Below are 115,343 nucleotides of genomic sequence, written 5' to 3'. Positions count from 1 at the left end.
TACCCGGATGAGATCGCGGCCGCGCGCGAAGCCTCGATCATCGCAGGTATTCGCATGCTCGACTGCGGACAATCCTTTAATTTTGAGGGAACTAAGATCATCGGGGCGACCTTGTGGACTGACTACCGGATAACGGGTCACCTGGCCATGGCGCGTTCTATTGCTGGAGATCGCCAGGCCGGGATGCGAGATCACAGGCTGATCCAGACAAGGGATGCCCGCGGGGTCCCGGCGCCGTTCCGGCCGGCCGCGGCTGAGGAGCTCCACCGGCAGCACCGCGCAAGGGTCGAGCGCGCCCTGGCCGAGCCATGGGACGGGACCCGGGTCGTCGTCTCGCATCACGCGCCTCACGCTAGGTCGCTCCTCCATGGCGAGGTCAGGGAGATGATCGATGCGGCGTATGGCTCAGATCTGAGCTCGATCCTGGAAAGGCCGCACGCGCCGGATCTCTGGGTCCACGGGCATATCCACGCCTCGCGCGACTACCAGATCGGCCGGACGCGGGTCATCGCGAACCCCCGCGGGCACGACACGTCGCACCGCAAGCGCGACGGAACGTGGGTCTCCGAGCTGGAGAACCCATCCTTCGATCCAGCTCTCATCCTGGAGATCTGAAGATGCGCCATCTCATCCTTGCGGCCGCCCTCCTCGCCGGGGCGGCCGTCCCCGTCGAGGCCGCCTTCACGACCAAGCTCTCCGACAACCAAGGCCGGACGGCGAGCCTGCGGTGGGAGCCCGGGCCAGGGGGCGTGCGGTGGAGCCTGGCGTGCCTTGACGGGAGTGACCCGCGGCGGCCGGTCGAGCTCTTCACGTACCGGGGCGTCGCGCCGGTCGAGGACGGCTTCGTCGAGGGGCGGTTCGCGGATCCGGCGCTGCCCGGCAGGTTCGTCCTCGCGACGAGGGGCCTCTCGCCCTACTTCCAGATCTGGCTTGAGGGCTGCCCGGCGAACGGCCGGGCCGTCCTGATCCGCCGGGTGCCCTAGGCGGCCGGGGGCTCCTGCTGCGCGAGGACCCACTCGATCCGGGCGACCTGGCGCTGCGCCGCGAGCTCGGCCTGCCCCCTTGAGCCGTACATCGCCTGCCCCCAGGGTGGCGATCGCCTCGGCTCCGGAGGATGGCAGCTTGGGACCCTCGTTGTAATTGCTCATGAATTACGCCTGATGCAACCGAACACGGCTTCGGTATCGTTTCGATGCAGGGCGGGCCCGGCGTTGATCCGGCCCCGCGGGGGAGGCTCAGATCCCGTCGAGCCAGGGCTCGCTGTCATCCCCGGCCCCGGCACGGCCCTGGGCGGCGGCTCACACGATGAAGCCCGGCGGAGGGCCTTGAGCCCGAGGGGCGTCATAAGAGCCTGATGGCGCCGCTGGATCGAGCCGTCCGAGCGCGGGATGGGGCCACGGGGTCCCGGCCTGGATGGGCATCACGAACCCCGGGAAATCATCCGGGCCAAGAAGGACTTCGCGCAGACCGCCAGCTCATCGGGCCGGTGGCGCCGGTGGCCGTCGCCGAGGCGGCCAGCGAGCGTGCCAACGGCGTCGTGCGTCAGACTGTGATGTCGATCCCGGGCCGCATCTTCCGCGGAATGGCGGGCTTCTCCGACTACAAGGTCCGCCGGTAGTACGAGCCGGCGACCCGCACCTGCAGGGCTGCCCTGGGGGAGGCGCAGAAGGCCGAGGCCAAGTTCATCCGCGATGCATCATAGGGACGTCTTTGACGACAACGACCTCGACGTCCTGAAGGACCTCACCGCGCCCGGCATCGAGGTCCTGTTCGACGGGATAAAGCGGGCGACGCAGGCGCTCGTCCCGAACGAGCCGGCGCCGATCGCCGACTGGATCGAGGGCAACCTAGTCAACCCGAACGGGCCCTGGCCGCGACCGGTCGAGCTCGACGTCGTCCAGCGCGCCGTCGCCTCCGCCTTCCAGGGGGAAGGGGCTTGGCGCATCAACTGGCTCAAGCCGCCCCACGCCGGGTCGAGCACGCTGCTCGCCCTCATCCACATCTACTTCGGCGCGCACGAGGGCCACGACACCATCTTCTACGAGCGGTCGGACGGCGACGCCCAGAAGTAGCACGATGACCGCCTCTACCCGATCCTGACGTCCTCGACCGCCCTCGTCGGAGTCTTGCTGTGGATCAACACCCAATCGTTACCCCAGGCTGGATCAGGGGCAAGCCCTTGAAGCTAAATTGGAAATACTAATTCAAGTGGGGTCCCGATCGGCGCCGATCGCGACACCACTTGGAGCCAGTTATTTAATGCACCATCAATGTTTTGGGTAAAAATCATTGTAGGGGTTCGCTTCGTGCTGATACACAAACAAGCGATTCATGCTGCAAAAATTAACTACCGAAACAATTTACGTCAAAATATAGCTAATTGTGTTACGCAATATCCGGAATTACATCACATGATTGCTTGAAGTTGTACGATTTTAGCGGTGCTTCAATGACCGTAACATGGTTGGATTGGTTCGCATGGACACGATGCGAACTGCAACGTAAAATTTACCGGACTGCTAATTTGCGGCTCCCCAACGATCTGAAGACACCGGAGGGTGCCATGCGCGTCCTCACATCCCGATGCGCTATGAAGGCAGTAGAAGCACAGCGCACCGGCGAAATTTTACCTGAAGTGGAACGCTTCCTCTCGGTGCTGTGCTCTTATTTTGTAGTTGATAACAGCGATACAAATGCAATATCAACTCGTAATTTGAGATTGGAACGTCATTTAGTACCGCATCTAGTGAAATTGGCGCTAGAAGAACCCGAGATCGCTGAATGGTTAGAGCTTTGTCGCGAATTTCCAATTCTATATATCGATTTTCCGATGAATTCCTGGATGATTTCACAATCTGTGCAGGTGGGAGCGATATTCGTAGATAACGGGGTTGCTGAAATGCACGATCTCGCGGTTGGATTTGGCGATCTACGTCATCCCACCATCTCGGTTGTGCTGGCACCAAAGGACACGAGGTGCAAGCGCCGCCTCGTTTGGGAAATGGGAACGGAGAATGTTCACGATGAGTTGTTGGGCGGCGCTTTAGATGATCTTGCCGGTCAAATACCATCAACTCGAGATTTGATCGCGGCAAGCGGCTTGGCATTGTCTGATTTTTGCCGCTTGATGGAGAAAATGGTCGGAGCAGTACTTTTCCAAGAAAATTCACTTCAGGCAGCAGCAGCACCAGCAATGTGGGCCAACCAACTGCCGTCTGATCGTGTACGGCGTGCCGCGTGCTTACGAGAGGGCGCCAATCGCAATAATAGTGATGAGGTTCGCTCTCTGTTTAGGATCGTAAGAATTGGCCTTGTGCCAGATACCGCACGGAGAGGCCTCCCGAAGGCCGCGACTATTTCTCAGCATAGTCCGCTGCTCTGCCCGGTTTGGGTGCGTGGACATTGGCGCAATCAACGACATGGGTCAGGCCTATCCGAGACTCGCCGAATTTGGATCGATCCTCATCATAAAGGCCCAAGAGACGGACTCGCGAGGCAGCTAATGAACCTGATTGAGTCTTGATTTCAAAGTGTATCGCCAAGACGAGATCTGCGCGCGACGGCGTTGTGCTGGCAACCTCGACGCGCTCGGGCTGGCTTAGCGCAATTGCAGCCACGCTGCAGCCGCTGACGGAGCTTCTACGCCGGGAAGTGATCGGCGGCTGCGACGTCCTGCACGGCGATGACACGTCGATCCTAGTGCTGGCCCTGGCACGGGCAAGGCGAGCACCGGACAGCTGTGGACCTATGTGCGAAACGAACGCCCCCACGACGGCGTTCGTCCGCCAGCAGCTATGTTCTTTGCCTCGCCCGACCGTCGGGGCGAGCGCCCGCTCGCCCACCTAGCGGCCTTCTGCGGCGTGTTGGTGGCCGACGGCTATGCCGGCTTCAACGGGCTGTACGAGGCTACCCGTGCCGGCGGCGCCCTGACCGAGGCGAGATGCTGGGCGCATGTGCGCCGCAAGATCATCGACGTGCACGCCGCGACGGGCTCGGTCCTCGCAGTGGAGGCGCTGGAGCGGATCGGGGCGCTCTCCGGGGTCTAGTGCGACATGCACGGCAAGCCGCCCGATGCGCGCACTCGCGAGCGACAAACCCGCTCGAAGCCGCTGGCCGAGGCGCTGAAGGCGTTTGCCGAGACGAGCCTGGCCCAGGTCCCGAGCCAGTCCGACCTGGCCAAGGCGTTGCGCTACATGCTGGCGCGCTGGCCGGCGCTCATGCGCGCCTTCGATGACGGGCGTCTCGCCCTCGACAACAACGCGGCCGAGCGGGCGCTGCACTGCGCTGCGTGGCGGTCGGGCGCAAGAACTACCTGTTCGCGGGATCCGAGCCGGGCACCGAGAACCTGCTGCGCTCGACCCCGCGGCTGGACCCGTTCGCTCTCGACCTGTTCAACCCGGTGTACGGCCAGCCCAAGCCGCCCTTCACGCGCCGCTACAGCGCCAGCGAGAACGTCGGCAATACCGCCGTCTACGCGCAGGACCAGATCGCCCTGAGCCCGGAGTGGAAGCTCCTGCTCGGCAACCGCACCGACTTCTACAACCAGACCTTCCGCGACAAGGTCGGCGGGGAACGCACAGAGCAGGACCGCACCGGCTTCTCGCCGCGCGCCGGGTTCGTCAACCAGCCACTCTCCTTCCTCTCGCTCTACGGCAACGTGGCTGCCTCCTTCCGTCCGAACACCGGCTTCGACAGCGCGACGAGGCCCTTCGCCCCGGAGACGGGCTTCGGCTACGAAGTCGGAGCCAAGCTCGACCTCTTCACGGGCTTGAGCGTGACGGCCGCGGCCTTCCACATCGAGAAGGAGAACGTCCTCACCACCGATCCCGAGGATTTCTTCTTCCAGATCGCGGCCGGTGCCGTTCGCAGCCAGGGCTTCGATCTGAGCTTCGTCGGGCAGGTGACGCCCGAGTTCCGAGTGATCGGCGGCTACGCTTTCATCGACGCGGCGGTGACGCGCGACGAGGTCCTGCGGGTCGGCTCGCCACTCCTCAACATCCCGCGCCACTCGGGCAGCCTGCTCGGCGTGTATGAGGTCCAGGGCGGCGACTGGAAGGGCTTCGGGATCGGTGGCGGCGTCCGGGCCGTGGGCTCGCGCCTCGGCGACAGCGGCAACGAGCGGTTCCGGCTGCCGGGCTACGTGCTTGCCGACGCCCTCGTCTACTACCGGTACGAGAACCTGCGCTTTGGGCTGAACGTCGACAATATCTTCGACGCAACCTACTACGAGCGCTCCTACAACTCGTTCTGGGTCGGCGTCGGCGAGCCTCGGCGCGTGACCGTCAGCATGACGGCCCGCTTCTGATGGGCGTGCATCGAGTGACGCTTCCAGCGTCGACAGGTGCACCGCTCACGTCTGAACGCATCGGCTCCGTCGATGCGCTCCGCGGGCTGGTGATGGTGCTGATGCTCCTCGATCACCTGCGCGAGACGTGGTTCCTGCACGTGCCCGTCGCTGATCCGATTGACGCCAGGACTGCCCTGCCAGCCCTGTATCTGGCCCGCCTCGCGGTCAGCCTGTGCGCGCCCGTCTTCGTCGCGCTGACGGGCGTGGCCGCATTCCTCTTCAGCACCCGGCACACGCGGGCGGCGACACGCGCCTATCTGGTGAAGCGCGGTCTCGTGCTGATGGCCCTGGAAATCCTCTACCTCTCCGAACTGTACTGGGGCGTGGCCAGTCCGACCCTCTGGCTTCAGGTGATCTGGTGCATCGGCGTGTGCATGATCGTCCTCGCGACGCTGATCGGCCTGCCGCGCTCGGCCCTCCTCGCGATCGGGCTCCTGATCGCCTACGGTCACAACCTTCTCGACCCGATCCAACTCCAGCCCGATCAGCCCTTGTTCCCCGTCTGGGCCATGCTGCACCACCGCGACACAATCGCGCTGCCGTTCGGACTGGTCGCGAAGACGACCTATCCGGTGCTTGCATGGATCGGCGTCATCGCGCTCGGCTACGCGATCGGCCCGTGGTTCCTGCCCGGGGTCGAGGTCCGCACGCGCGAGCGGCGTCTTGTGGGGCTCGGCTGCATGATGCTGATCGCCTTCGGGTTGCTGCGCCTCGCGAACAGCTACGGCGAGAAGCCCTGGTTCGTTGTCGACGGCAGCGCCCTGCGGACGGCGATGAGCTTCTTCGCGCTGACGAAGTACCCGCCCTCGCTGCTGTTCCTGTTGCTGACGCTTGGGATCGGTGCGCTGCTCCTCGTCGCCCTGGAGCGGGCGCGCGCTGCTCCAGCCGTCACGGCGTTGGCGGTGTTCGGCGGTGCCCCGATGTTCTTCTACCTGCTCAACCTGACGGTGCTGCGGGCGCTGTATCACGCCGCCCACGCGATTTGGGGCTCGACGCAGAGCTTGCTATCCGGTGTAGCGAACTACGCCTGGGTGTTATTGTGGTATGTTGGGCTGATCGTGCCCCTCTACCTGCCGACAGCGTGGTTCTCGTGCTTCAAGGCGTCACGGCGCGAAATCGCTTGGCTGAAGTACCTCTAGGGCCGAACCCAGCAGCTTGACCGTGCGAAGGGTGACCTCCGATCCCATCCAGACCACGGTGGTAGCGTCTCGGATGTCCGCTTGGATCAGAAAGTGATCCCTTACTACCGGACACAAAGATCTTATTCCGCCAGCCGTGTGCCGGCCGTCTTGGTGCTTGGCCCGACGCCTTGAGGGACCGGCACTGATGCGCCCGCGTAGTTGCTGTTGATGTAGAGCGTGGCCTTGTCCGTGACCTGTAACTTCTTGGCGATGACCACCGTCCACGGCGATTGATCGGATACCTTGTTGCCGTTGCCGCCAATCAAAAGTGTTGCGTTCGGAAGATAAACCGTACCGTACATTTTACGGATGTTCTTCGCGGTGAGTTCAATCGTTCCTGAAAAGCTACGATCGGTCATCAATGCAAATCCGGCAAAAATCCCTCCCTTGCGCCCTTCCAGAGACAGACCGGCATTGCCGTTGAGATTGATCGACGCGAAATCTTTTAGAAACACCACAGCATCGGTTCCGACGATCTGTGCGTTGCCGCTCATCGTCAACGATCCGCCCGTAAAGTAATGCTCCCCGGCCGACAGCGTAATGGTTTCATTGCCGGACAACTCGATGTCGCCACAGTGAAGCCCTGGGTTCAGATAGGTTGTGCTGGTGATACTCGTCGTATCGCACCCGGTCGGGAACGCGATGTTCAACGCGGCAAAAGGGTCCGGCATGACGCGTGTGCCGGTGAGGGGGTTGGGACTGATCGCGCCGAACGCACCGCCTGCGGCACGCGCATCACCCGCAGTCACCAATGCGCCCCCCGTTGCAGCGAGGTCGCTGTTGCTCTGCACGAGGCATCCGGCCGCGTTCAAGGCTCCGCTGCTATCGAGACCGACAACCGTGCCGCCGCTGCTCTGGATGCCTAGCACGCATAAGGGACCGCTGGCGTAGCGGATGGCTTTGGCCGTGACGTGCAGGTTCCAGCCGCCGGGGGGAAGGAGGCTGCGGAAGAACGACGGACGATTTGCGCCTTGACTGACCGTCATCGCAGAAGCTTTGAGATCCAACACTGCGGACGAGGTGACAGCCCAGCGCAAGCGCATGGGGTCGGCCAAGTTGTCTGCAAACACTCTGGTCCGCTCGGTGGTAGCGGTAGAGAGATCAACGCCCAACTCGGCCGCGCCTTTCAGGGCGGCTGTGTCCACGATGGTTTGTAGCTTTGTACGAGTGAAGAAGACCTCGGCCACCTCCACGGCTCCAAGTGTGGCCATTGCAAGGACCGGCAGCGCCGTAGCGAGGATGATGATGACCGCGCCGCTCTGGTCTCGCTGAAATGCCCGCGCCCGGGCAAGCGCACACGTTCCCGCGGCCACGTTCAATTTCGTTAACACTTGTTTACGCCAGCTCGCACCGGACAAGATATCGTCCGCCGTATGATACTCTCTCCAACTAGGGGTAGCGCAACGTAAGTAAAAATATCATAAATTATGCGCTGAACGCTCATAATCAATTTCAGCCTTAAGTTGCAACTTCATTGCAGGAAAGTGCCGTAGGTAATTATTACTTCTTCATAAATATCTAACTATTTTTGGCTTGCGACCTCCGCGGTCCACAATGCGGATGTGCGTTTCGCAGTGAGAAAACGAGCGTTTTCCACCACCATCTGCGTTTCGCGCGGTCAAGTCGAAAGAGTTTTGACCATAATGTGGATTGTGTGAGCGGATCTGTCGGGCGCTGGCCCGTCGCCAGCGCCCCGGCACGAAGGCCGCAGGACTCCTGCCTCCGATCTCGTTGACTCGACTCAGGACCCTGAAATACCAATGGCTCGACGGTTCCCTTCGGGGATCAAAAGGGAACGCGGTGAGGTGCTGCAAGCACCGAGACCGTGGCTGCCCCCGCAACTGTAAGCGGTGAGCCTTCCGCCACCATGTCACTGGGCAGCCTCGCTCGGGAAGACGGTGAGAGGGCAGCGACCCGCGAGCCAGGAGACCTGCCGTCAGTCGTGGTCACGCGCGAAGCGCGTCGGGCGGGGTGTCCTGGCGGGTGTCGGCACGGGTCTTCGGGATCCGGGCGGCCTTGTTCGCGGTGACGTGCCACTGCCGTTACCCAGGTCTCGACCGTGTCCCCTTCCCGCCTGTCGCTCGCTTCAACGTTCTTCACCTGCGTCGCCACTTTCGTGGCTCCTCCTGCCGACGCCCAGGAGGCTGCGGGCGAGATCCGCCTCGACGAGATCGAGGTCGCGGCCCCTACGCCCGTGCCGTCCGGCGCCGCGTCCGCCAGCGCCGGCTATGTCGGCGGTGTCACGGGCATCGGTGGCGCCCTCATGACCGTCAATTCCGCCAGCGCCGGGATCATCTCGGGCGCGCAGCTCAACAGCCGCCCGGTCACCCGCCCGGGCGAAGTGCTGGAGGAGGTGCCGGGCCTGATCGTCACCCAGCATTCCGGCGAGGGCAAAGCCAACCAGTTCTTCCTCCGCGGCTTCAACCTCGACCACGGCACCGACATCGCCATCCACGTCGACGGCATGCCGGTTAACATGCGCACGCACGCCCACGGCCAGGGCTACGCCGACCTCAACTTCCTCATTCCGGAACTCGTTGGGGCGGTCGAGTTCCACAAGGGCCCGTACTTCGTCCGCGACGGCGACTTTGCCTCGGCAGGGTCGGTGCGGATCGACTACCTCGACAAGCTCGACCGCAACATCGCGCTGACCACGCTGGGCAGCTTCGGCTTCAAGCGCGGGCTCTCCGCCGCCTCCGTGCCGCTCGGTACGGGCAACCTCCTGGTGGCGGGCGAGGCGCAGACCTATGACGGGCCGTGGGTCGTGCCCGATGCCCTGCGCAAGCTCAACGGCGTCGCCCGCTACAGCCAGGGCACCGCGACCGACGGGTTCGCAGTCACCGGCATGGCCTACTGGTCTAAGTGGAACGCCACAAACCAGATCCCCGAGCGGGCGGTGGCGGAGGGCATCATCGGCCGCTACGGCACGCTGGATCCCACCGACGGCGGCGATACCGGGCGCTTCTCGCTCTCCGGGCGCTGGAGCCAGTCGGGCGCGGGCGGCATCACCCGGGCCTCGGCCTACGTGATCCGCTACCAGATGAACCTCTGGAACAACTTCACCTACTTCCTCAACGACCCCGTCAACGGTGACCAGTTCCGCCAGCGTGATGCCCGGGTGCTCGGCGGCGGTGAGATCTCCAGGGTCTTCCAAGGCGACCTGTTCGGGTTGCCGATGGAGAACGAGATCGGCGTCCAGACCCGCACCGACGACATCCGGGTCGGCCTGTTCAACACCACCGCCCGGCAGTACCGCTCGACGGTGCTCGACGACCGAGTGCTGGAAGCGAGCGCCGCCTTCTACTACGAGAACCGGGTGCGCTGGACCGACTGGTTGCGCACCAGCGTCGGCTTCCGGGCCGACGGGTACTACGCCGATGTCCGCTCCGACACCGCGGCAAATTCGGGCCGGGCTCGCGACGGCATCGTCAACCCGAAGCTCGGGGTGGTGTTCGGGCCGTGGGCGGATACGGAGATTTACCTGAACTACGGCGGTGGTTTCCACTCGAACGACGCCCGCGGCGTCACCGCGACGGTCGATCCGGCAAGCCCGCTGTTCAACATCAGCCGCTCGCCCTTCCTGGTCCCCTCGACCGGCTACGAGGTTGGGATCCGCAACCGCTCCATCGCCGGACTGGAGACGAGCCTCGCCCTGTTCCGGCTCGATTTCGCATCCGAGAACCTTTTCCAGGGCGACACCGGCACCACCGAGCCGAGCCGGCCGACCCGCCGTTTCGGCATCGAGTGGAGCAACCACTACGCGCTCACCCCTTGGCTGCGGTTGGAGGGCGACCTGACGATCACCAACGCGCGCTTCTCCGACCGCGACCCCGTCGGCCAGCGCGTGCCGGAGGCACCGACCACCATCGCCTCGGCGGGCGTCACCTTCGGCAAGGGCCAGGGTTGGTTCGGTAGCTTGCGCTTCCGGTACTTCGGTCCCCGGCCCCTGATCGAGGACAACTCGGTGCGCTCGAAGCCGACCGCCCTGCTCAACGGCCGGATCGGCTACGCCTTCGACAACGGCGTGAGCCTCGCCCTCGATGTGCTCAACCTGACGAACGCCCGGGCCGACCAGATCACCTACTACTACGAGTCCCGTCTGCCCGGAGAAGCGGCCGCCGTTGCCGACCGACACTTCCACCCGGTCGAGCCGACCGCCGTACGCCTGACCCTGGCGGGGCGGTTCTGACGGGCATTCCTGGCTGAGACGAGCCCTACCATCTGGAGCGGACCCTTGCTGCCCAACCCCTTCGACGATCAGCCTGCCCGTCTCAGGGTCAAGGTCGGGCTCGTCTACGCCGTCCTGATCGCCGCCAACATCGCGGCCTGGGCAGCGGCCTTCGCGACCTTCGCTCATCAGCCCGTCCTGCTCTCGACCGCTTTCCTCGCCTACAGCTTCGGACTGCGCCACGCCTTCGACGCAGACCACATCGCGGCCATCGACAACGTGGTGCGCAAGCTCATGCAGGAGGGTCGGAAGCCCCACTCGGTCGGCTTCTTCTTCTCTCTCGGCCACTCCACCATCGTCATCCTGGCCTCGGGCCTGATCGCCGTGACGGCCGCGGCGATGAAGGACAGCTTCGACCAGTTCCACGACCTCGGCGGCGTGATCGGTACCGCGGTCTCGGCGACGTTCCTGCTCGTCGTCGGCATCGCCAACCTGTTCATCCTGCGAGGCGTCTGGGCTGCGTTCTCCCGGGTGCGGCGAGGCGGCAAGATCGTAGACGAAGACCTGAACACCCTCCTGTCCGGACGGGGGCTGCTGGCGCGCCTGTTCCGCCGGGTCTTCGGGGTGGTCTCGCGCTCATGGCACATGTACCCGATCGGCTTCCTCTTCGGGTTGGGCTTCGACACCGCGACCGAGGTCGCCCTGCTCGGGATCTCGGCGACGCAGGCCACGCAGGGCCTGTCGTTCTGGGCGATCCTGATCTTCCCGGCGCTGTTCACCGCGGGCATGACGCTCCTGGACACGACCGACAGCGTGCTGATGACCGGCGCCTACGGTTGGGCGCTGGCGAACCCGGTTCGCAAGCTCTGGTACAACCTGACTATCACGGCGGCCTCCGCGACGGTCGCGCTGTTCATCGGCGGCCTGGAGGCCCTCGGCCTGATCGGCGACAAGCTCGGGCTCACAGGCGGACTGTGGCAAGCGGTGAGCACGCTCAACGACAATTTGGGCGAGGCCGGCTTCGCCGTCGTCGGCATCTTCGTCGTGGCGTGGATCGCCTCGGTCATCATCTACCGCGCCAAGGGGTACGACCGGCTCGAACCCGCTCGGTGAGGGCGCTGTTGCGAGACGGCGCCCCTCTCGACTGTCGGGCCACGCTCTCCGCGTGGAACAGCCGTGTACTGGCCTCGCGAATATTTCGAAGCGTTGCAGCGAAGCGATTGACCGTGCGTCTCCGCGTCGCTTAGCTGGCCGTGACGGCGCCCCTTGGGGATCAAAAGGGAACGCGGTGAGGGTGATGAACCCGATGCCGTGGCTGCCCCCGCAACTGTAAGCGGCGAGCCTTCCGCCACCATGTCACTGGGCAGCCTCGCCCGGGAAGACGGTGAGAGGGCAGCGACCCGCGAGCCAGGAGACCTGCCGTCAGTCGTGGTCACACGCGAAACGCGCTGGGCGGGGTGTCCTGGCGGGTGTCGAAGGTCCGCCAATCCTGCGTGGAGGCGGTGACCCGAGGCCTCGTTCGCGGTGACGTGCCACTGCCGTTGCCCGAGGCTTATCTCCCGTGCCCCATTCCCTTCACCGCGCTCGCCTGAGCGCGCTGGCGCTCTCCTGCGCCGGTCAGGCACTGCTTGCGGCGCCAGCAGCACACGCCCAGCAGGTCGCCGCCCCATTTGCGGACGCGTCACGAGGCGGGGAGGCTGTCATCCCGCTCGCCGAGATCTCGGTGTCGGCCACCGGCGTGCCCACGCCGGTCACACAGACCGGGTCGAGCGTCACCGTACTCACCTCCGACCTGCTTCAGGCCCAGTAGGTTCGCACCGCGCCAGACGCTCTCCGGCAAGTGGCGGGCCTCAACGTCGTCCAGACCGGCGGCGCAGGCGGCCAAACCTCGGTGTTCATCCGCGGTACCAACTCCAACCACGTCAAGGTCCTGATCGACGGCATCGACGTCAACGACCCCTCAACGCCAAACCGCTCCTTCGATTTCAGCCAGCTTCAGACCGAGGATCTCTCCCGACTGCAGGTGCGGCGCGGCCTCCAGAGGGGCCTCTACGGGGCCGACGCCATCGGCGGCGTCATCTCGCTCGTGACAAAGCGCGGCGAGGGCCCAGCCCGGGCAACTGCCTTCGTCGAGGGCGGCTCCTACGGCACCGGTAACCAGGGCGGCCGCATCTCCGGCTCCGAGGGCATCTTCGATTATTCGTTCTCCGTGCAGCACCTGCGCCAAGCCGCGCTGCCGGTGACACCGTTCGAGCTCCTGCCGGTCGGCGTGCCGCTGCGCACCGCCTTCAGACATCAAGACGGTTTCGACCAAGCTCGGCGCGCAGCTCACCGATACCTTTCGCCTGAACTACGTGCTGCGCTTCTCCGACAGCGCCTATCTCGACCAAGCCGATGGCGGCTTTCCCTACCGGCTGACGCCCTACCGCAACCTCAACGACCAGCAGCAGTTGCTGATACGCGGTGAGGCCGAGTGGACGCCGCTGCCGGGTTTCCACAACGTGTTCGGGGCCAATTACGCGAAGTTTGACCGCCTGTTCGCCGGACCGCTCGACCCGCTCGCGCCACCGACGCCCTCGCCAGCCGGCCCGGCGATCGAGGCGAACTCGCTCGCATACATTGCGTCGCCGCCGATCATCGGAGTGTTAATCGCTTGATCGCGCATCTGACGCAGGATCAGACCGCCCTCGGTGTAGACGCCGCCGAAGTAGACTACGTCGGCGCCGAGGCTCTTGATCTTCGAGGCGAGCGCCGAATAGTCCTTCTCGCCGACGTTGATGCCCTCGAACGCGACCTCGCGCAGGCCGCCCTTATTGATCGCCTTCTTCACCTCATCGGCAAGGCCCCGCCCGTACGGCGTCTTATCGTGGACGATGAAGACCTTCTTGCCAGTGAAGTTCTTCACGAGGTAGTTGCCCGCGACCGTGCCCTGTTGGTCGTCGCGCCGTCAGATGCGGAACGTGTTCCAGAGACCGCGGTCCGTGAACTCGGGGTTGGTCGAGGCCGGCGTGACCTGGAGCGCGACTGACTCGGCGTAGACTTCAGAGGCTGGGATTGAGGCGCCTGAGTTCTGGTGGCCGATCACGAACTTGATGCGGTCGGTCATCAAGCGGTTGGCAACGGAGACAGCCTGCTTCGGATCACCCGCGTCGTCCTCGAACTGCACGGCGATCTTCTCGCCGAGGATGCCGCCCGCCGCGTTGAGGTCATCTACAGCTTGTTGCACACCATTGCGGTTCTGAACGCCGACGGCGGCGCTACCGCCGGTGAGCGGCCCTGCCCAGCCGAGCTTGAACTCGGCGTGCGCCGGCTGCGCCAACGCCGCCACGGCGACCGCCGCGAAGATCCATGACCTCATCATTCGCCCTCTCCCTCTTCAAACGGCGTTAGGCCAGCGGCAGCCGGTGGCGCACGATGGTGACGTGGAAGTCCGCCCCGTAAGGCAGCGCGGCATCGTTGAAGTCGTAAGTCGGGTTAGCCCCTCTGGCCGAGGCCGTGATCGGCCAACCTCATCCGGCTCTCGGGCGTCCTGCACACCACGCCGTCGATGCCGGGCGTTTCACGGCCCGCGTTCTGCTGGGTCACCCGGCGGACCGCGAGCCGTTTTGCGGATGTGGAGCGAACCAGGAGCTTCTGCAGGTTCTTGACCTGCCGAGCCTTCCCGGCTGCCGCGGCACGGAAGATGCGGCCCTGCAATCGCTTCACGGCGTCCTCCGTCGCGGCCCAATCGATCTCGGGCCAAGTCGTCTGTCCGCGTTCACCGGTCAGTTCGGCTGTAACCGTCCAACGTCCCCGGAAAGTCCAAGCGATCCAAAGCGTCTCGACCGTTGAGACCCTGGCGGAAGTCAGCACCCTTGCGGGTCGGGTATCTCCTCGTCGCCGAGGCCCTGTCCGCCCCATAACAGGGCAGTCGGGTGGGCAGGTGCGCATCTACTCCGAAGTCAGACGAGGCACGATGGTGTGCATCTACATGCCCCGGCATCTCGGCGAGGATGTCGACGATCAGGAGATGGTGCCTCCCCTTCCAGAATGCCCCGAGGGCGGCCAGACCGTTCTCATCGTCGATGACGAGCCTAGGTCCGCATGCTGGTGTCGGAGGTCCTGAGCGAGCTTGGCTATCATGCGCTCGAGGACCAGGACGATCCCTCGGCCCTCAAGCTTGTTCAGTCGAAAGTCCGCATCGACCTGCTGGTCACTGGTGTCGGCCTGCCGGGCGGGATGGACATGCGGCAGATCGCTGACGCCGCCCGTGAGCTGCGAGCCGGCATGAAGGTGCTGTTCATTATCCGGTACGCCGAGAACGCCGCCATCAACCGCGGCCATCTCGACCCCGGCATGGCCGTGATGACCAAGCCGTTCGCCGTCGCTGCGCTCGCCAACCGGATCAAGGAGCTGATCTCGGAGTAAGTCTCAACGGAGATGAGCTGAGCGTCAAAAGCCCGCTGACGTTTAGCGGGCTGTCTCAACCGCTTTCAGGCAGCTTTCGTCCGCTTGCCTGCCCCAATTTTCCCCGGCACTGGCGCACTGTCAGTCTCAGCGTCGGAGGCGTCGGAGGGTTCCGGCTTGCGACCTAGACCGTTCTGCCTGGCGAGAGCCGAGCGCGTTTCGGAGTAGCTCACAGAAACCATGGGATAGTCGTGCGGTAGGCCGTAGCGTTCGCGGTACGATTGGGGATTGAGACCATGCCCGGCAATATGGCGCTTGAGCGTCTTGTAGATCTTGCCATCGATAAAGCTCGTTAGCCCGTCACGCGTGATCGATTTTCTGATCTGGGCAGGTGTGGCCTTGTCAGGACCCTGCTCCGGCTTCGCTTCAGGCAGGCCGATATTGCCGAGGGCGGCATGCACGGACTCGATCAGGGCCGTCAGATTGCCGGAGTGAACGTGATTGTTCGCCACGTAGGCCGAAACAATAGCGACTGTGCGATCGATCTGCCGCGTGCCTGACAGGGCGTTCTGACCGGTCATGGATACTCCCTAGAAAAATTAGCTATCAGTCACGGTTTCGTGATGGCTGACGGCGGCCGCTTTGGCAATTGGGAGACGTAAATTCTCCGACCCCGATTGTGGCGCGGAGAGCCGTCGAAATCACCGCGGCTTCCCGTCGCGTTATGAAAGTCGAGAGAAACATATAACGGGCCTGGATCTCCTGGAGGACGGTAATGATGCAATGATTTTGACAATGTCGAGCGATGGTTCAGGATTGGCAGTCGCTCTGTATTGATATAATAATTTTTGTTTACCCTCCAAGATTGTCGTGACTGCAATCTAATCGTCTTCAGTGGAACGGCTTCAGCCGGTTGGGCCCGATGTAATAATCAAGCTAGATGTTCCGACGTTCGCACCCTCATTTGCGAGAGCCGGCTTTCGCCGGCAGTCCACTCCTGGCTATCTTCCGAATCAGATTGGAATTGTTAAAAATTACAGCGAAGTGGGCATAGTTGTTCGACCAAGTATCCTGTGCTAAAGGGCGCGCATGGCCCGCCGCGTAACCTATGACATCCTCGATGCTCCGGACGGACGTTTCACCGTCATCGCGACAATCGAGCCGGACAAGAGATTTTTTCGAACCGAACTCGCGACTCATGCAGAGGCCCAGGAATGGGTCGAAGGCTTGCGCGACATCATGGCGTCCCTGGGCGCGCCCGTGAGCCTTGCCTTGCCTGAGCAGCCTGGTCCGCTCCCGGTGAGCGCGATCCTCTCCTACCTGCGTAAAACAGAGTCGGAGACGGACCCGTAGACCCCCGGAAAGCAATCGTGCGTCAGGCCTGCCACAGCCGGGCCCCCGGGCATGACAATCGTCACGAAATTGTCTGCGCACGGCCGGCATCCCGAGGCAAAGAAGATCACGAAAACGACCTTGCACCAGTCACAAGGAAGGCTTGAAATCCAGCCCGTCTGTTCCAGCCATCGCGGGCGCAGTGGTAGGCTTCGCCGTCGGCGACGACATCTCCAATAGAGGTGCTGCCGCGATCTGAGGCCTCCACTCTTAAGCGGGGGTTGTTCTCCCAACCGCCTTCGTCCCCGTCATTTGTCAGCGGGAATGCCTTGCCCAGCGCATCGGGCAGGGAAAGATCGTCTCGAAGGATGCGACCTTGACCATACGGTCGACCGGCATGGCCTGGCCGCGCGTGGTCACTGTGTAGTCTGAACTGATCTTCTGAAATATCTAGACAGATTTCATATCCGTATTCTTCACATTCTTAAATAAATAGAGACATCAAATTCGTTACCCACAGATCGATGCAGCGCCGCTGCGGCCTGTATAAGTTTCTTCGACATGATTTTGCGTTCCTGCAACTGGTGGCGTAATTACCCATGGGGTATTTTTCGACACGCGGGTTCGTCTGCTCCTCCTATCTGGGCTGGCGGTGGGGGTGATCAGGCAGTGATGGTGGCGAGGAGGGTAGCGAAGGGCGTCGCCTTGGTCCTGAGGGCGGCGGTGGCGACGACGGTGCGCACGTCCGCCTCGCCCCTTGTCGCCCACATCGCACGGTAGCCGTTCGTCACCTTGCGCTGGATCACCGCCGGCCGCAGGTCGCGCTCGCAGGCGTTGTTGGTCACGTCCACCTGCCCTGGGAAGGCTACGAAGGTCAGGAGCTGGTCGCGTGCCCGGCGCATCCGGGCTTGGAGCGCCTGTGCCAGATCGCACGTCGCGGGGGCCTTCAGGATAGCGTCGAGATCCTGCTCCAGTTCGCGCCGCTTGCGCGCCAGGGTCGAGGCGGCCAACTCGGTCAGCCCCCGGGCGAGCCCGAAGGCCTCGTCGAGCCACCACTGGAGCTGCATGGCAATCAGATCGTCGCCGGCTTCCACCGCGTAAGCCACGTCGCGAGCGAGATGCGCCAGGCAGGTCTGCTGGCGTTCGCAATGACCCTGCTGAGCCGAGTAGCGGTCGGAGATCCAAACCGCCGGCCTATGTCGGAACGCGGTTTGGCTGATTCGTTATCGGGATGAGCCGCAGCGATCTGGAGCGCCTGAGCAGGGAGGAGCTGATCGAGCTGGTGCTGAAGCTGCACCGGCCGGAGAAGACGTCGCGCACCTCGTCCAAGCCGCCGGCGAGCGACCGCAAGGAGCGGCGCGAGAAGGCCCGGCCGGGCGGGGCCAAGCCCGGGCATGAGGGCCACAAGCGGGCGCTGACCACCGATCCGGATCAGGTCATGGAGCATCGGCCGGCCTCATGTTCGGCCTGCGGCGCGCCACTGCCCACCGATCTGCCGGCCGAGGTGATCAGCGTGCACGAGCGGATCGACCTGCCGCTCGTTCGCCCTCTGGTCGAGCAGCACCGGCGTCTGTGCGTGACCTGCCCGGCCTGCCGGACCCGGGTCGCCGCCCCACGACCGACGGGAGCCGACGCGACGCCGTTCGGGCCGCGGCTGCACGCGGTGACGACCTACCTGAAGACGTTCCAGGCGCTGTCCTACGAGCGGCTGCAGGCCGCGCTGTCGGACCTGTTCGGGCTGAGGCTGAGCCAGGGCGGGCTGATGAACGTGCTGCGACGCGCTCAGCACTGTTTTGCCGAGGGCCGGGATGCGGCGCTGGCGCGTCTGCGGCAGGCCCCTGTTGGGGCCTCGGACGAGACCGGGGTGCGCACCGAGGGCGCCAACAGCTTTCACTAGGTGTTCCGCTGCGAGGACGCAGTGGTGCATCATGCCGCCTCGAGCCGGTCTGCTGCTGTCGTCGGCGAGGTGATGGCCGGGCATAGGGGCGACCCCTCGCGACCGAGCCCCGCCGTGCCGACACCCCCCCTCGGTAATTACCTGGTGGCGGCCTGCCAGATCCAGGCGCAGCTTCTGACGCCATGACGCCCAAGAAATCAGTCGGAGCGGCATCGGGATTTTCCTGCTTCAAGGCCCGGTAGATGAAGGTCGTGGACCTGAAGCAGTTCAGAATACCAGGCTCGATCTGCGCGAAGGCGGCACGGGCCAAGGTTGTGCTGCGCAGGCCTTCAGCTACCAGCTGTTCCCGCCGTTGATGCATTGACGGAGCGCACGTCATGGCGCCATCTTTCGTCAACGACGAGGAAACCAATGCCAGGTATGGCACGCGCTATCCGACACCCGAGATCTACTGCGTGCCGGGCGTTTACCGCAGTCGCCTGGCCGAACTCAACAAGTTCTATCTGGAAATCAAATGCACCTGTAAGAACAGGTACAATGTGCCGATCAGCGCCCTGGTCCGCAACGATGGCGGGGCGACGCGCACGCTGCACGATCTCCCGATACGCCTGCAATGCGGGCGGTGCGCGACGCCGCCCTCCTCCGTGCCGCTCAACGAGTGCGCGATCTAACACTTCGCTTGCGGCCCGATCTGTGGCTGGTCCGTCCAAGTCTAGGGCCTGTCGTCACTTGATCCAGAGGAGCGTAGCGGCGAGGCAGAGGACGCCCATGAAGCTGACGGCAGTCTTCTCGTAGCGTGTGGCAACGGCCCGCCATTCCTTGAGGCGCGCCCACAGTCGCTCGACGATGTTGCGATTGGTGTAGATCCAGTCAGGACAGGCGAGCGGGGCCTCGTTGCTCTTGGTCGGGATCGCGGGCCGGGCCCCGGCGGTCCAGATCGCCTCGCGAAAGCCGTGGCTGGAGAAGCCACGGTCGGCCACCACCCACTTCGGCACCCCGGGCAGTTGATCGAGCAGCGGAAGGGCGTGGGGCAGTTCATGCGCCTGACCGGGCGCGAGGCGGAAACCGACGGGGCGGCCCCGTCCATCGGCGATCACGCAGGCCTTGGTGCCATAGCCGCCACGCGAGCGGCCAAGAGCTTCACGATGGTCTCGCTCGGCTCCAGATCCCCCCTTTTGGCCGCGCCCGCCGCCTTCTGGTGGGCTCGAATGTTCGTGCCGTCGAGAAACACCATGCCCAGCGCGACGCCGCGGCTCTGCACGAGGTCGAGCAGCCGCTCCCAGACGCCGGCGCGCGCCCAGCGGATGAAGATCTGGGCGGCCTGCCACCAGGGACCCAACTCGGCTGGAATGGCCCTCCAAGAGGCGCCGTTGTGATGCCGCCAGAGGATGGCTGAGATCGTGCGGCGCAGCTCTTGGGGCGGCGTCTTGCCTTTGGGCCGGCAGGCTTCCACCAGCGGTTCCAGTTCGGCCCACTGAGCGTCCGTCAGCATCGTGTCTCCTCGCTCAAAGCGGGGAAACGCTCATCCTCGCAGAGAGTTCAAGCGACAACAGGCCCTAGCCCATCTTACCTGCAGAGAGCGCAACCGGAGCCGCCCAGCCACTTAAGGTGTGACTGACTGTCCATCCGGACGATGCGCTGAACCGCACCGCTATGCCTCAGGGTGGGCGAGGCAAGGCGACCTGCAGAGGTCAAGATGCGCGTGGGGACATCCGGAACCTGGACATGTCGGACGACTGCACGCGAGGCGCCAATATGATCCTGGCGCGGTTCGGCGCGGTGCACGCCGGCGCCGGCATGTTGGTTGGGGCGCTTCTGGGGTGATGGTTCGGCAGCAGCCTGACATCGTTTCTGGCGTCGCGGGGTCTAGCGCAGTCATCTCAGGCAGGACGGCCGGCTGCCGCAGTCGCGCAGCGCAATGTCGACATGCAGGATTCTCTGCTGCGCATCTATTATAGAGAGGAAAATAACGATCCTGTGCGAGCCCACGACGAATTGTTTCCGAAAGCGATTTGGTCTGCGGCGAAAATAACGGGAAACCGGGCTCTTTATGCCAAGCCCGTCGGTACCATAACCACTTCTATTATGGACGGATCCTGCGTTGTCGTCATCGATGGGGCGATACCGAACGGCAGCTTCCCACGCGGTATGAAAGTCATCTATCGGACCGCAAGCGGTTGGGACCACGGTTACATGAAAGTCGAGGGCTTCGCCGATGTCCCCCTCAGCGCTGATTGTCAGGCCCGGGTTTACGAAGCCGAGAAGCGATGAGACAGGTGGACCGGCATGGCTAGTGATGCGGCGTAGGGTCTGCGGATCCTGATTGAGGCCGAGGCGCGCGGCCCCTGCCTGGCCGGCTACGAGGGCGGGGAAGGGGAAACGCTGACAGCATTGCGCCTGAAAAAAACCGTCAGCGCCCCGCCAAGATGTTGGACTCGGTCAGCCTGGGGGTGAGCTACCATTGTTTTCTTTTTTATTCGCGCCAGTCTATTCGTGCTCGATGCTGCGATTAATCGGGTTGTCTTCCTTTCGCAAACATGCAGCAACACGCGCATGAATTCGGCGGAGTTTTGTCTTATGTTATCGTCGATCCGCTCGGGCGTCGGCAAACGGGCGGCCTATGACCTTTATCGATTTCCGTCCTATCGTCGTCGACACGGGCACTTCGGACCGTGAGGGCTGCCTTGCCCTCGTGAACGGCCAGCTGGTGGCCGTCCTGACGCGCCTCGATCCGGGAATCCATTCGGAGCCGGGCCATGCCGGCCAGTGGCACGTTGAAGTGGCCTTTCCCAGTCATGTGAAGCCGCCCAGGGATACGCTGTTCGCCGACCTCGACCAGTGCCGAACCTGGCTGGCGGCGCGCTACGGCTAAAGAGCCTCTGGATGTCTGAGCCGGTCCTGGCATGATCCTGTCCAGTCGGGGCAGGATCCGGCCATAGCGGAAGACGGCAGGGGCATTGCTCACCTGGCCCTGGCGAAGTTCGGGGCAGCTTGCGCCGGCGCCGGCTTCTGCCTCGGGGCCGTTCTTGTCTTATACATGATGTGGGAGCCCAGGCCTATGCGGTCCAGGTTCGCCTTCAGCACGCCGTACACCGGCAAGATTTTGCAAAGCGCGGCGGCCGATTTCTTGAAATACAGCCCGGCCTATCAGGCCGGCTTCATCAAAGGGATGGTCAGCACACTAGAAACCTGCGGCCATCTTGAAGCCGATTGCCTAGTTCATTACTTCAACGGCCACGACCAGCATGGCAGGCAGGATTATCTGGTAAGCCTCGAACTGAACGCGCCGAACTACATGGAAACGCATAAGGCGCCGGTCTATCTCATCAGCGGCGCCCATAATTACTGCGTCTATCCCGGCAATGCAGAGGACATGCAAGCGGCCTCGACGGGTTGCTAAACGGCTTCTGACGTGGTCGGCGCCTAACATGGGTCATTGCCAGAGGAGCGGTGCCGGATATCCCGTACGGGTGGCCGGACCGAGGAAGCCGACAGGCTTGGGTCGATCCGCGCAAGCCGCTGCTTCAACCGCGAAAACCCGGCAGCGGACCACAGCAAGGCCGAAGCCGCCGCCATGGAGGGCGGGGTCCTCTCGCTCATTTAAGTGGGTGGCACCCCTTCACGCGCTTCGAGACGGGCGAGGTGCTCCAGATGCCGGCGCTGAATGTCCTCGAACAGGATCAGCAGCGCCTCCGCCTCGTCGGCCGGCAGACCGCGCCGTCGCAGGCGCACGATCAGGGCGAGCTGCCTGGCGAGGCACCGGGCGCCGATCGCGACATGCTGCCTGACCATTTCGAGTTCAATCGAATTTTCGCGCATACATGGATCACAGCAGGCTGTCCGGGCTCGGGGCGTGTGCCGTCCACCGGATCGAGGCATTGAGGGGCCTAACCCTGGTCCGCCATGGCGGCCATATCTATCCACATCGCGCCCAGAGCGTGGCCGTCCGGGTCGGTGAGGTCGCGGGTGTACATGAAACCGTGATCTGCCATCGGGTTGATGTCGACCGTGCCGCCATGGGCCGTGGCCGCGTCGCACAGGGCGTCGACTGCCTCGCGGCTGTCGCAGGACAGGGACAGCATGACCTCGCTCGATGTCACCGGCGGGATGGGACGACATGTGAAGCTGCGCCATTTCTCGTGGGTAAGCAGCATGAAGCTGATCGTGTCGCTCCACACCAGGCAGGCGGCGATATCGTCGGCGAACCGGGTATTGTTCTCGAAGCCTATAGCTTCGTAGAAGGCGATCGATGCCTTTAGATCCGTCACCGGCAGGCTGATGAATATCGATCTGTTCATGTTTGCTCTGTCCTGTCGGCTCTTCAGATTTCGGAAATATCTCAAGTAAGAACGGTTCGCAGGGTCTGTCTAGGGACCAATCTCTTAAAGCGAGGTGAAATCCTTGTGCCTCAAATATCCTACCGGGTGAATGACGGCGCCAGCTGGCAGTGGGGCGGCAATGAGCCCCTGCACTACCAGATGCCGTAAGGGACCAGTGTTGTCGAATCCCTGGCGTATGATTTGTCATGCGCTGCGGAGGCGATGCCATCATGGTGGATGCCGCCGGCCTGGAAGTCAGGCATGGCAGAGCAGTCGAACGACATCCCCTCATGGACCGGAATTGCAGACCGGCATACAAACCAGGGCGGGGCCGAACAGACGCGTCCACAGAGCCAGAGAATATCGTGCGCTAACTATTCTCCGCAGATTAGGTTGACCGCTAGCTTTAACATTGAATTAATAACTCAGTTGGCAGCCGCATGGCTCATACGCACTCTATAACTTTGATATTCCAACGAATGAGCCGAGGTGGATTCAGATAATAAGGCATGATTTAACTTGTAGTTGTTTACGTTATATTCGGAGCTGGCGGCTATGCTGCCAATCTAGATCCGGCGCCTGTCCGGACGCCCGCGGGCCCGCAGTGTACGCGCCCAACATAAAGGCATACGCCATGCTCTTCGGCCGTTCTCCGTTGGCCAGGCTCGACGTCCTCTACCGATCCCACGCTGTGGTCGAGTATAGTCCTGATGGGACGATCCTGAGCGCCAATCGAAACTTCCTCGACTCACTCAGCTACACGCTTACTCAAGTCAAAGGTCGCAAGCACGCCATGCTCGTTGAGCCCGGCGAAGCGAGCGGTCCGGCCTATGACGCCTTCTGGCAGGCGCTGAGACAGGGTCGCTGTCAGCAAGGCGAGTTCAAGCGAGTTGCAAGGGACGGCCGCGAGGTCTGGCTGCAGGCCACCTACGCACCCCTTCTCGACCGTCGTGGACGTCCGGTCCGCGTGATCGCGTGCGCCGCCGACATCACCGCCCGAAAGCTCAGGAGCATTGCCAGCGAGGCCAAGGTTGCGGCGATCCTGCGCTCCCAGGCTATGATCGAGTTCACGATCGACGGCACGATCGTCGAGGCCAACGAAAACTTCCTCGCCGCCGTGGGCTACGGCATCGATGACATCCGTGGTCAGCATCACCGCATCTTCGTTGAGCGGGCCGAACAAGCCGACCCCGCTTATCAGGAGTTCTGGGCTGCGCTCGCCCGGGGCGAATACAGGAGCGGCGAGTACAAGCGTCTTGGCAAAGACGGCCGCGAAATCTGGCTGGAGGCCACCTACAATCCCGTGTTTGACTCCCATGGCAGACCGGCTGGAGTCATGAAATTCGCCATGGACGTCACCGCCTCGAAGCGCTTGACTCTCGATCTTACAGGCCAGATTACCGCGATCGACAGGAGCCAGGGCGTCATCCAGTTCGCGCCCGACGGCACCATTCTTGAAGCCAACGAGAATTTTCTCGCGGCCGTAGGCTACCGTGCGCACGAGATCAAAGGCCGGCATCACCGGATCTTCGTGGAACCTGACCACGCCTCGTCGGCCGAGTACCTCCAGTTCTGGGAACAGCTGCGGGCCGGGCAATACCGCACCGCCATCTTCAAGCGCCTGGGCAAAGGCGGGCGCGAAATCTGGCTGCAGGCTACCTACAACCCGGTGCTTGGCGCTGACGGACGGCCGGCGAAGGTGGTGAAGCACTGCACCGATATCACGGCCGGTGTGACGGCGCGGTTGCTTGCGGCCACGGCTTCGAGCCGGGTCGCGCAGGGCGTGCAGGCTTCGGCGGCAGCGGCGGAGGAGCTGAGCGCATCGGCAGCCGAGATCGCGCAGTCCGCCGCTCGCTCGCGTGCGCTGATAGACGAGGTCAATGGTCAGGCCAAAGCTGGCGGCCGCTCGACGGGCGATCTTGAACAGGCGGCATCCTCGATGGGGGGGATCGTTCAGATGATCCAGGGCGTGGGCGAGCAGATCAATCTGCTGGCCTTGAACGCAACGATCGAGGCGGCCCGGGCGGGCGCGGCAGGGCGAGGCTTTTCGGTCGTGGCGGGCGAAGTGAAAAACCTGGCCGGGCAGGTGACGCAGGCGACCAACCGGATCGTTCAGGACATCGAGGCAATGCAGGCGGTGGCGGGCATCGTGGCGACGAGCTTGCGGAGCATCGAACGGTCGGTCGCCGAAGCGCAAAGCATGGTGAACGGCATCGCGTCCGCGGCAGAGGAGCAGAGCGCCGTCACTCAGGAGATCTCGTCGGCCATGCAGTGTGCGTCCCGGGGTCTGACTGAAGTCAATCAGAGCCTCGTTTCCCTATCGATGTGAGAGGGCCCGTCACGGAGAGAAGAACAGTCCCTCCGAATGCAAACGAGCACCAGAGCGTCGCCGGGCTATCGGCCGGCTGCGCTCTACTCGGCAGACACCTCCCGGAGCCCGTAGTCTCCGCCCATACGGGTGACGATCTCTGACGCGAGAGAAAGCAAGCGGGGCTGGCGCCTCATCCTGTCGATGAATGGACAGCTGTCGCCCGCGGGCGCCGGTGTTCCCGGCCTCTAGGAAAAACTACAGGCCGGGTGATCCCTCCTCCTGGGCTTCAGGCCATGACAGTCTTCCCCTGCCCACTGCCGCTGAGGACGGCAGATTTTGTGAGACAAAACTTTTAGAAACAGAAGAAAGAAAGATGATCGTACACCATTAGACTAAATCAATTTCGTTGAACAAACTGGTTTTGTGGGAGGGGAACCCGCGGAGGACGGTGGTAGACACCGGTATCAACGAGCGGGTGGCGCCGACCAAGACGCACGTACTTCTAAATCCGGTGACAGTCGGCGCGCATTTCAGAAAGAAGCATCACGTGATCGCGGGCGCAGGCGGTTGCGGGCGCTGAACGCACTGGCGCAGGCCAGGAAGCTGCCGAAGAACCGTGTCAACGCCGATTGAAGTCTGACCCACCTTTGGGTTCTCCCGCGTTTGTGGTGCAGCCGGATGGCGAGTCACGGAGCCGCACGGATCGTGAACATCAGGACCGGCCTGCACATCTGATCTGGTGCCCAAACGCCTGCTGCCCCTCATCCCCGCCGGTCTCGTCGTCGATCAGGTCGACCTCGAGCCTGACCAGATCATCATCAGTACCCATCCCCGCGCCACGACCGCTGGCTGCCCGGGGTGTGGGGAGTTCTCGGCTCAGTCTCACTCACGCTACACCCGCACCCTGGCCGACCTTCCATGGCAGGGTCGGCGCGTCGTCATCGCGGTCCAGACGCGGCGATGGCGTTGCCCGCAGCCACATTGCCCTCGCCGTGTCTTCGCCGAGCGCCTTGCCGGCGTTGCCCAGGCTGGCGCACGCCGCACTCACCGCCTCGGCGACCTCCAGCACCACCTCGGTCTCGTACTCGGTGGTGAAGCCGGCGCACGCCTAGCGGGGCGCCTCGGCCTGCCGGTCAGCCCCGACACGCTGCTGCGCCTCGTGCGAGATCGCGCACCCACGCAAGCAGAGCGCGCACCGCGGGTGCTCGGCATCGATGACTGGGCCTGGCGGCGCGGTCAGCGCTACGGCACGATCCTGTGCGATCTGGAACGAGGCCAGGTCATCGATCTGCTGCCCGACCGGGAGGCCGCCACCGTAGCAGACTGGCTGCAACGGCATCCCGGCGTCGAGGTCGTGGCTCGCGACCGCGCCGGTGCCTATGCCGATGGCGTGCGTCGCGGCGCCCCCGGGGCGGTCCAGGTCGCGGACCGATGGCATCTGCTCTGCAACGGCTCGTGTCAGCGGGCGTTGAATACTCCCTGATTGTGGGCATCGAAAATTCCCTGGTCGGTGCCCTGGCCCGTAGGGTCGCGACGCCCCGCGCCCTCTCGGGCTTTTCCATCCTCAGCCACCATGCCTGCCGATACCGATCGGCTGGGAGCGACGAGGATGGTTCTGCTGGGAGAACTCGTCATGATCTTGGACCTGCACCGACAGGGCCTGTCCGTCTCCGCCATCGCCCGCCGGACCGGCCGCGATCCGAAGACGATCCGCAAGTACATCGAGCGCGGCCTCGAGCCGCCGGCCTACGGCCCGCGTCAGCCCGGCCGCCCGAGCAAGCTCGCGCCCTATCTCGATTATCTGCGCGAGCGGATCACCGCCTTCCCCGACCTGAGTGCCGTGCGCCTGACCCGCGAGTTGCGCGAGCGCGGCTACACCGGTGCCTACACCGCGGTGAAGCGGTTCGCCGCCGCGATCCGGCCGCCCGAGGCCAAGCCCTACGAGGTCCGCTTCGAGACCCCGGCCGGCCAGCAGGCGCAGGTCGACTTCGCCCGCTTCCTCGTCACCTTCACGGATGCGCCGGACACGACCTGCATCGTCTGGCTGTTCTCGCTGGTGCTCGGCCATTCCCGGCACATCGAGGCGCGCTTCGTCCTGCATCAGGACCTGCAAACGCTGCTGCGCTGTCACATGCAGGCCTTCACCGCGATCGGCGGCGTGCCGATCGAGATCCTCTACGATCGCATGAAGACGGCGGTCACCGGCGAGGATGCGGACGGCCACATCGTCTACAACCGATCCCTGCTGGCACTCGCCCAGCACTACGGATTCCTGCCGCGCGCCTGCCGCCCGTACCGGGCCAAGACCAAGGGGAAGGTCGAGCGACCGTTCTCCTACATCCGCCAGGACTTCTTCCTCGCACGTTCCTTCCGCGACCTCGACGACCTCAACCGCCAGCTTCGGAGCTGGCTCGATACCGTCGCCAACGTCCGCTTGCACGGCACCACGCAGCGGATCGTCTCGGAAGCCTTCGCCGCCGAGCGGCCCGAGTTGCAGCCCTTGCCGGCTCTGCCCTTCGACGCTCTGCTCACGCTGGAGCGGCGCGTCAGCCACGATGGCCTCGTCTCGATCGGTGGCAACTATTACAGCGTACCGGATCGGACCCGGCGCGTCGTCGAGGTGCATCAGTTGCCCGACACGATCCGCATCCTCGATGGTGGCCGGCTCGTCGCGAGCCATCCGATCCTGGAGGGACGACGGCAGTACCGCATCGACCCCGACCATCGGCAAGGCACGGCCGCTCGGGCCATGCGCCACGGCCATCCCGACAGTCTGCCGATCGGCCGCCATGGCGATCACGTCGCCCGGCGCTCGCTGGCTGTCTACCAGGCAGTCGGCGAACGGCTCGCCGGCGGGATCGGAGGCCAGCGATGAGCCGCACCGCATCCTGTGCCATCACGACCCTCGACAGCATCAAGCGCAGCTTGGTCGGCCTGCGCATGCCGCGCGCCCTGGAGGTGCTCGACGCGACGGTCCGGCGCATCGAGCAGGGCGAGATCGACGGCTTGGCCGCCCTCGACGTGATCCTGACCGAGGAACTGACGCTGCGCGAGAACCGCCGCGTGAAGACCGCCCTGCTGGTCGCGCGCCTGACCACGATCAAGACGCTGTCCGGGTTCGACTTTGCCTTCCAGCCCTCGCTCGACCGCGAGCGCGTCCTGGCGCTGGCGGAACTGACCTTCATCGACCGGGCCGAGGTCGTCCATCTGCTCGGACCACCCGGCACCGGCAAGAGCCATCTGGCGATCGCGCTCGCCGTCGAGGCGGTCAAGGCCGGGCGCAGCGTCGTGTTCTCGACGCTGGCCGACCTCGTGACCTCGCTGGCCAAGGCCGAGCGCGACGGCTCCCTGCGCGAGCGCATCCGCTATCTCTGCCGGGCCTCGCTGCTGGTCGTGGACGAGATCGGCTACCTCCCCGTCGTCCCCGGTGGCGGCAACCTGTTCTTCCAACTCGTCAACGCGCGCTACGAGCGCGGGGCGATGATCCTGACTTCGAACCGCGGCTTCGCCGAGTGGGGCGAGGTGTTCGGTGATCCGGTCGTGGCGACAGCCCTGCTCGACCGACTCCTCCACCATGCCGTGGTGATCCAGATCGAGGGGGCGAGCTACCGCCTGCGCCAGCACGCCGACCTCGTCCCCGAGCACGTCCGCTCCAAGGCCCTGATCGTTCCGCCGCCCGCACCCAGGCGTCGCGGTCGTCCACCCGGAAAGGCTGCCTCCGATCACACGGCCGGCTGATCACCGATCCGCACCGAACCCGCCGGCCAGGGAATTTTGAAAGCCCACAATTGCGGAGACTTCGGTGCCCGTTGACAGCTCGCAAGCGCTGGTGCAGGTGCTCGATCGGCACCGCGGCGAGTTCTCCCGTGTCGCGCGAACCATCGTGAGCCAAGCCGCAGCGGAAGCGCCGCCGGTCGAACCCCGTCCGGCGACCAAGGCGCAGCAGCGACAGCAGCAGGGTCAGGCGGACCGGGAGGCCCGCTTCCAGCATGTTGCAGCCCTGGCTCGGGACGGCCAGGGCATCCGCGCCATCGTGCGCGAGACCGGGCTGTCGCGGAACACGGTGCGGCACTGGCTGCGGGCCGGCACGGCGCCGACGTGGTGCAAGGTCGAACGGGCGCGGATCACCGATCCCTTCGTGCCCTACCTCGTGCGGCGGCTCGACGAAGGCGAGCGCAACGCGACGCGGCTGTGGCGCGAGTTGCAGGCCTCGGGCTTCCGGGGTGGCGTGATGAGCGTCCGGCTCTGCGTTGCTGCTCTCAGGGGCGGCCCGCCGCGGATGCGACCTGCCCCCGGTCCAGTCTGGCGGCGCCCGTCGCCGCGGCGGACGGCGCGGCTTCTCCTGACCGGCGGCGAGCGTGGCGAGAGGGATGGGCGCTTCCTCGATGCCCTGGTGGCCGCTGTCCCCGAGATCGAGCGTGCGATCGCGGAGGTAAAGGCCTTCACGGTGATCGTGCGGGAGCAGGATCAGGCGGCGTTTGGGGCGTGGCTGGATCGCTGTCGCGATGGCCCGCTGAGCGGCCTGGCGGAGGGGTTGAGGCGGGATCGGGCCGCCGTGGAAGCCGCGCTCACGCTGCCCTGGAGCACGAGCCCGGTGGAGGGGCAGATCAACCGCGTGAAGACGCTGAAGCGGACGATGTATGGCCGTGCCAAGCTCGACCTGCTGCGCGCCCGCGTGCTGGCGGCGTGACCGCTACGCCTGCACCAAAAATGCGGGAGAGCCAGTTTCACACCGGCGGCTACAACCGGGCCGTGCCCTTGGTCGTGGCACCGGATGCCGATCACACCAAACTCTCCTTGGTCGAGAATTTGGTGCGGGTGGCGATGCATCCTGCCGACCAATTCGAAGCGTGGAAGGCTCTGGCCGATCACGGGCATGAGACGGACGGGATCGGCCAGGGGACAACAGTGCGGCTCTGGCTACCGCAGTCGGAGCGACGGCCTGATGCTCTCCTGAGCAAAATCGGAGAGGAGACAAGCCTGGACCAAGTCGGCCATTCGACGGGCTACCTGATGAACCTGCTGGTTGATGACGACGCATTGGTGCGGAGCGGCACTGCCGAGATGCTGGAGGAGCTCGGCCATACAGTAGTCGAGGCGGAGGCGGGCTTCGAAGCTTTGGAGCAGCTTCGGGCGCGTGAAGGCAGGGTCGACCTCTTGATTACCGACCACGCCGTGCCAGCCACGACCCCTACCGACCGGCTATGGCTGATGCTGGTCGACAGGGATGATTTGGAATAACCTTAGGCTGACTTCCGAGGCCGGCCCAAACCACTGTTCTTGGCGATCTCGGAGCGCTGGGGGCGTAGGGGCCGCGAGCATCCGATAGTCGTGTGGCAGACTCCACTTGCGGCGGTACTCCTCTGGGGTGAGCCCGCGGATTGGGAGGTGGCGCTTGAGCGACTTATACTGCTTCCCATCCTCCAAGCTGATCAGGTAGTCCGGGGTTACCGTCTTCCTGATCGGCACGGGTGGCGTCAGGTACTCCGGTTGCTCGACAACCGCCTGCCCGAGGTTCGTCAGCGAGGTGTGGACCGACGCGATTAGGTTCGGCAGCTCCGCCACCGGAATGGAGTTCTTGGACACGTAGACCGACACGATATCGGCGGCGAGTTCAACGAGAGAGGCCAAGGAGCTTTGTTCTTGTTGTGACCTGGAAAGCATTCCCACTCCACGACTCAGTTCATAACCGAGTTGTGGCAATCTATCGAGTATTCCGCAGATACGCACAACCCTGAAAGGCAGCGCGCCTACCTGATCAAGGGAGCGACGACATCTTCGAGGGCAAAATAGATGCCGACCATGGCCACCATGAAACCTCCCGCAACCAGGAGCACGCCCGAGAGTGACAGCGTGCGTCGGGCACGCTGTCGTCGCCACGGGTTCGCCGGATCCACGTCACTCGGCCGCGTTAGCTTCAGCCTTCTTCGGCCGGCCGCGACGTGCAGGCTTAGCATCTAACGGAGCGGTAACGATGGGATCGGGTGTGGTCCGCTTCTCAGCCGCCTTTTTGGCCGCAGCCCGATCACGGCGGAGTTGGCCGAGGCCGAGGCTTTTGGCGAGTTCGGAGCGCTGGGCGGCGTAGTTGGCTGCCACCATCGGGTAATCGCGCGGCAGACCGTATTTCTGGCGGTACTCGTCGGGGGTCAAGCCGTTCGAGGTCAGGTGCCGCTTGAGCGACTTGTACGACTTGCCATCGATGAAGCTGGTGATGGCATCCGGGGTGACGGACTTGCGGACCTGAGCCGATGTGACCTTGTGATCCTCGGCGGGTGTGGCGGCAGGCTGGCCAAGGCCGCTCAGCGAGGCATGCACCGAAGCGATTAGGTTCGGGAGCTCGGCGATTGGAACATTATTCCTGCTCACGTATGCCGATACGATATCGGCCACGAGATCGATGAACTCAGGCTCTTGGGCTTGGGTCTCGTCCGACACGTCAGTTCTTCCTGATACGAGGATCCATTCAGATCCGAACACGTAAAGCTCTACGAAGGTTCACGCGCGTCAAGCAAGTGCCTGTCGGTAGCCAATCCCCAGCCATCAACGGAACAAGCTGGCTCATCAGCAATCTGGCGCACGCAGTCACCATCTTGCAGAACCCATTTTTGGGCTCAGCGCTCCCATGATTTCAGATCCACTGAGGGCGAGCAGCTTACAAGATCCCCCAAGCGCGGAAGCGTTCTCGACCGGCGAGTTCGCGCAGGCCGAGCTCGGCCACGAGGGTCTGGGAGGCGCGCGGGGTGACACACCCAGCTCCTCCGCGATGATGGTGGCCGAGACCAGGGGCCGGGCGAGCACGATCTCGATGAGGCGGGGCAGGCTGGAACTCCCCCTTTTCCCCGCACTTTGAGCAGCAGCCTCTCGCGCGCGAGCATCCCTGCACCGGGTAGGTGGCGACCGTGTTCTCGGACGCAGCAGCCTCTCTCGCGCGAGCATCCCTCGGTCGTGATCCCTCATGCCCTGCTCGGCACCCAGGGCGACGGCACCGAGGACCTCTAGCCAGCGGGTCAGCGGATCGCGCACGAGCCAGCGGTCGCCGGGCACGCGGCGCAGGCTGCTGGCGAGGGCGGGCAGGTGGTATTGGGCCTTGTCACGGGCGCGCAGGAGTTCGGCGGCGAGCAGCGGCCCGAGCCATGCGCGGTGCTGGAGCGGCTCGAGGGCGGTCCAAGCATCGACCGCGATGGTGGCGTCGAGGACCGGCGGCAGGATGCGGGTGTCGGTGACAGTTTGGCGCCAGGCGGCGAGGCGGTCGCTCTCGCCCCAGGCCGGATCGTAGACGAGCGAGGACTTCTCCCTCACCGACCCGGTGTCGGCGAGGATGCGGCTGAATCGGGCGATCAGGGCATCGATGTCGGCGAGCTCGGCGGAGAAGGCGTCGTCAACCTCCGGGAGATCCCCTTCCCCCCTCTGCGGTGTCGATGGATGGCACGGCGGGTGCTGAGGTCGCGTCCTAGCCCCCTGCCCCATCCGGATCATCGGACAGGGCGGCGAGGCGCGTAGGGCTTGTGGCCCAGCCCGGCTCGGCGGCGATGCGGCGGCGGCTACGCAGGATGGCGTGAGCGCGGGTGAGCTCTTGCGAGTGGGCGTGCCGGTCGCGGTCGGCGTCGTGAAGGACGAGATCCTCGAAGAGGATGAGGTCGCCTTGCAGGGCGAGGCTGGCGCAGGCGTCGGCGAAATCGGTGCGGGCGCACCAGCCGTTGCGAATGGGGCTGGTGGCAAGGTGTTGGTCGAGGCGGGCCAGCGCGTCTTCGGCGACGGCCAGCGGCAGGGCAACAGCGGCCCAAGGGAGCGGCTCAGGCAGGGGATAACGCCTTGCGCTTGTTGTACTGGTCCGTTGTCTCGGGAGCGACAAGACCTTTCGATTCGCGCACCGGTATCACCGCACGAACGACCATCTGACTATTGATAGCTCTCTCTTATCGATGGTGATGAACGCACGGACAGAAATCGGTTCCAATGCGGCTCAGACCCTCTCAGTGCCCGCGTCGTCTGCCATGCCCGACCCACCCCCGCCCTCCTCCCGGATCCGACCCTCGCCCGCGAGCGCGACTTGGATGCGCTGGCAGGCCTCCTGCCGTTCGACGCCCGCGAGCGGCTGGCCGTCCTCCTCACCGACGAGGACGCCGCTACCCTCAAGCACCTCGCCCGCTCCGGCATGCCAACCCGCAGATGCTGGCCGGCCGGACCAACCGGCATCCCGGAAGCCCGCCCAGGCCAGGGAGCGCGTCGTAGTCCGCCAGTGCTCCATCCGCGGGTTCAATGACGAGGCGTGCGTGACGGATGGCGGTGCCCGGCTACGACCGCGCCATAGGGAAGGGCGGCCCGGGACGGGGCCTCAGAGGGCGGGGTATCCGGTTTGGGGCCGGACGACCGGCTCGTGTCAAGCCCACTCCTAGCGGCGGAGCCCGAGCAGCCCGCTCGTCAGGATCATGGCCGCTAGGACCAGGGGCGCGAGGATCTTAGTGCGGGTGTCGATAGATGTCCTCCTCACGCTCAGCTGGGTGGCCAGCCCTGCCGCGCATGAAAACCTTTGTGCCTGACGTTATCTACCTTAAATTGTATGTGTTGCTTGAGGAGGCGAGTATGATCGAATTTTCGCGCACCCAACTTTTCAGCTTGATCTGGGTTGACCCAACTAGCTGGTTTTGTAATATTCTGTTTAGAGCATCTACCCAGATAAGGAGCAGTTCATGCGGCTAGGTAAGAGCGATCAAGCCATCTGAAAGGCGTGGAGCGCTCAGCGAGACACTGCGCCTTCACCAGTAATCGCGCGCGGATCGTTTCACGATTGATTTTAACTTCGGCTTTTTCACTGCTCTCCACCGCACTTCGGGCTACAAAAGCTACGCCGAAATCGGCTGATCCGGCATGATCGTGCAGACCTCAGCCAACATAGCCGATTGAAGCTATGCGTTACACCTCTAGATGCGGTTAGTCCGCTTGGTACGCCGCATTTCCCACCTGCAAATAGAGTCCTTCTTGTCTGGGTTGTCACCCCATGCTGCCCAACTCCACCTCGTCATCTTCGCCAACGACTGTTATAAACACCATCAATGGGCTGGAAGACTTAGCTGCTTCGACATTGAAGACAATTCGGACCCACGGTCTACCCGCAACCCCGCACATCTTCCAACGCCTCTTCCGGCACTTCAGCGCGCCGCAAGCCGATCTTCCGCTGAGCGAGCTGTTGGCTCTCCTAGCGGCACAAGACGCGACGGCCGCCGGTGCGCTTGCAGCCGATGCGGAGGTAGTACAGGAGGGAGCACTCGCCCTGCGGGACGAGGCCGGCCGGCTTGTCACAGCACTGGCCGGCACGGAGGCCGTCCTCGCGCGCTACGGAGCCGTACTCGACGGCTGTGCTAGCACGCTCGGCCCGAAGAACTCGGAGGGCTTACTGGTGCAATCTGTCGCCCTGTTGGCACAGGAGACTGCACGGATGAGCGCCCAGAACAATTTACTAGTGGGTGAGCTGCGCGCGTCGACTGCACGAGTGGGCCAGTTGCGGCAGAGCTTGGCAGTTGTCCGGCAAGAAGCGTCGGTGGATGGGCTGACTGGCATCGCCAACCGCCGAGCATTCGATGCACGGCTGCGACGCCAGTTGGGGCAGGCGAAGAGGAACGAGGCAGCACCGTTCTGCCTGGTTCTGCTGGATGTCGACCACTTCAAGCGCTTCAACGACACGCACGGACACCGCACGGGTGACCGCGTGCTGCGCCTAGTTGCACAGATGCTCACTGCAAACGTGAAGGGCAAAGACTTCGTAGCACGCTACGGAGGGGAGGAGTTTGCGATTCTGCTGGGAGACGTTGACGAAGAAACAGCGGCGGCGATCGCGCGCCAGATCTGCTCTCGCTTAGCTGCGAAGAAGATCGTGAAGCGTGAGACGGGGGAGGAGATTGGGGCGATCACCTTGTCGGCTGGGGTATCTCTGGTTCGATTAAACGATACGCAGGGTAGTTTGGTCGAGCGCGCAGATCAAGCCCTCTACGAAGCGAAGCACGAGGGCCGAAACCGAGTTTACGTGGCCCGCTACCATTCTGAATTATAGTTTTTTAATGTAAATCTGAGATCGACAAACATTTTATTCACTTGCTAATAAAAACCCGGCCTTAATGAAATGTCAGGAACTGCTTATATTGTATATTAAGCAAGAAATTGCATAATTTTTATTTTGATTAAGTCGATTTATACTTTTCGTGAATTATCCCTAGGCTTGTTTTTACACGCCATGTTTACTCAAATGCGCACGAGGACTGTAGAGGCTCCGGCGAAATTTGAAAGTCCGATATTGGGCGAGGAGCGTCTCTTCGGACGAGCCTGATCAGAGGTCCGCAACTGGCGCGAAGCCGTACAAGCGGTATGCGAATATCTGGATCACACGCGGACCTTCAAACCTCCGCCACCGAAGGGCATCGTAGGGTGGCTAGCAGCCATTGGCGCCATCGTGTACAGCGGCGGTTGAAATGACCTGCTTGCGCGGGAAATGCCTGTGCCGGTTACGTAATCCATGACTAAAGCTGGCCGCGAACTATCTCATCAATCGCCTACAGCTCCTCAGGCGAGAGTTGGCTCACTCGACGCGCTTCGAGGCTTGGCTCTATTCGGCGTGCTCGCCGTAAACTTAGAAACCGAATTCCGCGTCTCAATCTTTCAACAATTCGTATCCGGTCCACCAGAGCGGGCTGTCGACCGCTGGATTGACGCTATTTTGCTGACCTTCGTCGACATGAAAGCCTTCGCACTGTTCTCGCTGCTGTTCGGTATCGGCTTGGCGATCCAGTTCGAGCGCTTGGTGTCCACGCCACGAAGGGCGGCGCTCCTGGTGCGTCGCCTCCTCGTCCTCCTCGGCCTCGGGCTGATCCATCTCGTCCTGATCTGGAACGGTGACATCCTGACGGAGTACGCCGTCGCCGGCCTGATCGTGCTGCCGTTCCTGTTCGGGCGGGCTTGGCTGCCGGCCCTCGGATGCGCCCTGTTCCTGGGGCTCTACCTAGTCCAACCATTCCTGCCGCCGCTGGTTACGTTTCCAAGCCGGACTTGGCTGCTGCATTACGTAGCTGCCGCCGACCGGGTCTATTCCACCGGCGGCTTCCTGGAAATTCTGAGGTTTCGGGTCGAGGAAACCGCCGGGATCCTGCCCTTGCACGCCTTCGTTCTGCCCCGCACCCTGGGGCTGTTCCTGCTCGGAGTAGTCGCTTGGCGGAGCGGCCTTGTTCAGCGGGCCGGGAACCGTCAGCGTACGCTGGGATCAGCTGCCTTTCTCGCGACGGGCGCCGGGACAGCGCTGACGCTCGCCACGGCGACGCGGAACTACTCCGGTTGGCCCTCGCTCGGATGGGTACAGACCGTCGCCGCGCCGGTCGGCACAATCCTGCTCGCTCTAGGGCCTGTTGTCGCTTGAACTCTCTGCGAGGATGAGCGTTTCCCCGCTTTGAGCGAGGAGACACGATGCTGACGGACGCTCAGTGGGCCGAACTGGAACCGCTGGTGGAAGCCTGCCGGCCCAAAGGCAAGACGCCGCCCCAAGAGCTGCGCCGCACGATCTCAGCCATCCTCTGGCGGCATCACAACGGCGCCTCTTGGAGGGCCATTCCAGCCGAGTTGGGTCCCTGGTGGCAGGCCGCCCAGATCTTCATCCGCTGGGCGCGCGCCGGCGTCTGGGAGCGGCTGCTCGACCTCGTGCAGAGCCGCGGCGTCGCGCTGGGCATGGTGTTTCTCGACGGCACGAACATTCGAGCCCACCAGAAGGCGGCGGGCGCGGCCAAAAGGGGGGATCTGGAGCCGAGCGAGACCATCGTGAAGCTCTTGGCCGCTCGCGTGGCGGCTATGGCACCAAGGCCTGCGTGATCGCCGATGGACGGGGCCGCCCCGTCGGTTTCCGCCTCGCGCCCGGTCAGGCGCATGAACTGCCCCACGCCCTTCCGCTGCTCGATCAACTGCCCGGGGTGCCGAAGTGGGTGGTGGCCGACCGTGGCTTCTCCAGCCACGGCTTTCGCGAGGCGATCTGGACCGCCGGGGCCCGGCCCGCGATCCCGACCAAGAGCAACGAGGCCCCGCTCGCCTGTCCTGACTGGATCTACACCAATCGCAACATCGTCGAGCGACTGTGGGCGCGCCTCAAGGAATGGCGGGCCGTTGCCACACGCTACGAGAAGACTGCCGTCAGCTTCATGGGCGTCCTCTGCCTCGCCGCTACGCTCCTCTGGATCAAGTGACGACAGGCCCTAGGCTACGCCATCGCCGTTCTCGCGACTGGGAGCACCCTGTCAGGGCGACGCCGGCTCGCCTGGGCGGAGCCGGTCGGGCGCATGGCTTTCACCAACTATGTCGTGCAGTCGCTCGTGCTCGGCCTCATCTTCTACGGCTACGGGCTCGGGCTATTGGGCAAGCTTAGCCTTGCAGAAGGGTTTGGGCTCGTGCTGGCCGTCTATTTTACCCAGGTCTACGGGAGTCACCTGTGGTTACGTCGCTATCGGTTCGGTCCGCTTGAGTGGCTATGGCGAACGCTCATGTACGGCCAAGTACCATCCGGTTCACTTCGGTCACGGGATTGCGCCATTTCGAATGATTGTTGAGAGTGGATTGCAGACTATCAACCGTTAACCTCAGTTGAGCCTCTTGCTCCTCTGTGAATCTGGTCGAATAGCTCTCGCCAGTCCGCTGTTGCCCTACGCTTGGATAGCCGTCTAAGCGTTCATCAGAACGTCGAGGGTCGGACACGGCCCTTAATGATGGGAGAAACGCTATGACCCAAGGCATTGGAAGCGCGGGGACCGTGGACATCCGCGCGCTGATCGACGAGGGCCGCTTCTCGGGGCTACAGCGAATCACTTTCGCTCTATGTTTCGCCATCGTCTTGCTCGATGGTTTCGACACCGCCGCGATCGGCTACATCGCACCTTCGCTGATCACCGAGTGGGGGGGGGTGACCCGACCCGCGCTTGCACCGGTGCTCAGCGCCGCCCTGTTCGGCCTCGCCTTTGGTGCCCTGTCGGCAGGCCCGTTAGCCGACAGATTCGGGCGCAAGGCAGTGCTCGTCGCCTCGGTAGTCGAGCTTAGCCTCGCTTGCCTTGTTTCGGCGTTCACGGGCGACCTGACGCAACTCGTGATCCTGCGCTTCCTCACCGGGCTCGGCCTAGGCGCTGCAATGCCCAACGCCGTGACCCTGACCAGCGAGTACTGCCCCGCGTCCCGTCGCGCTTTCTTGACCAACATGATGTTCTCAGGGTTTCCCCTCGGGGCGGCGTTCGGCGGGTTCTTGGCTGCCTGGATGATCCCGCTGTTCGGCTGGCGCAGCGTGCTGGTGTTCGGCGGGGTCGTGCCCCTCGTACTTGCCTTGACGCTCGTAGTCGCCTTGCCGGAGTCACTGCGCTACCTCGTCGCGAAAGGTGCACCGGCTGAGCGCATTCGAAAGATCGTCCGGCACCTAGCGCCCGAGGCTGCGGGGGCTGCAGTCTTCACTCTTGGTGAGCCGCAGGCCGCGCCCGGCGCGGTTCAAGAGAAAAGCGGGCTGGCTTTGGTGCTGTCGCCAGCCTACCGGGTTGGGTCGGTGATGCTGTGGGTCACCTACTTCTGCGGCCTCGTGATCTTCTACGCGCTGATTAACTGGATGCCGATACTCTTCCGCGACGCAGGTGTGGACCCGCGCAACGCAGCGCTCGCTGCCGCCCTGTTCCCGCTAGGAGGCGTTGGTGCGATCGTGCTTGGCCTGCTGATGGACCGCTTCAATCCCAACGTCATGGTAGCGGCAGGCTTCCTTGCCACGGCAGCGGCTGTGGCCCTGATCGGGCAAGCCGGTGGGCATCTCGGGCTTCTGATGGTCACGGTGTTCGTAGCGGGCACGCTGATGAACACCGCGCAATCCTCACTGCCAGCCCTGGCAGCCGGGTTCTACCCAACACAGGGGCGCGCGACCGGCGTTTCCTGGATGCTTGGCCTTGGCCGGTTCGGCGGCATCGCCGGTTCCTTTATGGTAGCGCAACTCGCAGGCCTGAGTTTGCCGACGATCTTCTCCGTGGTGGCCATTCCGGCTCTGGTCGCAGCGGCGGCTCTGGTAGTGAAATTCGTTGCACACCCACATACCGCCCAGCCAGCCGTTACGTTGGAACCAGTCCATTAGGTCGATCCTGCTAGCATGGGGTCACTTACGATCTCACAGCATTTGTGATAGCGAACGGCCCTGCACTTCAGCAGGACCGTTCTCCTATGGTAATGTTACGTTAAGTTCTAGAGTTCTGAGATGCCCGTCTTCGCGGGTTATCTACGACGGGTCGAGGGCAGTGATTTAGCACCAACAAACCCCACATCGGTTCGTGGCGCGCAGCTAAACAGGCGGAATGCGACCATTTACACCTTGCAGATCTTTGAGCCTGCTAGCTAAGACATCTACATCTGTAAAAATAACTAGACATTTGCACGGTCAATTTATCACCAAATTAGGGCATATTAGCGACATACTGCGAGATGATCGGGTTTGTTGAACGCATTACGGTGAGATGACCGCGCAACGGACGCTACTGAGTCGGTATGGCCGGGTCGTCCAAGACATCGAGTATGGATGGCTCGCCACTGAGCATGGTCAGGCTTCCGTCATGCGTCGAACGGAGCCTCTCGACCCCCACCTCGTGCTTCACCAGCAGCTCGGTCACGATGGGGCCGTGAAGCCGCTGGGCTTCCGCGAGTCCCTCTCGGGATAGCGCGTAGAGAGCGTTCGTGCCGGTGTTCGGCAGCCCCTCTACCAAGCCGACCATACGCAGGTCGTCCATCGCCGCGTGCGAGAAGGACTTGCGGTATTCCTCCGCCGTGGACTGTGCCATGAGGTACGCCTCGCCTTCGTGGATATTGACCTTCCAGGGCATCAGGTAGAAGGCATCGGGGTAGATGCTGGCCCGGTCAACGACTGCCTTGAGGGCGTAGCTCACGTGCAATCCCTTCAGGATGCGAGCCGAAGTCGTTCGCCTGGTTGCCTCCTTCGATGCCTCCAAGCCAGCGGGCGCGGGGCCATGCTTCCAGGCTAGGGACGAATGACGAAAGCGACCTCCTGAACCGAGGCGCCGTCTCGCGGGTCATGGCAGTGCCACGTTGACAGGGTCCCAGAACGACCACTCGGATGACCCGCTGCGCCTTGCGGCGCCCGCCATATTTCGGGTCCGTGCCCGACGCGGGTACGTCCTCCGGCAGCAGGAACGTCGGGTATCTCCAAGAACTTGTGAAACCGCCGTCGCGTTGTCGCATTCCTTGGACCGACAGGAAGCAGGTCCCGGGCGCAGGTGTTCCTCGTGATCCGAAGCTTGGCAAGTTCCCCGAGTTGCCGTGTGTGGGAACGGACGGATGGGTCGACGTTCTGGTGACGATGCCGTCTGGGACGATGCATCGTAGAGTCGGCTTCGAGTCACATGCGGAAGCAAAGGCTGGCATCGACGAGTTAAGGGGGGTCGTGGCTGCCCTTTGGCCTCTCCCTGCATGTCGGGCAGACACCCTCGCCCGCGTCGCACAGCTCGACCAAGTAGGCGCGCACGTTCCCATTGGGTTGAACACGGACCCGGAGAGGTCCGCGCCCCTTCTCGTCTGACCGGGGGGCATGCGCCGATGCCGAAAACCCCAAACGCGCTAGCTTCGCCGCGAGACGAACGCACCACGTGGCCCACTCCGATGCCCGACGACCATCCCTTGCTGCGCAAGCTCGACGCGCTGTCACCATTATCCGATGAGGACCGACGCTTCCTGGCACAGGTCGTCGCCCACCCCATGGCGGTCCCGGCCCGAACGGACCTGATCCGTGAGGGCGACCGGCCGCATGGCGTCTTCGTCATTGTCGAAGGCATCGCCTGCCGATACAAGATCCTCCCCGACGGGGGCCGCCAGGTGCTCGCCTTCCTCGTTCCAGGCGACTTCAGCGACCTGGACGTCGACCTGCTCGAAGTGATGGACCATGCCGTCGGCACCCTCACGCCATGCCGCATGGTTCACGTCCCGGCCCGGACCGTACGCGACCTGCTCGACGCCCATCTTGGCATCGCCCGGGCCATGCGCCTCGCAGCCCTCGGCGAGGCGGCCACGTCGCGGCAGTGGCTCGTGAACCTCGGGCGCCGTTCCTGCGAGCAGCGCCTCGCGCACGTCCTTTGCGAGATGCTGGTACGGCTCCGGTCCGTAGGACTGGCATCGGAAACGGGGTACCACTTTCCCTTGACCCAGGTCGACCTCGCCGACGCGACCGGCATGACGCCCGTCCACGTGAACAGGTCGTTCAAAGCCTTGCGGGAACGCTCGCTTATCGAGGGCTGGGGCCGCAGCATCGTCATCCGGGACGTGGCGGCCCTGGAGGGGGTGGCGGCCTTCGACCGGGCCTACCTGCACCGGACCGGATCGACGGGGTCGTGCAGCCGCAGCGCCCCTGCCGGACTTCGAGCATGATGGCGAGCGGCATACGTCGACACCAGCGAGGAAACGCGCCCGCTCCCCGGCCTAAAGGCCAGGGTTTCCAAGTGAACCCGAAGAGCCCGCCGGTCGGCATGACGGCCGTCCGTCGTCACGCACCAGCACGTCGAGCCGGTACTTGTCGGTCCTGACTTGGTCATGGACGCGCAGGAACGCGGCCGTGTTGGCGATGAAGCGTGCCGCGGCCTCGTCGCCGGTCAACGGGTAGTGCGTCTCGCCCGTCCAGTGCACCAGTACGACGTCGCCGCCCGGCCGCAAGCAGCTCCGCACCCGCTCGGCCAGGCGCTGCACGTCCGGCTCGTCGAGGTAGTAGACGACCTCGGACAGCAGGATCAGGTCGAAGGTGCCTTCCGGCCACTGCCCGGGCACCTGGGCACGCTCAAAGCGGACGTGGGGCAGATCTTTGCACCGTTCCCGGGCCTGGATGAGCGCCAGTTCGGTCAGGTCGAGGCTGACGAGGGGGTCGCAGCGCCGGGCCAGCAACTCGGTCAACACCCCGATGGAGGAGCCGACCTCCAGGGCCGAAGCGTACCGGGCCCTCGACAGGGCATCGAGCGTGGCCCCGTATTTCACCCGCTCGTAGTCGCTCGTGGCAAAGCGCCAAGGGTCCGGGTCGCGGCCGTAGCGTTCGTCGAAGTAGCTCGGCGGGAGCGAGGTCTCGTATCGGCTCACCGCCCGTCCCCCGTCCACAACCCCCAGGCCTGCCCGCCCGCCTTCAGGATTTCCTCCGCCGCAGTGGTAAGCGCCCGGTCCGGCGCGGGCTGGCGCAGGTAGGTGGCGAGGTCGCGCGAGAGCCGCTCAAGCGGATGCTCGCGCAGGAAGCCCTGCAGGCCGACGGAACGCTGCGCGAGCCGCAGCACGTCCAGACCGGCCCGCTCGACGGCGAGCCGCGCAAGGTTGACGAAGGCGACGATGCGCTCGGGAGGGAGGGCGTCGTCGAAGACGGTTCGGGCCGCGCGCTCGACCCAGGACCGCGCGCCCTCCAGCGCGATGGCGCCCTCGCCGAGGCGGGCGAGCTGGTGCGGGTCGCCGCCGCGACCGGTTCCGGCAAGGTGGCTCCGCCAAGCGTCGAATACCGCCTCGATGCCCCCGAGCTGCACCGCCGCGAAGCGCCACGCCCCGCCCGAGAAGACCGGCTGGCGATGGTAGTCGTCCCACCCGCCCAGGATCTCGTCCCCGGTGACTGCGATGCCCTCGAAGTCGACGGTGCCAGTCGCGGACGCCCGCATGCCGTGGGCGCGCCAGCCGCCGAGGTCGGCGCGGCAGCCGGGCTCCAGCCGCACGACCAGCATCAGCGGCGACGAACCCGGCTCGCGCTTGACCGTGACGAGGGCGCGGGTGACGAAGCCTGCACCGGAGGCGAAGGTCTTCACGCCATGAAGGCGGCGGTCATCCCCCAGCTTAAGGCAATCGCCTGGCGGATCGGTGTTCCAGACGCCGAACAAGTGTCCGGCACGAGCCTCCGCGAACAGGCGCGCCCGCTGCGCGGGCGTGCCGTAGCGGGCAATGAGCTGCAAGGCGTTGACGTGGCCCTCGTAGATGCGCCCGAGCGCGAGGCTGCCGTAACCGACGAGGCGAAGGACCTCGGCGAGCTTCGTGGCGCCCGGCTCCTCGCCGAGCCCGGCGCCACCTTCGTCGAACGGTATCAGGGCGGTGAGCAAACCGAGGCGGGCGAGGTCGGCGACGTCCTCGGCCGGAAAGCCGTCGTCGCGGTCCTGTTCTCCCGCGCGAGCCGAGGCGGCGACGGCCACCTGTCGGGCGGCCGCAACGGCATCGTATGCCAGGTCGAGCGGGGTTCTCTGGTCCATGCACCTCCCTCCCGTCAGGCCGCCGCGGCGGCGATGTCCTCGACCGTGCGGCCGGTCACGACCGAGAGCGGTTTCTCTTCCAGGATGTCCGCCTCGCCAGTCCGACGCGCGGCGGCGTCATGGGACTTGATGAGCAGCCAGGAGACATGCCGCTCATGGGGCCGCGGTCTCATGCGCGTCAGGCGCCACCGGCCGGACAGCTTCTACCCGTGAAGGATAAAGGCGAGCGACCCCGACGCGAGCGCCGTGGCTGGGTCGCCGTCCGGCTCCCAGGTGCCCCGGTCCCACAGCAGCACGACGCCGGCACCGTAGCTGCCCGGCGCGATCACACCCTCGTAGTCGGCGTAGTCCAGGCCATGGTCCTCGACGGCAACCGCGAGACGACGCTCTCCCGCCACGAGGCTCGGGCCGCGCGTCACCGCCCAGCTCTTTAGGACGTCGCCGAGTTGCAGCCGGAAGTCGTAGTGCAGACGGCGCGCGGCATGCTTCTGCACGCGGTAGAGCAAGGCACCGCCCTCAGGCATCGCCGGTCGTCTCCAAGGACGTTCCATCCAGGCCTGCCGCCGCAGGTCTGCCTCCCGTGGCGCGGGTCCACTGGCCGAGGCGTCTTGCACCGCGCATCAGGAGGACGACCGCGTTCGCCAAGCGCGTATGCCCCGGAAGCTCACGTGGACGAAGCGGGTGATAGTCGAGCCAAGGGCTCGCTGCCTCGACGGCTGCAAGGATAGCTCCGTGGGTCTGCAGTCTGGCGATGGCCCTTGCATCGCCGACCCGGACACCGAGCCATGGTGCCCAGAGCCCGGTGCGGGCGAGCCGCCCGGATGTGTGGAGCCGCCGTAGCCGTCGGCGCCAGAAGAACCGGAACAAGGCCCGCGAGAGCGGCTCCAGGCGCAGGTCGCAGGGGCTCTCGGGCACCTCGCAGCGCAGCTTCATCGTGTCGGCGGCCCCGCCAGGCGCGCGCCCGTCGAGCCGCCCCGAGGTGATGACGACGATGTCCGGCTCGTGACGGACGAGGGCATCGCTCGTCAGGAGCGAGGAGACGAAGGCGCGGTCCTCGCCGACCGCCAGCGGCGGCATGCCACCGGCCTTCCGGTAGGCCGCGAGCCGCACCGCGAGTGTCGCGCCCGACGTCGTCCAGTGCCGCGGCCAGGGGTCGTGCGGGAGCGGGTCGATGAACGCCTCCAGCTCGACGAGCAGCGCCTCGTAGGCACCCTCCAGCCGTCCCCGGGCGTGCAGGGCCGCCGGCAGACGCGCCGCGTCATTCTCGTCGAGGGCGATTCGCCCCGCGACCGCATCCACTCCCCGAGCGATGGGGCCGATGTTGCCCGCCACCCAGTCCGGTGGCACCCGGCTGTCGGCGTCGGTGGTGAGGATCACGCCGTCTTCGGCACCCTCTTCCTCAAGCCAAGCGGCCGCCGCCTCCATCGCCTCGCGGCGGGCCCAACCCGCGTTGGCACCGGCGAACACGCGCTCGATCACCCGGACGACGAGGCGCCGTGGCCGCGGGAGGGCTGCGACCACGTGTGCGGTGCCGTCCGTGCAGTTGTTGAGGAACAGCACCACGCCGATTTCGCTTGCCCCGAGACTCTCCTGAACGTCGAGCGCACGCAGGCACTCCCCGATGCGTTCGGCCTCGTTCCGGACAGGGATGGCAACCACCGCCCGCAAGGGCTTGGACAGTGCCGCCTCACCGCCGAGGTCTGAAGAGGACGGGTCGATCTCGGACGGCACGGCAATCTCCGGTCGGTCGCATCGCAACCGTCGGCGACCAGAATTTCACATAGGGCAACGTCGCGCCCCGGCCGTGGGCTGCGACACTTCCTTCGCAAGCTGAGGTCGGAGAACGAGCACGATGCAGCCGGCCATGAGCCTCCTTGCCCTGAACTTCGCCCTCGCCGGTGCCCGCGAGGGCTTCGGTCCCTTCCTGGGCGTGTACCTGCAGCAGCGCGGCTTCGACCCGGCCGCGACGGGCTTCGCCATGGGTCTGGCCGGACTGGCTGGCCTCCTTGCCACGACACCGGTGGGGGCGCTGATCGACCGCACGGCGTACAAGCGCGCCGCGCTGGCCATGGCCGTCCTGGGCATCGCGGCGGGAGCAGTCGCCCTAGTCTCGACGGACAGCCTGTGGCTGATCGGCCTGTCGCAACTCGTCATCGGCGTCGCCGACACCAGCATCGCCCCGCTGGTCGCTGCCGTCACGCTCGGGATCGTCGGGCGGGAGGCCTACGGTGCTCAGGTGTCGCGCAACGAAGCGCTCAACCACGCCGGCAACGCCGCTAACGCCGCCTTGTCCGGCGTGCTCGGCTACGCGCTCGGGCTCGGCTACGTCTCGATCGCCATCGTGGTCATGGCGGTCGCCTCCTGCGGCGTCCTGCTCGGCATCGACAAGGGCAGCATCGACCATGGTACTGCCCGCGGCGGCGAGCAGGACGAGCGCTCGACCGCTAGCGTGCTGTTCGGGACCAAACCGCTCCTGGTCCTAGCCGGTACCGTGTTCGCCTACCAGACCGCGAACGGTGCCATGCTGCCGTTCCTGGCACAAGCGCGCACGGCCGGGGGCGCCGACCCGAGCCTGACAACCGGCGTCATGACTGTGGTCTCGCAGGCCACGATGGTCGGGGCTGCCCTGCTCGCCGCCCGTGTCGCCCGTGGCCGCGGGCACGCCGGCGTGCTCTCCATCGCGCTCGGACTGGTCGTGATCCGCGGCATCCTCGCGGCCTTCGCGACGTCGTGGTGGCTGGTCGTTCCAGTCCAGGTTCTCGAAGGCTTGGCGATGGGTATGGGCGGGGTTGCCATCCCGGCGCTCGTTGCCAAGATCATGGACGGCACCGGCCACGCCACCGCCGGGCTCTCAGGCGTCATGACCGCCTACGGCGCGGGCGCGACCGTAAGCCCTTTGCTGGCAGGCCTCGTTGCGCAGTATCTCGGCTTCGCGGCCTCGTTCGTCGCCCTGGCCGCAGTCGCCGCCGGCGGCCTCGTGGTGTGGATGTTCGGCCGTCGAGCTCTGGGCATGCACGGTTCGACAAGTCAGACTGACGGGGTGTCCGCCGAGCCGGCGTGACGGCCGGAGGCGGGCGGCATGGATGCGCGGACAGGAGCGCGGCAGTCTTGGACCGCCGTGCTGACGAGCTCCTTCCCCGCCTTCGTCCTGCTCCAGGGCGCGCTTTATGCCGCATACGGCACCGAGTCCCCCTTTCTCCCGAGCTTCCTCGGCGAGCGCGGCCTGAGCCCGAGCGAGATCGGCCTCGTGCTCGCGGCCGGTACGCTGATGCGCCTCGCGGCGGGACCGGTGGCCGGGCACCTCGCCGACCGACACGACGCGACCCGGGCCGTGCTCGGCGTCGCGGCCGCCGCGTCCGGGCTGATCGCCTTCGCCTACCTCGCCGGGTACGGCTTCTGGCCGCTCCTGGCCGTGAGCGTGCTGCACGCCGGCGCCATAGCGGCCCTGGCGCCGCTCGCCGACGCGCTCGCGCTCGCCGCCGCAAAGAGGGAGGGCACCTTCTCCTACGGCTGGGTCCGGGGCGCCGGCTCGACGGCCTTCGTGCTCGGGACGCTGGTCTCGGGGCTGCTCGTTGCTCATGCAGGCTTGGCGAGCATCATCGTGTCGAGCGGCCTCCTGTTCCTCGTCATGGCGGTGGCGACGGCGCGCGTCCCTCCTGCCCCGGCGCGGGAGGGACGGCCGAGCCTTGGCCTGGGCGGCATCCGTGAGATCCTATCTCTCGGGACGTTCCGGCGGATGGTCCTTGTCGCAGCCCTCGTCATCGGCAGCCACGCCCTGAACGACGGCTTCGCGGTGATCCGCTGGCGCGAGGCCGGCATTGGCCCGGGCGCGATCAGCCTGCTCTGGTCGGAGGCGGTCGCGTCGGAGGTGCTCGTCTTCGTCCTCGCCGGCCCCTGGCTGCTGACGCGCTTAGGGACGGCCAAGGCTGCGATGCTGGCGGCCGGTCTCGGCGTGGTGCGCTGGTCGGTCATGGCGACGACGGCCTCGGTGCCGGTGCTAGCCGCCATCCAGTTGTTGCATGGGCTGACCTTCGCGCTCCTGCACCTCGCCGCCATGCACCTCATCGTGAAGGTCGTGCCGGACCGTCTCTCGGCCACGGCGCAGACCTTGTACGGCACCCTCGGCCTCGGGGCGGCCTCCGCCATCCTGACCGCAGCGGGCGGCGTCCTGTACGGCGCGTTCGGCGCCGGTTCGTTCTGGGTCATGGCCGGACTGTGCATCGGGGCCCTGCCGCTTGCGGCCGGCCTGCGCCCGAACCAGCCATGAGCCCGAACGTGGGCGGCGCCCTGTCGATCCCAGCCCGCGCTCTATCTCCCGAAGCGCGCAACACCGCGTTGGGAGACGCCCGACATGTTCATGAAGCTCGACCGCCTGCAAGCGGAACTGCCGCAGCCGAAGAAGCCCGATTCCAACGCGGCCGCTGCCCTGCAGGAGCTGCTCGGCGGCAAGTACGGCGAGATGTCGACGCTCGGGAACTACATGTTCCAGAGCTTCAACTTCCGCAACAAGTCCAAGCTGCGTCCCTTCTACAGCCTGGTGTCGAGCATCTTCGCCGAGGAGCTCGGGCACGTGGAGTTGGTCTCGACCGGCATCGCGATGCTTAACAACGGCCCGGGCGACGACACGGAGGAGGTCGACGTCTCGAAGGCGCCTTTCCACGACATGCAGGACATTCGGTTGGCCGGCAGCTTCCTCAGCAACGGCGGCGGCGCGATGCCGATGAACTCGAACGCCGCGTCGTGGAACATGGATATGGTCACAACGACCGGGAACATCATCATCGACCTGCTGCACAACTTCCATCTCGAATGCGGTGCCCGCCTGCACAAGCTACGCGTTTATGAGACCCTGAAGGACCCGACAGGTCGCGAGGTCTGCGGCTACCTCTTGGTGCGCGGCTCGGTTCATGCCCACGCTTACGCGCTGGCGCTCAAGAAACTCACCGGCGTCGAGATCGAGAAGATGCTGCCAACTCCGAACATCGTGCTCGACCGCATCCCCGAATGCCAGAAGTACCTGCAGGAGGGCTCGCACCGCCGGCTCTACCGGTTCAGCCCCGACGACTACAAGGAAGCGGCCGGGGTCTGGTCGAACGACGAGGTGGCGCTGCCGGGCGATCCGCCGGGCAACCTGGAGGTCGTCGATGGCCTGCCCGAGGGCGGCAAGATCCCCGAGCTCGACGGCAATTACGGCGCCTTCGCGCCGAACTACGCGCCGGAGGAGATCTTCGAGATCGCGAGCAAGCTCTACAAGAAGAGCCGCTAAGCCGGCTGGAGGTCGGCATCGCCGAGGCCCCACGACATGCGTCCCGCCGCATCACCGCGGCGGGACGCGCTTCCGGGTTCTCCTTACGGATCTCCGGGCCCGTGCGTCATGGCGACCTCAGCCTGATTGGCCGCCGAGCACGAGCCGTAGGGAGCGGGCGAGCTCGTCACGGCGATAAGGTTTGGTGAGGACCGGAAGCTCTCCTTTGCCGATGACCTGTCCCTCGTCGAGGTTCGCCACGTAGCCCGAGGTGAGCAGGACCTTGATCCCGGGGCGGAGCCGCTGCGCCTCGACCGCGAGCTGCGACCCGTTCATGCCGCCGGGCATCACCACGTCCGAGAACAGGATGTCGATGCGCTCGACGCCCGTGAGGTGCTCCAGCGCCTCGGCGGCGTTGCGCGCGACGACGACCCGGTATCGCAGCTCCTCCAGGCTCTCCGTCGCCATGGCGAGCACCTGCTCGTCATCCTCTACGAGAAGCACCGTCTCACCCTCGCCGGCGCGGCGCAGGGGGATGGAAGCGGCCGGTCCCGTTCCGACCTCCTCGCCGGCCGGATCGCTCGAGCGCGGGAAGTACAGGCTCACCGTCGTGCCCCTGCCGAGCTCGGAATCGATGCGCGCGAAACCGCCGGCGCTGCGCGTGAACCCGTAGACTTGGCTCAACCCGAGCCCGGTGCCCTTGCCGACCTCCTTGGTGGTGAAGAAGGGCTCGAACACGCGCTGGAGCTTGTCGGGCGGGATGCCCGAACCGGTGTCGGTCACCGAGACGACCACGTACGGGCCGGGCGGCACTCCCCGGTCGGCGACGGCGCGGGTCCCCAGGTGCACGTTGCGGCTCGACACGGCGATGCGGGCGTGGCCCTCGCCGCCCTCCATCGCGTCGCGCGCGTTCACGACCAAGTTCAGCACCGCAGCCTCGAACTGTGCCGGGTCGATGCGGATCGGGTCGAGCGCCGGGTCCAGGTCGAAGGCGAGCTCGACGGCCGCGCCGGCCGCCCGCTCGGCCAGGGGCTTGAAGTCCAGGAGCAGCCGGTTCGGGTTGAGCGTCTGGGGCCGCAGCATCTGCCGCCGCGAGAAGGCGAGGAGCTGCTGCGTGAGCTGCTCGCCGCGTCGCGCCGCGCCCATCGCCGCCTCGGCCAGGCGCTTGACCCGGTCGACCTGCTCGGGCCGGCGCAGCATCATGTCGAGCCCGCCGACGATGACGGTCAGCAGGTTGTTGAAATCGTGGGCGACGCCCCCGGTCAACTGCCCGATGGCTTCCATCTTCTGGGCCTGGCGCAGCGCCTCCTCGGTCAGGCGCTGCTCGGTGCGGTCCATCAGGATGCCGGCGATGCGCGCGGGCGTGCCCGCGGCATCGTACTTGATCCGCCCTTGGAGGGAGATCCACCGCACCCGTCCGTCAGCCCGACGGATGCGGCATTCCAGGTCGAGCGCGCCGGTCTCCAAGGCCGTCGTGAATGCCTGCTCCGCGATGCCGCGGTCCTCCTCCACGACATGGTCGAGAAGCACTTGCCGGTTCCAGCTCGGTCCATCGCCCTCGTAGCCGAACACTGCGTCGTAGCGCGGCGAGCGACGCGAGGCGCCCGTTGCATAATCCAGGTCCCACGAGGCCATGCCGGCCGCGTCGAGGGCGAAAGCCAGCGTCTCGTGGGCGGCCTCCACTTCCTGGGTGCGCTCGGCGACGCGCCACTCAAGGTCCTCGTTCGCGAGCCGGAGTTGCTCCTGGGCCCGCTCGCGCTCCAGGAGGTGCTCGCGGGCTTGGTACTGGCGCCGACGCGCCCGCAGGGCTGAGGCCACGGCGCTGGCGAGCGTCTCGGCGTTCACCGGCCGCTCCAGCAGCACCACGTTGCCGAGCCGGGCCAGCAGGCGCGAAGCACGCTCCGACCGGCGCCCGACTTGGCGCGTCGCCAGCACGATAAACGGGAAGTCCGACCAGGGCGGCTGCCCGTCGAGCCAAGCGAACAAGCCTTCTGGCACGTCATTGCCGAGCGCCTCCTCGATGACCAGCGCCGCGCCGGCGCCGGCCGCGAGACCGTCCAGCAGCGCCGCCATGTCCGGGCACGCCTCGGCGTGGATACCGGAAGCCGAGAGCACCTGTCCCGTCACCGAGGCATCGCGTCCGCGCGGCGCCAGGATGAGGACGCGCCCCTCGCCCGCGCCCGGCACGCTCATGCCTCGCCGCCCGCGGGCGCGGGTCCCGACAGCATCGCCACCCTGCCCCGGTAGGCCGGCAACCCGGAGAGCACGCCCTCGAAGTCGTCGAGCGCCTCGCCGACCTGCAGCCCTCCCTCCGACAACCTCAGCTCCCTGATGGTACGCTCGTGCGCGTTGACGCGGCTCTTCACGACGGAGAGCGCCGTGCGGATCTCGCCCTTCGCCTCGAAGAACCTGAAGAGCAAGATGCTATCGCTAAGGTAACTCAGGTCGACGTCGCTTCGGACCTCGCCAACGAGGCCGTGCTGCCCGAGGACCAGGAGCGTGGTGACGCCCCACTGGTTGAGGTAGCTCAGCAACTCATGCATCTGCAGGATGAGGAACTCCTCGCCCGGCATCGCGTGCAGGTAGGCGTTCAGGCTGTCGATGACCGCGAAGGTGGAGCCTCGCTCCTCCACGGCCTTCCTCGCCATGCCCGCGAACTCGCCCGGCGAGACCTCGGCGGGGTCGATCTGCGTGATGGTCAGCCGCCCGGCCTCGACGTGAGGCCTCAGGTCCATGCCCAGGATGGCCGCCCGGGTCATCAATGTCGCGAGTCCCTCGTCGAACAGGTAGTAGGTCGCGGTCTCGCCGCGCTCCAGTGCCGCCACCATGCAGCGGATGGCCGTCGTGGTCTTGCCCACGCCGGAGGGCCCGAGCAGCAGCGTGTTGGTCCCGGGCACGAGCCCGCCCCCCAGCAGCAGGTCGAGCTCGGCCGATCCGGTGGACTTGCCCCGCGGGTCGAACTCCGCGTGGTGCTCGGCCGCGATGAGGCGCGGGAACACCCGGATGCCGCCGGTCTCCAAGGCGAAGTCGTGGTAGCCGCCGCGGAACTTGATGCCTCGCGCCTTGACGATGCGCAGGCGCCGACGCTCCGAACCGAACTCGCGCGGCGCCTGCTCCAGGGAGATCACGCCGTGCGCGATGCTGTGGAGCTGCACGTCGCCCGTCTCCGAGGTGCGGTCGTCCAGCATCAGCACCGTGCAGGAGCGCTTCGCGAAGAACCGCTTCAGGGTCAGGATCTGGCGCCGGTAGCGCAGCGGATTCTGGGCCAGCAGGCGCAGCTCGGAGAGGCTGTCGAACACGACGCGGTCGGGTTTCGTCCGGTCGACCAGCGCGATGACCTCCTTCACCGTCTCGCCGAGCTCAATCTCGGACGGATGCAGGATCGACTGCTCGCTGTCCGGGTCGAGGCCGTCCTCGTCGACGAGCTCGTGGACGTCGATGCCGTCGAGGGTCCAGCCATGTGTCGCCGCCGAGGCGCGGAGCTCCTCCGTGGTCTCGGACAGCGTGACGTAGAGGGTGCGCTCGCCCAGCGCCACGCCCTCGCGCAGGAATTGCAGCGCCAGCGTGGTCTTGCCGGTGCCGGGCGTGCCCTCCAGCAGGTAGAGCCGGCTCGGGGTCAGGCCGCCGCAGAGGACGTCGTCCAGGCCGGGCACCCCGGTCGAGATGCGGGGCTCCCTCTCGGGGAGCGTGCTGGGCGTCGCGTCGGTCATCGGCTCGATCGGTCTCCGCGGCGGGGCCGGCCCGCCAAGCCGGCACGGTAGCGGTCGGCCTAGCCCTTGTCAGCGTTCGCGGCGCCGCAGCAACGTGGGGATTCCCGGAGACGTAACGGGTCACGGGGGACACACTTTGTTACGGGTCGCCCGCGAAGTCGACCTCCCGTGCACCGGAACGGGGAAGCCCCAAGGCGTCGCCGGTCATCCCCGGATGGCGGGAAGAAGGGCGGCAAGCGCAAGTGGATGCCTGCGGTTCCGGGCGCTTCCGCCGCAGGATGCCCCAGGAACGGAGCAGACCGACCCACGTTGGCCGCCGAACCCGACCCTACCGAGGAGCCACGACGGCATGAGCGGCACTGACATCGGCACGATCTACGCGGGCGCTCTGCGCAACACCCGCGCCCTGGAGAGGCAGGGACTGGAGCAGATGGAGCGGCAGCTATCCGGCCTGGAACGCTACCCCGAATACGCCGCCGTCCTGCGCCGCCATGTCGAGGTCACCAAGGGGCAGATCGACCGGCTCGACAAGGCGCTCGAAGCCGTCGGCGAGAGCCCGTCGTCACTGAAGGAAACGGTGACCAGCGTGGCCGGCAGCATCGGCGCGGCGGTGCACGCCGTCGCGCAGGACGAAACCCTGAAGAACCTCTACGCGGGCTACGCCTACCAGTACGACCAGGTCGCCGCCTACCGCTCGCTCGCCGTCATCGCGGAGCGGGCCGGCCAATCCGACAAGGCCGTGGGCTTCCGCACCGCGGTCGAGGAGGAGACGAAGGGCGCCGAGGACATCGCGGCGCTGATCGAGCCGGTCACCAGGACCTACCTCGACCTGACGCTCAGCGGCTTGAAGGCCGATAGCTGAACGTTCAGCACCAGGGACTAATGCCCGGGGTGCATTCCGTTGACGGCATAACCGCACCTGCCTAACCTATCGCCCAGACCGCTGGTTATTGGGCGTGCGCAGAGCCAGCGCCGCCGGCCTTGGGCCGGTCCCTGCGGAAGCAGGGGTGGAGTGACACATCCACGAGTTTCGCCCCGAGACCGCCTTCGGGAGGTCGGATCGGCCCTGAAAGGGGCCGTTTTCCGTTTGCGACTTCGGTTCTCCCGAAGAGGCGAGGCCTATGCATCGCCAAGGGCGTCGGCCCTCGGGTCGCGTTCTTCCTGTGGATCCCGGTGTCGGTTGCACACCATTAAATCAGCCTAAACCGCCATGGCCCATGATCAGGATTCGAAGCTTCCCAGGGCCACCCATGCTTGCCGTCGTCGGTTGCCTCGTAGAGGCCCATGATTTTCGGTTCGTCGCACTCGCGGCCGCCATCTGCGCCCTGTCCGCCTTGACGACGGTCTGCCTCGTCAGCCACGCCCGCCGGGCGGAGGGCTGGGCGCAAGGCGGCTGGCTCGCCGTCGCGGCGACGGCCGGCGGCTCGGGCATCTGGGCGACCCACTTCATCGCCATGCTGGCCTTCGCCCCCGGCGTGCCGAGCGGCTACGACGTCGCGCTCACCGGCCTCTCGCTGGGCATTGCCATCCTCCTGGCCGGCTCCGGCCTGTCGCTCGCCGTCCTCGTCGGCGGTCGCGCGGCAGCATGGGCCGGAGGCGCGACACTCGGACTCGGAATCGCGGCGATGCACTACACGGGCATGGCCGCCTACTATGTCGCCGGCCACAAGGCGTGGGACCCGGCCATCGTCGGCGCCTCGCTCGCGCTCGGCGGCATCCTCGGCGGCGCGGCGCTGGCGGCCCAGCTCGGAGTCCGCGGCCTTGCCCGGCAGTCGCCGGCGGCCCTCCTGCTGCTGCTGGCCATCTGCAGCCACCACTTCACCGCCATGAGCGCCGTCACGGTCACGCCCGACCCGACGCTCGCCGTGTCGGCGTCCGCCGTCCCGAACGCGTGGCTCGCCGTGGCCGTGGCGCTCGCGAGCTTCGCCATCCTGCTGATCGCCGGCGCCGCGCTCGCCCTCGACGTGCGCGACCGCCGGCATTCGAAGCTGGAGGCGGAGCGCCTGCACAGCCTCGCCAACGCCGCCGTCGAAGGGCTCGTCGTCTGTACCGGCGACACGGTGGTGAGCGCCAACCGCAGCTTCGCCAAGCTCGTCGGCCTGCCGCAGGCGGCCCTCGCGGGGACGACCCTGTCGGCGTACCTGCCGGGCGACGCGGCCCGGCTCGCCGTGGCCGGCCAGCCCGAGCGCCCGGTCGAGGCCGAGATCCGGCAGGCCGACGGCACGCTCGTGCCGGTCGAGGTCATCATGCAGCCCGTCGAGCACGCCGGCCGGCCGCACTACGCGGTGGCCGTGCGCGACCTCCGCGCCCGGCGCCAGGCCGAGAGCCAGATCCAGTTCCTCGCCCACCACGACGCGCTCACGGGACTGGCCAACCGCGCCAGCTTCGGCAAGCGGCTCGACCAGGAGATGCGCGCCGCGGACGCCGGCGGCCGCAAGCTCGCCGTCCTCTGCCTCGACCTCGACCGCTTCAAGGAGGTCAATGACCTGTTCGGCCATGCGGCCGGCGACGCCATGCTGGAGAGCGTCGCCCGTATCGTCTCGGCCGTCCTCGATGACGCTCAGATGGTGGCCAGGCTCGGCGGCGACGAGTTCGCGGTGCTGATGCCCTGCGGCGGCCCCTCCGAGGCCGGGCGCCTCGCCGAGCGCATCCTGGAGGCGCTGCGCTCCGGCAGGCCGGATGCCGGCGGCCCGCAGATCGCGACCAGCATCGGCATCGCCCTCTACCCCGACGACGCGCAGGAGCGGGCCGCGCTCCTCAGCTACGCCGACACGGCCCTCTACCGCGCCAAGTCGGAGGGCCGCGGCACCTACCGCTTCTTCGAGGCGAGGATGGGCGTCGAGGTGCGCGAGCGCCGCTTCTTGGAGCACGACCTGCGCCACGCCGTGGCCCGCGGCGAGATGCACCTCGTCTACCAGCCCCAGACCGACGTGGGCTCGGGCGCCGTCATCGGCTTCGAGGCGTTGCTGCGCTGGAAGCACCCGGAGCGCGGCTTCGTCTCGCCGGCCGTGTTCATCCCCATCGCCGAGGAGAGCAACGCCATCCTGCAGATCGGCGAGTGGGTGCTGCGCGAGGCTTGCCGCGAGGCCGCGACCTGGCCACAGCCCCTGTCCATTGCCGTCAACGTCTCGGCGGTGCAGATCCACAGCCCCCACTTCGTCGGCCTCGTGCACGAGGTGCTGCTCAAGACCGGGCTGGCGGCGCACAGGCTTGAGGTCGAGGTCACCGAGACGGCGCTGATCAGCGACCCGAACCGGGCGCTGCTCACCCTGCGCCAGTTGAAGTCGCTGGGGCTGCGCATCGCCATGGACGACTTCGGCACGGGCTACTCATCGCTCTCGAACCTGCGCTCGTTCCCGTTCGACAAGATCAAGATCGACGGCTCGTTCGTGCGTTCGGTCGACAGCAACGAGCAGACCGCGGCCATCGTGCGCTCGGTGCTCGGCCTCGGGCGCGGCCTCGGGCTTCCCGTCCTGGCGGAAGGCGTCGAGACCGAGGCCGAGCTCGGCTTCCTCGCCGCCGAGCAGTGTCACGCCGCGCAGGGTTACCTGATGGGCCGCCCGTCGCCCATCGGGCAGTTCTCGCAGCACACGCATGGCACGGTTCCAGTCACCGACGAGGACCGGAAACGCGCCTGAGCACGTCGGAAAGGGGGCAAGCGTCAACCTCGCCCGCCTAAGGATGTCGGGTCGGATTGGATGGAGGCGGGCATGAGGGTGCGGACGGCACGAAACCCATCACCGGCCGTCCCGTCGCTCCGTGCCGCCGCTCTGACCTGCGCCCTGGTCGCCGGCTGTGGGCTCGTCCCGGCCGCCCTCGCGCTCGCGCCACGCCCCGGCGAGCCCGTCGCAGTCATCACCCTCTTCCCCGACGCCCCCGTCCCCAAGGCCGTCGCCGCCTCGGGCGCGCCCATCCTGTGGCTTTCCACCGGAGGGCACGTCGCGATGCTCGACGCCTCGGGGCGTGACGCCGCCGCCGACCTGCGCCGTGCCGGCGCCCTCCTCGTCCTCGCCGCCGGACCCCTAGGCGCCTGCCTTCCTGGCTACCGGCCCTCCCCGCCCCTCACCGGACCATCGCCGTGATGACCGACAGCAGCAGCCTCGACCGCCTCCGCCTCGCCTTCCTGCCGGTCATGACCGGCGCGCTCGGAGCCCTCGCGACCCTTGTCACGGCGCTCGCCTGGTGGCGGGACGTCATGCCGGTGCCTGTGACGGCGCTCGCGCTCCTCTTGCCGGGAGCGGCCCTCGTGGCTGCCCGGCGGCATCGGGCGGCAGCCATCACCCGCCATCTCTCGTCAGCCGCCCTGATGATGCTGGTCGGCCTGCTGGTGCTCGTCTCCTCCGGCACGCACCTGCAGATCGACGTCCACATGGTGTTCTTCGCCGCCCTCGCGGTCGCCGCCGGATGGTGCTGCTGGTCCTCGATCCTGGTGGCGGCCGGCGTCGTCGCCGTCCACCACCTCGCGCTCAACGTGCTCTACCCGGCCGCCGTGTTCCCCAACGGCGCCGAGTACCTGCGCGTCGTCCTTCACGCCTTGGTCCTCGTAACGGAAGCCGCCGCCCTGGTGCTGGCCGCCCGCCAACTCGCCAAGGCCCTCTCCTCGGCCGAGGAAGCGACCCGTCATGCCGCCGACAGCGTGCTGGCGCAGCGCCGTGCCGAGGCCGCCGCCGGCCAGGACCGCAACCTGGAGGTCCACCGCCAGCGGCGCCTCGGCGAGGTCGTCGCCGAGTTCCGCGACGCGCTGGTCGAGATCGAGCACAAGGTCGAACGCGAGACGAGCGGCATGCGCGAGACCGCGCTCTCCCTCAACGGGGTCGCCGAGCAGTCGAGCGTACAGGCTGCCAACGCGGAGACCACGGCGTCGGCAACCGCGCGGAACGTGCTCTCGGTGTCGGCGGGCGCCGAGGAGCTCAGCGCCTCCATCTCCGACATTGCCGGTCAGACCGAGCGGGCCCGCGAGTTCATCGCGCACATGACGGAGATCGCGCGGACCACGAACGAGGAAGTCGAGCAGCTCGCGGTCGTGGCCGACCGCATCGGCGCGGTCACGGGCCTGATCAAGTCGGTGGCCGACCAGACGAACCTCCTGGCGCTGAACGCCACCATCGAGGCGGCGCGGGCCGGTGCGGCCGGCAGGGGCTTCGCGGTCGTAGCCTCGGAGGTGAAGGCGCTGGCGGGCCAGACCATGAAGGCCGCTGACGAGATCGTGTCCCAGGTCGATGCCATCCAGGCCTCGACGCGCCGCACCGTCGGTTCCGTCCACGCGATGGCCTCGGCCACGCAGGAGGTGAACGCCCTGACGACGTCCATCGCCGCGTCGGTAGATCAGCAGCGGGCGGCGACCCAGGAGATCTCCCGCACGGTGGCACAGGTCGCCCAGGGCAGTTCCGAGGCGCACGCCGGCGCCGTCTCGGTCTCGCGGGCCACCCGGGAGACGCAGCGCCACGCCGACAGCGCCCTATCCGCGTCCGAGTCCCTCAAGGCGGTCGCCGCCGACCTCGCCTGCTCCGTGAGCCAATTCGTCCAGCGGGTCACGACCGACCTGGAGGAGCGCCGCGGCGCCGTGCGCATCGCCGTCGCCGAAGCGGGCTTCCTGCACTCGCGGGGCCGCCGCTACCCGGTGCGCCTCGTCGAGGTCTCGTCCCACGGTGCCCGCGTCACCGACGTGCCACCGCTCGCCTCAGGCGAGGCGGTCGAGTTCGAGACGGCGGACGGTGGGCGCATGCCGGCGGCAGTCGCCTGGTCCGAGGGTGGCGCGGCGGGTCTCGAAATTCAGTCCGGCCTGCGGCACCCGGCGTTGAATGGTAGGCTTGGCTTGGCAGCCTGAAGGAGGGCCCCTCCCCCGGCTAGCCTCGCCCGATCATGTCCTTGATGCGCGAGGCCAGCGCCTCCATGGCGAAGGGCTTGGTGAGGATCTCCATGCCGGGGTCGAGGTAGCCGTTCCCTACCGCCGCGTTCTCGGCGTAGCCGGTGATGAACAACACCTTGAGGCCCGGGCGGCTCACCCGGGCCGCGTCCGCGACCTGCCGCCCGTTCATGCCGCCGGGCAGGCCGACGTCCGTCACCAGGAGGTCGACGCGAGCGTCCGATTGCACCACCCTCAGTCCCGCGGGGCCGTCCGCAGCCTCGATGGCCGTGTAGCCCAAGTCCTCCAGCACCTCCGTCACCAGCATGCGCACCGAAGGCTCGTCGTCGACGACCAGCACCGTTTCGCCCCTCTCGGCACGAGGCGCCCCCGCGAGGTCCGGCATGTCCTCGGAGGCAAGGACGTCGCCGTGGTGGCGAGGCAGGTACAGGCAGACGGTCGTGCCCTGCCCGACCTCGGAGTAGATGCGGACCTGACCGCCGGACTGGCGCACGAAGCCGTAGATCATCGAAAGGCCGAGCCCGGTGCCCTGACCGATGGGCTTCGTCGTGAAGAACGGCTCGAACGCCTTGGCGGCGACATCCGGGGCCATGCCCGTGCCGGTGTCCGTGACGCAGAGGGACAGGTACTGCCCGGGCGGCATGTCGCGCTCGCGGGCGATGCGCTCGTCGAGCCAGCGGTTGGCGGTCTCGACCGTGATGCGGCCCCCGTCCGGCATGGCGTCGCGTGCGTTGATGCAGAGGTTGAGCAGCGCGTTCTCAAGCTGGCCCGGGTCCACCAGCGCCGGCCATAGGCCCGCGGAGCCCACCACCTCGATGTGGACGGACGGACCCACCGTGCGGCGGACCAACTCCTCCATTCCGTGGATCAGGGCGTTCACGTCCGTCGGTCTCGGGTCGAGCGTCTGGCGCCGCGAGAACGCGAGCAGCCGATGGGTCAATGCCGCGGCACGCTTGGCCGCCCCTTGCGCCGCCGCCATGTAACGGTCGAGGTCCGACAGCCTGCCTTGGCTCATCCGGGTCTGCATCAGCTCCAGGCTGCCGGAGATGCCGGTGAGCAGATTGTTGAAATCATGGGCGAGGCCGCCGGTGAGCTGGCCTACCGCCTCCATCTTCTGCGATTGCCGCAAAGCCTCCTCGGTCTCGGCCAGGGCGTGCGCCGCCTCCTTCTCGGCCGTGACGTCCCGACCGACCGCGTGGATGAGGTCCTCGGCCGGAACCGCCGTCCACGAGAGCCACCGATAGCTGCCGTCCTTGTGCCGGTAACGGTTCACGAAGCGCAGGGTGGTCAGGCCTTCCGAAAGCTTGCCGACCTCGGCAAGCGTCGCCGGCACGTCGTCCGGGTGGACGAGGTCCATGAAAGCACCGCCGACGAGGTCGCGCTCGCCCCAGCCGAGCAGCGTCGTCCAAGCCGGGTTCACCGCCTCGATGGTGGCGTCGTAGCGGGCGACCAGCATGATGTCTGTCGACAGCCGCCACATGCGGTCGCGGTCGGCGGTCCGCTCCGTCACCAGCGCTTCGAGTTCCTCGCGCGAGCGCGTGAGCACCTCGCGCGCCTCGACAATGTCCTGGATGTCGGTGCAGGTGCCGAACCAGCGGGTGACCCGCCCGGACGCGTCGCGCATCGGCAACGCACGTCCGAGCGTCCAGCGGTACTGGCCGGTGTGATGCCGCAGCCGGTACTCGATCCGGTAGGGTTCGCCCGACGCGAGGGACTCGCCCCAGACCGTCCAGGTCCGCTCCCTGTCGTCGGGGTGAACGATGTCCTCCCACTCCTCGCCGTCGGTCGAGCCAGGCGGCACGCCGGTGAAGTCGTACCAGCGTTGATTGTAGTAGTCGTGGTAGCCGTCCGCCCGGGTCGACCAGACCATCTGATCGATGGAGTTGGCGATGGTTTGGAAGCGCGCCTCCGCCTCGCGCAACGCGTCCTCGCGCTCCCGTCGCTCGGTCACGTCGCGATAAAACAGCGCCAGGCCTTCCGGATGCGGGTAGGCCCTCACCTCCAGCCAGGCGGCGTGCCCGTCAGGCCAGACATAGCGGTGTTCCAGCGTGAGGGAGATGCGCTCCTGCATCGCGCGCAGGTACATGTGCCCGATGGGCATCGCCTCGGAGCCCGGGTAGACCTCCCAATGCGAGCGGCCCACGATCTGATCGGGCGACCGCTCCTCCAGCCGGAAACCTTCGGCGTTCATCTGCAGGATGCGAAAGTCGCGGTCGAGGAGCATGAAGCCCTCGCCCATGCCCTCCAGCACGCCCGAGGCGCGGGCTTCGCTGGCGCGCAAGGCCTCCTCGGCCTGCACTTTGGCGGTGGTTTCGGTGCAGGCGCAGAACATGCCACCGACGACGCCGGCATCGTCGCGTATCGGCGAGTAGGAGAAGGTGAAGTAGGTCCGCTCGTCGTAGCCGTGCCGGTTCATCGTGAACGGCAGGTTCTCGGCCCAGGTCGGCTCGCCCGCCATGGCGCTGTCGACGTATGGCGTGACGGCGTCCCAGATCTCGGACCAGATGTCACGGAAGCGGCGGCCCAGGGCGGCCGGGTGCTTGTCGCCGAGGATCTCCGCGTAGGCGTCGTTGTAGACGAAGGCGAGTTCCGGCCCCCAGGCCGCGAACATCGGGAACCTGGAGCCGAGCATCAGGCTCACGACCGAGCGCAGCGCCTGCGGCCAGGTCTCCGGCGCGCCGAGCGGCGAGGACGACCAGTCGTGGGCGCGCATGCGAGCGCCCATCTGTCCGCCTCCCGACAGGCATGCGGTGGTCAAGGACGAGGTGCTTTCGGACATGTTCCGGGGTCGTGTCTGGTCGAGGCGATGGCTGACAAGAGGAACTTCCCGCCGTTTGCCGTTTCCGGTCGGCCATGATGCGTCGTGATGGCGGGTTTGCGGCAGCGTCCCGGAAACGCCGCGATGGCTTTGAGGTTGCCCCGCCGCCCGGGCCGCCGAGGACCGAGACGGCACGGCTCCGGCGGGTTCGAATCCCCGTCTCACGTGCCGACAGGTGCACGGGCCACGCGCTGGAGGATGCGCGAGAGCTGCTCGGCGGAGTACGGCTTCTGAAGGAGCTCGAAGCCGTGACCGCCTTCCTGGGCGAGCACGTGACTGTAGCCGGAGGTAAGCACCACGGGCAGGTCCGGCCACCGTCGCCGGATCTCGCGCGCGAGCTCGACCCCGTTCATGCCCGGCATCACGACGTCCGAGAACACCGCGTCGAAGTCGTGTCGGGCCCCGCCAAGATGAGCCAGCGCCTCCGAGGCGTTAGCCGCCCAGATCGTCTCGTAGCCAAGGTCCTCAAGGATCTGCGTCGCGAAACGCCCGACCTCGACGTTGTCCTCCACCACCATCACGCGCCGGCCGGCTCCGCCGACGGTCGCCGCGTCCTCGGTCTCGGGCTGTTGGACCCCTTCGGAGTTGCCCGGCTCCGTCTCGGGCAAGTAGAGCGTGAAGGTGGTGCCGCGCCCCGGCGCGCTCGCCACGCCCACGTCGCCGCCCGACTGCTTGGCGAACCCGAAAACCTGGGACAGCCCGAGCCCCGTGCCCTTCCCGATGTCCTTGGTGGTGAAGAACGGCTCGAAGATCCGCCCGACGGCCTCAGGCGGGATGCCGCAGCCCGTATCCGTCAGCGACACGGCGGCGAAGGGTCCCGGCACCGGGGCGTGCCCGCGGATGGCGGGCTTGCCCACCCCGCACGCCAGGCGCAGCTTCAGGGTGCCCTCGCCGTCCATGGCGTCGCGGGCGTTCACCGCCATGTTGACAAGCGCCGTCTCGAACTGGCTGCGGTCGGCACGCACGAAGCAGGCGACGTCCGGAAGCTCGGTCACCACGCGGATACGCCCGCCGGTGACGGTATCGAGCATCTCCGCCACGCCCCGCAGGCACGCGACGACGTCGAAGACTTCCGCCTTGAGCGCTTGCCTCCTCGCGAACGAGAGGAGCTGCCCGGTGAGCTTGGCGGCCCGTTCCACCGTATCCGAGACCGCATCCAGGTAGCGGCGGCGACGCTCCTCCGGCAGGTCGGGCCGGCGCAGGAAGTCGACCGACGAGCGGATGATGGTGAGAAGGTTGTTGAAGTCGTGCGCCACGCCCCCGGTCAACTGACCGATGGCCTCCATCTTCTGGGATTGCCGCAGGGCCTCTTCCGCCTCGGCGAGCGCCGCCGTCCGCTCCTTCTCGGCGGTGACGTCGCGCCCGTAGGCGTAGACGATGTCGCCCTCGGCGGCCGTGTGCCAGGAGATCCAGCGCGGCGTGCCGTCCCGGTGGCGGTAGCGGTTCTCGAAGGCCGTGAGGTCCTCCGCCGTGGCCGCGTAGGTCAGTGCCGTACGCGTGACGACGTCGTCCTCGGGCCAGATGAACTCCTGGAAGCTGCGTCCCACCACCTCGGCCGGGTCGTGGCCCAGGATCGCCTTCCAGGCCGGGTTCACCGCGCGGAATACCCCGTCGACGCCGACCACCACCAGCAGGTCGCGCGAGTTGCGCCAGACCCGGTCGTGCTCAGCCGTGCTCTCAGCGATGCGGCGCTCAAGCGCCTCCTCCCGGGCGTGCTCCGCGGTGACGTCCTGCGCTATGCCACCCAAGCGCCGCAGGCCGCCTCCAGCGTCGCGAATAGGGAAACCCGTGTCGCGTATGTGGCGCACGGCCCCGTCGTCCGGCCGCACGATGCGGTACTCGACGGTGTGGGTCTCGCCGGAGAGCAGGCGCGGCATAGCCGCGTAGGCACGCTCCCGGTCTTCCGGGTGGACGAGCGAGGCCCAGCGCGCGAGGTCGCCCATCACCAGTTCGCGCCGGTCACCCCCGACGCGCTCGTAGGCCGGGCTCAGGTACTCAAGCCGGCCCCCATCCGGGTTCGCGATCCAGAGCACGTCGGCCGAGTTCTCCGCGAAGCTGCGGAACCGTTCCTCGCTCTCGACCAAGCCGGAGGCGGCGCGCACGCGCCCAGTCGTCTCCTGCGCGACGTTCAGGATGCCGGCGACCCGACCCTCCGCGTCGAGAATCGGATTAAGGCTGTAGGTAAACCAGGTGTCCTCGGGCATGCCGTTCCGGTCGAGGACGAGCCGCTGGTCCTGCACCTCCACGGCTTCGCCGCCGTCGAGAACTCGGGCGAACATCGGCCCGAGTTCGTGCCACGCCTCGGGAAAGACGTCCCGCGCCGGTCGACCCAGGGCGCCGGGATGCTTGCCGCCGACAAGCGCTCCCCATGAGAGGTTGTAGAGGATGAGGAGCTCCGGACCCCAGTAGACCGCCATCGGAGTGGCGGCCCGGAGCATCGTGCGAACCGTGACGGTCAGCTCCGCCGGCCACGCGGTGGCAGGACCAAGTGCGCTCGCGTCCCAGTCGTGCTCCCGCATCCGGACGGCCATCGCGCCGCCGCCGGGAAATGGGTTCGGAGAGGTTGCGGGCGGGCCTTGCATCCGGCGGGCGGGTCCGTGCGGGATCGGAATCGCTTATGTGCTCGAAACAGCGCGTCCGGTACAAGCCCGTCACCGAAACCGGTGCTGGCATGCCAGAGCGGATCCCCAGGAGCCTCGTCAGGAACGCTCGACGGCGGCGAGGCGCTCGACCTCGCGCACATAGCCGTCGGCGTCGAACTTCTTGAGGGTCGCCGCGCCAAGCGAGCGAACGTTGCCATAGACGGGGCGCGAACCCCAAGGCCGGTCGTGCAGGCCGAAGAGCCACGTCACGTTCGTGAAGGAGTTCGCGTCGCGTCCGTCGATGAAGAACTTGTTGTTCAGCCGCAGCGCCGTCTCGAACGCCTCCTCGGGCGAGGCCGACCACTCCAGGATCTTCTTGCCCCAGTACATGCGCATGTGGTTGTGCATGTACCCGGTCTCGCGCATCTCCATCATCGCCGCGTTCCAGTAGCGGTCGTGCGTCAAACCCTGCTCGAACTGCTCGGGCGTGTAGAGGTAGGGGCGCTCGTCGCCCCGGTGCGCATCGAGCGTCTTGCGGGCCCAGGCAGGGACGGCCTCGTAGCTATCGTAGTTCGGCTCGTAGAAGATGTGGTTCATCGCGAGCTCGCGCCGGACGACGAGCTCCTCCAGGTAAGCCGTCTTGTCGTCCTCGCCGCCAGTCGCGGCTGCCAGCACCTTGAGCGCGATGGCGACCGGCGAGATCTGGCCGTAGTGCAGGTAGGGGCTCATGTGCGAGGCCGCCCCCGCCTCGGATCGTCCGCGCACCTGGGCGTAGCGGTTGAAGCGGGCGTCCAGGTAGTGGCCCAGCGTCGCCTCAGCCCGCGCCGTGCCGCCCTTGAACCGCCGCACCGGCCGCACGCTCTGGTCGGCATTCAGGCCGGCCACCAGCTTCGGCACGTCAGAGAGGTCGAGCGTGCTCTCGAAGCGGAGGTGGTCCGCCCGGTGGGCGACCGGCCGCTCGTCCAGAGGCACGAGGTACTCGGGCAGGAGCCGGCGGAGCTTGGGCCGCAGGGTGCGGGCGGCGACCTCGTGCTTGGGAGAGGCAGTCTCGACGGGCACGACGACCTCGCCCTCGACCTGCATCACGCGGCACGGCGCCCGCTCTGCGAAGTCGGCGTAGAAGCGGCGCACCGGCTTCTGGTAGTTGCGGTCGCAGACGACCAGGGCGGCGTCCGCCGCGTAGAGCAAGGCCGTCTCGACCGGCGTCTGCCGTCGGGCGACAAAGGCGATGCCGCGCTTGGCCAGCTCCGGCCCGACCTCTGCCATCCCCTCTAGCAGGAAGGCCCAGTGGCGGGCGTTCGCTTCCGGGACGCCCTCGGCAAGCCCGTAGCAGACCAGCGCCGGAAGCCCGAGCCTGTTGGCTTCCTCGACGGCGTATTCCAGGGCCGGGTTGAAGTGGACGCGTTGGGACAGCCCCATCCAGTACAGGACGTAAGCGGCTCGCTCCCGCAAGGGCATGTCGTTGAGGGGCTTGATGCGGGTCGGCTGGATCATGCGCGGCAAGGTTCCGGGAGCGTGGTGCGGGGGGCGTCGGCCCGAGCCACATAGGGCGTTTCTCCCCGCAGTCCCCGCACGGACAAGCCGGTCCGGTAATCCACGGAGGAGACGAAACGACGCGCGTTGCCCACATGTTCTCGTGCGTTGATGGGCGCGGCAAGGGAGTAGGGCCGCGCAACGTGCGTGAGACGACAAGATGCCCAAAGCCGGAAGCCATGGTCCCGAGGAACGTGCGGCGGTGCTGGAGCGGCAGCGCCGGCTGAAAATGGCGAGGTCCGCCCACGCCTACGTCCGGGGCAACACCGTACGGTTCTACGAGTGGTTGGACGGTTTGGCACGTGGCACCCTGCCGGAGGGTCCGCCGGTCTGGATCTGCGGTGACTGCCACCTCGGCAACCTGGGCCCGCTCGCCGACGCCGACGGGCACGTCGACATACAGGTCCGCGACCTCGACCAGACGGTCGTCGGCAACCCGACGCACGACCTCGTCCGCCTCGGGCTGCCGCTGGCGAGCGCCGCGCGGGGCTCAGACCTGCCAGGCGTAGTCACGGCGCGAATGCTGGAAGAGATGGTCCGAGGTTACGCAAATGGGCTCGCTGGACCCGGCGGGGACGGGGTACCGCCGGAGCCTGACGTGGTGCGCACGGTGCGGCGTCAGGCGCTCGGTCGTCGCTGGAAGCACCTCGCCCGCGAACGCCTGAAGGACGTCGAGCCCTCCATCCCGCTCGGGCGCAAGTTCTGGGCGCTCGATGAGACGGAACGGGATGCCTTGGGCGACCTGTTCGAGGAGGAGCAGGTACGCGGACTGCTGCTGGCTCTGAATGGCCGCGGCGAGAACGCCGACATCCGCCTGATCGACGCGGCCTACTGGATGAAGGGCTGCTCCTCGCTCGGTTTCCTGCGCTACGCCGCCCTCGTGCGCATCGAGGACGGCGGCAAGCGCCGCCTGGCGCTCGTCGACCTCAAGGAGGCCGTCGAGCCCGCGGCGCCGGCGGCAACGGGCGCGAGGATGCCCGCCGACCCGGCCGAGCGGGTGGTCACCGGTGCCCGGGCGCTCTCGCCGAACCTGGGCGAGCGCATGCTGCCGGTCAGCCTGATCGGCAAGCCGGTAGTGATGCGCGAACTCGCCCCGCAGGACCTGAAGCTCGACGTCGACCAGTTCAGCCGCGAGGAGGCGGTTCGGGCGGCGCACTACCTCGCCCACGTCGTCGGCAAGGCACACGGGCGGCAGATGGACGAGGCCACCCGCGCGGGCTGGCGGGACGAGGTCATGCGAGGCACGGACGGCGGGGAGCAGGCGCCCTCGTGGCTCTGGTCGAGCGTGGTCGAGCTCGCCGGTCGCCACGAGGTCGGCTACCTGCAGCATTGCCGGCGCTACGCCACCGCGGAGGCCGCCTGAGGCGCGGCGGTCTTCGGGGCGTCGGGGCAATCGGGAAGGCTGAGATACCGGAATCGTCCCTTCTCGCTCTTGCCGGACTTCAACACTCCAAGCCCTTGCGCCGCGTCGCGTACACCCGCCGTCCAGCGGTCGCTAATGGACGAAGGCGAGAAGTCGAAGCTCTTGGCCGCGAGCTCCTCCGCACCCGCCTGGTAGACGAGGTGCAGCAGCGTCACCGCCGGCCCCGCGGGATCGAGCCGTTCCCGCAACGCGTACTCGCGCCTCAGCCCCGCTATCGCCCGGCGCGGCGGGCTGGCGAAGATGAGGTCGTTGGCCCGCTCCAGCACCGCGTCGAGGGATGCGGGACGCGGCGCCCTCAGGGAGAACAGGTCGGAGGCGATGCAGAGGAGGTCCCGCCCCGGCTCGGTCTCGAAGAGCGGGTTTAGGGGGAGGTTGTTGGTGTAGCCCGCGTCGCATAGGACGCGCCCGCCGATCTCGACCGGCGGGAAGGCCGGCAGGATGGCCGTGCTGGCGAGGATGTGCTCCGGCCGGACCTCCTGGCGGGCAGTGTCGAAGTAGACCTCCTCGCCGGTCTCGATGTCGACGCACCCGACCGTCAGGCGCGTACCGCCTCGGTTCAGCCGCTCGAAGTCGACGAGGCGTTCCAGCGTTCGCAGCAGGGGCTTGTTGTCGAACAGGGCCACGTCGTTCGGCACCCACGGCAGGGCCGACCATAGGCCCGGGAAACGGTGGCCGAAGATGGTCGGCCGCCCACCGGCCAGCGCCAGGATCGCATGCAACCCGTTGTAGACCTGGCGCGGCTTGAGCAACCCGGTCGGGCTCGGCCCCGTGGCCTGGGTCGCCTCGTCCCAGAACGTCCGGAGCTTGGCGGCCCGGTCCTCTGGAGCGTTGCCGGCGATAATGGCGGCCGTCACCGCGCCGATGGAGGCGCCCACGACCCATCCGGGCCTGAGCCCGTGGCCGTGCAGCGCCTCGTAGGTCCCGGCATGGTAGGCGCCGACGGCATTGCCGCCGGCGAAGACCAGGGCGAGGTCGCGTGTGTCGTCCACCATCCGTTCCTTCGCGCGTTGAGGCCGTACCCGGCCGTGACCCGGTTGGCGTCAGCCGTGCGGCTTGAAGACGACCTTGGTGCAGTTGTCCTTCTTGTCCCGGAACATATCGTACAGGGCCGGGCCGTCCTCCAGGTTGGTGGAGCGATGGCTGATGATGAAGGACGGGTCGATGTCGCCGTTCTGGATGCGCTCCATCAGCGGCTTCATGTAACGCACCATGTGGGTCTGCCCGGTCTTCAGGGTCAGGCCCTTGTTCATCAGGATGCCGAGGGCGACGGGACCGACCGGGCCCGCGAACACGCCCGGCATCGAGACGTTGCCGCCTGGCCTGCAGGCGAGGATGGCTTGGTTGAGCGCATAGGGCCGCTCAAGGCTGACGGTGTGCTCCATGATGGCCGAGGTGACCTTCTGGAGCATCGTGTCGGCTCCGTGGGACTCCATGCCGACCGCCTCGATGACCGAGTCCGGGCCGAGCCCCTTGGTCATCTCCATCAGCGTCTCCTGCACGTTCTCCTTGGACAGGTCGATGGTTTCCGCTCCGGCCTCACGGGCGAGCGCCAGGCGCTCGGGCACGCTGTCGATGGCGATGACGCGCTTGGCGCCCAGCAGGTAGCAGCACTTGACCGCGAGCACGCCGACCGGGCCGCAGCCCCAGATGGCGACCGTGTCCTCGGGACCGATGTCGCAGTGCTCGGCGGCCTGGTAGGCGGTCGGGAAGATGTCGCTCAGGAACAGCACCTGCTCGTCGGTGAGACCCTCGGGCACGACGATGGGCCCGACGTCGGCGTAGGGCACGCGCAGGTACTCGGCCTGGCCTCCCGCGTAGCCGCCAGTGATGTGCGAGAACCCGAAAAGGCCGGCCAGAGGATAGCCGTAGGTCTCGGCCTGCAGCTTGCCGTTCGGGTTGGTGCGCTCGCAGCAGCTCCAGTTGCCCCACTTGCACTGTCGGCACTCGCCGCAGCAGATGGTGAAGGGGACCACGATGCGGTCGCCGACCTTAAGCTTGTGGTTGTCCTTACCGACCTCGATGACCTCGCCCATGGTCTCGTGGCCGAGGACGTCGCCGCACTCCATCGTCGGCATGAACCCGCCCATCAGGTGCAGGTCGGAGCCACAGATCGCGCAGGCGGTCACCTTGATGATGACGTCGCGCCCGTGCTCGATCTTCGGGTCGGGCACGGTCTCACAGGTGATCTTGCCCCGGCTCTGCCACGTGAGTGCTTTCATGGACGGTCATCTCCGGTCGTCGGGTATCGGGTGGGAAAGAAGGTCGGCCGCGACCAGGTTCCGGGCGCGGCGAGGCGTTGGAGGTCAGCGGCGGCGCGGTCTTGACCGCGTGCCGAGGATCACGGCGGCCGTGGCGGCCAAGCCGGCGGCGAGCACGCTGGCCGTCGCGAGGGGATGCAGAGTCGCCCGGGTGTAGGCGCTGGTGCGCATGACGTAGACTGGCGGGTCGCCGCGGACTGCTCCGGCATGCCGTGGCGCATGAAGGGCGCCCTGGGGGTCCCTTGGTTCCTCGGCCCGCTTCTGAAGGGCGATGATGGCCGGGGCGAGCTCGTCGTAGGCGCCAGGCGCGAACTCCTTGCCCATCACGAACAGCTTGCCGCCGCCACCCACGAAGATGTCCCGCTGCGGATGCACGGCGGCGTGCAGGATGGCGTTGGCGACCTCCTCGGGCGGGTAGATCGGCGGCGGCAGGGTGGGCTGGCGGTCCATGTAGTTGCGCGCCCTATTCGGCAGCGGCGTGTCGATGGAGGCGGGCTTCACGAGGGTGACCGAGACCGGCGCCCTGTCTGCGATCATCTCCATGCGCAAGGTGTCGGTGAAGCCCTTCACCGCGTGCTTGGAGGCCGCGTAGAGGCCCTGGAACGGGAAGGCGAGGTCGGAGGCGATGCTGCCGACGTTGATCAGCGCGCCGCCTCGTCGGCGGAGGTGCTCCACGGCGACGAGCGAGCCGTTCACCGTGCCCCACAGGTTGGTCTGGATCAGGCGCTGATGGTCCTCGTAGGCGATCTCGCGCAAGGGGCCGTAGACGGTCAGGCCGGCGACGTTGACCCAGGTGTCGAATCCACCGAACGTCGCCACCGCCTTCTCGGCGATGGCCTGGACGTCCTCGCGCCGGCCGACATCGGCCACGACGTAGGCGGCCTTCGGTCCGAGCTCGGCGGCGATCCGGACGAGCACGTCCCTGCTGCGGGCGGCTAGCACCACGCGGGCGCCGCGCTCGGTGGCCATGCGGGCGGTCGCCAAGCCGATGCCGCTCGACGCGCCGGTGACGACGATGACCTGCTCGCGCAGCGGCTTGTGCGCCATGTTCAATCTGCTCCGTGCCAAGTCCCCGGTTCGGGGCACGGCATGGCTACGCGCCAGACGCGGAAGCGTTGCGACCGGCGTCGCTTTCGCCAAGGTCGCCGCCGTCGCGCCCGCCTTGGCGGCACCGCTCGATGCGGTAGTGGATCGGCTTGAAGCTGCCGTTGTTCGACTGGAGCGCCGAGCAGGCGGTGAGGCCGATGACGAGGTCGGCCTCGGCCTCGAAGGTGATGCGGTCGCCGGCCCGGCTGAGCGGCGGCTCGACCGTGATGACGCCCGTCCTGCCGTCGACGGGCACGTTCATGAAGCAGTTGAACGCCACCGGGATGCGGTCGGGCGCGACGCCGTATGGAGCGAGCGCCGCCGCGAGGTTGCCGAAACAGCCGCGGTGCGGGTCCGCGTCCCCGTAGATGATGCGGAAGGTATCGGCCGAGCACGGCGTCAGCAGGAAGTCGTGGCGGCCCACCGTGTCCTCGACGATGCGCAGCAGCACGTTCGAGCGGTTCGAGTAGAGCGGATCGCCGGTCGTCAGGTAGATCCGGCTCGCGTAGTCGAGGGTGCGGCCGGACGAGATCACCTCTTCGAGGTCGTGGCGGTTGAAGGCCAGGAGATCCGCCACCTGCTCGCCGTGCGGATCGATGACGGTCAGGCGGTCGCCCTTGTCGAGGGTGAAGGCCACGCCCGAGCGCGGCGCGATCTCGTGGGTGGCGGCGTCAACGCACATCGGCGCCTCCCGCATTCGTGCCACGTGGGCGGAAGGGGCAGCGCCATTCCTCGCCGACGACCCGGCCGCTGTATTGGCGCGCCTCCGACGTCTCGCCGTGCCGTGCCAGCATCGGGTTGACCGAACCGGCGAGCGCCTCGTCCCGCTGCAGGATGGAAGAGCGCAGCTTCTCATACCGGCCCGCCTCTCGGAGATGCTCAAACTGCGCATGCAGGTTGAACACCAGCACCGGCGAGGAGAACCGACGCGCCGGCCGGCTGGCGTTCGGGTGCAGGCCGACGACGAAGAACGCCTCGCCGGCGAAGCTCAGCGAGAAGTGCGGGTTGTCAGGCTCCCGCGCCACGCGGTCATCCCAGGGATGGCCGAGCCAGGCGTCCTTGTCGGCGAGCGACTGCACACGATCCCAGAGGTGCCGTTCGAAGCCCTCCTCGTCGAGGTCGCCCGGACCCTCGAAGATGACGGCGAAGCTCTGGAACAGGTCAGGTCGCTGCCGGTAGCGCGCGGCGAAGGCGATCAGCGCGGGGTAGATGCGCATGTCGTCCCACGCCGAGGTGATGTCGCGGGCGACCAGGACACGCATCTGGCCCTTGGACAAGGCCGATTTGGCGCCGACGCAGGGAAAGCCGGCATCGCGGATGAAGGCGCGGAAAGCCTCGGCCCTCGGGTGATTGGTATCGTCTCGGGGTAGTTGCATGGGAACTCGGCACGCAAGTCACGAAGGTGCACACGGAATCCGCACGGGGTGCCGCGGCTCCAGGCAACGACGTCAGTGCGGCCTCGTTCCACGCCGTGTTCGGGCAGGGTCACTTACCCACAACCACGAGCACTTCCCTTCTGAACCGGGCAAGCGCCTCGATGAAGTTACGCAATTCGGCAAGCCTCAGCCGCTCGTCCGTGACCTGCTCGTCCAGGCCGAGCCGCCAAGCAAGGTCCCGCCGCCCGGGCTCACGGTGCAGGGCATCGATTTGCGTGGCGAATGCCTCGACGTCCTCATCGCCTCGGGCGAGGCCCGCCTCCACTAGGCTCTCCGCCTGTCGGCGCAGGGCCCCAGCCACCTCGTCGAGGCCGATCTCGGGATGGTACTGCACACCCCAGAACACGCCGCCCTCGAAGCGGATCTCGGCGGCTTGCACGGCCGTGACCCGGTTGCCGGCCAGCAGCGTCGCCCCGGGCGGCAACGCCTCCACCTCGTCGGTGTGGATGGCCGGCGCGTCGTAGGAAGCGGGCCGGCCTGCCAGGAGCGGATGCGTACGTCCCGCCTCGGTCGGGGTGATCCGCCGAGCGAACCCGGCCTCCGGGCTGCGCGCGTTCGGGCGTACGCTGCCGCCGGCGGCGACCGTCGCGACCTGCAGCCCGGCGCAGGAGCCGAAGGCCGGGGTGCCGGCGGCGAACACCGCCCGCATGAAGTCGACCGTGCGCCGTGTCTCGGGCGTCTCCTCGTAGAGATGCAGCGGCGAGCCGGTGAGGAACACCGCGTCGTACTCGGTCAGGCTGGCTCCGGGCGGCAGCGCCGCGTCGGCGTCGGCCGGCTGGATGCGGTCGCAGGTGGCGCCTGGCGCGAGCCTGCGCAGGATGTCGAGGTAGGTCTCACCCGACGAATGGCCTACGCTGTCGCGTCTCGCCTTGCGCGCCTCCGGGGTCTCGCTTTCGGCCACCAGGAAGCGGAATACCGGTTGTGCTGAACTCACGAGGTCAATCTCCCTTCAGTGTCCGCGCGGCATCGGGAACCAAGGGCGCAGCGTGGCGACCCCTGCGGTGAAGCGGGCGTTCGAGATAGCGTTGAGGGTATTGGCCGGGGCCCCCGCGCCCTTCGCTTCCGCCTCGAAGGCAATCAGCCGGTCCAGCAGTGCGTCCGCCAAGGCCGGGGTAACCGACAAGGGTCCGTCGGTTAGCATCTCGTGCAGCTGCCGCATGTAAGGGCAACCCTGATCGTGCACGACCATCGTGACGCCTCCGCCTTCGATTGTCCCTCAGCCGCCTCCGGCCCGAAGAACGCCGGCGACAACCGCTGGCATGTGGAAGTGTTTGCACGAGCGCCTGCGGCATCCTGATCCGGACGACGTACCCACCGGGATGACCCAAGTAGGGTTGCCCTTCCCTCTCCGAGGCTCCCGCATGTGGTATCTGTACGGCTTCGCCATGCTCGCCGGGCTCGCGAACGCGATCCAGCCCGGCCCGAACTCGACCTTGGCGAAGTCCTCCACGCAGCCGTTCTTCGCCGGCCTCGTCGTTGTCGTCGTCAGCGGGTCCGCCTTGTTGGTCGCAGGCCTGGTCACCGGCCGGTTGAGCTTGCCGAGCCACGAGCAGGCGGCACAGGTCCCGTGGTGGGCCTGGTGCGGTGGCGTGCTCGGGGCCGTGATGACGCTGTCCCAGCTCTTCATCGCCCCGAAGCTCGGCGCGGCCCCGTTCCTGGGCACCCTGGTGACGGTTGGCGTCCTCGCCTCCATCGCGCTCGACCACTACGGCTTGTTCGGCTTCGAGGTGCACCACGCCAGCATCTGGCGTGTCCTGGGTGGCGTTCTGATGGTGGCAGGAGTGGCCTTGGTCGCCCTCTTCTGAGGCGGTGGCGCCGGTTCCATGTGCTGTCTCCCCTAGCCCAGTTGGCGCTCACGCTCGCTGGTCCCCCGGATCGCTGGATGCGACGACGACGCAGGGCGGCAACCTGGAAGGCAAGACAAAGTTAACCCGGCAGCCTCTTAGGTCGGGGCCGGGTTGGGAGGGGGCGTTGGGAGGCCAGGACACCGCGAGGAGGAAGCCGGATCCCCGGCTTCTGCAGGCCGCCGTCGAAGCCTCGGGCGAGGCCATCGTCATTACCTCTGCGGACCTTGACGAACCGGGACCATGCATCGAGTACGTGAATCCCGCCTTCACGCGCATGACCGGGTACGAAGCCGAGGAAGTCCTCGGCCTGTCACCGCGCATCTTGCAGGGCTCTGGGACCGAACGCGCGGTCCTCGACCGCATGCGGGCGGCCCTGATCGAGGGGAGCTCTTTCCAGGGCGAGGCGGTGAACTATCGCAAGGACGGTTCCCCATACGTCGTGGAGTGGTTGATCACCCCGGTTCGCGAACGGGACGGCCGTATCTCGCACTGGGTCTCGGTTCAGCGGGACGTCACCGAGCGGCGCCATGGCGAGGACCGCCAGGCGCTGATGGTGCGCGAGTTGCACCATCGGGTGAAGAACACGCTGGCCACCGTCCAGGCCGTGGTGAATGCAACGGCGCGTTCCTCGCTGACTGTCAACGAGTTCACCCAGGCGTTCACGGGCCGGATCGGCTCGCTGGCGCGAACGCACGCGCTGATCACCGAGGACCTCGCCCAGGCCGCCTCGTTCGAGGGTCTGCTGCGGGCCGAGCTCAACCCCTACGACGAAAGGGGGCGTCTGACCCTGGACGGACCGAAGATCGTGATGCCGTCGGAGCTCGCCGTGCCGGTCGGCATGGCCCTGCACGAGTTGACCACGAACGCCCTGAAGCACGGGTCGCTCGCCGACCCGAACGGCCGGGTGCAGGTCACCTGGTGGATCGAAGACGGACGTGCCGGCCGAGCGCTGCGCTGGGACTGGGCCGAGCACGACGGCCCCCCCGCCGCGCATCCCACCCGCGAGGGCTTCGGCCACCGCCTTCTCAATAAGGTACTGGCTACCCAGACCGGCGCCGAGGTGGACGTCGCCTTCGCGCCGGACGGGCTTCGGGTCTCCGTGCGAATGCCGCTTCCGAGCTCCGGCGCCTAGTCGCACCGCGACTTCCAAGCCTTGGCCTAAGCCGCTTTCGCTGGCGCGTCGACGATGAGGTCGAGGCGCGTCACCAACGCCCCGCCCTCGTCTCTCACTTCCAGGTGCCAGCTGGAGCCGAGCGCAATGACGGGCGCGTGTTCGTCGATGATCGCACCGGCAAGCCTGATGCCCTCGCGTCGCGCGTCGTCCGGCCCGCCGAGCACCGAGCCGACGTCGTCAGGCGAACTGCGCCCGTCGAACACGTTGAAGAAGTAGCGCGGCACGTCGGCCCCTTTGCGTATCACCGTTTCCCGGGGGCTTAACCTCTCGTCGCGCCGGACGCACGAACATGAGTGAACCTGCAGGGCGTCTCAGGCGTCGCGCCAGGGTCGCAGCGGGACGACATTGCCGCCCTCGGCGGCGGGACCGGCTGCCGTGCCGAGCACCTCGGCGACCTTACGGGCGAGCTGCTCCCGCTTGAACGGCTTGCCGATGAGGTGCACCCCGTCGTCGAGGCGTCCGTGGTGGACGATGCTGTTCTCGGTGTAGCCGGACATGAACAACACCCGCACGTCCGGCCGCACGGATCGCACGCGCTCGGCCACCTCGCGGCCCCGTACCTTGCCGGGCAGCACCACGTCGGTCAGCAGCAAGTCGACGGACGCGGCGTTGGTACCGAATACCCGCAACGCCTCCTCGCCGTCCGCGGCCTCCAGCACCCGGTACCCGAGGTCGGCGAGGATCGCGCAGGCGATCTCGCGCACCGTCGCCTCGTCCTCCACCACCAGCACCGTCCCCGAACCGCGCGGCAGGTCGACGGGTGCGGCGGTGCGTTGCACGGCGGACGCGGTCCCGACGGCGCGAGGCAGGTAGAGCTTCACCGCCGTGCCCTCGCCAGGCTCCGAGTAGACCTTCACGTGTCCGCCCGACTGCTTCACGAAGCCGAACACCATCGCGAGGCCGAGCCCGGTGCCCTTGCCGTCCGGCTTGGTCGTGAAGAACGGCTCGAACACGCGCTTGACCACCTCGGGCGTCATGCCGTGCCCGGTGTCCGACACCGCGACCATCGTGTAGTCCCCGGGCGTCACCTCGGCATGGTCCCGGGCATACGCCGCGTCCAGCACCACGTTTCCGAGCTCGATGGTGAGGCGCCCGCCGCCCGGCATGGCATCGCGCGCGTTCAGGGCGAGGTTCAGGACCGCGCTCTCAAGCTGCGCCGGGTCGGCCATCGCCGGCCACAGGCCCGCGGTCTCGACGTAGCGCACCTCGATGTGCTCGCCGAGCGTGCGCCGGAGAAGGGGTACCAGGTCCGGCATGGTCGCGGCGAGGTCGATGGCCGCGGGCGCCAGCGGCTGCTTGCGCGCGAATGCGAGGAGTTGGCCGGTGAGCGTCGCCCCGCGCTGGGCCGCCCAGGAAGCCCGCTCGATGCGCTGCTGCAGCTTGGCGTCGCCGTCGAGCTTGGCACGGACGAATTCCAGGTTCCCGAGGATGACCTGCAGCAGGTTGTTGAAATCATGCGCGATGCCGCCGGTCAGCTGACCGATGGCCTGCATCTTCTGGGCCTCGCGCAGCACGCCCTCGGCCTGGGCACGCTTGGTCATGTCCGAGATTGTGAGCACGAAGCCGCCATCCGGCATCGGGGTACGGCGGATCTCCAGGTAGTGCCCGTCCGCGTTCTCGCGCTCGTAGGTGACCGCCTCGCGGGGATTCCGGCTGCCGTGACAGACCTGGTCCTCGGTCTCCAGGGCGGGACGGCCCGGCTCGGCCGTGTGCTCGGCGAAGGCGCCGTAGGCGGTGCCGGGGCGGACCATGGCCTTGGGCAGGTCGAGCAGGACCTGGAAGCACTCGTTCGAGTTCCTGAGCTTGCGGTCGGGCCCGAACACCGCGACGCCCTGGCTCAGGCTGTCGATGGTGGTGCGCAGGCGCAAGGCTAGGTCGCGCTGCTCCGCCTCGATCCGTTGGGAACGCGACCACGCCTGGTTCAGGAGCCTCGCCGCCCAGAGCAGGATCAGGGCCGCGAACGCCGCCCCGGCGATCACCAACGAGCGCACCCATGCCGCCCGGCTCTCGTTCTGGGCGAGACGTTCGTCGAGAAGCCGCTGCTCGTCGGCGAGCACGCCTGACAGGATGCCCTCCGCCTCGCGCATGTGGCCGCGGCCCTCGTCGGTGTTGACGATGCGCAGCGCCGTCCCGAACCCGCCGTCGCGGCGCGCCTGCACCGTCTGGGCGAGCTCTTCCAGCTTGTGCTGGACGGCCGGCGCGAGCGCGCGCACGCGCTCCTGCTGGGCAGGGTTGTCGGCGGTAAGCTTCTGGAGCTCGCCCTGGAGCAGTCCGAGGCGGTCGCGCGCGGCGTTGTAGGGGCCGAGGTAATCGTCGCGCCCGGTGAGCAGGTATCCCCGCTGACCGCGTTCGGCGTCCCTGAGCGCGATGGCGAGGTCCTTGGCGACGGCGAGCACCCGGTAGCTATGCTGCGACCACTCCCGGGCATCGCGCGAAGCGTTCAGGCGCTCCCAGGTCACTCCGCCGACCAGGGCGAGGATGGCCACGAGCACGCCGAAGACCAGCATGTTGGCGCGCGCGACGAGGTAGCGTGTCATAGTGGCGGTTCGGGGACGGCGGTGGGCGGAGGCGAAGGCTTCCGTCCGGCCTGCCCTCGCATGCGATTACGGGATTGTTGGGGCCGCGTCCCGGTGTCAAGCCGCCTCGCCGAGGGGGTGGGGCGCGCAGGCGCGACCGGCGACGCAGGTCCTGTTCCGGCCCGCGGCCTTCGCCCGGTAGAGCGCCGCGTCCGCGGCCTCGTACTGCGCCCCGGCGCGCTCGAACGCCCTGCCCGTCTCCGTCGCGAGGCCGATGCTGACCGTCACCGTGCCGGCCTCGATGCGGGCGGCCTCGACCGACAGGCCCGCAACGGTCTCGTGCACCTTGTCCGCGATGCGCAAGGCTCCGGCCTCGTCGGTGTCGGGCAGGAGCACCACGAACTCCTCGCCGCCGACCCGCGCGACGAGGTCGTCCGGCCGGTGAACGCTCGCCGACAGGCAGCGCGCCAGCCCCTTCAGCACCGCGTCGCCCACGGCATGGCCGTGGCGGTCGTTATAGCGCTTGAAGTGGTCGGCATCGACGACGAGGACGGACAACGGCTTGCCCGTGCGGTTGGCGCTCTTCCAGGCGTGCTCGAACGTCCCTTCGAACCGCCGCCGGTTAGGCAGCCCGGTCAGGGCGTCCGTGAGCGACAGCCGCGCGAGCTCGGCCTGCATTTCGGCGCGGCGGCGGAGCTCCCGCCCGAACAGGAGCGACAGGCAAGCGGTCAGGCCGCAGAGGACCAGGACCACCGCGCTGATGACGGCGGCCTTGGCGCGCCAGCCGGCCTCGATGTCGGCGGTCGCCAGCGCGACGTTGAGTACCAGCGGCAGGTCGCCGACCCGGGTGAAGGCGTAGTGCCGCTCGACCCCGTCGCGAACGGATGCGGCGACGAAGCTGCCGCGCACTTCGCGCACGAAGCGCTCCAAGATGGCCGTGCCCGCGATGCTGACACCGATGTCGGCCTCATCGTACGGGTGGCGCATCAGCCGCGTACCGTCGCGCAGGAAGAGGTTTATCGCGCCTTCGGGCCCGAGGCCGATCCGGTCGAAGAGGCGGCTGAAATAGGCGAGCTGCAGGGTGCCGAGCACGATGCCGCCGAACGATCCGTCCGGCTTGGTCAGGCGACGGCTGAGGACGATCATGCGGGCACCGGTCAGCCGCGAGACCAGGGGCTTGCTGATGTGCAAGCCGAGGTCGGCGAGTGCCTTGTGGCCCTGGAAGTAGTCGCGGTCGGCGTAGTTCGCCTTACGCGCCGGCACCGCGTTCGCGTCGATGACGCTGTCGCCGTTCTCGTCGGTGACGAGCATCACGCCGATGTCCCGGGCGGTGGCCGCGCGGTCGAACAGGACGAGCTGGCGCATCTCCGGGCTCAGCGCGTCCACGCCCGGGACCCGCAGGTTATCGACCACCGCCTGAAGGGAGAGGTCGATGAGCTCGACGTTGCGGGCGATGTCGCGCTCGATGACCTGCAGCAGGTTCTGCGAGGTCTGCTCGGCCTTGTCCCAGGCGTCCCGCCTGAGGTCGAGCAGCATCAGCGCGGAGACCAGGAGCATGCCCAGGGGCGCGAGCACGCCCAAGGCGATCCAGGTGCGGGTGGAGCCGAGCCAGCGCGCGAGGCGGGGCGGCAGGACCATCGTCGGACACTCCCAGGCAAACTTGTCTTTGCCTGGTTTATGTCACGCCAAACCTTACCGCACCTTTCGAAGAAAGTCGTCCCTGGCCTCTTAACCGTATGGTGGCAAACTTGCGGTTAAAGCGATTCCGACAATCAGAGGGGTCTCGAAAAGCGGGATCGGGCGACCGGCTAAGGCACAAACCTTCGAAGCGAACGTCATTCCCGCCGGGCGATGCGCCGTTTGCAGCGGTGTCGGCGTTGTCGTGGTCTTAGGATGCGCGACCGCAATCGGGACGCAGTCATCACGAGAGCACGTTTGGGACTTCGTAGCCGTATGCCGGCAACACAATGCCGCTCCTCGCGTTATTGCACGCATCGACCCTCATGGAAGCCTCCATGTCGAACCCGTTCTATGCCGCGTTCCTGCTTGCCCTGGAGGCTCAGAAGGTCGTCGAGCTGCGCCTGGTGCGCATTGCCTGGGGCGGTGCCGAGGCACAGGCCGAGATGGTCTCGATGGTCGGTGAGAAGGTGGTGGCCGCGATGGAGGCCGCCAACACCCTGATGACCGGTGGATCCCACGATGACGTCATCACCCGCTACCGGGATCTGGTCGCCGCCAACGTCCGACGCCTGACGGCCTGAACCTGCTGGCGCGCAAGAGCTTCCGCGGCACGGGCTTGCCAATGTCCGTGGCGCTGCCGCATTCCCTTTGAGTTGCACCAGCTCCGGACGCAGGCTCAAGAGCGCGAGCCGGTGGCATGGTGCAGGCTGCCGGCGCGAAATGTCGTCGCATCCGTAAGGCCACTTCGTGCCCTCGTCGTCCCGACGCACGGCCTCAGGCCGGCGTCCGTTTCCGCTGACGGGCCAGCACGCCGCGCAGCGCCCGCGCGACCTGCTCGGCCGAGTAGGGCTTCCGCACGAGCTCGAAACCGTGCGCGTCGTCACGCGCCAGCACATCGCTGTAACCGGTGGTCAGGATCACCGGCAGGTCCGGATGGCTGGCCCGCAGCCGCCGCGCGAGCTCGACACCCCCGATGCCGGGCATCACCACGTCCGAGAACACGGCGTCGAACCGCGACGGCACCCTTCCCAACTCGTCGAGCGCCGCTTCCGCGTTGTGCGCCCAGACCGTCGTGTGGCCGAGATCCTCCAGGAGTTGCGTGCAGAAGCGCCCGACGTCGAGGTTGTCCTCCACCACCAGCACGGGCAGGGCGCGTCCCGCGTCCTGCTCGCTGGCTTCCTCGTCACCGTCCTCCTCGCTTTCCGCGGGTGGGCCGACATGGGGCAGGTACAGCGTGAAGGTCGTCCCGCGTCCCACCTCGCTCGCCACGTCGACGTCGCCGCCCGACTGCTTGGCGAAGCCGATGACCTGGCTCAGGCCCAACCCGGTGCCCTTGCCGACTTCCTTGGTCGTGAAGAACGGCTCGAAGATGCGGGCCAGGAACTCCGACGCGATCCCTGCACCCTCGTCCGAGACCCGTACGACGGCGAAGGGCCCGGGCGCACCGGCATGGCCCCGGATGGAAGGCAGTCCCTCGCCGCAGGTGAGCCGGAGCGTCAGCGTGCCCTCGCCGTCCATGGCGTCGCGGGCGTTCACGGCGAGGTTCACCAACGCGGTCTCGAACTGGCTCGTATCCGCCCGCTCGTGGCAGGGTCCGTTGGGCACCTCCGTCAGGATGCGGATGCGCGCGCCGGTCACCGCGTTCAGCATCTCGGCGGTGGCCCGCACGCGCTCGCCGAGTTCGAACACCTCCGGCTTGAGAGCCTGCCGGCGAGCGAAGGCAAGGAGCTGGCTCGTCAGCTTGGCGGCGCGGTCGACCGTGTCGGCCACCGCCTCCAGGTAGCGGGCACGACGCTCCTCCGGCAGGGTCGGCCGACGCAGGAACTCGACCGAGGAGCGGATGATGGTCAGCAGGTTGTTGAAATCATGCGCGACGCCACCTGTGAGTTGACCCACCGCCTCCATCTTCTGAGCATGGCGCAACGCCTCCTCGGCCCGCGCGAGTTGCTCCTGCCCGCGCACCCGTTCGGTGGCGTCGACGGCGTACTGGAAGGCACCAATCCGCCGTCCCTGCGTGTCCCGCAGCGTCGTGAACCGGATCTCGTAGCAGGACCGCGACCGACCGGGGCTGCCGAACTCCTCGACAATCACGAACTCCTCGCCGGCGAGCGCCCGCTCCCAGACTGAGCGAACCAGTTCCTGCTGCTCGGGAACGCCGTCCAGGAGGCCGAGGAGGTCGTCGCCGACCTTGGGCCGGGCCCCGTACATAGCCTCAAAACCGTCGGCGAAGGCGCGGTTCAAGGCCACCACGCGATAATCGGGGTCGAGTGCCGCAACCAGGGCGTCGGTCGTCTCGAACACGTCGGCCCAGAGCTTGCGCTGCGCGAGTGCCTCACCGACCCGGCGTTCGAGCGTCGCGTTCATCTCGCGCAGCCGCTCCTCCGCGACCTTGCGGTCGTGGATGTCCTCGACCACTCCGTACCAGCGAACGATGTCGCCATCCTCGTTCCGGCGCGGCCGGGCACGGGCGCGCATCCAGCGGTACTCCCCGACGCCTGCGACGCGGATGCGGTAATCGACATCCACCGGCTCGCCGGAGCTCAGCGAGGCCGCGAAAGCGGTCATGGTCCCTGGCAGGTCATCGAGGTGCAGCGCCTTGGCCCAGCCCGACCCGTCCGGCTCGCCCGCGGCTTGCCCGGTGAGTTCGAGCCAGCGGTTCGAGTACGAGGTGATGTTGCCGTGCGGGTCGCAAGTCCAAGGCACCTGCGGGTTGAGTTCAACCGTGTGCCGGAAGTGGTCCTCGCTCTCGCGCAAGGCGGCCTCGCCGAGCACGCGGTCCGTGGTCTCGGTGATGACGCAGAACAGGCCGCCGATGCCGCCGGCATCGTCGAGGACCGGCGAGTAGGTGAAGGACCACCAGCTCCGCTCGGGTTCTCCCTCGCGCGAGAGGTCGAGCATGACGTCCGTCAGCTTCTGGCTCTCGCCGGCCATCGTGGCATCGACCAGAGGCTCGATCTCGCCCCAGATGCTCGCCCAGACCTCGCGGAAAGGCCGGCCGAGGGCGGTGTGCAGTCGATAGCCGAGGATCGGCCGGTAAGCGTCGTTGTAGAAGCATAGCAGGTCCGGGCCCCAGGCGAGGAACATCGCGGTAGGACAGGACAGCATCAGCGACAGGGTGGAGCGCAAGGCCGTCGGCCAGGCGTCCGGAGGCCCGAGCGATGTCTTCGACCAATCGCGGGCACGGATCTCCGCGCCGGTCACGCCACCGGACGGCAGGAACGGGAACGCGTCAGCCATGCCGCCCGAAACCCTTCGCCGCGTCGCTCGTAGCCCTCCGACGGCCCCGGCCCGCCGGGGATGTCGCGCAACGGGAAGTCCTGCTTGGCATGGCGGTCGCGTCACCTGTCGCTTCGGCGTGGCAGGGCGCCCTGGCCCGCCACGCTCGGTCGGTCCGGGCCCTAGATAGTGCAGGTTGGCGCGCACGACCGCTCCCTTGGATGGCTGCGTCGTCGCGGCTGCCTGGATGGCGAACGGCCGGCGAGCACGATATCGGCGACACGCGGGCACCAAAGCGTGTCCGTTGCCGTTGTGCAGATGCCCCAGGGCCCAACGTGAGCCCTGCGCCCCGGTGAGCCATGACGGATCAGCCTGCCCCGACGCCTCCTTCCGCTCGCCCCGAGCGGACCTCGCCGACCTTGTGGACCGCGTGCCTGGGCGTGGCCCTCGTCGGTCTGGTCGCCTTACCGAAGCGGCGCGGAGGTTCCTTGCCGATTGCGTCCGGCGGTCCGGGGAAAGAGGACCGGAAGCTCGGTACCGAGGATGCGCCCGTCTCGCACGAGGGCGCCGCGGCCGAGCGCCTGGCCGAGGCCGAGCCGGAGCGCGGGCGCAAGGCGGACACGCCCTCCGAGATCCCCGCCAAGGGCTGGAAGGACATCGCGCTCCGTCTCTACCGGGAGTTCGGCAACGACCGCATCCTGCTGGTCGCTGCGGGCGTGACCTTCTACGCCATCCTGGCCCTGTTCCCAGCCATCGCGGCGCTCGTCTCCATCTACGGCGCGGTCGCCGACCCGAGCACCATCAACCATCACCTGAACGACCTGCGCGGCATCCTGCCGGACGGGGCCATCGACATCGTCGGCGGTCAAGTGAAGCGTCTGGTCGACAAGGGCGACAAGGCGCTGGGCCTGACTGCCATCGTCAGCATCCTGATCTCGCTCTGGAGCGCCAACGGCGGGATGAAGGCGGTCTTCGACGCGCTCAACATCGCCTACGAGGAGGAGGAGAAGCGCTCGTTCGTGATGCTCAACCTGCAGTCGCTGGCATTCACCGTCGGGGCGCTGCTGTTCGTTGGGCTTGCCCTCACCGGCATCGTGGTCGTGCCGGCCGCGTTGCAGGTGCTCGGGCTCGACCAGAAGGCCTGGTACATCGCGCTCCTTCGGTTCCCCGTCCTGCTCGTCCTCGTCATCGGTAGCCTGGCGGTGCTGTACCGCTTCGGCCCGAGCCGCCGGAAACCCCGGTGGCGCTGGGTGACATGGGGCAGCGCGGTGGCCGGCTCCCTGTGGCTGGCCGCGTCGGGGCTGTTCTCCTGGTACGTGGCGAACTTCGGCAGCTACAACGAGACCTACGGCTCGCTCGGCGCCGCCATCGGCTTCATGACTTGGATCTGGCTGTCCACGACGGTGGTGCTGCTCGGGGCCGAGCTCAACGCCGAGATGGAACACCAGACCGCGCGCGACACGACGGTCGGCGGCGACAAGCCTCTCGGCGCCCGTCAGGCCCGCATGGCCGACACCGTGGCGGCATCCTCCTGACCGCCGGCAATATCGGCGACCGCGTGCGCCCCGGTCCGGCAGACGCCGGTTGCCTAACAACTTGGGTCGGCCTACGCCTCGCCTCATATGACGGGCAAGCGGCACCCACCTCCGTCGGGCCCCCGCCTTCTCCTCGAACACTCCGCGTAACCCTGTCTTGAACGCTTCCTCTCCGCTCATGCCCGGCGAGCCGACCCCGGCCTTCTGCCGTGCGATCTTCGGCAGCGCCGTCGACTTCGCCATCATCACCACCGACCACGAAGGGCGTGTCACCGCCTGGAACCCAGGCGCCGAACGCATCCTGGGCTGGCCGGCCGAGGAGATGGTCGGGCAGCCGGCCGCGACCTTCTTCACCCCCGAGGACCGTGCTGCCGGGCGGCCCGAGACGGAGATGCGCTGCGCCTCCGAAACCGGACGCGCGGCGGACGAACGCTGGCACCTGCGCAAGGACGGCTCCCGCTTCTGGGCCAGCGGCGAGATGATGCCCCTGCGCTCACCGGACGGCACCGGGATGGGCTTCCTCAAGATCCTGCGCGACCGCACCGACGCCACGGCGACCGAAGGGGAGACCCGCCGCGTCCGCGACGGGCTCCAGGTTGTCACCGACGCCCTGCCGGTGCTGATCTCGTTCATCGACCAGGATCACGTCTACCGGTTCGTGAACCGGTACTACGAGGCGTGGTTCGGGCGGCCGGCGAGCGAGATCCTGGATCGGCCGGTGCGAGAGGTCGTCGGCGAGGAGGTGTACCAGGCCCGCCTCCCCCTCATCTCGCGGGCGCTCGCTGGTGAGGACGTCACGTTCGACGCGCTGATGCCGTACCAGGACGGCATCCCTCGGCAATCGGAGATCCGCTACATCCCGCGCCGGTCCGCCGACGGCACCGTCGCCGGCATCTTCGTCATGGTCACGGACATCGCGGAGCGCCACCGCGCCAGGGCCGACCTGCAGGAGGCGGAGGATCGGCTCCGCCTAGCCCTGGAGGGGGCCGGGACCGGCATCTACGACTACGACCTCGTCACCGGCGCGCTCACGTGGGACGCGCGCACCCGAACCCTGTTCGGGCTGTCGCCCGACGATCCCGTCTCCTACGAGGGCGCCTTCCTGCCTGGCGTGCACCCTGACGACCGGGAGCGGGCGGACAAAGCCGTGCAGGCAGCCATCGGCATGGCCGACGGTTTCGAGCTAGAGTACCGCGTCATCGGCCGGCGCGATGGCGTGGAGCGCACGCTGGCCGCGAGGGGCAACACGGTTTTCCGGGACGGCCGACCCGTGCGCTTCGTCGGCACCGTCCGTGATATCACGGAGACCAGAACCGCCGAAACTCGCGCGCGGCGTCTTGCGGCTCTCGTCGAGCAGTCGAGCGACTTCATCGGGTTGGCCGATCTCGACGGCAACGCGGAGTTCGTCAACGAGGGTGGTCGTCGGCTCGTCGGTTTGGCCGGCCTGGAAGAAGCCCGCGGCTACATCCTGCTCGACTACTTCGAGCCGGCAGACCGACCAACGGTGCTAGGGAAGGTCCTTCCCACCGCGCGTGAGGGCGGCTTCTGGGAAGGCGACCTCGCGTTCCGCAACTTCTCGACCGGCGCCGCGGTCCCCGTCCACTACACCATCTTCCCGGTCCGCGACGCGGAGGGTGCGGTCACCGGCTACGGTACTGTCACCCGCGACCTTACGGAACGCCGCAGGCTGGAATCCTTCCGGGACGCCTTGATCGCCATCGGCGACCGCCTTCAGGAATGCCGCGACACGGCCGAGATGGCGGCAGTAGGCGCCGAGATCATGGCCCGCACGCTAGGTCTCGACCGGGCCGGGTACGGCACGGTCGACGAGGCGCTGGAGTACGTCGATATCGAGCGGGACTGGACGGCCCCGGGCGTGGTCAGCCTCGCCGGGCGGCACCGCTTCGCCGATTACGGTGAGGTCCGCTCCGGCCTGGCGGAAGGCCGCGAGGTCGTCATCCCGGACGTGACGGTCGATCCGCGCACCGCGGGCAACCCGGGACCGCTCCTGGCCATAGGCGTACGTGCCTTGATCAACGTGCCGGTGATGGAGCACGGGCGCATCGTGGCGCTCTTCTTCCTGCACGACCGGCAGCCGCGTGACTGGCGCACCGATAAGCTCGACTTCGTGCGCGACGTCGCCGAGCGCACCCGGGCCGCCATCGAGCGCTTCCGCGCAGAGGCGAGCCGACGCGAGAGCGAGGAGCAGTTCCGGGTCTTCGCGCAGGCCATGCCGAACCACGTCTGGGCCGCCGACGCGAACGGTGACCTCTACTGGTTCAACGTGCAGGTCAACGCTTACGCTGGCACCGTGCCGGGCGAGCTCGACGGGACGGCATGGGCGTCCATCGTACACCCGGATGACGTCGAGGCCGCAGGCCGGGCCTGGGCGGCGGCGCTTGCCGACGGCACCCTCTACGAGACTGAATTCCGCATCCGTCGCGCCGACGCGACCTATCGTTGGTTCCTCGTTCGGGCCGAGCCGATCCGCGGTCCCGGCGGCGCGGTGGTCCGGTGGATCGGCACGAACACCGACATCGAGGACCGCAAACGTGCCACGGCCCAGCTGGAGTGCCTCAACGCGTCCCTGGAGCAGCAGGTCGAGGAGCGCACGCGCGACCGCGACCGCATGTGGCGCCTCTCGACCGACGTGATGCTGGTGGCCCGCTTCGACGCCACCATCGTAGCGGTCAACCCGGCCTGGACCGCGCTGTTCGGCTGGAGCGGGGACGAGCTCGTCGGGCGCTCCTTCATGGACCTCGTCCACCCGGATGACGCGGCCTCGACCGCCGCGGCCGCCGGCGACCTTTCGGCCGGCTCGGTCATTCCCCGCTTCGAGAACCGCTACCGGCACAAGGACGGCTCCTACCGGTGGCTTTCCTGGACGGCGGTGCCGGACGCGGACTTCATCCACGCTGTCGGCCGGGACGTCACGGCCGAGAAGGAGGCCGCGCAGGCGCTCGCACGGACCGAGGAGGCGCTGCGCCAATCGCAGAAGATGGAAGCGGTCGGGCAGCTCACCGGCGGCCTGGCGCACGATTTCAACAACCTGCTCACCGGCATTTCCGGCAGCCTGGAACTCCTGCAGACCCGGATGAGCCAGGGCCGGCTCACCGACCTCGACCGCTACATCAACGCAGCCCAGGGCGCCTCGAAGCGAGCGGCCGCCCTCACCCACCGCCTGCTCGCCTTCTCGCGGCGCCAGACCCTCGACCCGAAGCCCACCGACGTGAATGCCCTCATCCACGGCATGCAGGAGTTGATCCGCCGGACGGTGGGCCCGACCATCCACATCGAGGTGGTCGGCGCGGCCGGCCTCTGGCCGGCACTCGTCAATCCGCCGCAGCTTGAGAACGCGCTGCTCAACCTCTGCATCAACGCGCGGGACGCCATGCCGGACGGCGGCCGCATCACCATCGAGACCGCCAACAAGTGGCTCGACGACCGCGCCGCGCGCGAGCGCGATCTACCGCAGGGGCAGTACCTGTCCTTGTGCGTGACCGATACAGGAACTGGCATGACGCCGGACGTCATTGCGCGCGCCTTCGACCCGTTCTTCACCACGAAGCCGATCGGTCAGGGTACCGGTCTCGGCCTATCGATGATCTACGGCTTCGCGCGGCAATCGGGCGGGCAGGTGCGCATCTACTCTGAGGTCGGTCAAGGCACGACCATGTGCATCTACCTCCCGCGCCACTACGGCGACGCAGAGGGCGCCGAAAGCATGCCGGACCTCGCCTCGGCTCCGCGTGCCGAGCAGGGCGAGACGGTACTCATCGTGGACGACGAGCCGAGCATCCGCATGCTGGTGACGGAGGTTCTGGAAGACCTGGGCTACACCGCCATCGAGGCGGCGGACGCGGCCGCCGGGTTGAAGGTCCTGCAATCGGACGTGCGCATCGACCTGCTCGTCACCGACGTCGGCCTGCCGGGCGGCATGAACGGGCGCCAGATGGCCGATGCCGGCCGCGTGAGCCGACCGGGATTGAAGGCGCTGTTCATCACCGGCTACGCCGAGAACGCCGCGGTCGGGAACGGCCACCTGGAGCCGGGCATGCAAGTGCTGACCAAGCCTTTCGTGATGGAGGCGCTGGCCTCCCGCATCAAGGACCTCATCGCGGCGCCCTGACGAACCCATGGGGGCGACCGCATGGGGGATCCCCCGCCTTCTCGCCATCCGGCGCGGGCATAGGCTGCACCGCGCCCCGCTTTCACGCTATCGGAACGGGTTCAAGCGTTGCCTGAGCGAAGTGAATGGGCGACGCATGGCCCGTAACCCCAGACGCCCCGTGCGCGTCGGTTCCGCGCGAGGCCAAGTAGCGCCGGCCCATCGATGAGCGTACCTGCAGCCACCTTGGACACCGTCGTCGACCCGAACCGGCTCGCGGCTCTGGCCACCTACGGGATCCTCAACACTGCGCCGGAGAAGGGCTTCGACGACATCGTCCTGCTCGCCCGCAACATCTGCGAGACCCCGGTGGCCCTGGTCAGCCTCGTCGCCGGCGACCAGCAGTGGTTCAAGGCACGCCTCGGCTTCCCGGAATGCGGGACGGACCTGAACGCGTCCGTCTGCGTCCACGCGCTCGTCGAGCCGGACCTGCTCGTCATCCCCGACCTGACCCGCGACCCTCGCACCCTGACAAACCCGCTGGTCACCGGCGGGCCCGGCATCCGGTTCTACGCAGGCGCACCTTTGCGCACGCCGGACGGCAAGGCGCTGGGGAGCCTCTGCGTGATCGACGTCGCTCCCCGGCCGTCCGGGCTTACGCCTAGCCAAGCCGAATCCCTTCGTGCGCTAGCCGGGCAGGTCATGGCGCAGATGGAGCTGCGTCGCGCGTTGGCCGAACAGCGCCGCCTGCTCGGGCAGAGCGAGGAGCTGATCCGCACCCAAGCCGCCCTGTCCGGGGCCAAAGGCGATCTGGGCGTCATGCTGGACGCCTTGGTCACGGGTGCGATTGAAGCCGTGCCGCATGCCGAGGGCGCCGTCATCGAGACGTTGGACGGCGAGGAGCTTGTCTATCGCGCCACCACGGGCGTACTCGTTCCCCATGCTGGGCTGCGGGTGCCGCTGCGAGGCAGCCTCGCGGGGGCGTGCCTGCTCTCCGGCGAGCCCGCGCTGGTACCCGACGTGCTGGAGGATGCCCGGGTCAAGCGGGACCTCGTCGAGTCCCTTCGCCTGCGCTCCTGCGTGATCGTGCCGGTCCGCCGTGGCAGGGAGGCGGTCGGCGTGCTCAAGCTGCAGTCGAGCCGACGCCGAGCCTTCACTGCCACCGACCTCAAGCTCGCGCAAGTGCTCGCCGGCACCGTGTCGGCGGGGTTGGCCGAGTTGGGTGAGGTCGCCGCCCGGCGCGAGGCCGAGGACCATTTGCGGCTCGCACAGGAGGCCGGCGGCGTGGGCGTGTTCGCCGTCGGGCGCGACGGTGTCCTGCACGCCACGCCCGAGTTCTGCCGCCTCTACGGCTTGCCACCGCGCGACAGCTACCCGTCTGCAGCCTTCGAGCGGCTGGTTATCCGGGAGGACGCGCACCTCGTCTCGACCGCGACTTTCCGCACGAACGGGCAGGCGCCGCGCGACGTCGAGTACCGCATCCGCCGACCCGACACGGGGGAGGTGCGCTGGATCGCCCGCAAGGCGAGCTCGAACGCGACGAGGCCGGCAAGCCCCTCCGCTTCGTCGGCGTCGCGCGCGACATCACCAAGCAGCGGGCCGACCGGGACGCGCTGGCCGAGAGCGAGTGGTTCAAGACGGTGCTGTTGGAGCTCGGCGACCGCCTGCGCGACCTCACCGAAGTGGCCGAGGTGACGCGGGTGGCGGCCGAGGTCGCAGGCACTGCGCTGAACGCCAGCCGCGCCGGTTTCGGCCGCCTCGACGCGACGGGCAACACGTGAGCATCGAGCCGGACTGGACGGCGCCGGGACAGGTCAGCGTGGCCGGCGACCACCGCTTCGCCGACTACGGTGAGCTTCATCACGGCCTCATGCGGGGCGAGCCGCTGGTGATTCACGACGTCGCCGCAGACCCGCGCACCGCCTCCTTCATGCCAGCGCTTCGGCCCATCGACGTGGCCGCCTTCGTCGATACCCCGCTCCGCGAGCGCGGCAGCACGGTGGCTCTGTTCTTCGTGCACGACCGCGTGCCCCGGACCTGGACCGCGCAGGAACTTGAGTTCATGCGCGTGGTGGCCGACCGCGTCGAGGTCGGCGTCGCGCGGCTGCGGGCCGAGGAGCGGCAACGCCTGCTCAACCACGAGCTTTCGCACCGCATGAAGAACCTGTTCTCGATGGTGCAGGTCGTGGTGGCGCAAACGCTGCGCGGTGCCGCCGACGTCGATGACGCGCGCGAGGTACTCTCCCAGCGATTAATCGCGCTCGGCAAGGCGCACGACATCCTGCTCGGAGGCGCCGCCGAGCGCGCCCCCCTCGCGGCCGTCGTCCGGGAGGGCATCGGCGTCCTGGAGGGGGCATCGGAGCGTGTGCGGGTCGCAGATCCCGAAATCGAGGTCGGCGCGAAAGCGGCTCTATGGCTCGCGCTGATGCTGCACGAGATGACTACCAATGCAATGAAGTACGGCGCGCTCTCGGTCCCGGACGGCCGGGTGGAGATGTCTTGGTCCATCCGGGAGGGTGACGACGGTCCTCTCCTGAGGCTCGCCTGGCGCGAGCGCGGCGGGCCCCCGGTGCGTCCCCCCGCCCGTAAGGGCTTCGGAACGCGGCTGATCGAGCGCGGGTTGACCGGCCAAGTTGGGGGCGTCCTATCCTTGGACTACCCCCCCGAGGGCGTGACCTGCGTCGTCGAGGCGCCCCTCCGCAACTTCCAGGACGAGGGCTGAGGGCGCGTCGGCGTCCCAGTGGCGTGCCGCCAAGCTGAAACTGCGTGCCCTATTCGGCGGTTGCACCGCTTCGTCCCCGAGCCCTGGTCCCGCCCTATGTCCTCGCCGCCTGCTCCCCTCCCCTGCATCCTCTTCGTGGAGGACGAACACCTCATCCGCATGATCGCCGTCGCGATGCTGGAGGATGCCGGCTACGCCGTCGTTGAGGCGTCCACGGCTGACGCAGCCTTGTCGGTGCTGGAGCAACGCCGCGGCGTCGACGTCGTCTTTACCGACATCGACGTGCCGGGATCGATGGATGGGCTCGCGCTGACGGGACGCGTCGCCGAGCGCTGGCCACGTATCCGGCTCGTCGTGACCTCGGGCCGGGCTTGGCTCCGTGAGGCCAAGGTTCCCGACGATGGGCGATTCTTCCCCAAGCCCTACCGGTCGCCGCAGCTGCTGGAAGCCATCGGCGCCGCGGCATGAGCGGGCGCGTGATTTGAGGTTCAAGAGCCAGAGTCAAAACCCAATCAACTTGGCCATGTCTGGGCCGCTTTCGATCCCACTCGGATGTTCCGGTGGTGCTTGCGCAATCCACGCTCCTGACCCAAAGCCGCCCATCGCGGCGGATGTCGGGAATGTCTGGTTGCAAGGGTTTTCCCAGCATTTGCGTTCCTGACACGGTTCGCTGCCACCAGCCGATTCGCGGGGGCTCTCGCATCAAGCGCGTCAGCAGACGCCGCTGCCGTGACCGCGGGGAATCGGTCGTTTTCCACCTCCAGCTGCTTCAGCCGCCGGATCTCCGGTACGCCCATGCCGGTGAACTGCTTCTTCCAGCGGTAGAAGGTCGTCTTGGACACGCCCATCTTCCGGCAGATCTCCTCCACCGTGCTGCCGTTCTCCGCCTGCCTGAGGGCAAAGGCGATCTGTTCGGTCGTGAAGCGTTTGCGAGGCATGACATCCATCCTCGGTCAGAGTTCAGGATGCCCGAAAAACTTGCGCTCGATGCGGACCAGTTGGCCGGGTCAGGGTCAAGACAGCGGGCCGCGGTCTCCGTCGCGGCCAGCCACGGCGCGATAGAGCCCGATCCGCGCCAGCGGAGACACAAGGAAATACCTCTGCGTCTAGTCGATAACGAAGGATGGCTGATAGGTCTTGGTGCCCCGCCGGTCGAAGTCGAACTCATAGACGATGCAGGGGGCGATGCTCTGGTGATGCTGACCGAGGAAGAACAGGAAGCTGTTCGGGCACGCCGCAAAGATGTGAACCACGGCATCGGGATCGTGGATCTTTAGAGACCGCAGGTGATTGGAGAGTTGTTCAGCGAGAGCTGCCGCGTGCTCTCCGCCCGCAACGCTCTGCTGACCCGGCCCGCCAGGCAGCGTGCAGGACACGAGGCGTCCGACTTCGGGCAGTTGCGCGGCAACGTAGGCACGCGCCTGCGCCGTGGCCGGCTGCGAGATGCTGACAGCCACCGCGATATCGCGCCCATCCCCGATGACCTCATCAGCGATGTCGAAGCGAGCGCCCTTGGCCGCCGAGGCGTCGTCCGCGCGCCAGATCCGCGCCCCGACGCGCCCCTTTTGCGCCAGCTGCGTCTGGACGCCAGATTTAAGATCGAGAACCGCGCCGGCAAGGAACGCGATGGAGGCGTGGGCATCCAGGATCAGGCGCAGTCGTGCCGACTTTCTGACAGCCTCCCGCAGGAAGTTCTCGACTTTCGGCCTGATGTCCCTCTGCCAGTGGCGGTCGTCCTGAAGATAGCGCTGCCGGAAATCGTCGGTGAGCAACAGCGTGTCGCCGGGCGCGGCGCCGACGATGTCAGCCGCCGGCCCCAGGAAGCTGCGGATGGCGACCGGAAGAAACGGGTCCGGCTCAGCCATCCGCTCGACGAGCAGACGTTCCTCGCGGCAGAACTGAAGAAACGAGTCCCGGGTCAGCGCGCTGAGCTGCCGGATTTTCAGCTGGCGGGCCAGCTCGTCGTAGCGGAAATCCGAATCAGCCGCGCTGCACGCCAGCACGCCCACGACCTGCGCCTTGACGTTGATCTCCGTGCGCAGCTCGTCGAGGGACCTGTGCCCGTCGATGACGCGCAGGCCGCGCACAACGGCTTTCAGCGCCTCGTCGTCGGCGAGCTGCAAATGCTCCCGCCAGAGCTTGCGCACCTTGCCCATCCGGCTCCTGTCCGTGGTGCCGTCGAACAGCTTTTCGATCAGCAGGGTCTTGTCATGACCCGAGATGAGCGTGGCGAGCGGATCGCCGTCCTTGATGCGGTAGGTGGTCAGGAACGTGAAATGCGCCGACGGCGGCGCCGTCAGTCGCGCCTGCTGCAGGCGGTGCAGAAGAGAGAACGACTGCGCGCCGATGAAGTCGGGATCGATGAAATCCTCGTACCCGAATCGCCCGCCCGTCTGCACGTGCCACTTGACCTGGTGGTAGTCGGCCGAGACACGCTCGGGGCCTGAACGGGCAACGGGCGGATCATACTTGACGACCACGTCGTCGAACGCCTTCGGCCCGTTGGCCTCGAACGTCACCTCGACAACGCAGGAGTGCGGATCGAGAAGGTTGAACGCGTTCTCCCAAAAGATGCGGGCCTGATAGTTATCGCCATGCCAGCGCGCCGTAACCGCCTCAGCCATGCGCGGCCTCCGTCCGGTTTGCCCCTGGGGCAGTGTTGTCTCGCGCGCGCATCATGACAGCGGGAATTTGGGACCGAAGAGGGCGCGCCAGGCTTTGAGCCCCTCGCCGTTGCGGCCCTGGCGGGCGTGATTGATGGCGAGCGACGCCTCGCGGCTTGCCGCCATCAGCAGGTCGCGGGCGCGTTGCTTGCGGGCATTGTCCATGCCGTTGCTGATCGCTGGCCCCAGGCCGGCAGGGTCCGGCCAAGTGTCGAAAATGCGATCGGCCAGGGTTGCGAACAGCGCCTGGATCTCGATGTCAAAGCGCCCCTGCCACCCGCCGTATAGGCATTCGAGGGCCATCACCTCGATCAGGAACGACGGTTTGACCGGCTTGTCGGCGCCGTGCTTGGGGTTGTTGTTCCAGTATTTGACCATGCGCACGAGGCCCTTCCATTCGCTCGAGAAGGACTGGTGGGCGGCTGTCGCCTTGTCCGCGTGAATCTTTGGGTTGGTCTTGATCCAGACGCCGCTGTCCGTGTCGGGGATCTCGTAATCGGTGCCCTTGGCGAAAGCGGGAACGACGTCGACGCTCAGGACGCGGTAGTCGGTATTGTCCTCGGCGTCGACGACGACGCCGAAATCAACATTGACCGACCGGCTCTGCTTGCGCACGGCGTCCTTGCCGTACTTGTCGACCAGCGCGTCGCAGAAATCCTTGATGACGACGGAAGGCGGCTTGTCGCGGTAATGGCGCTCGGACTCCTTCAGGACGAAAAAGATGTCGATGTCCTTGAGCGGCTTGGTCTTGGTGTGGCGCCTGTAGGAGCCGGTGAGGAAGCTGTTGTCGATCGAGAATTTCGTATCGAGATATTCGCGCACCTCGTTCTGGCGCGCCGACGCGTTCGCCTGCTCCTTGTCATTGAGTTCCAGGCGGCTCTTGAATTTCCGGAAAGCCTCGTCGACCGTCAGCATCAGTTGGTCTTCCTCCAGTAGGCGGCGTTACCCCCGAGGCCGCTATGATCGATGGTCGTGCCCAGGCTGTGCCTTAAGAAGCCGTCGGTGGAGCGGTAGGCGCCCTTCCCCCAGCCCTGGACGTCGGGACGGCCGGGCTTGGTGTGCAGCAGGATGTCGTAGCTGGCGTCGGCCGGCGCGACGCCGGCCTTGCGGATGTGGTATTTGAGCTGCTCCGTGTCGGTCCAGAAATTGCCGTCGCCGGACGACCAGTTGTAGACGACGTCGATATCCCAGCGGACGATCAGGGCGCCGGTCTTGGGGTTGAACACCTCCAGCACGACGCTCTGCAGGTCGCCGGTGCCGAGCCACGTCTTGAGGGCGCGCATGTTCGTTTCCCAGTCGGCGACGAGCCTGCCGGGGTCGAGCCCGCTGAGCTGGACGATGTCCTTGAAGCTCTTCAGGATGTTGTCCGCCACATAGGTGACGGAGTGCGTGTAGGTGTTGACGGCGACGCTGGTCATGAGCCGAGGAACCCCTTCGGATCGAGGGTGAGGGCCTGCGCCGCCGCGGCTTCGGCGCCGCCGGCAGCCTTGACGGTTTCGTCGCGGTCGCGGGCCGTGATGCGGGTGCTGTGTTTCTTGAGGGCGGCCTGGACCCAGGCGAGGTCCTCGCTCAGGCAGGGCAGCGAGACGCCCCAGTCGCCCTTCAGCGGGTCGTAGCCGAGCGCGTCTTCGTTCGCGTCCCCGCCGTCTATGGCGTCGTCTCCATAGAGGCAGTAGATGCGCGTGCGCGGACCGTCGCAGGTGACGGTGATCGCCGAGTCCTTCGGCGCCTGATCGGCGATGACGCTCGCGGCGACGCCGCCGATGGCGAGAAGCTCCTCACGCGCTGCGCCGGCGGCACCCTTCGTGAGAAGATCGACGATGGCCGTCCAGGTCTCGAGGGCGTTCCGGCCCGGCGTGCTGCGGAACGTGCGGCTGGCAACAGTGCTCATCAGGGCTTGCCTCCCGTGCGGCTCGCCTTGGCCGCTTTGGCCGCCGCGAGGATGTCCTCGATCGTGACCTGGCCGGGGTTCATCGCCGTCCGCGGGCTGCTCGCGAGGGCGTTGGCGACCATCTTGCGGATCGCCCGCCCGTCGAGGCCGACACATTCGGCGGCGCAGCGGTCGAACTGCGGCGTGCCCACGAGCTTGCCGATGGCGGGATAGGTGCGGCTGAGGCCGGTCAGGCAGTCCTTCAGGATGAGGCCGCACGCGGCGCGATCGGGCAGCGGAACCGTCATCACCAGGTCGCAGCGGGACGTGAACGCGCTGTCGACCGCCTGCGGGAAGTTGCTGGTGGCGACGAACAGGAGATTGGGATGGCGGTCGGCCAGCATGTCGAGCTGGACGAGCACGGCGTCGGTCGCGCGGTGGATGTCGATCGGATTGGCGTCCAGGCTCATCTTCGACCGGTCGGCGGCCAGCGTCTCGACCTCGTCGAGCAGGACGATCGTCGGCCCGGCCATCGCGGCCTCCGCAATGGCCTGCGAGAAAAGGTCGGAAACCGCGCGCTGCGTCTTTCCCATCGCCGAGCTGGTCAGCGTATGCGGCTCCACTTCCAGGAGGCGGAACTTGCCGCCCGGGAACGACTCCGCCGTCCGGTGCGCCAGCCCGCGGGCCAGAGACGTCTTCCCGGTGCCGGGCGGCCCGACCAGCAGGATGACGCCATGCAGGGGAATGACGCTGCGGTCGACCTTGCCCCGGAGCGTGAAATTCAGCACCGCCTGGGACAGGAGCTGCCCTTTCAGGCGCTCTTCGAGGATGATCGATTCCCAAAGGGCGCCAAGCTGCGCGTCAGGCAGGGCGCGGCTGCGCTGAATGCCCTTCGGCAGGTCATCCGGATCGATCGTGGCCATGTGCCTCATCGCTGGTCCCCTTCCGGGCTTACCGGCCGGCCGCCGGACGCCTCTAAAATGAAAAGGCCGCACCGGGGTGGCGCGGCCTTGGCGGGCGGCGGAATCGCCGCCGGCTCCGCAAAGCGGTCGAAGGCGGCGTGACTGACGCGGAGGCGACTCATTCGTTCAGGCCCCTTGCCTTAACGGGTTAGACATGAGATACTTGTCAAAAAATATAGGATGGGCAATTAAGTCCGTCAAGTTCAACTTGCCGGAGTCGACATGACCGACGAGTCCACCCCGAAAGAGATTTTCCGCGAGCGGCTCCGAAAGGCTCGGGATTTGAGGGACTGGAGCCAGGGCGACCTCGGCGAGAAGGCCGGGATGCCGCCCAGCTCCATCGCGCATTTCGAGGCAGGGTCCCGCAAACCGTCCTTCGACACGCTGCGGCGGCTCGCCAATGCGCTTGAGGTGACGACCGACTACTTGCTGGGACGGGTGGACGATCCCGGGCTCGCGGAGGCCGGCGACCCCCTGTTCAGGGACATCGGCAAACTGTCAGGACATGACCGGGAGATCGCGCAAGATTTCCTGAGAATGCTGGCGCAGCGCAAAAGCGGAAAAAAAGACAAGGACCCGTGAGCCGCGTCTTCAGTCTCAAGATGGCCCGGCAGACCGCCGAAGCCTTTCTGAAGGAGGAAGGCATCACCACGCTGCCGGTCGATCCGTTCGCGATCGCCGAGAGCCGCGACATCGCGGTCGAGGGTAAGCCGGAGACGGCTGACGGCGTGTCCGGCATGCTGCTGCGCCATGGCAACAACTTCGGAATCGTCTTCGCGACGCATATCCCCAGCAAAGGGTTCCAGCGATTCAGCGTCAGCCACGAGTTGGGGCATTACTTCCTGCCCGGCCACGTCGACCAGGTCCTGAAGAACGGCATCCACGTCTCCCGCGGGGGATTCATCACCGCGGACCCCTACGAACTCGAGGCCGATCATTTTGCGACCGGGCTGCTGATGCCCGAAGGGCCCTTCAGGAAGGCGATGGACCGGCACGATCCCGGCCTTGAGGCTATTGAGGCCGTGGCCGATCTCTGCCTGACCTCGCGCACAGCCACAGCGATTCGCTATGCGGAGCTGACCGACACGGCCGTCGCGGTCATAATGAGCACCGGCGGCACGATCGACTACTGCTTCCTTTCCGAGGCCATGAAGTCGCTGCCGAAACTCGACTGGCTGCGCAAGGGCTCTCCCCTGCCGCCCGGCACCGCGACGGCCCGCTTCGCCGCGGAGCCGGGCCGCGTGCGGGCCGGCGAGCGCATCGCCGACGCGGTCGATGTCAGGGACTGGCTGGGCGGCACCACGCGCGCCGCCATCTCGGAAGAGTCCGTCGGCCTTGGTTCTTACGGCAAGGTTCTCACCGTCCTCGTCTCCTCGCAGATCGGCCAGGATGACGATTCCGACGACGAAGAACGCGAAGAGGACGTCATCGAGCGCTGGACGCCGCGTTTCAGCCGATAGGCGGGATGATGCCGCCGAGCGGCACGGCCTGCCCCGAGACGTAGAAACTCAGCCCACCTTCGGCGGCTTGGGTTGTGGAAACGGAAGCGAGGGCTCCTCCGAGAAGTAGCCCACCCACGACCCAGCGGACGACAGGAGCCATTCCCACCTCCCGAAACGTCGGGCTTCCGCTGCGCTCGGGCTCGGAAGCTCTCCTGCTAACGCTACTGTAGATTGATAATTAGCGGTTGTGAGCATATACACGGGAAATATCAACAATTGACGACACGCTGCCCCATATCGATCCGGTAGGGGAGGCTGCCCCAACGACCGTCCTCGCTCCTGCGCGGAGCAGTCCAAGATGCGGCCGCGGTGAGCATCAGGAGCGCCGGCGCGTCCGGGGTCGGCAAGCGCCCGCGGCGGGCGGCGTCGGCTCTCAACTCACATGAAGTGGTTCCATACGTCGCTCTTACATAAATCTGCAGGAGCCCCAGTTGCCGGCTTCGAACGGCTGCTATCGGATGTCGAACAGGCATTCCGGTGACACAGGTCGAAGATCCGGAAGTGGCGCAATGCCGACCAACGGGTATGCGAACTGTTGGCCTTCGACGGGCCTTAACACGGGCAAGCTGATTGGGTTTAGCCCTAAGAGTGCCTCAAGGCCGGGCGCGAACGCGTCCGGCCAGTTCTGCCAGTCTCTTGGTCAGCGACCAGAATGCGGCGAACAGGTGGGGGCGCATCGGGTCGCCGGGGATCAGGAGCGTCTCCTCGCAATCGTTGGCGACCCGGAGCTTGCGCACCTTCTGCCGCATCTCCTCGACTGCGAGCGACATCAGGGCCTCGGCATCCTCGCCCACCGGCGCCAGGTCGTCGGCGCGCGCACCCGCCTCGGCCCGCGCCCGGTTCGAGGCGACTTGCAGTACCAAGGCCTCGGTGGCCTCCATCTCGGCATCGCTCAGGGACGTGCGGAGCTGCGGTGGATCCTCCTTGAAGTCCGCCGGGCCGAGGGGCCGTGATCGCGGCCCATTCTCGTCGGGGTCGGCGGGGGCCGGTGGGAGAATGGAGGCCGCGGTCTCCTCGACGGCCCGCTTCAAGGCCTCGGCGCGCAACGCCTCCTTCTCGCGGCGCTGCGACGGGTCGATGTTGGCCTCCTAAAAGCCGTCGGCCAGGGCGGCGTTGATGGTCCCTTCGGGCAGGACCGCGGCCGCGATGCAGCCCGAGCGGGCGCGGGGCTGCGCCCGAGGCCTGCCGCACAGTGGATGAGCAGCCGCCCATGGGCATCGACGAAGCCGAGGATTGCTGGACGTGTGAGTGGGCGTGCAGGACGAGGTGTCTGCCCGCGTGGGCTACCCCGGGGCATGGGGCCTGCCGCCCTCCGCATCGTGGAAGCACAGGTGCAGGTGCGGGCCGGTCCAGGGGATCTCAGCGGGGCGGCTCGGGCTGTGGGCTAAGACGACTGCATCCGGCCTCCAGCGCAAAATTGCGCCGGGCCCGGCGTCGAGGGAGGCTACGGCGAGGCGTATCGTCCTGCTGGAAAAGGAGGGGCGGGCAGGCATCGCCTCCCGCCCCGAGGTGGCCGAGAACGGTTGCAGCACCGCTCCCCCCAAGGGGGCCGTCGCGTCCTGCAACGAACAACCCCTGCCTCGCTCAGTGCGAGGCGCCGCCCTCCTTGAGCCTGGCGAGGATTGAGGCCTTCGCGCTCTCCGCCGGAATGCCCTTCTTGCGCAGGCGGACGAACGCCAGCTTGGCGACCGACCCCAGGCTGAACGGGGTGTCGAGGGATGGCCGGCCTTCGCGGGCTGCGGCCTCGCGCGCGATCCTGCTGACGCGCAACATCGCATCGACGAGGGCGGCGTCGGTGTCGGCCGCGAGCCGGGCCCGCTCGCGGTGCTCCCGGCTGCGGCGTGCCGCGTCGCGCCGAAGGCGGGCGGCGCGGGCCTGCGGGGTCTCGGCGGGCTCGGGCGGTCCGTCGAGCTCCTCCCGCTCGTCGTCGAACAGGAGGTCGGCCGCGGTCACGTCGTCGGCGTCGGTGTCGAAGCGGATCTGAAGCACGGCCCATCCCCTGGCTGCGAGGGGATGGTGCCCTGGGCCGATGCGAGGCGCCAGGCCCGTCGCGCCGCTTCCTGCGAACCTGCAACAGCCCGACGGGGTAGAGGCGTGTAAACTTGCAACGCTGCTCGTGTAAACCTGCAACGGGAGTTGGCAGGTCGAAGGAGGTTGCGGCGATCGTTTCTCTAGGGAGGAGGGGGTAGCGGGGGCGGTTTCAGGACGGGAGCCCGGCTACAATACTAATAGACACCGACACCGGTTGTCGGCCCGGAGGGCCGTCAGGGCCTCCTCCAAGCCCTTCCCGGCCCGGAGGCCCTATGTTCTTAGTATTGGGGCGCGGGATCCGGCCCTTCGGCACCCCTCCGCGCTCTTGAAATAGGCCTGTCCGGGCGTACACTCTCGTTGCAGCTTTACAAACGGGCGCCCGATGGCCACCGCATCGTACTCGACCCTCCCACCGGCCCGTCGCCGGGCGCCCTTCGTCCCCTCGATCCGCGGGGACCTTGAGGCAGCCCTGGCGTCGCCCGAGGCGTTCCTGGCGACGGCCCCATCCGTGCCGCGGTCCGTGGCATGGCTGCGGGATCGGACGCTCGCCCACGCCGACGGCGTCACCGCCCGCGACCACGCGCTGTTCGAGACCCTGCTCGCCACCACCAGCGCCGGCATCGAGACCGAGGACACTATCCTCGCCGCCCGGCTGTGCCCGGTCGAGTATGCCTTGACCGTCCTTTCCGGAGGCGGCAGCCCGGCGCAGCCCCGCGAACTCGTCGCCAGCCTCGCCCGCCTGTTCGGCCGCGCGCCCGACCCGCTGAAGCGCGACGACTCGTTCTCGTTCCACGTCCCAGCCTGGACGGTTCCGCTCCAGCAGCCCGGCTCACGCTACGCCCACCTCGACCTCGCCGTCCTCGCGCTGTTCCGCCGGCGGTCCAGTCCGCTCCTATACCGGGACGTCCTCGCCCACATCGCGGCGGAGAAGCTGCGCTACGAGCCGGGGCGGGCCCCCTTCGCGCTGTCCTATGCGCCCCAGGAGCTCGCCGACGTCCTCGGCGTTGCCGGGGCCGGGCCCCTCCACGTCGGGCAGCTGCGCCTGCGCCACCTCGACCCAGCGGTTGAGGAGATCCGCAAGCACGTGCGCTCGTTCGAGATCGTCGACGTCGCCATCCATCACGAGGCGCGCCGCCGGGCCGGGGCGCTCGTCAGGGGCGAGGACGGCAAGCGCCTGGACGGGCGGGCCGTCACCGCGATCGTGCTGACGATCCGCCTCCTGCCGCCGGAGCGCCTTGAGACCGTCCGGACACGGTCGCTCGCCGACGACGACTTCGCGTTCCTGAAGGAGCGCATGGATGCGCCCGGCTACGCGATCCGCCCCGAGACGCTCGTGCGCCTCGGCAGCGCGCTGCCGTCGACAAGCCTGCCTCGCAAGAAGCGGGGCGGTGCCCACCCGCTGCTCTCCAGCGAGATGCAGAGCCGCTACCTCTACTGGCTCGCCGGCATCGACGAGGCCCTCACCGGCGAGGCGATCACACCAGCGTTCGAGACCGCCCCGCTGCGGGGGCAGCGCCTCCTCGATGCGATCGCCCAGGACGGGGCTGACAAGGCGTTCTGGGCGTTCTCGATGGCCGAGGCCGAGGCGCCCGACCTCGCGCCGGCCCTCTACGACAAGCCGCGGCTGCGCCTGGCGATCGAGGCCGCCCGCAAGGCGAGGGTGGACGCCGCGCGGAAGGATGCGGCGAAGGAGCGGCGCCAGGCCGTGCGACAGGCACGGGCGGATGGCGCAATGCCAGCGCCTGTCCCAAAACGGGACAACACCGATTCGCACGAGAAACCCGTGGCCCCGCCCGCTGCCCCCGCACCTGCTGCACCCTCGCCCCCCGAGCCCGCACGGCCGGATCCGGATGCCGTCGTCCGGGCCCTGGCGATCCTCTCGACGCCCGAGGCCAAGCGCGAGGCGAAAGACCTCTCATGGTACTGGCAGTACGCCCTCGACTTTCCGCTCACGCAGGCGGGTAGGTTAGCCCGCTTGTTCCTGAGGACGGAGTTCGCGGCCAAGTTCCCGCTCCTCCACGAGGCCGATAGCCTGCTGGGCGGCCCGTATGTGCGGAACATCAGGCTGCTGGGGAGGGTTTTCGGCGTCACGAAGGACAATCTCGCCGGGGACGAGAAGCCCATTCCACATCCTTGCATCGACCAGGATCTCGCCGACGGCGTGGTTCTAGTGATGGGCAAGTCGTTCGCATTCGCGGTCGAGGGAGGCAGACTAGGAGGCATCGTGGAGAGGTTGGGCGAGGACCGGAACCGGATGGTGGCGCAGGCGAACAAGGCCTTGGCCGAGTGGAAGGATCGCCAAAAGAAGCTGGCACGTGCGGCGGCCCGTCCGAGGCCCGAGCCCCCCATTCCGCCCATCCACTGCGAAGTCCGCATGAACGCCCTCGGGGTTTACGAGCGCGTGGATGGAGCTTGAGCGGCTCGCCGGCGTCGCCCTGCGCCTTCCCGGCATAGGCTGAAAATCTAGCCCGAGCTGAGGCCGGGCCCCCCGGCCTTCCCCTTCCAAATGATACCGAAGGCGGATTGGGTATGAATTCGATGAACGCAAGCGAGCGCCGTGCCGAGGCGCCGGAGCGCCGCCTCGCGCGAAGGCGCTCCGAAGCCAAGGAGAGCGCTATGCAGACGGTGCTCGCCGAACCAGGGCAAGGGCAACAGCGCCCCTCCGACGCTCACCCCGATGGCCGAGATCGCCGCGCTCGGCGAGCTGCTCTACCGGGATCGCTGGACGACGTCGCTCGCCCTCGATCTGGGGGTTCAACCCGCGGGAAGTTCGCCGCTGGAAGGCGGGGACGGACGCGTCCGACGAGCAGGACCTGCGGGTCGCCCGCATGACGGCGCGCCGGCGCGCGAAGGCCATCCTCCTCGTGGGGCCCGGCGGCAACTAGCGGACCTTCCGGATCACGGGCGAGCCCCCGCGCGCGGGGCAGGCGTCCAGCCACAGCTGCCAGTAAGGGGCGAGCCCGCGCCACGCGAGGACGAAGCGCCCCGGGATCGGGGCGTCCCGGACGTGCCCCTCCAGGAAGCCGTCCTCCAGCTTGGACACCCCCCGATAGGTCGCCATATCGGGGGGCCGGCCCTTCGGGTCGCTCTCGTCGAGGCACGTCAGCGTCCAGCGGACGGTATCCCCTTCGCGCCACCACCTCATGAAGGCCGTCTTGCCCTCGCCGATGTCGAGCCGGGCGACAACGTCCCGGCGAACGCCCCGCCATCCATTTGGCCCGCTGCCGCGTAGACGGTCACGTCGAGGCCAGCCTCCTCAACGGCTGCCCTTGCGAACGCGGTCTTCCCGAGGCCAGCGGGCCCGACGAGGATCCGGGGCGCGAACCGCGCGAACGGAGCGCTAACGAGATCCCCGGCATAGGCGTCGATCGCCTCGCCGGCCCACGGTGCGTGCCGTCACGGATCGGTCGGGCCTGCTCACCGCGGTCGGGCGGGTCGTCCACGCCGGGCGGCAACAGGCGGTCGCCGGGCGCGCCTGAACGACGAGGCGGGCCGCCTCTGCGCGACCGCCAGCACCACCTGCCTGATCTTCGACCTGCCCGGCCCACCACCCGCCGGCACGGCCTGACCGTTCGAGGGTACGCCTGAACGGAGCCCGCTTGAGGGCATGCCCTTCCATCCGGCCGAGCGTCAGGGCTGCGCCGCGGGCAGCTCCTCGCTCCTTTGCCACTCGAGCCGGGTGACCCGCCCCGCGATCAGCCACCCCGCCTCGCCGCGCACGTAGCGGTCCGCGTAGGTGACGCCGCTGGTGGTCATCACCCGCCTGCCGTCCTGCATGCCCACCAAAACGGTCAGGCAGTAGGCCGTCCCGGTCGCCCGGCCCCCTTCGATCTCGACCGTCTGCTGGCCGTTCTGGTGGTAGACGGTCTCGAACCGCGACAGGTAGCCCTCGAAGGCGGCGGCCAGTTGCTCCCGGCCCTTGAGCGCGGACACGCGCTGGTCGCCGACGTAGCTGTCGACCGTGGCGTCCTCGGTGAACAGCAGCACCTGGCTCCGGATGTCCTTGCGGTCGGCGAGGATGGAGAAGGTGTCGACAAGGGCCTTCAGGTCGGCCCTGTCCTCAAGGCGCCGCAGCCTGGCTTCGGTCTTTTCGTCGTGCATGGTCATGGCCTCCTCGTCTTGGTCTGGCGGATGGCGCCTTCCGGCGGCATCCCGGGATTCGTCTCAGAGGCCGACCATGGCCTGGAGCTGCGGCGGGTAGCGGTCACCCTCGACCCGGATCTTTGCCGCGGCGCGCTCGATCCCGGCGAGGTCGTCCGCCGTCAGGGTCAGGTCGGCCGCGGCGACGTTCTCCTCCAGGCGGTGGAGCTTGGTCGTGCCGGGGATGGGCACGATCCAAGGCTTGCGCGCGAGCAGCCACGCCAGTGCGACCTGGGCGGGTGTGCCGCCCTTCTCGCCGGCGATGCGCTTGAGCAGGTCGACGAGCGCCTGGTTCTTGCCGATGGCCTCGGGGGTGAAGCGCGGCAGCATCGCTCGGAAGCCGCCCTCGCCGAGCTTGGTGTCCTTGCCCATCGCGCCGGTAAGAAAGCCCTTGCCGAGCGGGCTGTAGGCCACCAGCCCGATGCCGAGCTCCTCGCAGGCTTCCAGGATGCCGTTGGTCTCGGGCCCGCGCGTCCAGAGACTGTACTCGTTCTGCAGGGCCGTGACCGGCTGGACCGCGTGCGCCCGGCGCACGGTCTGCGCCCCCGGCTCGGACAGGCCGAAGTGCCGGACCTTGCCGGCCGCGATCAGGTCCCTCACCGCCCCCGCGACGTCCTCGATGGGCACGATCGGGTCGACGCGGTGCTGGTAGAACAGGTCGATGACCTCGATGCCGAGGCGCTTCAGCGAGGCGTCGGCTACCTCCTTGATGTGCTCGGTCCGGCGGTTCAGCCCCGACATGCGGCCGGTGGCCGGGTTCATCGCGAACCCGAACTTGGTCGCGATGACGACCCGGTCGCGGTGGGGGCGGAGCGCCTCGCCGACGATCCTCTCGTTCGTGAAGGGCCCGTAGACCTCGGCTGTGTCGAAGAAGGTGACCCCGCGTTCCACCGCCTGGCGGATGAGGGCGACGCTGTCGGTGTCGTCGAGGGCGTGGCCGTAGCTGAAGTTCAGGCCCATACAGCCGAAGCCGATGGCCGAGACCGTCAGGTCGCTCCTGCCGAGTGTGCGCGTGTGCATGGCGTTCTCTCGATGCGAGGGGTTGCGGAAAGGGGCGTCGGTCAGCGGTCGATGAAGCCGAGGCTCGCTTCCGACAGCCGGTCGCCCCGGACGGGGTTCTCGGCGAAAGTACGCTCCAGCTCGGCCTCGTCGTCGGGTCCGAGGCGCAGGTCGGCGGCGGCGAGGTTCTCCTCCAAGCGGGCGAGCTTGGTGGTGCCCGGAATCGGGACGATCCAGGGCTTGCGGGCGAGCAACCATGCCAGCGCCACCTGCGCGGGCGTCGCGCTCTTGCGGTCCGCGACGCGGCGCAGGCCCTCGACCAGGTCCTGGTTCGCCACCGAGGCCTCGGGCGAGAAGCGCGGGAAGCGCCCGCGGGCGTCCGCCTTCGGGTCGATGGTCGTCGCGTCGACCCGGCCCCTGAGGAACCCCTGGCCGAGCGGGCTCCAGGGCACGAAGCCGATCCCGAGTTCCTCGCAGGTCGGCAGCACCTCGGCCTCGGGCTCGCGGGTCCAGAACGAGTGTTCGCTCTGCAGGACCGCGACCGGCTGCACGGCATGCGCCCGCCGGATCGTGCGGGGGCTCGCCTCGGACAGGCCGAAGTGCAGCACCTTGCCCTCGGCGACCAGGTTGCGGACCGTGCCGGCGACGTCCTCAATGGGCACGTTCGGGTCTACCGCCCGCTGATCTCGCCTCTTGCTTCGTCCGCACCTTCTCGGAGATCCCAGACCGCGCCTTCGGCCGTGCCGAGGCCGTCCAGATCATCGCCAACGCCAAGCTCCTCGACCGCGACAAGACGGCCTGTGGCGAGCGCGCCGTCACATAGATCGACGGCGTCCGCGCCGCCTACGGGAGACACTGACGTGGACACCGTTCTCACCAGCCTCATGGGCGACGCGAAGCCGATGGCCTCCCCCTTTGAGCGACCAATGCCAGAAGGACTTGTAAAAAATCACGTCTCGAGACGGTTGACCTCCTTCATCAATCTGTGACATATAACTTCACAACAGGAGTTTGAAGCCGAGAGCGGCTGCAATCCCCGCATTTTTCGGCTCGTTTGCGGCTGCTCGAATGGGCCGCTGCTACCTTGGGTGCTTGAAGCTAAGAGCATAGAGATGATTATGCATTCTCTGCCTCTTAGCAGTGGAGAGTAGTATTGCCCGTCAGTCTGGAAAAAGACTCCCCGCTGTCGCGCGAGGAGGTCTCTGAAATTGCTTCGTATCTCTATGGGCCAGGAAAGAAATGGTATTCCGATCTAGCACGAGATCTTACTAGAATTAGAGGTACCGATGCTGCAATTAGTGCTGCCGCAGTTCATCAATGGATGAACGCTGATAATCGGGCTCCGCCTTGGTGGGCGACAGTTTTAATATATCGACTTCTTGCGGAAAAGCGTTCCGAGTTGATGCTCCGTGCGGCACGGTTGCAATCTTGGATAGTTGAGATCGAAGACAATCGTATCAGTCCAAACTCTAGGAGAATGCTTATGGAAAACGATAGCTAGATGAATTTATATCGCGAATATCCTATCGAGGTTGAGAGTCGTGCACTGTGTGATGGAGAATGCATATGTTGCCGAAAGTAATTGTATCGATTGAACTGCGTCGGAATCATATCTCAATCTGCGGTACTCCGCTTAAATATGCGTGGAGTGAAGATTTAAAATTTCTGATATCTAATGAATCAAGAAAATTACCTGCTGTGATTGATCCAGAAAATCTTTCTATGATATACGTGCTAGAGGAAAACCGTCGGTTTATTGTAGAATCTGTGCATAAATCTACCGCCGAAATGTTTGAATTTACGTTTCAAGAAAGGATTTTCGGAGGGATTTCTCTTAAACTATTTAGAAAATCCAGACGCTCAAAAAAATATAATGATGAACAGATCTGGATAGATGCAGAGATAGCACCGTCTCCAAAAGTTAGTCTTCTAAAGGATGATGAGGTTCAGGCATACTTAATTAAAGAAATTATTATTTCACCAAGGCTATTGCCAGGCCGGATAGATATCGATACTCACCGTAATTGACTATATTAACTTGCAAAGTATTTTGTCTATTTAGCACAGACGCTTGCTATCGACAGCGGCATAACCGATTGATTTAAGGCCAATCAAAGGTAGTACTTGATCCGTCTTGCAACGCGGTCGGCGTTTGACCGCGAGAGACTATCTGACTGATTGCCGCGACCACACCGGGCACTGGCCGCGCCTTCAATTGCGAGGATCCAACCGAGGCGCTCTCCGCCACCGAGCGGATGGCCGACGCATCCTGATTTTTCGACCTAGCCGCCTACCGACGGCACGTCACCGCGCTTAACGACCTCTAGGGGACCAGGGGCCGGGGATCGCCCCGGTCTACCTGACGAGCCGCCCCCGCGGGACGGCTCGTCAGGTAGACCCCCCCCGCCTCACTCGGGCACCGTCATCGGAGATCGCCATCATGGATGAAATCATCACCGTCAAGCGCACGAGCCCGACGCTGTTCAATGCCTTCACCAAGGACTACAGCGTGGTGGTCCGCGAAGGCATAACATACATCAACGGCATGCCCGGCAGCTACGTGCGCGCGTGGAGCGCGGACGGTAGCGCTCGCCAGGTGTTCGGATCCTGGACAGGCAGCTACGGCGGCGCCCTGCATAGGTCAGTCGACGCCGTGCAGCCCGAGGACAAAGCGTGCTGGATCGCCCGCGATCTGCGGATCCCCTTCCTCGACAAGACGGCGTCGAGGCTTGGCGCGTTGAGCAGGAGGCCCGCACGGTTCGCGGCGATCTCTACCTCGTCACCGCACACCAAGTGTGGGGAGACTGGTGGGACGAAGTCGAAGGCAACGAGATACCACGCGTCGAATTGCACCGACTGGGTATTAAGCTCGGCTAACGCTACGTCAGTGAAGCCTACTACGTCTTTATGGAGGATGCGCGCCATGGCGTCCTACCTGCCCGGTACACGCTTTGGCAGGACGGGGAGGCTAAGGCGACGGTAGACCGCCCTTCGAGGAACCGTGACGCCGTCGATGCGCTCGTGGCTGCCTTCCAGGCCGCCGTCTCAGCCTCGATCAAGGCCTCCTCGATCGCCGCCGCCTGAACCCCGCCTCGGGGCCGGCGCCGCAAACTGCGGCTCACCACCGGCCTCGAACGGGCCTCAGTCGAACGTCGATCGAGCGTCCCACCCACCCCGAACCGGAGCCGCCCACCGTGACGATACCCACCACCGCTCAGGCCGATTTGAACGACCCGGAAAACCTCGCGGTTGCAGCGATTCTGGCGCTGGATCTCGATGCGTTAATCGGCCATGGCAACGAAGCGATCGCCGCCGCTCTTGCGCCGCACGTCGCCGCGGCTCCCGCCCCGCGCGAGCGGAGCGGGAGCCATAGGGTGACTGCGGCCGAAGTGGCCGTCCGCGCAGCCCGCAGGTTCGTCGAAGGCGTAGAGAACCCAGCCGGGTGCGACCCTTCAATTGTAGCTGACGACCAGCTAAACTGCCTTCGCAAGATGCAAAGCATCCATCGTAAGAGCGCGGTTCTCGAAAGCTTGGGTTCGTTCCCGGGGTACGAGATCCGGGTCGCCGGTTGGGGTCTCACGGGCGTCAGAATCCAGATCTGGTCCGAGGCGCTCACCGACGCCAAGTCCCCGATCTTAACGCTCGAAGATGGTGCAACGTGCCGCGAAGTGAAGATCGCTATAGCTGCCTGGGAGACCGGTCGAAACAGCGGCTTCCGCGAGGGAGCCCGTCACGTTCGGCAGGGAGTCAGATCTCTGCTCGAACTCGACTGAGCCTGACGCCCGCTCTGGGGGACCCGCCCGTGCGTGTTCCCCGGCTCCCTCGCACGGGTGTCATCCTAATCTTCTAGGCACCTGAGGGTGCGGAGGAACGTCGAAAGCCACATCCTGGGGCCGGGTCGGCATGAACGCTTGGCTATACCGACCCGGGTATGAAGGGCGCGTCGGGGAAGCGGCCTCAGCTCCCTCGCCCGGGTGCCCTGTGTCCTGCCGGGCCAGGGGCTGCGAAGCCGTCAGCGGAACGCCGACGGCCGGTCGCCCTCAGTCCACGGCCCGGCACCCGCAATCCGCCAGCGGGCGCCCAGGCCGCGGCCGCACTCGATGAGCCGTTCCGTCCGGAGGCGGCTCTGCACCAGGACGGTCCGCGTCGGCGGGATGCCCCAGCGCGCCGCCTCCATGAGGAGGTCGTCCCCCGTCAGCCCGGCCGCGCCGGCGGCGGTCAGCGCCTCCACGATGGCGAGGCCGGCCTCGGCTTCCAGCGCGTCGCCGCCCCGGCCGCCCGTGGCCGGGACCGCCGCCCCCGGTTCGAGGACGTACGGGGCGAGCGACCAGAAGCCGATGCGGGCGTCCTTGATCAGGACGCCGAGCTTCCTCAGGCGGGTCTTGACCCTCTCGGCGGCGTCCCGGGTGTACCCGGCATCCACGACGAGGCGGTTGAGGGCGGCGTCGGGCAGCCGGTGGCAAGGCGCCTCCCAAAGGGCGTCGACGATCAACTGCGCCGTGTGGGCCCTCATCCGGGGAGCCTGCCGACGCGGGGCGGACACGGCTTCGGACGGCCGGTCCTCGGCGAAGGCACGACGGTTGAGCGCGGGGCGTCTGAGACCGAGGCGGCGGCCGGTAAGGCCGCCTTGAGCGAGGCGCGCCGAACCAGGAGCGGGACCAGCCTTCCCTCGATGTGATCCAAGAGCGAGGCGTACTCCGCCGCGATCTGGGTCTCCAGGTCGATGGCCCGTTTCTCGTTCCACATGTCCCGCCTCCTCGCCAGCCCTCCAAGGGAGCCATACCGAAGGGCGAAAGGGAACCCGGTAGCGGAAGAAAACCCTGTCCGGACAACGACCTGGGCGGCATGGTTGCGAAGCCGGGCGCCCAGGCGACCGACCTGGACGGGGCGTATGGGGACCTGGCCCCGCCGCGTGGCCCGGCGGCCCGTCCGAGAGCGGGGAGCGCCGCCCGGGGCGTCGCGGCCTTGACCAGCACGCAGGCCGCCCAGGTCGGCCTCGGACCACCGCCCAGGTCGCCGGCCGCCCGCCGGTTATCCACAAGGAACGCGACGCCGTTCAGCCGCACGCGCGTCCGAACGCCTCGGTGCCATGCCGGACGAGCGCGAGCGCGGCCTCGGCGTCGCCGCGCCGGAGCACCTTGAAGTCCTTGCCGGCAAGCTGATTGTAGTGGCCGAAGAATGCCTCGACCTCGTCCAGCATGCCCGGGCGCAGGTCGTCGAGCGCGTGGATGTGAGCGTGGGTGCGGGCCTTCACCGCCACCCCGACCAGCCGGTCGTTGCGCTCCCAGGTCCCGTCGCGCTCGCGCTGCTCCGCCTCGATGACGCCGACCAGCCGCGCCTCCAGCACGCAGCCCGGGAAAGCCGGCGCGTCGAGGAGGAGCAGGACGTCGAGCGGGTCGCCGTCGGCGCCCTTCGTCGAGGGGATCATGCCGAAGTCGTACGGGAAGCTCGTGCCCTCGGGCAGGACCATCTTGAACTGGAAGGCGCCGAGAGCGTCCGAGAAGGCGTACTTGTTCGGGCTGCCCTTGGGCGTCTCGACGACGACGTGCACGTGGCAGTCGTCGGAGAAGGTCGGCAGGCGGCTCAGCGGCGGGGCGGTCTGGGGCAAGTGCGGGCACTCCGGTGCGGTGCCGGCAACCGGCGACCGCCGATCCGTGAACTCGGGCGGAGTACAGGGGATCCACCTGAGTCGTCCGGTCGGGCGCCGGCGCGACTCGCGGGAAAGCGCGTAACGGGTACCGGCACGCGTGACCCGTTCCTCCCGGAACGACCCGACGAGGTGGAACGCCGGTTCCGCGGCGACCGATTCTTAACGCCCACGCCGCATGATCGTCGCGTCGGGCGAGGGCGGCGGTATGGTGACGGAGAACGGGGTCTAGGCGGTGGCCGACCGGATAAGGGCGCGCGGCAAGCCCAAGGGCGGCGCCAAGGAGCGCGTCTCGGTCCGGACCGTGCGCAAGGAACTAGGCGGCGGCTCGCACGAGGGCATCGGCCCGTCGCTCTCCCGGTGGAAGGCGAGGCGCGACTACCAGCCGGTGGTCGAGGAGGCCGGCCTGCCCCTGGCGCTGCAGGGGGTGCTGGCGCGGTTCGCCGCGCAGGTGCTTGAGCGGGCGCGCATCGAGATGGCCCGGGAGCGCCTCGCTGAGGCCGACCTGGCTGCCAGGGAGCGCGAGGCGAACGAGCGGATCCGCGACGAGGCGCTGGCGCATGCCGACCTGCTGGAGGCGCGTGTCGCGGCGCTCCAGGCCGAGGTCGACCGCCTCAGGGCCGGCGCGCCGGTGAGCAACCCGGAACCCGTGCCCGCACCGGCGCCGCTCGATCCGCCAAGCACGGAGGCCGCATTCATCGGCATCCTCATGGGCCAATCCCTTGCCCGCACGGCCGATGCCTTCTGGGACGAGGTGCGGCAGGCGGTCGAGGCGGAGATGTGCCGGCAGGGCTCCTGGCCGTGCACGCCCTGCACGGGCCGCTCCCCGCGGCGCTGAAGGACAGGAGAGCGCGGATCGGGATGCCGCTCACGCCCGCCTGGCTGCGCTACCACCTGCTACAGCGGGCCGAGGCAGGGGAGGGCGTCGCCGAGGTGAGGGTCGCTTCGTGCTCATGGAACCCGTGACGCCGCAGCGGCAGGCATCGAGACCATCGCCCAGTAAGATGGCACCGGACGACCCGGTCACGCCGCGGCTGACCCCCCGCAAGTTCTGGCTGCTCTTCATGGCCACCGTTCACGACACTCTTTCGGCGAACGGCCCGCTCACCGTCAGGAACATCATGGCCAAGCTGCCGGACGGCTGGATGGGGGCCACCGCGCGGTACGGCAAGGCCGCACCGGGGAAGACGATTTGGGCCGGGAGGCTACGGCAGAAGTTGCGCCAGCGCATCGTCGAGGGGCGCCCGTTCAAGGAGCTTGACGAAGACCGGTTCGCCGTGAACGGACCCTGGCTCCCCAAGTGTATGCCCGACGACGAGGACGCGGCCTAAGGCAGTATTCCGACATACTCCTGCGGCTGCACGAGCATCCCTGCGTCGTTCCGACCGCACTGGCGGGCGAATGGCGGCTCGACCGACGCCATGGTAATCCTCATCTTCGCGAGCGACTTGCCGGCACGGTCAGCCATCGCGCTTCGGCACGGAGCACACAATGGGCATGCCCGCAGCGGGTATCACGCTCGCAACCCTCGCCACCGCCCGGCCCGGCAGGAGGCAACGCTTGCTCGCCGGCCTCGTCAGCTTCGGCTTCGGCGCGGTCACGCTCGTGCTCCTCCCGGTCGCGAGCCGGCCCATGCCGCCGATGCCCGGCTTCGTGTCGGTCTACCAATCGGCCCTCATCGTGGTCTACGGCCTGACCACCTACCTTCTCCCCACCCAATATCGGCGCACTCGCTTGGCGTCGCTGCTCGTGCTCGGGACCGGCAGCCTCTACGTGACGCTGGCCGTGCTTCTGCAGATGCTGTCGTTCCCGAATGTCCTCGCTCAGGGACGCATCCTGGGCAGCGGTCCGGACACGACGACCTGGCTCTGGACCTTCTGGCATCTCGGCCCCCCGCTCTTCACGATCCCCTACGCTATCATGCAGGGTGACGGGCGCGACAGGACGGTGCCGCCGTCGCGCGTCGGCCCGGTCGGCATGCTGGCGCTTGCGGGGACCGTGGCGGTGACCCGCTATGTCCACCTCCTCCCGAAGAGCGTGGACGGCGACGATTACAGGCTGCTAACAACCTCGGGCGTCGGCCCGGGGCCTACGTGCTCGTCTCCGTCTCGGACACCGGCCACGGCATGGATGCCGCCACGCTTACACGAGCGTTCGAGCCGTTCTTCACGACCAAGGACGTCGGCAAGGGCACCGGCCTCGGCCTCAGCCAGGTCTACGGCTTCGTGCGGCAGGCCGGCGGGCACGCGCAGATCAAGAGCGAAGCGGGTCGCGGCACCTCCGTCGAGCTCTACCTGCCGCGCTCGGCCGAGAAGGCGGTGGAAACCCGACCCGACGACCCGCTGCCGCTGCGCCGGGCCGCCTCTGGCGAAGTGGTACTGGTGGTCGAGGACGAGCCGGCGGTGTTGGAGATGGCGGTGGAGAGCCTGGGCGAGCTCGGCTACCGGACCCTGACCGCGACCCGTGCCTCCGAGGCCCTGGAGCGCCTGGGCGGCCCGGAGCGGATAGACATCCTGTTCTCGGACGTGATCATGCCAGGCGGCATGAACGGCGTGCAGCTCACGGTCGAGGCGCGGCGTTTGCGGCCTGGGCTGCGGGTGCTGCTGACCTCCGGCTACACGGGCACGGCGCTCGACGAGCAGGGCGTGCCCGCCGACCTCCCCCTCCTCAGCAAGCCCTACCAGCGCGACCAACTCGCGCACCAGCTTCGGATCGTACTGGGACGGGCTTGAGCCTGGTGCATTGGCAACCGGCCTTGGCGTTTGCCGCGGCGGACGGAGCATCCCGGGCATGCCTTTCGAACGTGGTGCGCTAGATGCGCACGCGGTCCGGAAACCCGAGCGCCCGGAGGTTCGCGACATGGCCGAGATCGAGGTGGTCGACGTCTTCACCTACGATGGCGGCGGCGGCAATCCCTGCCCCGTTGTGACGGATGCCGCGGGCATGGATGCGGACGAGATGCGGGACGTCGCGCGGCGGCACGGGCATGAGAGCGGCTTCGTGCTGCCTGCCGAGGACGACGCCCACGACTTCAGGTTCCGCTTCTTCGTACCCAACCACGAGATGGAGATGTGCGCCCACGCCACGGTCGGCGCTCTCTGGGTACTCGCCCGCCAAGGACGATTGCCACGCGGCCCGGTACGGGTCGCGACCGCGAGCGGCACCGTGACCGGCTACGTGAAGGTGCGCGACGCAGGCTCCTGGGAGGTCGAAATCACCCAGCCTCCCGGCCGCGTGGTGCCCCTCACGCCGGCGTGGTTGGGCGAGGTTTGCACGGCTCTCCGCATCAACCGAGACGCGCTCGCCGACCTGCCGGCGCATAATGCCGCCACGTCGCGCGTGAAGACGCTGGTTCCGGTGCGCGACCCGGAGATCCTCAACGGCCTGGCTCCCGATCCAGCCTCCGTCGAGGCCGTGTGCACGCGGGTTGGCTCGACTGGCCTCTACCCTTACGCGGTCGTTGACAGGGCGGCGCGCCTGTTCGAAGCGCGCCAGTTCCCGCGTTCGTCCGGCTACCCGGAAGACGCCGCGACCGGCATCGCCGCGGCGGCCCTGGCCTTCGGCTTGCTCCACGACGGGACAGCTCCGCCCGACGACGGCGTGATCCGTGTCCATCAAGGTCGCGCCATGGGCCGGCTGTCGGAGATCCGTGTCAGGATCGGCTTCGCGGGAAACCGGCCCGTCGGATGCCTGCTCGGCGGTGAGGTCGCCCCGGCCCACGCGAAAGCCTGACCGTGCGTGGGCGGAGGGGCGGCGCCAGTACATCATGTCATTGCCCACGCGGAGCGTCGGAACCGCGTGGAGGCCGGATGCCGAGGGCGTGGATGATGCCGTAGGTCGCCGCTGCCGACAGGAGGCTCAGGCCGAGTACGAACAGGAACCCGCGGGGGTCCTCGGCGAAGGGCAGGCCCTTCACGTTCATGCCGAACAGGCCTGTGATGAAGGTCGGCGGCAGGAACAGTGCCGAAAGGACCGAGAGCACGTAAAGCTGCCGGTTGCTCTCTTCCGCCACCCGGGCGCCAACCTCCTCCTGCAGCAGCCGGGCGCGCTCGGCGAGGGCCGTCACGTCCCGGTCGAGGGCGTCCAGCCGCTGTGCGAGCCGTGCCGCGACGGCCACCGCGGACCCTTGCAGGTGTTCTGTTGCGTCGTCGGTCTCCAGCCGGTGGAACACCGCCGCGAGGCCGAGCAGTTGACGGTGCAGGCGCACGGCGCTCCGGCGGATCGGGCCCAGGCGCCGTCGGTCGTCGCGCACCCGTTCGTCGAGGACCCGGTCCTCGATCCCGTCAACCTCGTCCGAGAGCCGCTGGCCGGTCGCCGCCATGGCGGCGACCACGTAGCCGACCATCGTCTCCAGGAGCAGCACCGGCGAGGGAATCCGCCGGCCTTTCTCGGCCATCTCGCGGGTGGCGTCCGGGCTCTCGGTCGGGCCTCGGCGCCCGCTTACCAGCGTGCGTGGGCCCATGACGAAGTGCAGGCGCCCGGCCGTATCGGGCTTGGCACCTGGCCGGGCGAGGTCGGCCACCACGCCGCCGACATAACCGTCCTCGACGGTGACGCGCTGGTGCTCGTCGGGGCGGTACACCGCCTCGGCGAGCGGCCGCGGCCCGACCTGCCCGGTATCAACAAGCGGTCCTAGCTCGGCCGTATCCAGGTCGAAGTGCAGCCAGAGGAAGCCACCGCCGAAGGCGGCGAGATCGGCGAGCGCCTCCTCAGCCGAAAGTCGACGGCCGCATCCGTGCTCATCGAAGGACATCGCCCAGAGCAGGCCGGGCGCCAAGGCGGCTCGCGAGGTGGCCATCGTGGATTGACCCGGCCCAGTCAATCAGTCGCGAGCGCGACGAGGGAAAGGGTGCCAGCGATGGCGAGGTTTCCGGCGACGAGAAGGGCGAGGAGGGTCATTGTGCGTGTCCGCGGTCGGGTCTCGATAACCACCAACGGCCACGGTTCGTTGCGGGACCTTGGACGCGTGGCGAGAGGCCACCGGCGTCGGCGTTCGGCGGAAGGAAAGCTCCTGGCCGGAAGCGGTTTCTGCCGCGGGCCGCCGGTTAGGCCAAGCCGCAGGTGGAGACGTGATGGCAGCCGATCCGAAGCCGCTGAAGCTGTGGGACCGTGACAAGGGCAAGGCGGTCGAGGAGTTTATGTCCGATCACCAGACCACCTACGAGACGAGGCCGCTGCGTGCCCCGGGGCAGTGGCTTCGCGCCACCCCGATCTTCGACAAGCTATACGCCCTTTACCAGGACGCACCCTGGACGCGGCGCAACATCGCGCCGTTCGTGCGCGAGTACCACATCGACATGAGCGAGTTCGAGGAGCGCCGCTACCGCTCCTATGCCGACTGGTTCGTGCGCGAATTCAAGCCGCGCAAACGCCGTTTTCCGACCGATCCGAGGCAAAGGGGCGCTCCGGCGGAGGCGCGCTACTTCGGTTGGAAGCGGTTCGGGCCAGACCAGCGCTTCCCGGTGAAGGAGCAATCGCTCGCGGCCGCGGACATTCTGGACAACGCTGAGCGTGCCAAGCCCTTCCTCGGCGGCCCAGTCCTGCTGATGCGGCTATCGCCGGTTGACTATCACCACGTCCACTACCCG

General features: G+C 67.2%; 97 protein-coding genes, 12 pseudogenes and 2 riboswitches (2 of these 111 only partly in view). Of the genes and pseudogenes, 59 read left to right on the top strand and 50 right to left on the bottom strand.

From position 1 onward, the window contains the following. From DA075_RS18545 to DA075_RS18510, 8 genes and pseudogenes are all read left to right on the top strand, one after another. Positions 1-615 carry the 3' portion of a metallophosphoesterase family protein gene (locus tag DA075_RS18545; protein ID WP_164712390.1) on the top strand. Its footprint begins 207 nt before the window's first position, so the window shows 615 of its 822 coding nt (coding positions 208-822); its start codon lies off the left edge, out of view; its stop codon occupies positions 613-615. Between the two features lie 2 nt (positions 616-617). Next, a complete protein-coding gene (locus DA075_RS18540; protein ID WP_099954461.1) occupies positions 618-983 on the top strand; it encodes a hypothetical protein in 366 nt (121 codons plus the stop codon). A 512-nt stretch (positions 984-1,495) separates the two neighbouring features. Further along, positions 1,496-1,618 (top strand): hypothetical protein, encoded by a 123-nt coding sequence (locus tag DA075_RS38175; protein WP_268926701.1) that lies wholly within the window; start codon positions 1,496-1,498, stop codon positions 1,616-1,618. Between the two features lie 73 nt (positions 1,619-1,691). Continuing rightward, positions 1,692-2,072 (top strand): hypothetical protein, encoded by a 381-nt coding sequence (locus DA075_RS18535; protein ID WP_099954460.1) that lies wholly within the window; start codon positions 1,692-1,694, stop codon positions 2,070-2,072. 491 nt (positions 2,073-2,563) lie between these two features. Beyond that, on the top strand, positions 2,564-3,523 hold the full coding sequence (locus DA075_RS36035; RefSeq protein ID WP_123834348.1) for a hypothetical protein: 960 nt from the start codon (positions 2,564-2,566) through the stop codon (positions 3,521-3,523). A gap of 44 nt (positions 3,524-3,567) precedes the next feature. After that, a pseudogene (locus DA075_RS37575) lies at positions 3,568-4,223 on the top strand (IS66 family transposase); the annotation flags it as partial. 65 nt (positions 4,224-4,288) lie between these two features. Then, positions 4,289-5,305 carry a TonB-dependent siderophore receptor gene (locus DA075_RS18515; RefSeq protein ID WP_244936189.1) on the top strand — a complete coding sequence of 339 codons (1,017 nt, stop codon included), beginning with the start codon at positions 4,289-4,291 and terminating at the stop codon, positions 5,303-5,305. Further along, positions 5,305-6,486 (top strand): acetyltransferase domain-containing protein, encoded by a 1,182-nt coding sequence (locus DA075_RS18510; RefSeq protein WP_099954457.1) that lies wholly within the window; start codon positions 5,305-5,307, stop codon positions 6,484-6,486. Before DA075_RS18515 ends, DA075_RS18510 begins: the two co-directional genes overlap by 1 nt. 122 nt (positions 6,487-6,608) lie before the next feature. On the opposite strand, the gene DA075_RS18505 is transcribed toward DA075_RS18510, so the two are convergent. After that, positions 6,609-7,841, bottom strand: coding sequence for a TadE/TadG family type IV pilus assembly protein (locus DA075_RS18505; RefSeq protein ID WP_099954456.1), 1,233 nt, complete (start codon positions 7,839-7,841; stop codon positions 6,609-6,611). 439 nt (positions 7,842-8,280) lie between these two features. Beyond that, a riboswitch (cobalamin riboswitch) is annotated at positions 8,281-8,480 on the top strand. A 203-nt stretch (positions 8,481-8,683) separates the two neighbouring features. Between DA075_RS18505 and DA075_RS18500 the strand changes: the two genes are divergently transcribed. The 3 genes and pseudogenes from DA075_RS18500 to DA075_RS38780 form a co-directional block, all read left to right on the top strand. Next, on the top strand, positions 8,684-10,717 hold the full coding sequence (locus tag DA075_RS18500; RefSeq protein ID WP_413231128.1) for a TonB-dependent receptor: 2,034 nt from the start codon (positions 8,684-8,686) through the stop codon (positions 10,715-10,717). 45 nt (positions 10,718-10,762) lie between these two features. Next, on the top strand, positions 10,763-11,809 hold the full coding sequence (locus tag DA075_RS18495; protein WP_099954455.1) for a HoxN/HupN/NixA family nickel/cobalt transporter: 1,047 nt from the start codon (positions 10,763-10,765) through the stop codon (positions 11,807-11,809). A 127-nt stretch (positions 11,810-11,936) separates the two neighbouring features. Next, a riboswitch (cobalamin riboswitch) is annotated at positions 11,937-12,134 on the top strand. Between the two features lie 123 nt (positions 12,135-12,257). Further along, positions 12,258-13,275: pseudogene (locus DA075_RS38780) on the top strand (TonB-dependent receptor); the annotation flags it as partial. Here DA075_RS38780 and DA075_RS18485 read toward each other — a convergent pair. Further along, positions 13,212-14,054: pseudogene (locus DA075_RS18485) on the bottom strand (branched-chain amino acid ABC transporter substrate-binding protein). The pseudogenes DA075_RS38780 and DA075_RS18485 overlap by 64 nt on opposite strands. A gap of 116 nt (positions 14,055-14,170) precedes the next feature. Then, positions 14,171-14,596, bottom strand: coding sequence for a reverse transcriptase N-terminal domain-containing protein (locus DA075_RS38170; RefSeq protein ID WP_099954454.1), 426 nt, complete (start codon positions 14,594-14,596; stop codon positions 14,171-14,173). 7 nt (positions 14,597-14,603) lie between these two features. Here DA075_RS38170 and DA075_RS37570 point away from each other — a divergent pair. Then, positions 14,604-15,103: pseudogene (locus tag DA075_RS37570) on the top strand (response regulator); the annotation flags it as partial. Positions 15,104-15,168: 65 nt separating this feature from the next. Here DA075_RS37570 and DA075_RS18470 read toward each other — a convergent pair. Further along, complete coding sequence (locus DA075_RS18470; protein ID WP_099954452.1) at positions 15,169-15,663, bottom strand: Ros/MucR family transcriptional regulator; 495 nt, start codon at positions 15,661-15,663, stop codon at positions 15,169-15,171. A 508-nt stretch (positions 15,664-16,171) separates the two neighbouring features. Between DA075_RS18470 and DA075_RS18465 the strand changes: the two genes are divergently transcribed. Then, positions 16,172-16,435: a hypothetical protein gene (locus DA075_RS18465; RefSeq protein WP_174800100.1), complete on the top strand. Its 264-nt coding sequence runs from the start codon at positions 16,172-16,174 to the stop codon at positions 16,433-16,435. A gap of 641 nt (positions 16,436-17,076) precedes the next feature. Here DA075_RS18465 and DA075_RS18460 read toward each other — a convergent pair. Next, positions 17,077-17,613 (bottom strand): annotated as a pseudogene (locus tag DA075_RS18460) (IS66 family transposase); the annotation flags it as partial. Positions 17,614-17,645: 32 nt separating this feature from the next. Between DA075_RS18460 and DA075_RS18455 the strand changes: the two are divergent. After that, positions 17,646-18,398: pseudogene (locus DA075_RS18455) on the top strand (IS66 family transposase); the annotation flags it as partial. A gap of 290 nt (positions 18,399-18,688) precedes the next feature. Next, complete coding sequence (locus DA075_RS18450) at positions 18,689-18,982, top strand: hypothetical protein (protein WP_099954450.1); 294 nt, start codon at positions 18,689-18,691, stop codon at positions 18,980-18,982. A gap of 54 nt (positions 18,983-19,036) precedes the next feature. Here DA075_RS18450 and DA075_RS18445 read toward each other — a convergent pair. Further along, a protein-coding gene (locus DA075_RS18445; RefSeq protein WP_099952440.1) for an IS5 family transposase occupies positions 19,037-19,803 on the bottom strand; the annotation gives its coding sequence in 2 pieces (ribosomal slippage) (positions 19,037-19,488 and positions 19,488-19,803; 768 coding nt in all). Positions 19,804-20,237: 434 nt separating this feature from the next. Between DA075_RS18445 and DA075_RS36030 the strand changes: the two genes are divergently transcribed. The 3 genes from DA075_RS36030 (at position 20,238) to DA075_RS18435 (ending at position 21,711) form a co-directional block, all read left to right on the top strand. Beyond that, a complete protein-coding gene (locus DA075_RS36030) occupies positions 20,238-20,582 on the top strand; it encodes a hypothetical protein (protein WP_123834344.1) in 345 nt (114 codons plus the stop codon). A 349-nt stretch (positions 20,583-20,931) separates the two neighbouring features. Continuing rightward, positions 20,932-21,183 (top strand): hypothetical protein, encoded by a 252-nt coding sequence (locus DA075_RS18440; protein WP_099954449.1) that lies wholly within the window; start codon positions 20,932-20,934, stop codon positions 21,181-21,183. A gap of 186 nt (positions 21,184-21,369) precedes the next feature. After that, a complete protein-coding gene (locus tag DA075_RS18435; RefSeq protein ID WP_099954448.1) occupies positions 21,370-21,711 on the top strand; it encodes a hypothetical protein in 342 nt (113 codons plus the stop codon). Positions 21,712-21,911: 200 nt separating this feature from the next. Here the strand turns inward: DA075_RS18435 and DA075_RS18430 are convergent, their stop codons facing one another. Both DA075_RS18430 and DA075_RS18425 read right to left on the bottom strand, forming a co-directional pair. Further along, entirely contained in the window at positions 21,912-22,130 is a 219-nt protein-coding gene (locus DA075_RS18430) for a hypothetical protein (RefSeq protein ID WP_099954447.1), read from the bottom strand. Between the two features lie 68 nt (positions 22,131-22,198). Further along, positions 22,199-22,609, bottom strand: coding sequence for a VOC family protein (locus DA075_RS18425; RefSeq protein WP_099954446.1), 411 nt, complete (start codon positions 22,607-22,609; stop codon positions 22,199-22,201). 655 nt (positions 22,610-23,264) lie between these two features. Between DA075_RS18425 and DA075_RS18420 the strand changes: the two genes are divergently transcribed. The 6 genes and pseudogenes from DA075_RS18420 (at position 23,265) to DA075_RS18395 (ending at position 30,182) form a co-directional block, all read left to right on the top strand. Next, positions 23,265-24,959 carry a methyl-accepting chemotaxis protein gene (locus DA075_RS18420; RefSeq protein WP_099954445.1) on the top strand — a complete coding sequence of 565 codons (1,695 nt, stop codon included), beginning with the start codon at positions 23,265-23,267 and terminating at the stop codon, positions 24,957-24,959. A gap of 718 nt (positions 24,960-25,677) precedes the next feature. Continuing rightward, positions 25,678-26,391: pseudogene (locus tag DA075_RS18415) on the top strand (ISL3 family transposase); the annotation flags it as partial. Between the two features lie 159 nt (positions 26,392-26,550). Then, positions 26,551-27,816: an IS21-like element ISMex13 family transposase gene (istA, locus tag DA075_RS18410; protein ID WP_200602002.1), complete on the top strand. Its 1,266-nt coding sequence runs from the start codon at positions 26,551-26,553 to the stop codon at positions 27,814-27,816. Next, positions 27,813-28,679 (top strand): IS21-like element ISMex13 family helper ATPase IstB, encoded by an 867-nt coding sequence (istB, locus tag DA075_RS18405; RefSeq protein ID WP_099952836.1) that lies wholly within the window; start codon positions 27,813-27,815, stop codon positions 28,677-28,679. The genes istA and istB overlap by 4 nt, the downstream gene beginning before the upstream one ends. 91 nt (positions 28,680-28,770) lie before the next feature. Beyond that, on the top strand, positions 28,771-29,631 hold the full coding sequence (locus DA075_RS18400) for a transposase (RefSeq protein ID WP_099952835.1): 861 nt from the start codon (positions 28,771-28,773) through the stop codon (positions 29,629-29,631). Then, a complete protein-coding gene (locus DA075_RS18395) occupies positions 29,628-30,182 on the top strand; it encodes a response regulator (protein ID WP_123834342.1) in 555 nt (184 codons plus the stop codon). Before DA075_RS18400 ends, DA075_RS18395 begins: the two co-directional genes overlap by 4 nt. 2 nt (positions 30,183-30,184) lie before the next feature. On the opposite strand, the pseudogene DA075_RS18390 reads toward DA075_RS18395, so the two are convergent. From DA075_RS18390 to DA075_RS36650, 5 genes and pseudogenes are all read right to left on the bottom strand, one after another. Continuing rightward, positions 30,185-30,605: pseudogene (locus DA075_RS18390) on the bottom strand (Ros/MucR family transcriptional regulator). Between the two features lie 234 nt (positions 30,606-30,839). Next, the gene (locus DA075_RS18385) at positions 30,840-31,376 is read right to left on the bottom strand and encodes a Ros/MucR family transcriptional regulator (RefSeq protein ID WP_099954443.1); all 537 of its coding nucleotides are present in this window, start codon (positions 31,374-31,376) and stop codon (positions 30,840-30,842) included. 147 nt (positions 31,377-31,523) lie between these two features. Then, positions 31,524-32,240: a DUF1612 domain-containing protein gene (locus tag DA075_RS18380; RefSeq protein ID WP_276330915.1), complete on the bottom strand. Its 717-nt coding sequence runs from the start codon at positions 32,238-32,240 to the stop codon at positions 31,524-31,526. 151 nt (positions 32,241-32,391) lie between these two features. Further along, on the bottom strand, positions 32,392-32,793 hold the full coding sequence (locus tag DA075_RS37565) for a hypothetical protein (RefSeq protein ID WP_236012889.1): 402 nt from the start codon (positions 32,791-32,793) through the stop codon (positions 32,392-32,394). Between the two features lie 111 nt (positions 32,794-32,904). After that, positions 32,905-33,081, bottom strand: coding sequence for a hypothetical protein (locus DA075_RS36650; protein ID WP_164712386.1), 177 nt, complete (start codon positions 33,079-33,081; stop codon positions 32,905-32,907). An 858-nt stretch (positions 33,082-33,939) separates the two neighbouring features. On the opposite strand from DA075_RS36650, the gene DA075_RS18370 reads away from it, so the two are divergent. The 5 genes and pseudogenes from DA075_RS18370 to DA075_RS18350 all read left to right on the top strand — a co-directional run bounded on the left by DA075_RS18370 (position 33,940) and on the right by DA075_RS18350 (position 39,060). Next, on the top strand, positions 33,940-34,989 hold the full coding sequence (locus DA075_RS18370) for a GGDEF domain-containing protein (RefSeq protein ID WP_099954441.1): 1,050 nt from the start codon (positions 33,940-33,942) through the stop codon (positions 34,987-34,989). 558 nt (positions 34,990-35,547) lie between these two features. After that, a complete protein-coding gene (locus tag DA075_RS18365) occupies positions 35,548-36,342 on the top strand; it encodes a DUF418 domain-containing protein (RefSeq protein WP_123834340.1) in 795 nt (264 codons plus the stop codon). Between the two features lie 47 nt (positions 36,343-36,389). Beyond that, positions 36,390-37,156 (top strand): IS5 family transposase gene (locus DA075_RS18360; protein ID WP_099952440.1). Its coding sequence is split into 2 segments (ribosomal slippage): positions 36,390-36,705 and positions 36,705-37,156, totalling 768 coding nucleotides; the frame shifts between segments, so codons are not numbered across the junction. 18 nt (positions 37,157-37,174) lie between these two features. Then, positions 37,175-37,516 (top strand): annotated as a pseudogene (locus tag DA075_RS18355) (DUF418 domain-containing protein); the annotation flags it as partial. A 182-nt stretch (positions 37,517-37,698) separates the two neighbouring features. Next, positions 37,699-39,060 carry an MFS transporter gene (locus DA075_RS18350; protein WP_413231129.1) on the top strand — a complete coding sequence of 454 codons (1,362 nt, stop codon included), beginning with the start codon at positions 37,699-37,701 and terminating at the stop codon, positions 39,058-39,060. 394 nt (positions 39,061-39,454) lie between these two features. Here DA075_RS18350 and DA075_RS18345 read toward each other — a convergent pair whose 3' ends face one another. Continuing rightward, positions 39,455-39,862, bottom strand: coding sequence for a hypothetical protein (locus DA075_RS18345; protein WP_099954437.1), 408 nt, complete (start codon positions 39,860-39,862; stop codon positions 39,455-39,457). 730 nt (positions 39,863-40,592) lie between these two features. Between DA075_RS18345 and DA075_RS18340 the strand changes: the two genes are divergently transcribed. Then, the gene (locus DA075_RS18340) at positions 40,593-41,354 is read left to right on the top strand and encodes a Crp/Fnr family transcriptional regulator (RefSeq protein ID WP_099954436.1); all 762 of its coding nucleotides are present in this window, start codon (positions 40,593-40,595) and stop codon (positions 41,352-41,354) included. Between the two features lie 51 nt (positions 41,355-41,405). Here DA075_RS18340 and DA075_RS18335 read toward each other — a convergent pair whose 3' ends face one another. The 5 genes from DA075_RS18335 to DA075_RS18320 are packed head-to-tail and all read right to left on the bottom strand — an operon-like array spanning position 41,406 to position 44,917. Then, positions 41,406-42,050, bottom strand: a complete 645-nt coding sequence (locus tag DA075_RS18335; protein WP_099956664.1) for a class I SAM-dependent DNA methyltransferase — start codon at positions 42,048-42,050, stop codon at positions 41,406-41,408. Continuing rightward, a complete protein-coding gene (locus DA075_RS18330; protein ID WP_099954435.1) occupies positions 42,047-43,186 on the bottom strand; it encodes an acyl-CoA dehydrogenase family protein in 1,140 nt (379 codons plus the stop codon). The genes DA075_RS18335 and DA075_RS18330 overlap by 4 nt, the downstream gene beginning before the upstream one ends. Positions 43,187-43,200: 14 nt before the next feature. Beyond that, positions 43,201-43,359, bottom strand: a complete 159-nt coding sequence (locus DA075_RS38555; RefSeq protein ID WP_413231126.1) for a hypothetical protein — start codon at positions 43,357-43,359, stop codon at positions 43,201-43,203. Positions 43,360-43,389: 30 nt separating this feature from the next. Next, a complete protein-coding gene (locus tag DA075_RS38550; RefSeq protein ID WP_420813057.1) occupies positions 43,390-43,692 on the bottom strand; it encodes a DNA polymerase ligase N-terminal domain-containing protein in 303 nt (100 codons plus the stop codon). A 10-nt stretch (positions 43,693-43,702) separates the two neighbouring features. Then, on the bottom strand, positions 43,703-44,917 hold the full coding sequence (locus tag DA075_RS18320) for a glycosyltransferase family 2 protein (RefSeq protein ID WP_244936186.1): 1,215 nt from the start codon (positions 44,915-44,917) through the stop codon (positions 43,703-43,705). A gap of 133 nt (positions 44,918-45,050) precedes the next feature. Here DA075_RS18320 and DA075_RS18315 point away from each other — a divergent pair, with 133 nt between their 5' ends. From DA075_RS18315 to DA075_RS18305, 3 genes are all read left to right on the top strand, one after another. Continuing rightward, positions 45,051-46,247 (top strand): MFS transporter, encoded by a 1,197-nt coding sequence (locus DA075_RS18315; protein WP_164712384.1) that lies wholly within the window; start codon positions 45,051-45,053, stop codon positions 46,245-46,247. An 18-nt stretch (positions 46,248-46,265) separates the two neighbouring features. Further along, positions 46,266-47,453 carry an MFS transporter gene (locus DA075_RS18310; RefSeq protein ID WP_099954433.1) on the top strand — a complete coding sequence of 396 codons (1,188 nt, stop codon included), beginning with the start codon at positions 46,266-46,268 and terminating at the stop codon, positions 47,451-47,453. Between the two features lie 84 nt (positions 47,454-47,537). Beyond that, positions 47,538-48,452, top strand: a complete 915-nt coding sequence (locus tag DA075_RS18305) for a manganese catalase family protein (protein WP_099954432.1) — start codon at positions 47,538-47,540, stop codon at positions 48,450-48,452. 117 nt (positions 48,453-48,569) lie between these two features. Here the strand turns inward: DA075_RS18305 and DA075_RS18300 are convergent, their stop codons facing one another. Together DA075_RS18300 and DA075_RS18295 are read right to left on the bottom strand one after the other, a co-directional pair. Next, positions 48,570-50,624 (bottom strand): PAS domain-containing hybrid sensor histidine kinase/response regulator, encoded by a 2,055-nt coding sequence (locus DA075_RS18300; protein ID WP_099954431.1) that lies wholly within the window; start codon positions 50,622-50,624, stop codon positions 48,570-48,572. After that, positions 50,621-52,141 carry an ATPase domain-containing protein gene (locus tag DA075_RS18295; RefSeq protein WP_099954430.1) on the bottom strand — a complete coding sequence of 507 codons (1,521 nt, stop codon included), beginning with the start codon at positions 52,139-52,141 and terminating at the stop codon, positions 50,621-50,623. The genes DA075_RS18300 and DA075_RS18295 overlap by 4 nt, the downstream gene beginning before the upstream one ends. A 349-nt stretch (positions 52,142-52,490) precedes the next feature. Between DA075_RS18295 and DA075_RS18290 the strand changes: the two genes are divergently transcribed. From DA075_RS18290 to DA075_RS18275, 4 genes are all read left to right on the top strand, one after another. Further along, a complete protein-coding gene (locus tag DA075_RS18290; protein WP_099954429.1) occupies positions 52,491-53,003 on the top strand; it encodes a DUF892 family protein in 513 nt (170 codons plus the stop codon). 388 nt (positions 53,004-53,391) lie between these two features. After that, on the top strand, positions 53,392-55,779 hold the full coding sequence (locus DA075_RS18285; RefSeq protein ID WP_099954428.1) for an EAL domain-containing protein: 2,388 nt from the start codon (positions 53,392-53,394) through the stop codon (positions 55,777-55,779). A gap of 72 nt (positions 55,780-55,851) precedes the next feature. Further along, positions 55,852-56,223 (top strand): hypothetical protein, encoded by a 372-nt coding sequence (locus DA075_RS18280; RefSeq protein WP_099956662.1) that lies wholly within the window; start codon positions 55,852-55,854, stop codon positions 56,221-56,223. Then, positions 56,223-57,968, top strand: coding sequence for a methyl-accepting chemotaxis protein (locus DA075_RS18275; protein WP_099954427.1), 1,746 nt, complete (start codon positions 56,223-56,225; stop codon positions 57,966-57,968). Before DA075_RS18280 ends, DA075_RS18275 begins: the two co-directional genes overlap by 1 nt. 19 nt (positions 57,969-57,987) lie before the next feature. Here DA075_RS18275 and DA075_RS18270 read toward each other — a convergent pair whose 3' ends face one another. From DA075_RS18270 to DA075_RS18260, 3 genes are all read right to left on the bottom strand, one after another. Beyond that, positions 57,988-60,786, bottom strand: a complete 2,799-nt coding sequence (locus DA075_RS18270) for a hybrid sensor histidine kinase/response regulator (RefSeq protein WP_099954426.1) — start codon at positions 60,784-60,786, stop codon at positions 57,988-57,990. Positions 60,787-60,986: 200 nt separating this feature from the next. After that, complete coding sequence (locus tag DA075_RS18265) at positions 60,987-63,242, bottom strand: PAS domain S-box protein (RefSeq protein WP_420813155.1); 2,256 nt, start codon at positions 63,240-63,242, stop codon at positions 60,987-60,989. Between the two features lie 282 nt (positions 63,243-63,524). Further along, positions 63,525-64,901, bottom strand: coding sequence for a deoxyribodipyrimidine photo-lyase (locus DA075_RS18260; RefSeq protein ID WP_099954424.1), 1,377 nt, complete (start codon positions 64,899-64,901; stop codon positions 63,525-63,527). 199 nt (positions 64,902-65,100) lie between these two features. On the opposite strand from DA075_RS18260, the gene DA075_RS18255 reads away from it, so the two are divergent. Further along, a complete protein-coding gene (locus DA075_RS18255) occupies positions 65,101-66,303 on the top strand; it encodes a DUF2252 family protein (RefSeq protein ID WP_099954423.1) in 1,203 nt (400 codons plus the stop codon). Here the strand turns inward: DA075_RS18255 and DA075_RS18250 are convergent. The 7 genes from DA075_RS18250 to DA075_RS18220 form a co-directional block, all read right to left on the bottom strand. After that, positions 66,279-67,355: a patatin-like phospholipase family protein gene (locus DA075_RS18250; protein ID WP_099954422.1), complete on the bottom strand. Its 1,077-nt coding sequence runs from the start codon at positions 67,353-67,355 to the stop codon at positions 66,279-66,281. The two genes, DA075_RS18255 and DA075_RS18250, sit on opposite strands and share 25 nt — an antisense overlap. A gap of 48 nt (positions 67,356-67,403) precedes the next feature. After that, on the bottom strand, positions 67,404-68,582 hold the full coding sequence (locus tag DA075_RS18245; protein ID WP_099954421.1) for a zinc-dependent alcohol dehydrogenase: 1,179 nt from the start codon (positions 68,580-68,582) through the stop codon (positions 67,404-67,406). A gap of 84 nt (positions 68,583-68,666) precedes the next feature. Beyond that, positions 68,667-69,668, bottom strand: coding sequence for an SDR family oxidoreductase (locus DA075_RS18240; protein ID WP_099954420.1), 1,002 nt, complete (start codon positions 69,666-69,668; stop codon positions 68,667-68,669). Positions 69,669-69,714: 46 nt separating this feature from the next. Next, positions 69,715-70,389: a DUF1989 domain-containing protein gene (locus DA075_RS18235; RefSeq protein ID WP_236012602.1), complete on the bottom strand. Its 675-nt coding sequence runs from the start codon at positions 70,387-70,389 to the stop codon at positions 69,715-69,717. Beyond that, on the bottom strand, positions 70,379-71,083 hold the full coding sequence (gntA, locus tag DA075_RS18230) for a guanitoxin biosynthesis heme-dependent pre-guanitoxin N-hydroxylase GntA (protein WP_099954419.1): 705 nt from the start codon (positions 71,081-71,083) through the stop codon (positions 70,379-70,381). The genes DA075_RS18235 and gntA overlap by 11 nt, the downstream gene beginning before the upstream one ends. 109 nt (positions 71,084-71,192) lie before the next feature. Next, the gene (locus DA075_RS18225; RefSeq protein ID WP_099954418.1) at positions 71,193-72,077 is read right to left on the bottom strand and encodes a type 1 glutamine amidotransferase; all 885 of its coding nucleotides are present in this window, start codon (positions 72,075-72,077) and stop codon (positions 71,193-71,195) included. Positions 72,078-72,092: 15 nt separating this feature from the next. Then, positions 72,093-72,332, bottom strand: a complete 240-nt coding sequence (locus tag DA075_RS18220) for a hypothetical protein (protein ID WP_099954417.1) — start codon at positions 72,330-72,332, stop codon at positions 72,093-72,095. 172 nt (positions 72,333-72,504) lie between these two features. On the opposite strand from DA075_RS18220, the gene DA075_RS18215 reads away from it, so the two are divergent. Then, positions 72,505-72,948, top strand: coding sequence for a DMT family transporter (locus tag DA075_RS18215; protein ID WP_099954416.1), 444 nt, complete (start codon positions 72,505-72,507; stop codon positions 72,946-72,948). 166 nt (positions 72,949-73,114) lie between these two features. After that, the gene (locus DA075_RS18210) at positions 73,115-74,122 is read left to right on the top strand and encodes an HWE histidine kinase domain-containing protein (RefSeq protein WP_099954415.1); all 1,008 of its coding nucleotides are present in this window, start codon (positions 73,115-73,117) and stop codon (positions 74,120-74,122) included. 26 nt (positions 74,123-74,148) lie between these two features. Here DA075_RS18210 and DA075_RS18205 read toward each other — a convergent pair whose 3' ends face one another. The 3 genes from DA075_RS18205 to DA075_RS18195 form a co-directional block, all read right to left on the bottom strand. Beyond that, entirely contained in the window at positions 74,149-74,388 is a 240-nt protein-coding gene (locus DA075_RS18205; RefSeq protein ID WP_123834338.1) for a DUF6894 family protein, read from the bottom strand. A gap of 87 nt (positions 74,389-74,475) precedes the next feature. Then, positions 74,476-76,701 (bottom strand): CHASE3 domain-containing protein, encoded by a 2,226-nt coding sequence (locus DA075_RS18200; protein WP_099954413.1) that lies wholly within the window; start codon positions 76,699-76,701, stop codon positions 74,476-74,478. Positions 76,702-76,797: 96 nt separating this feature from the next. Continuing rightward, positions 76,798-78,318, bottom strand: a complete 1,521-nt coding sequence (locus DA075_RS18195) for a sensor domain-containing diguanylate cyclase (RefSeq protein ID WP_099954412.1) — start codon at positions 78,316-78,318, stop codon at positions 76,798-76,800. Positions 78,319-78,695: 377 nt separating this feature from the next. Between DA075_RS18195 and DA075_RS18190 the strand changes: the two genes are divergently transcribed. Then, complete coding sequence (locus DA075_RS18190) at positions 78,696-78,941, top strand: hypothetical protein (RefSeq protein ID WP_099954411.1); 246 nt, start codon at positions 78,696-78,698, stop codon at positions 78,939-78,941. Positions 78,942-79,134: 193 nt separating this feature from the next. On the opposite strand, the gene DA075_RS18185 is transcribed toward DA075_RS18190, so the two are convergent. After that, the gene (locus DA075_RS18185; protein WP_099954410.1) at positions 79,135-81,597 is read right to left on the bottom strand and encodes a PAS domain-containing protein; all 2,463 of its coding nucleotides are present in this window, start codon (positions 81,595-81,597) and stop codon (positions 79,135-79,137) included. A 338-nt stretch (positions 81,598-81,935) separates the two neighbouring features. Here DA075_RS18185 and DA075_RS18180 point away from each other — a divergent pair, with 338 nt between their 5' ends. From DA075_RS18180 to DA075_RS18160, 6 genes are all read left to right on the top strand, one after another. After that, entirely contained in the window at positions 81,936-83,111 is a 1,176-nt protein-coding gene (locus DA075_RS18180) for a YihY/virulence factor BrkB family protein (protein ID WP_099954409.1), read from the top strand. A 178-nt stretch (positions 83,112-83,289) separates the two neighbouring features. Beyond that, positions 83,290-87,240 carry a PAS domain S-box protein gene (locus tag DA075_RS18175; protein ID WP_099954408.1) on the top strand — a complete coding sequence of 1,317 codons (3,951 nt, stop codon included), beginning with the start codon at positions 83,290-83,292 and terminating at the stop codon, positions 87,238-87,240. A 225-nt stretch (positions 87,241-87,465) separates the two neighbouring features. Continuing rightward, on the top strand, positions 87,466-88,914 hold the full coding sequence (locus tag DA075_RS38405; protein ID WP_329618770.1) for a GAF domain-containing protein: 1,449 nt from the start codon (positions 87,466-87,468) through the stop codon (positions 88,912-88,914). Next, positions 88,860-89,000: a hypothetical protein gene (locus tag DA075_RS36645; protein ID WP_164712382.1), complete on the top strand. Its 141-nt coding sequence runs from the start codon at positions 88,860-88,862 to the stop codon at positions 88,998-89,000. The genes DA075_RS38405 and DA075_RS36645 overlap by 55 nt, the downstream gene beginning before the upstream one ends. Next, positions 88,997-89,941, top strand: coding sequence for a sensor histidine kinase (locus DA075_RS18165; protein WP_164712380.1), 945 nt, complete (start codon positions 88,997-88,999; stop codon positions 89,939-89,941). Before DA075_RS36645 ends, DA075_RS18165 begins: the two co-directional genes overlap by 4 nt. 96 nt (positions 89,942-90,037) lie before the next feature. Continuing rightward, entirely contained in the window at positions 90,038-90,409 is a 372-nt protein-coding gene (locus DA075_RS18160; protein WP_099954406.1) for a response regulator, read from the top strand. A 280-nt stretch (positions 90,410-90,689) separates the two neighbouring features. On the opposite strand, the pseudogene DA075_RS18155 reads toward DA075_RS18160, so the two are convergent. The 6 genes and pseudogenes from DA075_RS18155 to DA075_RS18130 form a co-directional block, all read right to left on the bottom strand. After that, positions 90,690-90,879 (bottom strand): annotated as a pseudogene (locus DA075_RS18155) (transposase); the annotation flags it as partial. Between the two features lie 168 nt (positions 90,880-91,047). Next, positions 91,048-92,565 carry an SAVED domain-containing protein gene (locus DA075_RS18150; protein WP_099954405.1) on the bottom strand — a complete coding sequence of 506 codons (1,518 nt, stop codon included), beginning with the start codon at positions 92,563-92,565 and terminating at the stop codon, positions 91,048-91,050. Between the two features lie 51 nt (positions 92,566-92,616). Beyond that, on the bottom strand, positions 92,617-93,519 hold the full coding sequence (locus tag DA075_RS18145; RefSeq protein WP_099954404.1) for a CBASS oligonucleotide cyclase: 903 nt from the start codon (positions 93,517-93,519) through the stop codon (positions 92,617-92,619). Next, positions 93,519-94,022 (bottom strand): HORMA domain containing protein, encoded by a 504-nt coding sequence (locus DA075_RS18140; RefSeq protein WP_099954403.1) that lies wholly within the window; start codon positions 94,020-94,022, stop codon positions 93,519-93,521. Before DA075_RS18140 ends, DA075_RS18145 begins: the two co-directional genes overlap by 1 nt. Continuing rightward, positions 94,019-94,495 (bottom strand): hypothetical protein, encoded by a 477-nt coding sequence (locus tag DA075_RS18135; protein ID WP_099954402.1) that lies wholly within the window; start codon positions 94,493-94,495, stop codon positions 94,019-94,021. The genes DA075_RS18140 and DA075_RS18135 overlap by 4 nt, the downstream gene beginning before the upstream one ends. Further along, on the bottom strand, positions 94,495-95,397 hold the full coding sequence (locus tag DA075_RS18130; protein WP_420813056.1) for an AAA family ATPase: 903 nt from the start codon (positions 95,395-95,397) through the stop codon (positions 94,495-94,497). The genes DA075_RS18135 and DA075_RS18130 overlap by 1 nt, the downstream gene beginning before the upstream one ends. Positions 95,398-95,658: 261 nt before the next feature. Here DA075_RS18130 and DA075_RS18125 point away from each other — a divergent pair, with 261 nt between their 5' ends. Together DA075_RS18125 and DA075_RS18120 are read left to right on the top strand one after the other, a co-directional pair. Further along, the gene (locus DA075_RS18125) at positions 95,659-96,018 is read left to right on the top strand and encodes a helix-turn-helix domain-containing protein (protein ID WP_099954400.1); all 360 of its coding nucleotides are present in this window, start codon (positions 95,659-95,661) and stop codon (positions 96,016-96,018) included. Then, positions 96,015-96,896: an ImmA/IrrE family metallo-endopeptidase gene (locus DA075_RS18120; protein WP_099954399.1), complete on the top strand. Its 882-nt coding sequence runs from the start codon at positions 96,015-96,017 to the stop codon at positions 96,894-96,896. The genes DA075_RS18125 and DA075_RS18120 overlap by 4 nt, the downstream gene beginning before the upstream one ends. 635 nt (positions 96,897-97,531) lie before the next feature. Here DA075_RS18120 and DA075_RS36025 read toward each other — a convergent pair. Next, positions 97,532-97,984, bottom strand: coding sequence for a hypothetical protein (locus tag DA075_RS36025; RefSeq protein WP_123834336.1), 453 nt, complete (start codon positions 97,982-97,984; stop codon positions 97,532-97,534). A 538-nt stretch (positions 97,985-98,522) separates the two neighbouring features. Continuing rightward, complete coding sequence (locus DA075_RS18110) at positions 98,523-98,927, bottom strand: hypothetical protein (protein WP_099954397.1); 405 nt, start codon at positions 98,925-98,927, stop codon at positions 98,523-98,525. Between the two features lie 424 nt (positions 98,928-99,351). Here DA075_RS18110 and DA075_RS18105 point away from each other — a divergent pair, with 424 nt between their 5' ends. Then, positions 99,352-101,385: a hypothetical protein gene (locus tag DA075_RS18105; protein WP_099954396.1), complete on the top strand. Its 2,034-nt coding sequence runs from the start codon at positions 99,352-99,354 to the stop codon at positions 101,383-101,385. A 465-nt stretch (positions 101,386-101,850) separates the two neighbouring features. On the opposite strand, the gene DA075_RS18100 is transcribed toward DA075_RS18105, so the two are convergent. From DA075_RS18100 to DA075_RS18080, 4 genes are all read right to left on the bottom strand, one after another. Further along, entirely contained in the window at positions 101,851-102,114 is a 264-nt protein-coding gene (locus DA075_RS18100; protein ID WP_099954395.1) for a hypothetical protein, read from the bottom strand. 485 nt (positions 102,115-102,599) lie between these two features. Next, positions 102,600-103,076 carry a nuclear transport factor 2 family protein gene (locus DA075_RS18090; RefSeq protein ID WP_236012599.1) on the bottom strand — a complete coding sequence of 159 codons (477 nt, stop codon included), beginning with the start codon at positions 103,074-103,076 and terminating at the stop codon, positions 102,600-102,602. Positions 103,077-103,133: 57 nt separating this feature from the next. Next, a complete protein-coding gene (locus DA075_RS18085) occupies positions 103,134-104,129 on the bottom strand; it encodes an aldo/keto reductase (RefSeq protein WP_099954394.1) in 996 nt (331 codons plus the stop codon). Positions 104,130-104,170: 41 nt separating this feature from the next. Then, positions 104,171-104,770, bottom strand: coding sequence for an aldo/keto reductase (locus DA075_RS18080; protein WP_413231068.1), 600 nt, complete (start codon positions 104,768-104,770; stop codon positions 104,171-104,173). 904 nt (positions 104,771-105,674) lie between these two features. Here DA075_RS18080 and DA075_RS36020 point away from each other — a divergent pair. From DA075_RS36020 to DA075_RS18070, 3 genes are all read left to right on the top strand, one after another. Further along, on the top strand, positions 105,675-106,136 hold the full coding sequence (locus DA075_RS36020) for a hypothetical protein (RefSeq protein ID WP_123834334.1): 462 nt from the start codon (positions 105,675-105,677) through the stop codon (positions 106,134-106,136). A 412-nt stretch (positions 106,137-106,548) separates the two neighbouring features. Further along, entirely contained in the window at positions 106,549-107,091 is a 543-nt protein-coding gene (locus DA075_RS18075; RefSeq protein WP_099954392.1) for a hypothetical protein, read from the top strand. Positions 107,092-107,302: 211 nt separating this feature from the next. Next, positions 107,303-107,881: a hypothetical protein gene (locus DA075_RS18070; protein ID WP_099954391.1), complete on the top strand. Its 579-nt coding sequence runs from the start codon at positions 107,303-107,305 to the stop codon at positions 107,879-107,881. Positions 107,882-108,120: 239 nt separating this feature from the next. Here DA075_RS18070 and DA075_RS18065 read toward each other — a convergent pair whose 3' ends face one another. Continuing rightward, complete coding sequence (locus tag DA075_RS18065; RefSeq protein ID WP_099954390.1) at positions 108,121-108,621, bottom strand: hypothetical protein; 501 nt, start codon at positions 108,619-108,621, stop codon at positions 108,121-108,123. A 543-nt stretch (positions 108,622-109,164) separates the two neighbouring features. Next, positions 109,165-109,716: an inorganic diphosphatase gene (locus DA075_RS18055; protein ID WP_099954388.1), complete on the bottom strand. Its 552-nt coding sequence runs from the start codon at positions 109,714-109,716 to the stop codon at positions 109,165-109,167. A 274-nt stretch (positions 109,717-109,990) separates the two neighbouring features. On the opposite strand from DA075_RS18055, the gene DA075_RS18050 reads away from it, so the two are divergent. From DA075_RS18050 to DA075_RS18035, 5 genes and pseudogenes are all read left to right on the top strand, one after another. Then, the gene (locus DA075_RS18050; protein WP_099954387.1) at positions 109,991-110,593 is read left to right on the top strand and encodes a DNA-binding protein; all 603 of its coding nucleotides are present in this window, start codon (positions 109,991-109,993) and stop codon (positions 110,591-110,593) included. Between the two features lie 166 nt (positions 110,594-110,759). Further along, positions 110,760-111,086 (top strand): hypothetical protein, encoded by a 327-nt coding sequence (locus tag DA075_RS18045; RefSeq protein ID WP_099954386.1) that lies wholly within the window; start codon positions 110,760-110,762, stop codon positions 111,084-111,086. 160 nt (positions 111,087-111,246) lie between these two features. Beyond that, positions 111,247-111,651, top strand: a pseudogene (locus DA075_RS38400) (MASE4 domain-containing protein); the annotation flags it as partial. A gap of 161 nt (positions 111,652-111,812) precedes the next feature. After that, positions 111,813-112,487, top strand: a pseudogene (locus tag DA075_RS38165) (ATP-binding protein); the annotation flags it as partial. 127 nt (positions 112,488-112,614) lie between these two features. Next, positions 112,615-113,487, top strand: a complete 873-nt coding sequence (locus tag DA075_RS18035) for a PhzF family phenazine biosynthesis protein (RefSeq protein WP_099954385.1) — start codon at positions 112,615-112,617, stop codon at positions 113,485-113,487. A 37-nt stretch (positions 113,488-113,524) separates the two neighbouring features. Here DA075_RS18035 and DA075_RS18030 read toward each other — a convergent pair whose 3' ends face one another. Then, positions 113,525-114,553, bottom strand: a complete 1,029-nt coding sequence (locus DA075_RS18030; RefSeq protein ID WP_236012598.1) for a CorA family divalent cation transporter — start codon at positions 114,551-114,553, stop codon at positions 113,525-113,527. A gap of 274 nt (positions 114,554-114,827) precedes the next feature. Between DA075_RS18030 and DA075_RS18025 the strand changes: the two genes are divergently transcribed. Next, positions 114,828-115,343, top strand: the 5' portion of a protein-coding gene (locus tag DA075_RS18025; RefSeq protein ID WP_099954384.1) for a phosphatidylserine decarboxylase. 384 nt of this gene lie beyond the right edge of the window; the window shows 516 of its 900 coding nt (coding positions 1-516); it begins with the start codon at positions 114,828-114,830; its stop codon lies off the right edge, out of view.

Origin of the sequence: Methylobacterium currus, assembly GCF_003058325.1 — a bacterium.
Taxonomy (GTDB): Bacteria; Pseudomonadota; Alphaproteobacteria; order Rhizobiales; family Beijerinckiaceae; genus Methylobacterium; species Methylobacterium currus.
The sequence above is the reverse complement of the archived record's forward strand: the minus strand, read 5'-3'. Positions and strand labels throughout refer to the sequence as shown.

What these genes read in the sequence shown, in the direction of transcription:
- DA075_RS18340 (WP_099954436.1), top strand. Translation starts at nt 40,593, where the DNA reads ATGCCCGACGACCATCCCTTGCTGCGCAAGCTCGACGCGCTGTCACCA.
- DA075_RS36030 (WP_123834344.1), top strand. Translation starts at nt 20,238, where the DNA reads ATGCAGGATTCTCTGCTGCGCATCTATTATAGAGAGGAAAATAACGAT.
- DA075_RS18065 (WP_099954390.1), bottom strand. Translation starts at nt 108,621, where the DNA reads ATGAGGGCCCACACGGCGCAGTTGATCGTCGACGCCCTTTGGGAGGCG.
- DA075_RS18440 (WP_099954449.1), top strand. Translation starts at nt 20,932, where the DNA reads ATGACCTTTATCGATTTCCGTCCTATCGTCGTCGACACGGGCACTTCG.
- DA075_RS18075 (WP_099954392.1), top strand. Translation starts at nt 106,549, where the DNA reads ATGGATGAAATCATCACCGTCAAGCGCACGAGCCCGACGCTGTTCAAT.
- DA075_RS18430 (WP_099954447.1), bottom strand. Translation starts at nt 22,130, where the DNA reads ATGCGCGAAAATTCGATTGAACTCGAAATGGTCAGGCAGCATGTCGCG.
- DA075_RS38170 (WP_099954454.1), bottom strand. Translation starts at nt 14,596, where the DNA reads ATGGGGCGGACAGGGCCTCGGCGACGAGGAGATACCCGACCCGCAAGG.
- DA075_RS18295 (WP_099954430.1), bottom strand. Translation starts at nt 52,141, where the DNA reads ATGACCGACGCGACGCCCAGCACGCTCCCCGAGAGGGAGCCCCGCATC.
- DA075_RS18245 (WP_099954421.1), bottom strand. Translation starts at nt 68,582, where the DNA reads ATGAAAGCACTCACGTGGCAGAGCCGGGGCAAGATCACCTGTGAGACC.
- DA075_RS18300 (WP_099954431.1), bottom strand. Translation starts at nt 50,624, where the DNA reads ATGAGCGTGCCGGGCGCGGGCGAGGGGCGCGTCCTCATCCTGGCGCCG.
- DA075_RS18130 (WP_420813056.1), bottom strand. Translation starts at nt 95,397, where the DNA reads ATGGCCACGATCGATCCGGATGACCTGCCGAAGGGCATTCAGCGCAGC.
- DA075_RS18030 (WP_236012598.1), bottom strand. Translation starts at nt 114,553, where the DNA reads ATGGCCACCTCGCGAGCCGCCTTGGCGCCCGGCCTGCTCTGGGCGATG.
- DA075_RS38555 (WP_413231126.1), bottom strand. Translation starts at nt 43,359, where the DNA reads ATGAGACCGCGGCCCCATGAGCGGCATGTCTCCTGGCTGCTCATCAAG.
- DA075_RS18215 (WP_099954416.1), top strand. Translation starts at nt 72,505, where the DNA reads ATGTGGTATCTGTACGGCTTCGCCATGCTCGCCGGGCTCGCGAACGCG.
- DA075_RS18180 (WP_099954409.1), top strand. Translation starts at nt 81,936, where the DNA reads ATGACGGATCAGCCTGCCCCGACGCCTCCTTCCGCTCGCCCCGAGCGG.
- DA075_RS18185 (WP_099954410.1), bottom strand. Translation starts at nt 81,597, where the DNA reads ATGGCTGACGCGTTCCCGTTCCTGCCGTCCGGTGGCGTGACCGGCGCG.
- DA075_RS18090 (WP_236012599.1), bottom strand. Translation starts at nt 103,076, where the DNA reads ATGACCATGCACGACGAAAAGACCGAAGCCAGGCTGCGGCGCCTTGAG.
- DA075_RS18085 (WP_099954394.1), bottom strand. Translation starts at nt 104,129, where the DNA reads ATGCACACGCGCACACTCGGCAGGAGCGACCTGACGGTCTCGGCCATC.
- DA075_RS18305 (WP_099954432.1), top strand. Translation starts at nt 47,538, where the DNA reads ATGTTCATGAAGCTCGACCGCCTGCAAGCGGAACTGCCGCAGCCGAAG.
- DA075_RS18145 (WP_099954404.1), bottom strand. Translation starts at nt 93,519, where the DNA reads ATGCTGACGGTCGACGAGGCTTTCCGGAAATTCAAGAGCCGCCTGGAA.
- DA075_RS18535 (WP_099954460.1), top strand. Translation starts at nt 1,692, where the DNA reads ATGCATCATAGGGACGTCTTTGACGACAACGACCTCGACGTCCTGAAG.
- DA075_RS18425 (WP_099954446.1), bottom strand. Translation starts at nt 22,609, where the DNA reads ATGAACAGATCGATATTCATCAGCCTGCCGGTGACGGATCTAAAGGCA.
- DA075_RS18200 (WP_099954413.1), bottom strand. Translation starts at nt 76,701, where the DNA reads ATGACACGCTACCTCGTCGCGCGCGCCAACATGCTGGTCTTCGGCGTG.
- DA075_RS18255 (WP_099954423.1), top strand. Translation starts at nt 65,101, where the DNA reads ATGCCCAAAGCCGGAAGCCATGGTCCCGAGGAACGTGCGGCGGTGCTG.
- DA075_RS18135 (WP_099954402.1), bottom strand. Translation starts at nt 94,495, where the DNA reads ATGAGCACTGTTGCCAGCCGCACGTTCCGCAGCACGCCGGGCCGGAAC.
- DA075_RS18510 (WP_099954457.1), top strand. Translation starts at nt 5,305, where the DNA reads ATGGGCGTGCATCGAGTGACGCTTCCAGCGTCGACAGGTGCACCGCTC.
- DA075_RS18330 (WP_099954435.1), bottom strand. Translation starts at nt 43,186, where the DNA reads ATGGACCAGAGAACCCCGCTCGACCTGGCATACGATGCCGTTGCGGCC.
- DA075_RS18045 (WP_099954386.1), top strand. Translation starts at nt 110,760, where the DNA reads ATGGCACCGGACGACCCGGTCACGCCGCGGCTGACCCCCCGCAAGTTC.
- DA075_RS18220 (WP_099954417.1), bottom strand. Translation starts at nt 72,332, where the DNA reads ATGGTCGTGCACGATCAGGGTTGCCCTTACATGCGGCAGCTGCACGAG.
- DA075_RS18160 (WP_099954406.1), top strand. Translation starts at nt 90,038, where the DNA reads ATGTCCTCGCCGCCTGCTCCCCTCCCCTGCATCCTCTTCGTGGAGGAC.
- DA075_RS18235 (WP_236012602.1), bottom strand. Translation starts at nt 70,389, where the DNA reads ATGTGCGTTGACGCCGCCACCCACGAGATCGCGCCGCGCTCGGGCGTG.
- DA075_RS18150 (WP_099954405.1), bottom strand. Translation starts at nt 92,565, where the DNA reads ATGGCTGAGGCGGTTACGGCGCGCTGGCATGGCGATAACTATCAGGCC.
- DA075_RS18240 (WP_099954420.1), bottom strand. Translation starts at nt 69,668, where the DNA reads ATGGCGCACAAGCCGCTGCGCGAGCAGGTCATCGTCGTCACCGGCGCG.
- istB (WP_099952836.1), top strand. Translation starts at nt 27,813, where the DNA reads ATGAGCCGCACCGCATCCTGTGCCATCACGACCCTCGACAGCATCAAG.
- DA075_RS18035 (WP_099954385.1), top strand. Translation starts at nt 112,615, where the DNA reads ATGGCCGAGATCGAGGTGGTCGACGTCTTCACCTACGATGGCGGCGGC.
- DA075_RS18290 (WP_099954429.1), top strand. Translation starts at nt 52,491, where the DNA reads ATGAGCGGCACTGACATCGGCACGATCTACGCGGGCGCTCTGCGCAAC.
- DA075_RS18450 (WP_099954450.1), top strand. Translation starts at nt 18,689, where the DNA reads ATGGCGCCATCTTTCGTCAACGACGAGGAAACCAATGCCAGGTATGGC.
- DA075_RS36020 (WP_123834334.1), top strand. Translation starts at nt 105,675, where the DNA reads ATGTTGCCGAAAGTAATTGTATCGATTGAACTGCGTCGGAATCATATC.
- DA075_RS18100 (WP_099954395.1), bottom strand. Translation starts at nt 102,114, where the DNA reads ATGAGGTGGTGGCGCGAAGGGGATACCGTCCGCTGGACGCTGACGTGC.
- DA075_RS18125 (WP_099954400.1), top strand. Translation starts at nt 95,659, where the DNA reads ATGACCGACGAGTCCACCCCGAAAGAGATTTTCCGCGAGCGGCTCCGA.
- DA075_RS18265 (WP_420813155.1), bottom strand. Translation starts at nt 63,242, where the DNA reads ATGGCGGTCTACTGGGGTCCGGAGCTCCTCATCCTCTACAACCTCTCA.
- DA075_RS18470 (WP_099954452.1), bottom strand. Translation starts at nt 15,663, where the DNA reads ATGACCGGTCAGAACGCCCTGTCAGGCACGCGGCAGATCGATCGCACA.
- DA075_RS18420 (WP_099954445.1), top strand. Translation starts at nt 23,265, where the DNA reads ATGCTCTTCGGCCGTTCTCCGTTGGCCAGGCTCGACGTCCTCTACCGA.
- DA075_RS18540 (WP_099954461.1), top strand. Translation starts at nt 618, where the DNA reads ATGCGCCATCTCATCCTTGCGGCCGCCCTCCTCGCCGGGGCGGCCGTC.
- DA075_RS18370 (WP_099954441.1), top strand. Translation starts at nt 33,940, where the DNA reads ATGCTGCCCAACTCCACCTCGTCATCTTCGCCAACGACTGTTATAAAC.
- DA075_RS18190 (WP_099954411.1), top strand. Translation starts at nt 78,696, where the DNA reads ATGTCGAACCCGTTCTATGCCGCGTTCCTGCTTGCCCTGGAGGCTCAG.
- DA075_RS18285 (WP_099954428.1), top strand. Translation starts at nt 53,392, where the DNA reads ATGCTTGCCGTCGTCGGTTGCCTCGTAGAGGCCCATGATTTTCGGTTC.
- DA075_RS18280 (WP_099956662.1), top strand. Translation starts at nt 55,852, where the DNA reads ATGAGGGTGCGGACGGCACGAAACCCATCACCGGCCGTCCCGTCGCTC.
- DA075_RS18195 (WP_099954412.1), bottom strand. Translation starts at nt 78,318, where the DNA reads ATGGTCCTGCCGCCCCGCCTCGCGCGCTGGCTCGGCTCCACCCGCACC.
- DA075_RS18315 (WP_164712384.1), top strand. Translation starts at nt 45,051, where the DNA reads ATGAGCCTCCTTGCCCTGAACTTCGCCCTCGCCGGTGCCCGCGAGGGC.
- DA075_RS18140 (WP_099954403.1), bottom strand. Translation starts at nt 94,022, where the DNA reads ATGACCAGCGTCGCCGTCAACACCTACACGCACTCCGTCACCTATGTG.
- DA075_RS18260 (WP_099954424.1), bottom strand. Translation starts at nt 64,901, where the DNA reads ATGATCCAGCCGACCCGCATCAAGCCCCTCAACGACATGCCCTTGCGG.
- gntA (WP_099954419.1), bottom strand. Translation starts at nt 71,083, where the DNA reads ATGCAACTACCCCGAGACGATACCAATCACCCGAGGGCCGAGGCTTTC.
- DA075_RS18175 (WP_099954408.1), top strand. Translation starts at nt 83,290, where the DNA reads ATGCCCGGCGAGCCGACCCCGGCCTTCTGCCGTGCGATCTTCGGCAGC.
- DA075_RS18270 (WP_099954426.1), bottom strand. Translation starts at nt 60,786, where the DNA reads ATGTCCGAAAGCACCTCGTCCTTGACCACCGCATGCCTGTCGGGAGGC.
- DA075_RS18275 (WP_099954427.1), top strand. Translation starts at nt 56,223, where the DNA reads ATGACCGACAGCAGCAGCCTCGACCGCCTCCGCCTCGCCTTCCTGCCG.
- DA075_RS18435 (WP_099954448.1), top strand. Translation starts at nt 21,370, where the DNA reads ATGCGGTCCAGGTTCGCCTTCAGCACGCCGTACACCGGCAAGATTTTG.
- DA075_RS18105 (WP_099954396.1), top strand. Translation starts at nt 99,352, where the DNA reads ATGGCCACCGCATCGTACTCGACCCTCCCACCGGCCCGTCGCCGGGCG.
- DA075_RS36035 (WP_123834348.1), top strand. Translation starts at nt 2,564, where the DNA reads ATGCGCGTCCTCACATCCCGATGCGCTATGAAGGCAGTAGAAGCACAG.
- istA (WP_200602002.1), top strand. Translation starts at nt 26,551, where the DNA reads ATGGTTCTGCTGGGAGAACTCGTCATGATCTTGGACCTGCACCGACAG.
- DA075_RS18465 (WP_174800100.1), top strand. Translation starts at nt 16,172, where the DNA reads ATGGCCCGCCGCGTAACCTATGACATCCTCGATGCTCCGGACGGACGT.
- DA075_RS18310 (WP_099954433.1), top strand. Translation starts at nt 46,266, where the DNA reads ATGGATGCGCGGACAGGAGCGCGGCAGTCTTGGACCGCCGTGCTGACG.
- DA075_RS18250 (WP_099954422.1), bottom strand. Translation starts at nt 67,355, where the DNA reads ATGGTGGACGACACACGCGACCTCGCCCTGGTCTTCGCCGGCGGCAAT.